The sequence below is a fragment of the Ekhidna lutea genome, from assembly GCF_900188325.1.
GTDB lineage: Bacteria > Bacteroidota > Bacteroidia > Cytophagales > Cyclobacteriaceae > Ekhidna > Ekhidna lutea.
The window spans coordinates 250,172-365,514 of the sequence record NZ_FZPD01000004.1; the positions used below are offsets into that span (position 1 = coordinate 250,172).

The window sequence follows — 115,343 nt, forward strand, 5'->3', positions numbered from 1 at the left end:
ATTTTTATTTTTTTCATAAAACTCAATTTTAAGTGTTTATTCAAACGCCCACATATCGTCAACCAAAGTAGCACCACCCTGTCTTGCAGTAGCAGCTGCCACATTTTCGGCGTTGGTCAAATTCTCTTGCTGAGGATATACCAATCGTCGTGGAAGAATACTCTCTGCAGCTCCAGGCTCAGGAGAAATAAAGCCAGGGAAACCTGTTCTTCTATAATCAGACCAGATTTCGACCATGCCTTGAACATACAAAGCCTTATACTTTTCAGAGATTACTCTGTCTTGTCTAGCGTTCGTAGTTGCAAGACCTGCAAGGCTTGCGTTTGTACCTAAATAGGTTGAAACAGCAGCTGAAGATGAATCAACTCCAACTTGATGCATATTTGACTTGATTGCCTCATTCAAAGCAACCTCAGCGCCAGCAATATCACCAGTCATAAGCAATGCTTCAGCTTCTATAAACTTCACTTCAGAGTATGAAATCAAAGGAAGTGGAGATTGGTTTCTTCCCCAGAAAAGGGTAGTACCTGCAAAAGCATTTAAAGCTCCACTATTATCAAAATACACTGCAGATCTAGGATCTCCGTTTAAGATCACATCAGCAAATGTTGGATCAAGTTGCAAAGTTGCAGCTCTATCTGTTTCAAAAAGCGCCACTGGATTTGCATCTGCTGTAGCGGTTCCAAAATCGAAATCTGGTTGCCCGTCATCAGCATCAGTTAATACTCCAGCGTTGATTTGAGCTAGTGCATCAGTGTAAGCTGAAGTACCATTTCTCTTAGACAGAATTACAAAATTTCTTGCCTTAAGAGATCTTGCGGTTGCAATCCAAGAATCAATGTCTCCACCGAAAATCAAGTCGTCAGCGCCTGGAATTACACCTGCTGCTGGCTCCTGAAGATTTGCGATAGCTTGATCAAGTAGTCCCTGAATAGCAGCAAAAACTTCTTGCTGTGTATCAAATACAGGATTCAGGTTATCACTCCCCTGGAATGCTTCAGAGTAAGGAATGTCACCCCATAGTTGAGTTGCAAAACTCAAGTTGTGAGCTAACAAGATTCTCCCAATACCTGCGTAATATGGAGATTCGTTTCCTTCTTCTGTTGCTTTCTCAATGATGTTAATATTATCTCTCATTGCTCCAACATATAGCTGGAACTCCCAAGTGTTATTAACATCCGCTTCATCCGAATTATAGTTCGTGATTGCATTTTGCTGTGCCTCAACACCTTCAAAATATTGCATCCAAATTCCAGCAATTCTACCGCCGGTTGCTGCTATATTATACGCAGACTGAATTTCAGCCTTAGGTAAGATAAGAGGCAATGTTACCTGCTCCCCACTTACAGATGTTGGGTTTAGGTTTGTGTCACCAAAATCACATGCTGTTAGTACAACAACTGCAACAATGGCGTATTTCATTTTAGCTAATATTTTCATAATTATTAGATTTTGATCCATTAAAATGTTGCGTTTAATGTAAATGCATAGCTTTTGGTATTCGGGTTGTTGAAATAATCAAGTCCGATTCCATTTGAAGCTCCTGTCAAGTTTGTCTCAGGATCAATGCCGTTATACTCTGTGAACAACAATAGGTTTCTACCTACTAGTGTTAAAGAAAGACTCTTGAATCCAATAGAAGAAACTAAACTACTAGGAAGGCTATACCCTAGAGATACTTCTCTTAGTCGTACCCAAGAAGTATTTTGGATATTTTCTTCTGGAAGTCCACCAAACGCATATCTGTTCCACTTGTTTTGACCTATACCGAATCTAGGGTTATAGAAGTCAACTGGAGTAGTATTTGCAGCATATGTTGGGTTACCATCACTATCAGTTCCAGTCTCAACAACACCATCAAACACGTATCCTTTTACCTCTCTCTGCTTAGCAGTTACTTCATGTACTCCGAAAGTTTTAAGGATACCAAATGTTCCATTCCACATGTCACCACCTTGACGAACATCCCAGAACATTCCTAAAGAAAGGCCTTTGTAAGAAAGTGTATTTCTGATTCCTGCTACCCAATCCGGGTTTGGATCTCCTAATACAAAATCTTCATCAACCTCTTCTGGCCATCCATTGCTATCAATTACAAGTGTACCATCAGAAGTTCTCTTGAATCCTGATCCATAAATAGCGCCATAAGGCTGACCTGCAACTGCTCTTGAAGTAGTAGAAACGAATCCAGCTAAAGAAACAGTTTCAACTCCTGGAGCTAATTTCTCAACTATGTTTTCGTATTGGGTAAAGTTAACGCTTACATCCCACGAGAAATCACCACTCTCAACAGGAGTTCCGTTTATTACTGCCTCAATTCCTGTATTTGAAATCTCAGCTACGTTTTGAACAGCACTGTTATAACCAGAAGAAGGAGCGATATCTACAGCGATAATTGCATCCTCTGTTAAGGTATTGTAATAGGTAACATCAAACCCAAGTCTTCCTGAAAACAATTCAATCTCAGCACCTACTTCAGTAGTTGTAGTAAGCTCTGGCTTCAAGTTTCCATTAGGCAACAAGTTGTTTCTATCAAATGCATTAGTTCCATCGAAAGGGAAATTTCCACCTGAACTAATGAAACCGTCACCTCCATATGTTGCACCAGAGAAGTATGGATCAGTTGCATAGATGAATGCATTGCCTCCATCGTTACCAACCTGACCCCAAGACGCTCTTACTTTACCATAAGAAAGTACAGCTCCGTTAGACAATCCAAGAGACTCTGTGAAATTCCATCCTAAGCTAGCTGCAGGATAGAATACTGAGTTATTATCCTTTGGAAGGATTGAAGACCAGTCATTTCTACCAGAAACATTCAAGAAAACCTGATCTCTCCAAGAGAAATTAAGCTGACCGAATACTCCGGCTAATTTACGCTGAGTAACACCTCTTGAACCAACTGGTGTTGTAGCGTTACTAATGTCATAAAACTTCGGTACACTTAGTGTGGTTCCTACAGTTTGCTGAGTATTAATCTGTGTGCTGAAATAGTTGTGTCCTAATACAGCTGATAAATTAACATCAGTAGCAAGGTTTCTGTTGATTTTGATCAAGAAATCAGAGTTTAGGTCTCTTGAGTTTCTTGCCAACTGAGTTACTGATCCATCACGCTGAGTCGCTGAGTTAATGTTGAATGCACTATTTATTTCTTCAGAATAAGTATCTAAACCTACCTTATAAGAAACAGATAACCAATCCAAGATTTTATAATCAAGTGCAGTGTAACCAATCAATCGGTTTACATTATCCTCAAAAGGGTTGTTGTTTACTACCCAAAATGGGTTGTCATAAACTCCACCTCTATATGATCTCTGCGTTCCATCAGGGAATTCATATACGCTTACATCATCAGCAGCATCCTGACCATCTGTATAGCCATTTGCGTTATCAAAAGTTGGAGAAGTTCTCAACAAGCCAAGCATGATACCTGAAGTGTTACTTCCCTGCTGAACTCTAAACCCACCAGAGTTAATGAAATTAGCTGACATGGATACACTTAAGTCCTCAGTCAAGTCAGCGCTAGTGGTTGCTTTAAGTGAAGTTCTTCCCCAAGTAGAATTCGGAATAATACCGCTTTGGTCAAGGTGACCAAGTGAGAAATAATACTTCACAGCATCAGAACCACCTGAAACACTCAACGTGTTATCATAAGTGAATCCATTTACGAAGAAATTATCATAGTTGTCATATGCTTTAGCGGGCACTCCGTTTCCAGTTCCAGCAGGAACTAAACGTCCATTTTTATCATAAGGATAATCAGAACCATCAAACTCAAGATCAGAAATTCTTGGTCCCCAAGAGTTTCCTTCACCAGTATCAGGGCCTCTATAGGTCAGAACCCCATTCTGCGCTCTACCTTGAGCGTAAGTTTTTTGAAGCTCTGGCAGCTTATTAACCTCATCCATTCTCACGGAAGAGTTTAATCTTACAACCATGCTTCCCTTTTTACCTTTTTTGGTATTGATAATTACAGCTCCGTTTGCAGCTCTAATACCGTAAAGTACGGTTGCAGCAGCTCCTTTAAGAACAGTGATATTTTCAATATCATTAGGGTTAAGGTCAATCGCTCTGTTAGATCTACTAACACCTGCAGTACCATTTCCAAATTCGCTATTGTCTACGGGAATACCATCAACAACAAAAAGAGGTGAGTTACTACCACTAATTGAGGTGTTTCCTCTGATACGAATATTGGATGAAGCTCCTGGAGAACCAGAAGAACTAACAACAGTAACACCGGCAACTTTTCCGTTAAGCGCGTTAACCAAATTTGTTTCCTGTGCGTTTTTGATGTCATCCTCACCAACATTTTGAATAGAATATCCTAAGGAAGCCTTGTTGGACTCGATACCAACCGCAGTTACTACAACTTCTTGTAGCTCTGTAGCACCTCCCATAGAAATGTCTATTGTAGATCGTGCACCTACTGCCACTTCCTGAGTTTCAAAACCCACGAAAGAATAAACCAAAACAGCACCATCATCCACAGACAGACGGTAATTACCATCTAAATCGGTTGTGGTACCAGTTGTTGTGCCTTTAATCACAACATTCACTCCTGGTAGAGTTTCACCTGCATCATCGGTGACTTTACCAGAAACCGTTCTTTGAGCCATTGCACTAAAGGCAATAACAGTTAAGAACGTAAAACTTAGTAGTAAAATCCTCTTCATACTAACTAGTTAATCGTTAAACATTAATTTATTGAAGCCCGAAAGATATTACTTTTTAAGATTATTTAACAAATCTCAAGAATTCCGAAATTCAACCTAAAACTCCTTTAGAATAAAACTCAGACCGTTTATCAGATATAATCAACATAAAATCTTTATAAACAGAATAAAAATCTTCTTCTTCAAGAATTCAATTAAATAAATTTTGATTCTTTAAAATTGAAAAATTGTAATAAAAAGCTAAACTTTTTACCGCCTCGTCCGTATGACACGGAATTCTATCCTGCGGTTGGACTGGCGGTTGGATTCAGAAGTATTAGGATATAAAGGTTGGGTATCTGCATAGCCCTTGAATTCTAGTCTATCAGACGCTATTCCCATGTATTTAAGCTTTTCGTAAACAGCCTTGGCTCTTAGTCTTGATAAATTCTCATTGTACGATGTTGATCCAATGTCATCTGTGTGACCTGAGATTTCTACTACTATAGAAGGGTTCTCCTCAAGGAGGTCAAATGCGTTTTGGATTTCGGATATCGATTTATCATCAAGCTCATAGGAGTCCAGTTCAAAGTAGATGTTTTTTAGAACGAGTGACTCTCCTATTTCAATCGGCTGAAGTGCTATGTTGATAGTATCCGGCTTTACTAAACTTGAAACTTCAGTTTCAAAGTGAAAATCAGAATAAATAAATCCTTTCTTCTTAACATATGCCGCCAGTTCCAAACCGACAGGTAAAACCATATAATATTCGCCCGTTATTGAATCAGACTTGCTTCCATATATAGTTTCGTTCGTTTCCAGATTTACAACCTGAACATTGGCTGATAAGGGTTGGTTTGATTTGACATTGGTAACAGTGCCAACAATATAAGAGGTGCTTACAGCTTTCACTTCTTCGCTTAATTGTATGCTTACAATCTTACTATCCAGTATCTCAAAGTTTTTCTGTTCTTCTTTAGCAAAAAATGCACTTTCTCCATCGCTGCTAATTACTATGGCCACCTCATCTTTGTGGGTATTAATTGGATAGCCTAGATTCTGAGGTGCGGACCAGTTAGAATCCAACCTATTCGAATAATAAAGATCATAGCCTCCCATGCCAGGATATCCATTCGCCGAGAAATAAAGTTGCTTTCCGTTTGGATGTATAAATGGTGTTGTTTCGTCTCTTCGGGTATTTATTTCAGGGCCGAGATTAACAGGCGTTTTCCACTTACCATTTTCATTTTTAGTTACCCAAAGGTCTCTTCCACCAAAACCTCCGGATCTGTTAGAAGAAAAATACAGCGTTCGTCCGTCCGCTGATAGAGATGGCTGAGACTCCCAATACATGGAATTGACCGGTTTGCCAAGATTTTTTGGCTTTGACCAATTGTCTCCAACCTTTTTAGTTATATACAAATCGCAACTTCCGAATGAATGTTGATCATCGCAAGATGTAAAGATCATTGTCCGTCCATCAGCGGAAACTGTACACGCTCCTTCATTCAATGGTGAATTGATTCGAGGGGAAACCGATTGCCCTGGAGTCCATCTACCATCTATTTTTTTACTCACCACGATATCCTCATCACCCTGAACATGGTCTCGCTTGGTATAAAACAAGCTGGCATTGTCTATGGTAATTGACGGCAAGTATTGTAGTCTAAATCGGTTGACTTCTTTCGGCAGATAAGTGACAGCTATGGAGTCAGTAGCAACGCTGATTTGATCTTTTGAAAACTTTATGCTTTTTAAAAGAAGTTGAATATCATCCGCATTTCCTCTTTCTGGCACTCTTGATAAGAAAGAGTCAATGAACGTTTGGGCCTTCTCATACTCACCACGGTCCTGAGCCATAAATGCCAGCTTCTCTAAAACTGAAGCTATTGGTTCTGGTGCGTACTTTACATGCGACTTGAATTTGGAGTAAACAGAATCCTCATTTCCTAAGGCATTATATAGGCTGCCCATTCGGATATATGCTTCAAAGAACTCACTATCCTCCTGAACAGATTCTTCTAAAAAAGAGATGGCTGAAGCAAAATCACGTTCCTTGTATTTCTTGTCAGCTTTTTCGTAAAGCTTACGAGCTTTTTTGCTATCAGTTGAAAGGGGAGATTGTGAGAGTAGTGAGATGGAGAGGGTTAGTAATAAAAAAGTACCTATTAATCGGATTATGGAATATCCATGTACTTGTGTGTCTGTAGCGATATTTTCCATTTTGGGTTTTGCTTCACAAAATCAACGATCAAAGGTGTCATTTCTTTTTCTTTTGACCACTCTGGTTGCAGAAACAATTGCGAATCTGAATGCATTTTATCTCCATGACCTTCCGCCCATTTGAAATCACTTTTATTGAATGCGACTACTTTAAGTTCATGTGACTTGCTGTAAAACTCTTCTAGCGGAGCTTTGAATTTCTTTGGTGAAAAACATATCCAGTCCCATCGGCCACTAAGCGGGTATGCTCCAGAGGTTTCGATATTCGTTTGAAGTCCGGCCTTTTCTAATGATTCTGTAAGTAAGGTGAGGTCATACATTAGTGGTTCTCCCCCAGTCACTACAACCAAGTGAGCACCTGATTCTTTTGCAGCACTTACTATCTGATCAATACTAAACCAATCAAACTGAGAGGCATCCCATGACTCTTTTACATCACACCACACACAACCTACATCGCATCCTCCAAGCCGGATGAAATAGGCTGGTGTTCCGGAGAAGAAGCCTTCTCCCTGAATGGTATAAAAAGACTCCATCACCGGAAGGTATTCCGGATCAGTGATTGAGCTCATATGCCTTTAACGTATTCAATAAGAGTGAGGCTATTGTCATAGGACCAACTCCTCCTGGAACAGGAGTGATATAGCTTGTAATTGGAGCAACCTCATCGTACACCACATCGCCTGAAAGTCTGAATCCTGATTTTTTAGATTCATCTTCTACTCGCGTAGTTCCCACATCTATTACCACGGCCCCTTCTTTGACCATGTCTTTTGTGATCAATCCTGGCTTTCCAACAGCTACTATTAAAATATCAGCTGCTTTTGTATGTGATTTCAAGTCAACTGTCGCTTTGTGGCAAACGGTAACCGTAGCTTTTCCTTCCTGAAGCATCATTAAACTAAGCGGAGCTCCTGCAATTCTGCTTGCTCCTACCATTACACAGTTCTTTCCTTCTGTTTCTATCTCATACCTTCTAATCAACTCCATGATACCATATGGCGTGGCTGGCAATAGAAGTTGATTTTCAGAGACTATACTTCCAAAATTTTGATTCGTGAAACCATCTACATCTTTCAATGGTGAAATTCTTTCGGTAATGCGTTCAACAGAAATATGATCTGGTAAAGGAATCTGCACTATAAACCCGTCCACATCCTGATCTTCATTTTGCTGCTCAATATGCTTGATGAGTTTTTCTTCAGAAATGGTGCTTGCAAAATGCATCAATGTATAGTCAAAGCCTACTGCTTTGCATGCATTGATCTTTCCATTTACATAGGTATGACTTGCTCCGTCATCGCCAACTAATATGATCGCCAAATGAGGGGCACGCTTGCCATCTGCTTTGATTTTTTCAACCTTAGCGGCGATTTCATTTTTTATGTCTTTGGAGACCTTTCTCCCATCGATAATTTTAGGTTGGATGTCAGAAGTTTGAAGTTTGGAGCTAGTCATATTTATCACTAATTAAGTTTTTTCCTGAAAGCAATAGTCATATTCATTAAATCAAAACGTCTTTTATAAAAAAGATCGAATGACTCCTCGTTAATATATTTTCTCCTCCTCGCTTTATGTAAACAAGTAACTACCTCTGCAATCGAACGAATTGAATATCCTAAAAATCGTTTGTATTCTGGATTGGATTGTAAGATTGAACCTTCAGATATATTCAATGCTATTGAATCTGATGCCCTTCTTATTTGGGAAGTAAGATTGTAAATCTCTTCTTTAGGAAATTGTGAACTTGACTCAAAAATATCCTCTGCTAAATCCATTGAGTCATTCCATATTCTCAATTTCTCAAATTTGAATTTAATATCTCGCTCTTCCATCTTCCGACTGTTAACTTCAATCCAACTTTAATACAGCCATAAATGCTTCCTGAGGTATCTCTACGTTACCAACCTGACGCATTCGTTTTTTACCTTTTTTCTGTTTTTCTAAAAGCTTCCTCTTTCGCGAGATATCTCCTCCGTAGCATTTTGCTAAAACGTTCTTTCGCATCGCTTTCACGGATTCCCTCGCGATAATCTTGGTTCCGATAGCTGCCTGAACAGCGATTTCAAACATCTGCCTTGGGATCAGTTCTTTTAGCTTTTCACAAAGTCTCTTACCCCACTCATAGGCTTTATCTCTATGGACAATCGCCGATAGAGCGTCTACTTTATCGCCATTCAACATGATATCCAGCTTCACCATGTCTGATCTTCGGTATCCGATCAATTCGTAATCCAGTGACGCATAACCTCTGGAAATGGTCTTTAGCTTATCGAAGAAGTCAAAAACGATTTCTGCCAAAGGAATTTCGAAGGTTAACTCTACTCGGTTTGATGTGAGATAAACTTGATTCTTAATTTCTCCTCGTTTGTCCATACATAGGGCAATTATCGGCCCGATAAACTCTGCCTTTGAAATGATCTGTGCTCGAATGAAAGGTTCTTCAATGTGACTGATCAGGTTTGATTCTGGTAGCTCAGAAGGCGCACTCACTTTCAAAATATTGCCATCATTTTCAATTGCATGAAATCGCACGGATGGAACTGTTGTAATTACAGTCATGTCGAACTCACGCTCCAACCTTTCCTGTACTATCTCCATATGTAGCATTCCAAGGAATCCACATCTAAAACCGAATCCTAAAGCCGCTGAGGTTTCAGGCTCCCAGATCAGAGAAGCATCGTTCAATTGCAGCTTTTCCATGGAAGCTCTTAGCTCCTCAAATTCGCTTGTCTCTACAGGATAAATTCCTGCAAAAACCATCGGCTTTACGTCCTCAAACCCTTTTACTTGTCTTTGTGTAGGTCGATCTACATGGGTAATCGTATCCCCTACTTTTACTTCCTTAGCAACTTTAATTCCTGATATAAGGTAGCCCACATTACCTGCTGAGATTGACTTTTTGGGTTCGTGCTCAAGCCTAAGCACACCAATTTCATCAGCTTCGTACGTTTTCCCGGTATTGACAAACTTTACTTTATCTCCTTTATTCAATGAGCCGTTGAAAACGCGAAAGAAAACCTCAATTCCTCTGTATGGATTAAATACAGAATCAAAAATCATGGCCTGAAGTGGCTCGTCAGGATCTCCTTCCGGACTTGGCACCCGACTTACTATTGCCTCTAAGATATCTGTCACTCCTATTCCTTCTTTAGCACTAGCATGAATGATGGATTCTTTTTCACAACCAATCAAATCAATGATTTGATCTGAAACTTCATCCGGCATAGCACCAGGAAGATCAATTTTGTTTAGAACAGGAATTATCTCCAGGTCATGCTCCAAGGCCAGGTAAAGATTGGAAATGGTCTGCGCTTCAATTCCCTGTGCTGCATCAACCACAAGTAAGGCGCCCTCACAAGCAGCGATAGATCGTGAAACCTCATACGAAAAATCTACGTGTCCCGGGGTATCGATAAGGTTAAGGGTATACTTCTCTCCATTCAACTCATAATCCATTTGGATCGCATGACTTTTGATGGTGATGCCACGCTCACGCTCCAGATCCATATTATCAAGCAACTGAGCTTGCATATCCCGATCTGAAACCGTGTGAGTAAACTCCAATAACCGATCAGCCAGGGTACTTTTACCATGGTCAATATGGGCAATGATGCAGAAGTTTCGAGTGTTCTTCATATAGTTGTTCTAGCCAGCAGATTGTGACGTTTGAGCCTCAACCCTTTGAAAATTAGGCGCAAAGGTAACATGACCCTACCCCGCTTCAAAGGGTGAAATACAATTTGATCGAAAAATGATTACTCCTTGTTTTTAGTGTCAACAAGAATGGTGACAGGACCATCATTAACCAAAGAAATCTGCATATCCGCCCCGAATTCACCTGTTTTAATCTCACTATCTAAATGAGTCTGCATTTCCGCAACAAATGCCTCATAAAGAGGAATTGCTATCTCAGGCTTGGCAGCCTTAATGTATGATGGTCGATTTCCCTTTTTAGTGCTGGCGTGCAGCGTGAATTGACTAACAACCAAAGCTTCTCCATTGACTTCCAGAATGCTTTTATTCATAACACCTGTGTCATCTGGGAAAATTCTCATATTGCTGATTTTTCTGCACAGCCACTCAATATCTTCCTGCCCGTCAGTTTCTTCTATTCCCAACAGAATCATTACCCCAGTATCGATGCTGGATTTTACTTTGCTATCAATAGAAACGGAAGCTGATATTACACGTTGAATAACTGCTCTCATGAATATGCAATGTCAATCATTTGACTTGGCTTATATCTGGCAAATCCCTCTTCATTTTTATTTGCAACCTGAATCATGGATTTAGCAACTTCTACATCTCTTATAGCCCCCACCCTCTTTTTAGATGCAATGACAAAAAAAGAGGCAATTGCACTGATCACTTTCGCCACCTCTTCTAGGAATCGATATTCCTTTCGGTCTCCCAATAAAAGTGAAGGTTGAAATATTTTAAGTGACTTTAGATTTAATTCCTGAAGCTTATCCTCGAGTGTTCCTTTGGCCATGTTATAGAAAAGAGGAGAAGAACTATTCGCGCCTACGGCTGTTACAATCAATAATTGATTAAAGTCTTTCTGCTCTTGAGCGATACGTGCAAACGCTAACGGATAATCAACATCTATTTTGAGAAAGGCTTCTTTTGATCCGGCTTTTTTTCTTGTTGTTCCAAGCGCGCAATAAAAGTCATGTGCATTCATTTTGTTTTGATGCTTTTTTAAGTCATCAAAATCTTCGACAATGATTTCAATAAGCTTTGGATCTTTTATCTCATGTGAATGGCGAACAATGGCAACTACAGAGTCATAGCTTTCCTCTTTTAAGAGTAAGCGTACAAGCTGTTTCCCCACCAATCCCGTCGCACCAATAACCAATGCCTTCTTATTTGTCATACTCTCAATTTCAGATTGAATAGTACAATAATATTAGTCCGCTTGTTCCCACTGTTCCTTTTCCCATAGATGAAACTTTTTAATATCTCGATTAATTTTTCGTGCAATCAAAAAAACAACCGATGCATCGTCAGTAAATCCAAGAGCAGGGATAAAGTCCGGGATCAGGTCTGTTGGTATGATAAAATATAGTAAGGCGAAAACGATAAGTAATATCGTAGATACAGGAAAAGACTTGTATTCTCCGGAGATATGGGACTGAACCATTCGAATGAGTATTTCCAATTTGGATTTAAGCTCCTGAAGCTCATTTGAATTTGTCGCAAGCTTTTTTAGCTTTTCCCCGGCATTTGATAAAGTAGATTTTATTTGCTCCTTATCGCCGGCAGTCTCTTTTGCCTTCTCCCATATTTTCTTTGTCTTTTCCACTTCTAAAAAACGTCTTGAATTTCTTCTTTTATATACTTGATGGCTTGTTTTGGCGTATCCATTTCTTCTCCGGCCGTATTCTCCAAAATCGCCCGTGAAAGATCGAACCCTGTAGCCTTTTCGTCCAATGCATTTGCAGATGAATTAACTACTGAAATTGTTTGCTCAACTGCGGTGGTAACATAGGTCCAGGCACTATCAGACATATACACTTGCTGTGAAAGGTTATGATTAAACTCATTCCTAATCTCATGGATTAGAATATGCTGAAATTCTTCTGCCGAATAATCTGAGCTACTCAGTCTGGAAATCAGATTCGCTGGTGTAATTCGCTCAAGCAACAATACAATTCTTTCATAAGCCTGCAGCCTTATCGGCACTACGATCTCCTGATTCTTTTGGCGGACGCTAAAAGCTATCTCGTCTAGTTGCTTTTGCAAGAAAGATCGAACAAGCAAGTAGGCCAGATACAGTACCAAGCCGGCGGGAATTGTAATTTTCAGAAGGTCGTAAACCATTTCCATTGATTGGATTGTTAAGTGTTTTGATAAACGTCAAAAATAATACTTTTACACGGAGGCAATAAGTAAATAGCAAAGTGATGAAACCACCTGTGGAAATAACGGACAGAGCGCTGGAAGAGGTTAAGAATATTTTAAAAAATAAAGGAATTCCTGAAGGATATGGGTTGCGCATAGCTACCAAAGGCATGGGGTGCGGCGTGGGATTTAAGTTGGGTTTTGACAAAAAGAAAGAAACCGACGATGAATACTTCATCGATGGTGTGCAGGTGCTAGTACGAAAAAGTGAAATGATGTTTTTGGTAGGCAAGAAAATTGAGTTTTACGATGAGGCAGATGCTAGGGGTTTTGTGTTTGTGTAAGCAAATTCAATCTTATTAAAATTTAAAAGTTCTTAAATGCAGAAACTAACATTCACTACCCTTCTATTTCTAGTTGCTTTCATTACAAACGGCCAAAAAGATAACTTTGAAGAAGGGTATTACATTTCATCACAAGGAACTAAGGTTAACTGTCTAATTAAGAATGAAGATTGGCTTAAGAACCCCACTGAAATAACCGTTCTAGCAGAAGGAATAGACAAAATATTGACAATAGATCAAATAGAGGAGTTTGGCATCCATGACTATTCTAAATATGTGAAGTTCACTACAAAAATTGATCAATCCCCAACTAAAACTTCGAAGCTTTCAAATTCAAGGAATCCCGACTGGGAGACAAAAACTGTGCTTCTAAAAACCTTACTTGAAGCAGATCTTACTCTTTACGAATATTTTAATAACAATTCGTACAAGTACTTTATCGAAAGTAGCAACGAATTGGAGCCTCTTGTTTTTAAGAAATATCAAAAGAAAGCCGGCATTGTTTTAATCAATAATTATTACCAGCAGCAAATAAAGCAATATGCAGATTGTGACGAATTTGATGACCGAAAGCTTGCCAGCATAGATTATAACTCCAGAGATTTGATCAGAGTTATTACTGTTATTAATCAATGCAAGGAAAGTGCTATCCTTAATTATCATGAAATGAAGTCTGGAACTCAGAAATTATTTAATCTAAGTATTACCTCTGGTCTTAGCTTTAGCTCCTTAAGTTTGAGTCCTGCAAGCGGTGATGATATTGAGTATGATAATGAAAACAATATCAGAATAGGCGTTGAGTTGGAGTATATTCTGCCGTATGCAAACGGTAAATGGTCCATAATAGCAGACCCTCACTATCAATATTATTCATCCAGTGCTGAAACAAAATCGACTGCAACCGGAGGTGTTGATAAAAAAACAATTGACTACAGATCAATTGTATTACCTATTGGTTTGAGAAGGAATTTTTCTTTTCATGACAACTTCATGTTTGCCAACTTACTTTACAGTTTTGACTTTGACTTTAAGTCAAAAGTTGGGATTGATGACATTGAAGTTGAAGGTAGACCTGCATTAGGTATTGGAATTGGAATTAAAAAGAAAAAGTTGAGCTTCGAAACACGATATAACTTAAATAGGGAGATAACCGGGAATCATGTGTTTTACAGTTCTGACTATAGAAAAATGTCCCTTATATTTTCCTACCTAATACTATGAGATCAGCCCTCTAACTCCACGGTCGCCTTTTGGCAAAGCCCTTTAATGGGCGGATTGTATTTACTGATGCGAACCTCAACGTGATTGATTTGGGGGAAATTTTCTTTTAGTGCTTTGATCATCTTTCCGGCCAGGTGCTCCAAAAGATTAGCATCAATGCTCATCACGTTCTGGACGATTTCATAGACCTTTTCATAGTTAACCGTGCCTTCCAGTTTGTCATCTGAGGCAGCTTCGGAAAAGTCTACATCAAGCGTTACATCCACACTGTATTTATTGCCAATGACACGCTCTTCTTCATAGTAGCCATGGCGAGCGTAGAACTCCATTCCCTCCAACGAAACCTTCCCCATACGATTAGTCTGTGTCTAGTTCGTCAAAAAAGGAAACGGTCTTAGAAACACGAGGACCCTTTTTCTCTTCTTTTGGCTCATCCTCTTCTTTCTTCTCAGATTTTGGCTCTGACTTGGGCTCTTCTTTCTTCTGTGGTTCAGGCTCAGGTTTACGTATTACGGGCTCCTCCTTTTTAGATACAGGTTCTTTTTCCTCTTCTTGTTTTTCTTGAGGTTGTTTACTGATAATTCGCTCTTTCAGCTCCTCTGTTTTGGGTGGCTCTGCATTTGGCTTTTCATCCGATTCCGGCACTTCTGACTCAGGGATTTCTGCCTTTGGCACTTCGACAGGAGGTGTTTCCAGCTTTTTCGTCTCGGCCTGAACCTCCGTCCGCTCTGCTTTTATGCGCTCTTCACTATCCCGAGCAAGCTTTTTCACCCGCTTAACGTAATCATCAAATTTAAACTCCTTACTCTCTCCGGTATTTCGTTCCACCTTTTCAATTAGGGTAACCGATAAGTTCTTGAGCTCCTGAAGTGCGTTTTGACGATGATTCTCAATATCTCTATGATTCTGCTCAATGCTCTTGACTGCATCCTGCAATTCCTCAATGATTTGACGAGCTTCCATTTCTGCCTGCTCGATCATCGCACGGGCTTTGTTTTTTGACTCACTGAGCAGACCTTCTGCATTCATTTTGGTCTCCTTCATATGAAGTTCGGCAGCTTTATTGGCCTGCTCGATCACATTGGCACCCGTATCTTCTGCGGTCTTAAGGGTTTTATAGAGGGAACTCTCCACCTCACGAAGTTTAGAGACTTCTTTTTCGGCTTGCTTGAGCTTTATGGATAGCTCTTTGTTTTCCTCCAGCATTCGTTCCCATTCGTTGGATAATGACTGGAGAAATGCATTGACTTCATCTTTATCGTACCCTCTTAGCTTTTTCTCAAAGTCTTTCTGACGAATTTCCAGCGGTGTTATCTTCATTCTGCAAATTTAATTTCCCAAACGGAGATCGAACGATCATCGCTACAAGTTACTAACAAGTCTCGATAATTCATCCATAGCAGCTTATTAACGCTATTTCCATGTCCGGCATGTCTGTGTTTGTCCAACACTTTTAGCAATTTAAAATTATGCGCATCCCAGAGCTTAATCGATTTATCAATGCTACCAGTTACAAAATACCTACCATCCGGTCTGAAAATGATGTCATTGACCGTGTATAGATGTGCGGCAATCGACTCACGAAGTACATAATCAACCTGCGTATCCCAAACTTTTACATGTGCATCCCGACCTACTGAAATCAAATACTTTCCGGTCGGATGATATTTGGATGAAAAAACCGAGTTAGTATGGCCTTTTAATGAATGATCTACTTCCATACTATGGACATCCACAATTCGTGTAAGGTTATCACTAGCAGCAATGGCGACTTTATCATTAAACTGATCGAACGAACGAATGCGATCATTCGCATATTTTATCCGACGCACAATTTCGAGATCCTTATTCAAAACAATAACTTCTCCATTCGAAAGCCCCGTCCAGATCTGGTCATCGACTATTTTCAAATCAAACACCTGATATTCACCCAAATGTATTGAACCAACCTCTTTTTTAGCTTTCAAGTCGATTTTGTGAATCCCGTCATTATTTTGACCTACATATAAATATCCTGAATCGCTATCGTAAGTCAGAGCATATACCGAGCCAGATACTTTGACAATAACTTCCCCCTCATCCGGTGATTTAAGATCCCAAAGAACTACCATTCCATCTCCGCCCGCTGAAATAAACCGATGATCATCCAACTCCTCCAAGGTATAGATGCTGTCATTGTGTCCTAGAAAAGTATGCAGTTTTTTTGCGCTGATTGTACCCATTTGGGGCACAAAAGTATTACAATTGCTTATGCCTTTGTTACTAAACAAGCAGATTGATGATCGGTCTGCCTATGCGGTTTGGAACATTCAAGAGACTTTTCTTGAGCTTCCTTACCTTTCCCCAGAGCCATTTCCTGCTGAATTAGCTCCTGTAAGACAAGCAGAATGGATTGTAGGGCGAATATTGGTGAAATCCCTCTGTGAAAAATTTGAGATTCCTTATGAAGGAATAGCCAAACAAGAAAAAGGTAAACCTTATCTGATTGGTAATGGTGCTCATATTTCTATCTCTCACTCCTTTCCTATTGCTGCTGCGATGATCCATCTAGATAAACCATGCGGGATAGATATGGAGCGGCCCAGAGATAAGCATGAATACGTGAAGATGAAATACCTTCATGAATCAGAAATGCAATACAAAGACGATCTGAAAAAGCTTTGCACCATCTGGTGTGCGAAGGAAGTCATCTACAAAATATTTGGCCGTAAGTTTCTCAGCCTGAAAGACGAAATCAAAGTCACTTTTGAGTCAGAAGAGATCATTAAAGGAGAAATACTAAAAAAAGGACATGAAGACACCCACGAAATCCACTACGAGTGGGTCAAAGAGTATTTACTTGCTTTTGGGATTTAGAAGGTAAACAATATACGAAAGGAAGTCTTAGAAGATGGTTTTTGATCCTAGCGTCAAAAGTACCCTTATGCTTATGAAACATTTCCATAGCTTTTTATAACCTTCATTTTTGGCTTGAACCAAAAACGAATCGCAACGGCGAACCGTCAAAAAGTTCAAGAAAGTTTGAAAGCTATCCACTCACATGCCCACGCCGGCCCGCCAAACTTTCATTCCCTCCCGCCAAAACGCAATGGTATCGCTTAATTTCTCTTCTGATGTTAGTAAATAAAATTTACTTTTTAGTTGTTCATGGTCATAGAAAGAAAGTTTAATCATTCATCTTTCAACGTTTTGACTGGATTTATCCTTGCTGCTTGATAAGATTTAAAACTCACCGTCAAAGCTCCAATTATAAATGTGATAAGGCCAGCTACAACGAATAAGAAAGGACTTATAGTTGTCCTGAATTCGAATCCATCTAACCATTGCTGAGCATAGTAATAGCCAAAAGGAATGGCCAGAATAAATGCGAAAATCATTAGAATGGAATAGTCCTTTGATAACAAAAGTACCAGGTGTCTTACGCTTGCCCCATGTACTTTACGTACCCCAATTTCTTTTGACCGTTGCTCTGCTGTGAATGCTGAAAGTCCAAACAATCCGAGGCAGGAAAGAAAGATTGAGATACAAACAAAGATTTTCACAAGGTTACTAATAAGAAACTCTGTGCTATAATTTTCCGCATATGCTTCATCTACATAATTATAATCAAGTTCGTAACCTGAACTCAGACTTGTCAAAATCTCCTCTATTTTAACTAAAACTTCTGATGGATTATCACTTACTCTAACCAATGCTACACCCGACTGAGCTGGGTTAAAACAGCTAATTATCAATGGAGAAATGCTTTCATGTAAATCCTGCATGTGGTAATTCTTTATCACACCAATAACTCGTCCTTCAATACCCCAAAAAGAAAGCTTCTTGTTTATGGGATCATCAAACCCCATGACCTCAGCAGCCACTTCGTTTATTAAAAAACTGGTGGAATCACCAAGGTCACTTGAAAAATCCCGACCCTGTAATATTTGTATTTCAGTGGTTTCAATAAAGGATTTATCAGTTAGCATGATGTTGATTTCATAATCTGCATTTGGATCTTTCCCCTCCCAGCTTGCTGAACTTGTTGACCAATTTGTTTCCAGTGGATTTCCGGCTGCAACAGATACATTTTTTACATATGGGATCTTTCCAATTTCATCTTTAAGTGTTTCCCATCGTTCACCCAACTCATAATTTAAGCTCACAGAAATCAGATTGGTTTTATTCAGCCCCAGGTCTTTGTCCAGCACGTAATTAAGCTGCTTATACACCACACTGATACTAATTATGAGAAAGGTGGAAATCGCAAACTGGAAAACGACCAGTCCTTTTCGCATCATTGCTGCTCCGGAAGATTGCCTTACCACTCCTTTTAGTGAATTGACAATCTTGAATCGAGGAAGAAGAAGTGCAGGATAGCTGCCGGACAGGAGGCCTACTATCAATATGATTCCCAAAATGTAAATCCATGTTGAAAGTGAGCTAAAATCCATAAACAAGTTTTTGTCTACCATCTGATTAAAGTATGGGAGAATCAGTTGGATAAGGACAAGAGAAATCCCCATCGCGAAAGTTGCCGTTAAAACAGATTCAAATAAAAACTGATTGCCAATGGACGACTTATGAGCACCCATTACTTTCCTTAAACCCACCTCCTTAGAGCGCCTACTTGATCGGGCTGTTGCCAGGTTAGTAAAGTTGATACAAGCTATGATTAAAATGAGAAGGGCTATAGCTGTGAGTATTTTCACATATTCGATCCGGCCACCATCTATTACACCATTTTTAAAGTTTGAGTACAGATAATAATCCTGAAACTTATGAAGTATTAACTCCTCATCGCCTGCATTATCCTGACCTGCAGCGTATTCTTTAATGCTGTTTTTAATTCGTTCACCGACTATTGGTGCATTTTGCTGATCACGTAGTGTGAAGTAAACCCGAAAGCTTCCATTACCCCAATCATCTACCCAGGTATTTTCTTTGTAGTAAACCTCTGCAGGAAGCAGCCAGTCAAACTGAAGCGAGGAATTATCCCCAACGTTTTCAAAAACACCTGTAACAGTTGCTTTCTGTTCGTCATCGAGGGTCAGTGTTTGCCCAAGCGCTGTATCTTTCCATCCAGACCCAAAGAACTTCTCAGCAACTGATCTAGAAATCATAATGGAGCTGAGGTCAGCTAATGAGGTCTGTCTATCTCCCTCGAGCAGTTCAAAAGAAAACATGGACAAGAAACTCGGAGTGACATAAAATCCAACTTCGTCAGTGCGGTCATCTTCAAGTTCAAGCCTCGTTTCTATTGGCCAACTTACCTGCGCAACCTGATCAACTTCTGGGTATTCCTCTCGCATTAGATCAGCGGCTGGCTTAGGGACAGTGAATGTAGTCCGAACTTCCCTTCCGGATTGTTTCATGTTTCTAAAAAGCTGATAGATTCTATCACCTTCCACATGAAATTTATCAATCGATACTTCATCATTCACCCAGAGGAAAATGGTGGTTGATGTAGTGATTCCAACAATTAACCCAAGTAGGTTCAACGTGGTGAATCCCTTGTACCTCAAGGCATTTCTGAAAATAATTTTTAGATAATTTTTAATCATAGCAGTATGTATTAGTCCGTTTTTGAGTTCGATATTTTTGATGATTCCCGGGCGAAATAGTAGAAGGACATCTAGCAGATATTTTAGCTTGGCCTTTGGTTGACTTTCAGTGAATCTTTCTGCGTATAACTCTGAAAGGTCACCTTCTACATCTTCAATGAGGTTTGGATTGCAAAACCATCTCAGAAATCGAGTAGGCAATTTGGGTGGTGATATTTCAGAAGAACTACTCATGCAAATTTGAAATCAAATGCTACCGAAGGAATTGAATCCCACAGCTGCTTTCTTGTTTCCATTACTTGTTCCAAAACTCTTTTACCAAGTGGTGTTACTTTGAAATAGCGTTTACGCTTTCCTCCTCTCACAGCTGTCGCTTCTCCAAATTCAGAATCGAGATATCCTTTTTTCTCCAGTCTGTTCAAAGCTGTTCGCATTGCGCCTACACTTACCTTTCTTTCCAGCCTATTCTCTATTTCCTCTTTTATTGATATACCGTAAGCATCTTTATACAGAACAGCTACAGTAAGCATTACGACCTCCTCAAATTCTCCTATTGAATATTTTCCCATAGAATTTTTATTTAAATCCTAAAAGTAGTCAAAATATTTAAATCCTAAACGTAGCTTTAATAAAATGGTTTTATAACCAGCAAATTTTCAATTGATTATTTGTGTAGCCGTGCCTGGGCCTTATCGCTTTTTAATTCTCTGAGTGCATCCGTTGCAATCCATCGTGCAGCTTTGGAACCTTGCGCTTTGATACGCTCAGCCACTTGAATGGCCTCCTTATTGAGTGACGAATTTCGTTTTCCAATTTGTCTCAGTGCCCAATTGACCGCTTTTTTAACAAAATTTCTCTCATCCCACGCTTCACGTTCGATGATTGGGAAAAACAGTCTAATCTTTTCATCAGGCTGCTTAGCTCCTTTGAGTGAAAGTCCAACCATTGTGGCAAATGCCATCCGTTTTTCATACTCGGGTTCTCGGGTACTCCATTCATCAACTTTCCTGTATGCAAAATCAGTTTGTGGTATAATTTTCATTCCAATCCCATCAACTAAATCCCAGGAATAGCATTCGCGAGTCCATTTTTCAGCAATTTCTTCAGTGAAAAGTTTAGGTTCAGCAAGCAGAATTGCCAAATGCTTGCATTCATGCATGGGTTGATTCCAAAGTTCATTAGCTAGTTCTTGATTACGACCTATTTCCTTGGCATATGGTTTCAGGACAGCATTTTTAATTCCTAAAGCTTGTCCTCCTTTGATTCCAAAGTATTCCATTTTGGAGATATACTCCGGATCGGCTAATGATTGAAGGTCACTTAAAATCTCTTCTATTGTTTTCACAGTGAAAAATACTGGTCGTCCAGCTTCTGGAGAATCATCTTGATTTCATCGGCTTTATGATAGTCGCCCAGCTTTTCAAAAGAAACAATCAGGTTACGTAGTGCTCTTAGGATAATGTCAATATGCGAGCATGGGTCGTAGAAAATATCCTGTTTTTCAAGCTGAAGACTTTCCAGGTAATTATCGATATCATCTCGGGTAAAAATGAGTCCTCGATTGAAAACATTGATATAAAATGATTCTTCACCTATCTGGTAAGTCAGGATAAATAGATTTGGCAGGTTCACTCCGTGAATGGGTAATTCCATTTTTTGAGCCAGCAATAAGTACACAGCGCACAGTGAAATTGGATTTCCCTTTTTTGATTCCAACACCGCATTGATCATGGAATTTGCCGGTGAATGAAAATTCTTCGTATTTGCTCTAAACTTGAATTTATTGAAGAAGACTTCATTGAAGACTTTGATTCGATCGTATGGAGTCATTTCATCCTCCATATGTCGCCAGAGTTCATGATAAAGCTGCTCTATCTGTCCACTTAGCTCTTCTATTTCAAGGTCAGGATAGAGGTAGGTTGCGACGATCCAAAGACCTTCCAACAGATCTTCCCCTCCACCTTCTTTCCATTCAATAAATCGCTCCTTTAGTAATTCAAATTGAAGTTCGTGAACCAGATCCTCAATTTTGCTTTGAATGATGGGATTGAATGTACTTTCCCATTCTTGCTCCAGTAAGGGAATGATACTAGTACCAATTGACATTATTTTGTCCTCTACATGAGACACAACCTCATGATCTTCATCATCTAGAAGGACGACAAGCGCTTTTATTTCTGATTCTTTGAGCACTTACTAAAGTTATTAAGTTTGAATGACTCCTACATTCATTCGCTCTTCTATTGGCGCATGATTGGCCATTTCTATTCCTCTGGAAATGACATTTCTGGTTTCTTTTGGATCAATTATTCCATCTACCCACAATCTGGATGCAGCATAGTATGGGCTTAATTTTTCCCTGTAGGAATCTTCAATTTTCTTTAGTTGTGCTTTCTTCTCTTCTTCAGTCAATTCTTTTCCTTTTGCTTTTGCTGAAGCTATTTCGATCTGAAGAAGGGTCTTTGCTGCAGAACCACCGCTCATGACAGCTATTTCGGCTGTTGGCCAGGCATAGATCAACCTCGGATCATAGGCTTTACCGCACATCGCATAGTTTCCTGCTCCGTATGAGCTTCCCATCACAATACTAAACTTTGGCACTACCGAATTTGAAACGGCATTCACCATCTTAGCCCCATCTTTAATGATGCCCCCATGCTCCGATCTTGAGCCTACCATAAAACCATTTACATCGTGAAGGAAAACCAATGGTATTTTTCGCTGATTGCAGTTCATAATAAATCTAGCAGCCTTATCTGCAGAGTCCGAGTAGATCACTCCACCCATCTGCATTTCTCCTTTTTTGGTTTTCACAACTTTTCGCTGGTTTGCTACTATGCCAACGCTCCATCCGTCTACTCTTCCGTAACCACACACAATTGATTTACCATAAAGCTCTTTGTATTGATCAAATTCCGATTCATCAACCAGGCATTTGATTACCTCGACCATGTCGTATTGAACACCTCGATTATCCGGAAATTCGCCATAGATATCCTCCAACTTTTTCTTTGGAAGCTTAGGTTCTGATCGATTGAATCCAGCAGTTTCTGGTTCACCTACTTTATCAAAAATCTTTTTGATTGCGTCTAGCGCAGCTTTGTCATCCTTGAATTTATTGTCAGTTACTCCAGAAATCTCACAGTGAGTAGTCGCTCCACCGAGTGTTTCATTGTCTATGTCCTCTCCTACTGCTGATTTCACTAGATAGCTTCCAGCAAGAAAAACAGAGCCTGTCCCGTCAACAATCAAAGCTTCATCTGCCATGATAGGCAGGTATGCACCTCCAGCTACACAGCTGCCCATGATCGCGGCAATCTGAATGATCCCTTTAGAGGACATGACCGCATTATTTCGAAATTGCCGACCAAAATGTTCCTTGTCCGGAAAGATCTCATCCTGCATTGGGAGGAAGACCCCTGCACTATCAACCAGGTAAATGATCGGAAGATTATTTTCAATGGATATTTCCTGAGCCCTGAGATTCTTCTTTGCTGTCATCGGAAACCAAGCGCCAGCTTTCACAGTGGCATCATTTGCAACAATCATACACTGTCGGCCAGATACTTTTCCAATGCCTGTCACTACTCCTGCAGAAGGACAGCCACCAACCTCCTTGTACATGCCATCAGCAGCAAAAGCTCCAACTTCCAGAAAATCACCTGGATCATCCAAAAGGTATTCAATTCGCTCTCTTGCAGTGAGCTTGCCTTTCTTATGATGAGATGCTATTTTCTTTTCGCCTCCTCCAAGGTGTACTTTTTTTAAACGCTCGTTTAGTTTGTAAACCAACTGCTTGTTGGCATCTTCATTTTTGTTGAATTGAATGTCCATGAATTTTCGCTACTTACCCTCCTGAGAAATTCCCTTAAGTTTTTTATTCTTACGACCAAGCGGGCCCATAAAATCTTTGGGATAATTATTGAAATGGATGACCAATTCGTCCAGGTCAACCAATAGTTTATTTAGATTATTATAAACAGAATCATTGTTTAACATTTTGCCAAGGGTTCCTTCATCTGACTGAACAGCAAGCAATAATTTATTTACATGATCCAGTGATTCGTTTACTTTGCTTAGCGTTTCAGAAAGTGGAACCTGATTAAGTGAATCCACTAACAGTTTTGAGCTTGCAAGCAAACCATCCATCTGTTCAGATCGTTGCTTAAAACTCACTAGCAAATCATCCACATTCGTCAATGTATTTTCAACATCGAGTTGATTTACTTTGTATGTGATTGCACCAATTGAATACTTAAGTGTATCTACCGCTCCTGCAATATCAGTACTATTTAGCTGATCCAATAGGTCATTAAGCTTGGTTATTGTTGTATTGAGGTTATCTGCGACCGGTTCAAACTGAGAAAGCATGCCTCCATCCATTTCTGAAGCAAGTGTATCACCCGGCTCAGCTTTTTCCTGAGATTTTCCGACATCAAGCACAACTGCTTTCCCTCCAAAAAGTCCATCATTAGCCAGCGTGGCTGATGCATCTTTCCCGATGACCAGACCTTCATCAATATCAATGGAAACAACAATAAATCCTTTATCCTGAACGAGTTTAAATCCACTGACTCGCCCCACTGGCAAGCCGTTAAAATAGACCGGATTTGAAACATTCAATCCTGAAACATTTGTGTAGGTGGCATAATATCTATTAGAAGGAGCGAATAGATCGGAACCTCTTAAAAAATTAAAGCCATAATAAAGTAAAGCTCCCGCAATAATTGTGATTAACCCAATCTTGAATTCTTTTGACACAGTTTTTATTTTTTAGTTCTGAGCATCGAATGCTTCCTTGTATTCCTTGATGGCTCGATAAATTCCAGAAGCAATATATGACTGCACATCCGGATTGTTTAATTCCTTTTCTTCCAACGGGTTGGAAAGGTAGCCAATTTCCACCAACACACTTGGCATTGCAGTACTCCACATGACGTAAAGACTAGACTGCTTTACGCCATAGCTTCTTCTTCCAGCTCGATTCTTTAATTGATCATCAATTAAACTAGCTAACAAAAGGCTGTTATCCTGATACGCCGACTGTGTGAGATTAAATAAAATATAAGATTCTTCAGACTGTGGATCAAAGTCATAATTTTTTTCATAATCCTCCTCAAGTAAGATTACTGAATTCTCTCGTTTCGCAACATCTAGAGCTCTTTCGGTATTTTGCGCACCCATTACGTATACTTCAGAGCCCTTAATGGATTGCTTTCTAGAGAGCGGTGTGGATTTTGGTAAGGAGTTTGCATGGATCGAAACAAACAAATCTGCATCATGGTTATTCGCTATTTCCGATCGTTTTTTCAGGTCAATAAAGGTATCATCAGTCCGAGTAAAAATCACCTCAATTCCCGATACATGTTTTTTAACATATTCCCCAACCTTAAGTGCGACTTGCAGAGCTACGTCTTTTTCCTTCGTGTAAGACCCCATCGTTCCGGGATCCTTTCCTCCATGTCCTGGATCAATCACAATTTTTGTGACAGCAAAACTTCTTTTTCCTATCGGATGAAATGAAGCTAAAACTAAAAATATGGTTAATCCGATGGGTAGTACTAGATTTCTCACGCCCTTTATTGTCTAAAATGAAATACTTTTACGCAAAAGTTAGAAAAACAGGCAAAAACAGCAGTTTTCAAATGCTACTCTCTTCAAAAAACTTGCCATTTATGCCAGCAAATAAACATCTCAAAGATAATTTGGTCATTGTTCATTTTCAAAAAAGCTTGTTGGATTGAGGTGGTTCATTTTACTTTTCTGTTCATTATTTTTTCTTGAGGCTTTTGCCCAGGAGGTTGATTCATTGGAATATGAATCAAATGAGGTCATTATTGCTCCAGATACTGCCAGGATTAATGGGGAAATAAAAACTGATTCAACCGCTGGAAATTCAAGAGTTTCTAGAAGAAGTGATATTGAAACTACTATAAACTATCATGCAAAAGATTCGCTCTTTTTCGACGTGAATAGTAGGGAGCTATTCCTCTATGGTGAAACACACATTGATTATGGTAACATTGCGCTTGATGCGGAGCGAACTGATGTAAACTGGGATAAAAGAACACTTCAGGCGAGATACATTACGGACTCTACGGGTAAAAAGATTGGAAAACCGGTCTTCACTGAAGGACCCGACACCTACGTAACGGATGATATACTCTACAATTTCAAATCGGAAAGGGCTTTAATTAAGGGTGTAGTAACCGAACAACAAGGTGGCTTTATGCATGGAGAGGATGTCAAGAAAAATGCAGAAGATGAACTATTCATCAGAGGTGCAGAATACACTACGTGTAACCTGGAAGACCCTCATTTTTCAATTAAATCTAGCAAGCTAAAGGTCATTCCAAATAATAAAGTTGTGTCCGGACCATTTAATATGCGTTTTAGAGACGTTCCAACTCCCCTCTTTTTTCCGTTTGGAATGTTTCCCCAACCAAAAGAAAAATCATCCGGGATAATAGTACCCTCATATGGGGAGGAACGAAGAAGGGGATTCTTTCTGAGAGGTGGTGGCTATTACTTTGCTATCAGTGACTACATAGATTTAAGACTAACAGGAGATATCTATTCTAAAGGGGGCAATGGTATAAATGCGGTTTCAAATTATTATAAACGATATTCATTTAGAGGAACGTTTAATCTCTCGCATAACAAATCTGTATCTGACGATCTGGAAAATCCTCTTGAAACGAATGATTACTGGGTAAGATGGAATCATACACCGGAATCAAGAGGTAATTCGTCCATTTCAGCGTCCGTTTCTGCGGGTACCTCATCGTACAATGACAATAACAATCTTGTCAATCAGGATTTTACCAGAAGTATAAACTCGCAGTTTACTTCTAACATCAGTTATAGAAAGACCTTTGCTGGTACTCCATTCAATATGTCCTCTAATTTGCGACATAGCCAAAATATCCAGACAGGAATTGTTAATCTCACCCTTCCTGACCTCACCGTAAATATGAATCGGATTTATCCATTCAAACAGGTAGTTAAATCAAGCAATTCACCTCTTGCTAAACTAAACTTCAGTCATAATTTTGTAGCGAAAAATGAACTTTCGAATGATAAAGTTCGAGATCCCTTTCAATTCGATGTTGCTAACAAAGACACTAAGTCGGACTCAGTGATTGCTTTCAATCAGGGCAACCTTGGTGAAATCTTCCGGCGTTCACAGATGGGTGGTAAGCATACGATTCCTATTTCAACATCCATGAGTGTATTGAAATATTTCACCATTAACCCAACCTTTAACTACACAGACTTTTGGTATACAAAAGAACTTCAATATGAATATTTGCCAGATGAGAATGCTGTACGTGTAGATACAGTGGACGGTTTTAGCAGAGCCGGTAGTTGGTCTACGGGAGCTTCACTTAATACACGGATTTATGGAACTGCTTTTTTCTCAAAAGGTAAAATTCAGGCCATTCGTCATGTTATGACGCCAAGTGTTTCTTTTAACTATAGCCCGGACTTTTCAGACTCAAAGTATGGTGTGTACAGCGATGTGCAGGTTGACTCGGATAGCACTTTTCAGAGAGTCAGCAAGTACCAGGGATTTGCTTATGGTTCTCCAAGCGGGGGCGAGAGTAAAACAATAGGATTTTCATTGTCCAATAACATTGAAATGAAGGTTGCAAGTAAAAAGGATACGGTTAATGGATTTAAAAAAGTAAAGCTCTTCGACAACTTAGGTCTAAGCAGTGGCTATAACATTGCCGCAGATTCTTTTAAGCTTAGTAATATCAACTTTAATGCGAGAACCAGCTTCTTTGATGGTAAAATCTCCGTTAATGTAACTGGATCACTGGATCCTTATGAATACTTGTTGATATCAGAAACCACCAATTCACAAGGAAACAGAATAGTTAATCAAAGACGCCTCAATCGATTTACCTGGAATAATGGCAATGGGGTCGGCAGGTTATCAAATCTAAACACCTCACTGAGTTTCAATTTATCGCCACGAGGGTCTCGTAAGAATAATACAAACAATGATCAAAATTCATTAAATGGACTAGGTAGCGATCAAGGAACAATTCCTCCGGATGACCAGGTTGGGTTTGACGGGTATTCTGATCATGAAAGACAGCAAGTTGAGCATATTCAGAATAATCCCGAAATGTATGTTGATTTCGCTGTGCCATGGACACTGAGAATGCAATACTCGATCAACAGAACACAGCGCGGATTTCAAGACGCAAGCATTAGACAAAGTTTCCAGTTTAGTGGGACCCTGGGGCTTACTGACAAAACCCAGCTTACATTTAACTCTGGCTATGATTTTGAAGCTAAAGATTTTACAACTACAAGACTAGGAATTTCGCGTGATCTTCACTGCTGGACAATGAACTTTGACTGGGTTCCTTTTGGTCGTTTCCAATCATATTTTCTTTCAATCAGGGTCAAATCCGCTGTGCTTCAGGATCTTAAGCTTGAGAAGCGCAGAAGCTTTTTCGACTTCTTCAATTAGTCGAAAAATCTGGAATTCAATGCGATTTGTATTTAAATTCATTGCTAATTATCAAAATAACCCCTAATTGACATGATTCAGCACATTGATTTTGCCCCTAAAGTGACCAAAAAAGGTGGTCTGTTTAAATCCGCCCAAATCGAAAGCTTCCATTCACTAATGGACGCAATGAACGAGTGGATTTCTTCTAACCCGATAGAGCTCGTTAATGTTGAAACCGTTTTATTACCTAATATCTATGATTCAGATGAGGAAGGAAGTGAAGACACTATGCTCGGAACAGGTCGCGAAAGCAGCTCTCATTGGTATCAGTTAATCCGAGTTTGGTATAAGGAATAATTATGTAAGACCCCCCTTTAAAATCAAAGGTTGTAATCTATCTAAACAACCCCCTAAGCCCCTGAATCCCCTATAATTCAGGGGCTTCTTTTTTACAATTAATCAGACTTTTTCAGAGCTAACCTTACCGGTTTAATCAATTAATAACAAACAATTCATGCTTATGAAAAAGTTTTTCTTTTCATTGATGGTGTGCCTCTTTGCGCTGACGCAAGTCCATGCTCAGAGGACGGTATCCGGAAAGGTCACCGACGATACAGGTGAAACCTTACCCGGGGTGAATGTGGTGATAAAAGGAACCACTACAGGAACAACTACAGATCTAGATGGTAACTACCGATTGCAGGTAAATGATGGAGACATCCTCATCTATTCATTTGTAGGGTTTGAAGCTCAGGAAATCAACGCTGGTACTCGATCCGTCATTGATGTGACGATGGGAGGAGCAACAGAGCTCCAGGAAGTTGTGGTCGTTGGTTATGGAGAGTCTACCACAAAAAAACTGACTGGATCAATCGATAAGGTTGATGCCAAAAAGTTTGAGCAGGTTCCACTTCCAAGTTTTGACAACATTCTTCAAGGAAATGTCGCTGGCCTTAATGTACAGGGAACAAGCGGTATGCCAGGTGGTGCAACAAATGTACGACTTAGAGGAATTGGATCAATCAACGCTGGAAGTGCGCCGCTTTATGTATTGGATGGCGTTCCAATCAACGTGGGAGATTTGTCCCGGGATCAACAAACAGCTAATGCTTTGGCTTCATTAAATCCGAATGACATTGAGAATGTGACGGTGCTGAAGGATGCTTCCGCTGCTGCTATTTATGGTTCAAGAGCTGCAAATGGTGTAATCATTATAACCACGAAAAAAGGTAAGCCTGGTCAGACCAAGTTTACACTTCGTGTTCAGCAAGGTGTTTCCGAAAGAAGGGACGATCCATTTGATGTAATGAACTCAGCACAGTTTACAGAGTATATGAGAGAAGCAGTTGTTAATGCTGGAGGTAATCCGGATGATGCCGGATCTGCATCAACGTATTATCCAATTGCTCCTGACACTGTTGATACACCTTGGCTTGATCTTGCCTTTCAGGACGGTTCACTCAAGAGTTATGAGCTATCGGCAAGCGGTGGCGATGATAAGACACGATTCTTCATTTCCGGTTCATTTTTAGATCAGGAAGGAATCGCTGTTCAAACACAGCTTGAAAGATTCACATCCAGGTTCAATATTGATCACTCAGCAACTGAGAAATTAACCTTCGGAGTGAACCTGACAATTGCTAATGCAAAGCAAAATGGACGATATGGAGCAGGAACATCATTTGGTGACCCTATTTATGGTGGTATGTATCTTTCCCCTCTGTACCGAATTTATGCAACACAAGAACAAATTGATAATGGTGAAGATAGAGGTACAGGCTTCAACTTTAACACCCCAGGATTTTCAAACCATAATCATGTTGCCACGCAGGCATTAAGCTCCAATGTTGCAAATACATTCAGAACGACTGGTAAAGTTTACCTGAATTATGACCTTTTAGAAGGGCTTACTTTCAATCAAAGTGTGGGTCTGGATATGGTAAGAATTAATGAAGACAGCTGGACTTCTCAGAATCACCCGGATGGTGTTAATGATGGAGGCTTTGTTACAGCGGTTTCAACGTTCAACAGGGATTATGTAATCACAAGTACGCTGAATTATAACACGTCATTCAATGATGTGCACAATATAACCGTACTAGCAGGTAACGAATTTCAGAGTGCCAATAGAGAGTCTATTGATGTAACAGCTAACAATTTCCCATCGGATAAATTAAGAACCATTAACTCGGGAGCAGAAAACTTTGGGTATGGGGCCTTCGGTACTGAGTGGTCAATATGGGGAATATTCTCCAGGGTTAATTACAACTTCGACGAAAGGTATTTTGTTGATGTTAGTGTCCGAAGAGATGGATCTTCAAGATTTGGGGCCAATAACCGATTTGCTACATTCTATTCAGTAGGTGCTGGTTGGAATATCGTAGATGAGTCTTTCTTCAATGTAAGCTTTGTAGATCAATTGAAACTACGAGGTAGTTGGGGTACTTCTGGAAATCAGTCAATCGACAACTTTGCCTCAAGAGGATTGTACCAATTTGGGTCATATGATGGACAATCTGTGAGTTTTCCTTCACAATTGGACAACCCTGATCTTACATGGGAACAAAGCCAGCAGGTAGATATTGGAATAGACTATAGCCTATTTCAGGGTCGCCTGAATGGATCCATTGATTACTATAATAAGGAAACAACTGACATGTTGTTGGAAGTGCCTATTTCAAGAACGACCGGATTTGAAGAATTAGACCAAAATCTTGGAACAATGGTAAACAAAGGATGGGAATTCACATTGAGTTCCGTAAACCTTCAAATGGGTGATTTCTCATGGGCAACCGATTTCAATATATCTGTAAATGACAATGAAATTACAAGCTTGCCAGAAGGGGCCGATATCCCTGATGGTAACAATATTCAGCGTGTGGGTGAGTCAGTAAATTCCTGGTATATGCCTGTTTATGCTGGAGTAAACCCAGCTAATGGTGCCCCACTTTGGTATGATGAAGATGGAAATGTTGTAACAGCATACGGTCAGGCTGATCGCCAAATTGTTGGAAACCCTGTTGCCAATGTCCTTTCTGGCTTGACTAACACGTTCCAGTACAAGGGGCTTTCTTTATCTGCCTTCCTATTCTTAAGTCATGGAAATGACGTGTATAGAAGTGTTTCGAGATTTATCAATAGTGATGGATCAAGATTTGGAAGGAATCAGAGTACTGAGCAGCTCAGAAGATGGCAACAGCCAGGTGACATCACCGATGTGCCGATAATTAAGCAAGGCAATACAGATGGTGGAAACAATGCTTCAACTCGACAAATCCATGATGGCTCATTCTTGAGATTGAGAAATGTAACAGTTGCATATAACCTACCCGCTAATATGGCTTCTAAGATGAAGCTGACTAGTGTGAGAATTTATGCTCAGGGACAAAATGTAAAAACATGGACTAAGTATCCAGGACTTGACCCGGAAGTAGGTATTGATGGAGTAGACTTTGGATTATATCCTCAGCCACGCTCATACACCGTGGGAATTGATATTGGATTTTAATAAAACTCAAAAAGTATGAAATCATATAATAAATTATATAAAATCGGCTTAGCCCTGGTTGTAATACTAGGTGTTAGCTGTTCAGATCAACTTGAAGTTGAACCTCAACAGTCAGTTTCAACAGATGCTGCTTTTGAGACCCTCAATGATTTTGAAAATGCAGTGATTGGTTTGTACTCAGGCCTCCAGGATGGGGCTTATTATGGTAGAAACTTTCCTTCATTAATGGACGCTTCATCGGATAACGGAAATATTCCTGATGGAGCTGGTGCAAGGTTAACCGTCTATTATACATTGGAACTAAATCCAACGAATACTACGGTCAGTAACTGGACACAGGCCTACAATGTTATCGGCCGTGCTAATCAAATCATTAATCGGATCGATGATATTGAAGGTGATCAGGCACAAAAGGATCAGCTTAAAGCTGAGGCATTGTTTGTACGAGCACTTTGCCATTTCGATATCATGAGAATTTATGCTCATGATTACAATTTCACTTCAGATCAATCTCATTTGGGCGTTCCTTATGTAACTACCAATGAAATTGGAACTCCTGCAAGAGACGTCACAAGCACAGTATTTACTAACATCATGGATGACTTAAATACTGCGGAGACACTCATGAGCAACGCTACTTCTGCCGGAGCAAACAGATCCAGCACAATGGCTGTAGTGGGTCTAAGAGCTCGAGTAAATCTCTATATGGGTGATTACACAAATGCACTTGCTGATGCCAATGAAGTGATTAATACAGGAGGTTATACACTGGGAAGTTATACTGCTGGAACAACAATAGATGGTGATGGAAACACCAATAACGTGATTGATGAGTGGGCTACCGGGACACCTCGATCAGAGGATATCCTGGTCATTTTTGCAAATAACACAAATGATACAAATTATCCCGGACTGGAAGGTCTTGCGTCTATTTACAATAGAGTAGATGGGTACGGAGACCTTGGCCCTAGTGATGATATTGTTGCTCAGTATGATCCTGCTGATATTAGAAACCTGTGGTATCGAAATATCGGTGGTGTGAACTTTGTGAATAAGTATCCTGGAAACGACGGAAACACAAGGTTCTTTAATTACCCGGTACTTCGTTTGTCGGAGATGATTCTTATTCAGGCTGAATGTCTTGCCAGAGATGGTCAAAACACTGCTGCTCAGAATGCAATCAACCTGATTACTGCAAGAGCAAACGCTCCAGCAATTACAAGTACTGGAAATGCATTAATTAATGACATACTCGCAGAAAGAAGAAGGGAGCTTGCATTTGAGGGTCATAGGTATGGAGATATTAAACGTCTTCAGATGGATATTGACAGAGGCTCTGGATGCACACTTACAAATGGTAACTGTGTAATACCATATGGTGATAAGCTATTTGCCTGGCCAATTCCTCAAGAAGAAACGGATGCTAATCCAAACATGCAGCAAGATGCACTTTGGACTGCATTCCTTGGGGGTTAATTCTTAATACTTAAAGTGAATAAAGATGAAAATGTTAAATAAACTATATACACTACTGTTTGCTGCCATACTAATGGTAGGAGTCAGTTGTTCGGAAACAGAAACTCAGGCCATTATAACTGAGCAGTTTATCGCTTTTGACACAGAATCAGCAGTAATACTTGAAAACAGTCCCGATTCGGCAGTTATTCAGGTTTTAATGGCTGCTGCATTGCAATCAAGTGATATTACTGTTGATTATAACCTGGAAATAACAGCGGGAGATGCTGATGACTTTACGTTATCAAACACCTCCGGATCGCTAACTATTCCGGCTGGTCAGGCAAGTGCTTCACTTGAAATACATCCGATTGACAATGTCTTTTCTGATGGAGATAAAGTTCTTGTATTTACAATCACAAATGTAAGTGGCGGTGATTTCACAATTGGATTGCCAGGCCCTGACGGAAATAATGCTTCTGTAACTGTGACCATTGGAGATGATGACTGCCCTATTGACCTGGATGCATATGTGGGTGAATGGGTATACATCGATGCAATCGGAAAACCGGGCAGTTGCTGCGAGGGTAGCTCTCTGAACGGTTTTGGATTCACAAACTCAGGAGGCAATGCTACTTTAACGGCAGACCCATCTGATCCGTCCGGAACCACAGCGATCTTCTCAGGAGGTCCGTTTGGCAGTGACTATACGATTAAGTTCCTGACATGCCCACAAGAAGTAATCGCGCTAGGAACAACTGATTCCTTCGTTGGGGTTGGATCATGGAACATGCCTCAAGGGCAAACAAACGGAGTTTATACCGAAACTACTATCTCTGTCGTTGGCGGACTTGGTGGTAATGGTGATTTCGAAATGATGTTCGAAAAAGCTGATTAAACTTTGATTTTTAATTAATAAAAGGGCATTGGTGAATCAATGCCCTTTTTTATGATTTTAACATATGAAAAAAATTATATGCTTTGGTGTTATCGTTTTGTCTTTTGTTTTCACACCAAAAACTTATTCACAAGGAGTCATTAGCTTAACTGGAGCTGGCAGGCAGCATGATGTTGAGTCATGGCTCGAACGAAATAAACTAAGATCATTTAATGAAAATAACGAGTCAGTAGGTGAAAGGTATCTGTTTGAAGAATGGAAACCTGGATCGGTTGAAACTACAGATGGAATAAAACTCTCAGAAGTAGAATTAAAGTATGACCTATTGCTGGATATTCTCATAGGTAAACTACCAGGAGGAGCTGTATCTCTCAAAAAAAATAATATTCTACACTTCAGCATAACTGAGGGTGGACAAACCTTAAACTTTAAAACATTATCTGTCGATGATGAAAAAGTATTTGCGCAATCCATCCATGAAGGAAAAAGACTAAACCTATTCAAAAGGCATTCTGTGAAGCTGATTAAGAAAGATGACGGCAATCAAGCTTATGGTAGTGGTATTGCTTACGATAAATATGTGAGTAGAGAAGAGTTTATTGTGAAAAAAGGTAATGAAGCTGCGATATCCATAAAGCCATCCAAAAGATCAGTAACTAAACTACTAAATGATCGGGAGGAACAGATTAGAGAATTCATGAAGAAAAACAGTCTCAATGTGAAGAATGAAAATGAGTTAAAGAAAGTATTTGAGTATTATGAAAGCATTACTAATTAAGATCACCATTGGTTTTATCGCACTTTTATCAAGCGTTAAAGCCCACTCTCAAGAAAATCACAAAACGTGCGGAACAATACTGACCGAGGAATCACAACAGTTGATAGCTGACCATCTGATCTCACCTCATAGAGTTAGAATCTCAAGCGATCCAATGAGGTTGGCAATAAAAGCTCATATCATTAGAAAAAGTGATGGCACAGGTGGATTATCAGAAAGCCAGCTGACATCAGCACTGGAAAAAGTCAATAACTTTTATGGCAATGCCGGGCTCGAATTCTTTCTGTTCGGAGACATTGACTATGTTGATAATGATGAATTCTATGATTTCAATTCCGACTCAGAACAGGCACTTGCTAATGAAAGGGATGTTCCTAATACAATCAATATCTACTTTGCTAATACGGTAACGTCCGGCTCTGATCCATTGTGCGGTTATGCATACTTTCCGGGTAATCCAGACCGAATACTTATGGACAATAGCTGTACGGTAAATGGAACTACCCTTTCTCACGAGATTGGTCATTATTTAACATTATATCATACCCATGGAAAAACTAATAATGGAACCACAGATGAGCTGGTAGATGGCAGCAATTGCGAAACAGCGGGTGATGACGTGTGTGACACACCTGCAGACCCCAACTTAACTGGAAAAGTAAACAGCAACTGTCAATACACCGGTAACCTGAGAGATACCAACGGAGATTTATATCAGCCAAACACTGAAAATGTGATGTCATATGCTCCGCAAGACTGTCGTAGGATCTTTTCCACCGGCCAATACAGCCGGGCGTTTTCCGGTTATATGAGCTTTCGCAGCTATCTAAATCAGAAAAACTATGCAGCTGATTTTGGTATAAGTCAAAGCATCGCTTGTGCAGGCGAGGAAGTCGAGTTAACCAACATGTCACTGGGAAATTATGAAAGCATTGAATGGCGATTGCCGGAAGCTTCTGTTGCATCAACAACAGATGAAAATCCAAGGATTACTTATAGCAGCCCTGGAACATATGATGTAGAATTGACTATTAATGGCGATGATGGTGGAACCGATATAAAACTGCTTGAAAATGCCGTTAAAATCATACCGCAACCTTCATCACCTGATGCTTCTTTGGAGATGGGTTTCGAAATGGAAGAAATTGATGAGGCAAGCCTTCATTCACCTGGAGATACTTTTAGTTTCAGTATTGAAAATGCAGGATCAGAAAGTGAACAATCATTCTCTATGCAATTTCATGGCTATGAAAATAGAAATGCTGTCGATTATTACCTACTAAGTCCGCTCGAAAACCCAGGCGAGATGGACTATGTAATTAGTTTTGATTACGCCTTTACATATTTCTCAGATGGAACATCAGAGCGAATTGATGAAATAAACATCCTATCAAAAGGGTGTGGTCCTCAGAAGCAGGTCTGGTCGGCAAATGGCAAAACGGATGCTACGGCTAATGCTAAAAGTCAATCTTTTGTTCCTAAACCAGCAGAATGGAATCATGTGGAAACATACGTTCCATTCGATCCTGAGAGCAATTTTGTGCAATTATTCATTGAAGCTAAAAACAGCAACGGAAATAATTTTTATATAGACAATCTTCAGATTAGCTACACTTCTCAAATTGTAATTAGAAGTATTGCCGTAACAGCTGAGCAATGTGCCGGCGATCAAAATGGTGTAATTGAAGTAGACGCAAGCTTTAACGGTAATGAAATTTCTTATTCATTAGATGGAGAAAACTATCAATCAAGTGGGTTATTTGAAGGTCTGTCTGCTGGTGATTATGAAGTATTTGTGAAAAGTGGTAATGATATTATTAGCGAAAGTGTTTCGGTCAATGTAATCAGTCAGAAACCCGCCAAACCATCAATCATTTTTTCAAACAATGAACTCAGACTGCTTGCATCTGCTTTCGAGATTGAGTGGTATCATAATGAGGTACTCATTGACGATTCAGGTGCAACAAAAATTCCTTTTGCGGGAAACGGAGATTACTATGTGATAGTAAGAAACAAATCCGGTTGTGAAAACATTTCTGATGTCTTTACGGTCTTAGGTTCTGAAATGCCAGTGAGTAGTGTTTCCGTTTACCCAAATCCTGCCTCTGAGAAAATAATCATTGAAACCGTTCAAGGTTTAGAAATTTCAATTTATGACCTGACAGGAAGGATTTTTGTTGAGGCAAGCATAATAAAGGGCATAACAGAGTTGTCATTAAACGACATGAATGAGGGGGTGTATCTGGTCAGGATAATATCTGAGGATGGTATAGAGACCAAAAAGATTGTGATTGATCATTAATTGCAAAGAACTAATCTGATAATAAATTTTAACCGTTCGATCCGGTCTATTCCAAAAAAACAGACACTTGCAATAGCTTCAGCCAAAACCACAGTGCGGGGCACTCTATGCCCCCTTTTATACTCAAGCTTGGGAGTGAACTCCCAAACTTGAGGGTGAGCAATAATCTAGTGCAAATCGGGTCACCTTATAGGGTCATTTACCAATTAGCCAGAAATTCTGAATTTGATTGATCACTGCGAGATAAAAAACTTTTTAGGGCTTGTGTCTAAAAAGTATTTGAAATCCTTAATAAGGTGTGATTGATCATAATACCCACATTGGTAAGTCAGCTCTGTCAGGCTTTGCTCTTCATTTTCATTGTATGAATTAATGAAGCAATTGATTTTTTCAATTCTGCAAAACTCTTTCGGGGTAAGTCCTATTTCCTTATTAAAATGTTGTTCCAGCTTAGACTTGCTCACATTAAGAGATGAGTAAATTTCTTTTACTGAAATAGTCCCGCTGGTGTGACGTATTTGATCTATTGAGTCCAGAATAGTCATATTATAGTTGAACACTTCCATTCCCATGGCACACATTTCCTGAATCAGGTCACTGGCCTGGTAGACATCATTATGATCAAATGCATTTTTCAATGCTTTTACCATCATTTCAGAGCGTCCCATAGCAAATACTCCATTGCACAGCTCCTTTAGCTTTAATGCAATACTTCTGGCGTATATAGGGTTAATCTTCAGGATTAAGCTTTTAACACCCTCATTGAGGAGAATCTCCGCTCCCCTCCGCCGAGGCATTAAAAAATAGATATTCCCGTAAGTCATCTTAAGTGACCTTACACTCCCTATTGATTTTAATGTTAAATCGCCATCTAAAGGGATAATAATCTCAGCCTTATTGTCCGGCACCATCACAAATTTTTGTGGTTTACCTGCCGTTTTGAGTTTAATCATTGCATCTACAATGAGTAACTCTTCTTTTAGTCCTTTTTCTTGAGTATACATTATTGGTGAATTGTTTCATCCAAAACGTATTACTAAGGCCTGCTACTTATTGATTTTCAGGTACATATGTAAACAATCGTGATTCTTTATATAAAAAATCACGCTTTTTTACACTCCGAAAACTATGAGGTAGGGTATTTGCTATTTGGCTTGTTTTAGCGCTCTGTATTGTGTTGGAGACATTCCTGTATCTCCTTTGAAAGCATTGTAGAAAGAAACTTTATTGGAAAAACCAGATTCATCAGCAATCGCTTCAATTGTATAATGATCGAACTTTCCACCTGTTAATAGCTCCTTAGAGTGTTCAATCCTGAACGAATTGATGAATTTATTGAAATTGCCACTGCTGAACTTGTTGATCGCTCGAGATACATAGCGCTCGTTGCAGGAGAGCTCTTTTGCAAGATCTGAGATTTTCAGGCTTTTGTTGAGAAAATATTGCTCGGCCTCTATTAGTTCGATGGTCTTATTATAAATAGCCTTCAATTCTTCTTCATCAAGTCCGTTTTGCTCATCAGATTGTTGCTTAGGTCTATATCTGGTATACCATATCAAGGCAACCCCCAATAAGGTCAGGCCTATTGCGATCATTGTCCAATTCACTTTGAGTCTTTGTTACTTAACAAGTGATAAAGCTAACTACCCCAATTGGTGAGAAAAATCTTCTTTTTTACAGTTAGACTGTTTCAGCCATTTTTACAATTATCCAATACGGTGCTACTCTATTCTTGTATTCCTCTTCATACTTAACAGAGGGGTTTCGGGTTACTATTCGGCCCCTCTTTTTTTTAAAAGGTCATTTCGCCTGATGGATCACAATTAGGTTTCACCCATTTTTACAATTCTACAATTCGGTTAGAAGATATAATTGCGAACCTCTTATATTAACTAGTTATTTGGTTAGCTAGGGAGGGGACGGATCATTTTCGCCCCCTCTTTTTTCTCCCATCAAATTTTCTGATAGAATTATTCTAAGATTTCAGCTTGAAAATTCGGAGTTATTACAAAAGTTAAGAACTTGAAATACTTTTTTTACGTTAAAAAATGTAGATTTGGTAGAACAATCAGCTAAAGTGTCAACCATGAAAAAGAAAAGAGACAACTGGCTCAATTTCAAGAATATCATACATTATGCATTTGATGACATGTGGACGAGCATGTGGCGCTTTCTTTTGAAAAGACAGAATAGATTCCATCAGCATCACGCGCATCATGAGAATGATTAATTACATCAAATAAGAATTTATCAAGAAGTCGACCAACAGTCGACTTTTTTTATTTTAAATAAATTCGACCCCACGCAACCATTGGCAGTCTTGCTGCATCTACCCCATGAAGGTCAAAACCATGCTGCGAATAAATAAGTCACTAACCGAAGAAGAACTACTGGAGGGCTGCCGAAAGGGCAAAGCTTCAGCGCAGCGAGGATTATATGACCGACTAGCTCCCAAAATGTTGGGAGTTTGCCTCAGATACATAAAGGACCGTGAAGAAGCAGAACATATAATGATCGGAGGCATTGTTAAAGTTTTTGAAAAATTAGATCAATTTAAAAGTGAGGGAAGCTTCGAGGGTTGGGTCAGAAGAATAATCGTAAACGATTGCCTGATGTACATCAGAAAAAATCGGAATATGTCGCTGGAAACAGACATAGACAATGTTTCAGATAGTCCTAACCTCAGTGTAATGGAAGATTCACTGGATAAAGCAGACCTATTAAAACTGATCAGTGAACTACCTGTAGGATACAGGACAGTTTTTAACCTCTACGCAATAGAGGGTTACAGCCATGCTGAAATAGCTAAGCAGTTAGACATCAATGAGAATACCTCTAAGTCTCAGCTTAGCAGAGCTAGAAAATGGCTTCAGGCTCGGCTAATTGAAATGGAAAAAGAAATTGAAAATACATATACCAATGGATCATCAAAACATTGATAGGTTATTTAGAGAAAAGCTAGGTCAGATGGAAGCAAATCCATCTCCAAATGCCTGGTCCAAGGTCGAAAAACAGATTCGTCCCAAAAAGACACCTGTGGTGTATTGGGTTGCGGCATCCGTTGCAATCATCCTTACCTCCTGGATAGTTTGGCCTACAAATGAAGCATCTTCATTTACACCTTTAGCTTCTGATGTGAACCACCCAATTAAACAGGACCTTCCGGAAATGGTGCTCCCAGAAATAGATAAGAAAGACGATGTGAAAACTCAACAAAAACGAGCTACCAGCAGACCACAAACACAGTTTGCTGTAATAGAGCCAAATAAGACTCAGGTTGAGATAGATAAGGTACCATTAGAGGAAGTTGAACCAAAAACGATGGTTGCAGAGGTTGAAATAGAAGAGCTTCCTACAATAGAGAAAATCGAGGAATCTGCAACTAAACCAGCGTTCAGGGCAGTGAAAATCACGTACATAGCGTCAAATCAGAATCAAAATACGACCTCTCAAAAGGCAGATTCTACAGGAGCCTTAAAGAAATTCATTGCTTTTGCAGAAAAAATTGACCCGGGAGATATGTTGGCCGACATCAAAACGGCAAAGGATAATCTGCTCAACGGCGGATTTAAGGATAAAAAGGACAGAAACTCATTATAAAGTAAAAGGACATGACTAGTAAACATAAAATACACACCAAATTGAAATTGTTTTTCACGCTTTTCCTGGCAACCCTAATGTTGCCAGCCATGACAGCTGAAGCAGGTGATCCTAAACAGGATACGGTGATCATTGAGCTGAATAACAACAGCAAAATAGTAATCGTAACCAAATCAAGGGCAGATCTTGCCGGATTAGAAAACTATGATATCAATCAAATGATCAAAGATTTAAACGCTCAGCTTTCTGATAGTGTAGAATACATGGAAATAAGTGATGGAAAAGCATACGTGAATGATGATGACGAGGTAGAGATTAAGGACTGGAAAATCAATGACGATGAAGTTCGTATAAAACTTGGAGGTGTAGAAGTAGATGTAGATCCTGACGATGTTGATGATTGGGATGAGGACGACTGGGAAGATCGAAAAAAAGTAACATATGAAGCTGATCGTGTAGACAGAACGTCTCATCACTTTAACATAGATATAGGGTTGAATAACTGGCTTGATGATGGAGAGTTTCCGGATGCAAATAATTCTCCTTATTCAGTAAAACCATTTGGCTCCTGGTATGTAGGCCTTAACAGTATCAACAGAACCTGGGTAGGCGGCCCAATGTTTCTGGAATGGGGTCTGGGGATAAACTGGTACAACTGGAAGCTTGAAGATGCGGACTATATCATTGAAGAAGGCTCGGAGAGAATCGAATTTAACCAAGTTCCTAATACAATTAGTGGACAGAAAAGCAAGCTAACCGCATCTTATATTAATGCTTCAGTGGTTCCGATGTTTGACTTTTCCCGAGGTAGAAGAAAAATAACCAGTATAGAGTCCGGTGGGGTTAAAATAAAAAAATACTCAAGAAAAGGATTTCGATTTGGAGTGGGCGGCTATGCCGGATATAGAATTGGAAGCCACACCAAGTACGTTTTCAAAGATGGTGGAAACAAAGAAAAGGATAAGGAAAGAGATAATTTTTACCTTGAAAACTTCCGTTATGGGCTTAGAGCACAGGTGGGCTGGAAAGGTGTGGAGCTCTTTGCAACATACGACTTGAACGAAGTGTTCTCTCCAAACCGAGGACCGCTGGATGTCGACGGCAATAATACAAAGCTGCAGGCAGTTAGTTTCGGCATCACACTTTGATGAACCATTTAGAACAAGCTAAAAAGCGCTACCCTGGTGGCGCTTTTTTTTATTTGTTCTGATGAAGAACTTTCCTATCCTCCTTTGATAAACGCATATCTCTCACAATTTTATCCTCAGAAGGCCTTAAAAAAGAATACTGCACCAATACCGCAAAATAGATAATCACGTAGATAAATGAAGGAACAATCCACATAGCCAGAGCAGATAGGATTCCTGCAATTGCTAAAATGAAATATTTATATAGATTTTTCTTCTTAAACTCTTTTAACTTCTCATTGAGTGTCATTTCTTCACTCAATTGATATCGTACGTTTGGTCCTTTGTACGCATACCATATTGCAAAAGCTGTCAATGAAAGGATGATTGGCATAAAAACATACCCAAGAAGTGTCGAATGCTGGCTCATCTTACCTCCCGAATCCCACTCAAGAAAAAGCAAAGCAAATGGAACTAGCGTCAGTGCAATGATACCATGATAGATTTGGTATAGCTGATGATGATAATCCTTCCATCTAAGGTTTTTTTCCTCCATTCTGCAAAGGAATAAAATAATGGAATCATAACCATTTAGAAATTTTCAACGTATATTACTATGATATCATTTTAATATCATTTCCTAAAATCATAAATATATCGCTATGAAATCTCAAGAAAAAACCCGTATACCACCGTCCGGTTATTTGGCCTTATTTATCAATGGGCTTATCCTGGGCGGGTTTATTACGCTCATAAGCCTTAGTAAAAATCCAATTTGGCTTTTACTTCTTCTTCCATGGATACTAATGATTCCAGGCTTTTTCTATGTAAATCCTAACGGATCCAGAGTACTGGTTCTTTTTGGAAAGTACATTGGAACAGTCCGAGAAAATGGGTTTTACTGGGTAAATCCTTTTTACGCGAAAAAAAGGATAAGTCTAAGGGCCAGAAACTTTGATAGTGAGCGAATAAAGGTGAATGATAGTATTGGTAACCCAATAATGATTTCAGTTATACTTGTTTGGAGGGTGAAGGATACCTTCGCTGCAGCATTTGAAGTAGACGATTATGAAAATTTTGTTCGGGTACAAACAGATGCAGCGGTAAGAAAGCTCGCCGGCACTTATCCTTACGATAATTTTGACGATGAACAGGCAGATGTCACATTGAGATCAGGGATTAAAGCCGTAAATGAAGATCTTGAAAAAGAACTTGATGAAAGATTGGCCATTGCAGGAATTGAAATTTTAGAGGCTCGTATCGGATACTTAGCCTACGCACAAGAAATAGCAAGTGCGATGCTTAGGAGACAGCAAGCCACTGCCATTGTTGCTGCCAGACACAAGATTGTAGAAGGAGCGGTAAGCATGGTAGAAATGGCGTTGGATCAACTGAAAGAGAAAGAAGTAATTGATCTGGATGAAGAAAGACGAGCAGCTATGGTCAGCAATCTAATGGTTGTGCTTTGTGCAGATAAAGACGTTGCACCGGTTGTTAATTCAGGGACGTTAAATCACTAGAAGCCATGATTAATTATAAATTTCTAAAACAAAAGGCTTTCGAAAAACTAGAGCGTTTCGAAAAGCGACTACATGAAACGGCCAATCAAGGCTGGAAAATCAAAAGTTTCACGTCTGATCATGGATCCATAATTGTGATGCTTGAAAGAGAAAGGTAGGCAGAGATGAAAGGAAAAATTATATTCAAGGAGGAGCAAACTTTCGTAGGTACCTGGATGTGGTACCTGGTTATAGGGATTGCCTTACTTTTATTTATAGGAACCATCCTCGGGATTATTTTCAGACCAGATAATGAGGGAGTTATTGGGCTTATTTTAGCGACAGCAGCAACGGGTGGTGTTCTGATTCTACTTTATACCTCCAAGCTATATGTTTCTATTGACAAGAATTCCATTTACTTCCGGTATCCCCCTTTTGTAAATAAAGAGAAGAAACTGACAAAAGATGATGTAATTGACATCTACATAAGAAAATACAAACCTATCTGGGAGTATGGTGGATGGGGCTATCGATTTAGATTCCGATCAGGAAGAGCAATGAGTGTGGCTGGTAATGTAGGTTTGCAACTAACCACCAAGGACAATAAGCGGATACTGATAGGCACACAAAAACCAGAACTAATGAAGCAAGCTGTGAGGCGATTGAAAGAAAATTGGGAGATAGATGGCTAAGAAAAAACCTTTTGCATTAAGACTCAACGAGAACACCATGAAGGCCTTGGAAAAATGGGCTTCAGATGAATTTCGCTCAACGAATGGACAAATAGAGTGGATCATACATAAAGCACTAAAAGAAAATGGAAGGCTGAAAAATTGATAGTACTACCAAATGAAACGAAAAATCAATATCATCCAACTTTTAGCTATAGCACTATTGGCAACCTCAATAACCTTATTTGATTTTCAAAACCCATCCTGGGATGGAAATGAGAAAAATTATATTGGCCTTAGTCTGGGCATTGCTCTTCTCATGTGGAATAAGCTCAAAAAGTAAGTCTTCAATGTTACTGACCTACAAAAAACATAGCATTAACCATTAGCAGTTTTCCATTCTGCCAAAAGGATCTAAATAATGGATTATCAACGATGTGAACAATTTGTCCACGCCCTTTATTTTCTACTCCAAAAACAAGTGTTCCGGCCATGTCTTCTTTCGCATACTGTCCTGCAAACCCACTCATTAAGTCTTCTTTATCTGTCAAAATACCGACATTATTTCCATCCAGATAAGCAACCTTTCTCGATCCGGTTTTTAGTGTATAGTAAGTATCACCATAACCAAAGGCCAGTGGATGCGTATCGTCCATTTTTACCTTATAAATAGCCCCCGGAGCAAACCCTTTGATGAATTCACGTTCTTGTTCTTCATATGGCACAAGGCGCGCTGCTGCTTTTCGCTCTTTATCCTTCTTTTCCCCTTCGGTCTTAGCTTGATCATCCACATAGGCAGAAAGTGATGAGTAATCGGAATCCTTAAGTTTATTCAGGGCTCCCTCAACAGCAATAAGTTTTCCGCCCGCCGAAACCCATTCCATTATTTTTTTCATTTCACCTTCGCCAAAGCTCCCATACCAGCCACTTTGCATGATCAAGACGTCATAATCGGAAAGGTCTACCCTAGAGAAATAATTTGTTCCTAAAACAGTGACAGGATACTGTAGCTCTTGCTCCATGAAGTGCCAGGTTGCCCCAAAAGCCAGTGAAGACGTTCCTTCATACCCTAGAAGTGCGATTTTTGGCTTTTCTAAATAGCGAATATCAGATGAACCAATATCAGGACCCGCATCCATAAATCCGGTTTGAATTACTGCCAGATCTCTATGATAGTTATTTGCCAGCTCCACTATTTTAGATTCAAAACTTTTCAATTTTTTGTTGTCCCGCTTCGCAATGATCAAACTGCCTCTATCAAAGGTCTCGCCCTTATAATTCATCGGTTTTTGAGTGAATCGCACCTTTACATCCGCTTTTAACAAAGCTGCCAGAAAACGCGCATCATCCATACTATTCCATTTGGCGATAAAGGCATAAGCCTTCTCGGGTGCTTGCATCAAAGATGAAACTTGATTTGAGCTATTCGAAATACTCACACTTTGCGAAGAAGCATAAGCTTGTATCCCATAGGCGTAGGGCACTCCCCATGCGGTAATATCGTAAGTCACCGAGTCAACAAGCTTTGTTTTAGGCTCAAAAAGAATATGAGCCAGAGTAGCTTTCGGCTGATTGGTGGTAACCACTAAATCTTCTGTTGCTATGGAAAAATCGGCTGTTCTTCCGCTCGAATAGTCATACCCTTTCAATCGTCCGTTGGCAGTTCCATAAATTATTCCCTGATCATCCAACCATGCCTTCAACGCATTGAACTTATCATCATTACCGTCATACTTAAGTACAAACGTTTTGTATTTCAGGTTAGAATTGTCACCGAAGAAGTTTTCAAAATTATCCAATAGCCTTTCAGCATTATTAACAGCAACTTCGATAGTGGAAAGGCCCGTAGTGTGGTGATGAGCAATACGATCTTTCAATGAAAGGGTATCTCCTTCTTGTTTAATTATTCCCAAGCCAGCCATTCCATGTCCGGCTTGCTCATAGGTCATCCCAATAGCACCATTATAAGTCGGATAGGTATCGCCATAGCTTGGATAGAGTAAATCAAAAAACTGTTTTGTAAAGTAGAACCAGTTGTTTGCATCGAAGTATTTGGCATGGTTTCTACCTATTTCTGCTTGAAAATCCCGCTGAAATTTTGTGATCAGTTCATGGAATGGCTGAGCTGCCGGAGCAAAATAATAGGGAGAATTAATACCCTGTTCGTGAAAATCTACATGTATTTGAGGCAGCCACTGATTGTAAACTTTAATTCTGCTTTTTGACTCTATCTGTGTCTGCCAGGCCCAATCTCTGTTCAAGTCAAAGAGGTAGTGATTTGGTCGCCCTCCCGGCCATATTTCATTATGCTCCAGGGCATTTGGGTCTGGGTTATACGATTGGCTTCCATATTGCCAGAAAAAATTCACATATCTGTCTCTTCCATCCGGGTTGATACATGGGTCAATAACTATGATCGCCTTTTCTAACCACTCCTTTTTATCAGAATCATTAATTAGCTCATAAATAGTGGCCATTGACGCTTCAGTTGAGGAGCTCTCATTTCCATGTACGTTGTAACTCAACCAAACGATGGGAATATTTGTGGTAGGTGACCCACTTTCTATTCCTGCCCGCCTAAGGTTATCCAGTCTTATGGTTTCAAGATTCTCCAAATTTTCTTTTGACGAAACGAAGGCAAGCAAAAGCGGACGATTTTCGTACGTTTTTCCATACCGTTGAAGAGTTACCTTTTCTGATCTATCGGACAGATGTTGGTAGTAGTCGACTACTTGATGATGTCTGCTGAACTTTTCTCCCAATTCATAGCCTAAAAATTCATTTGGGCTCTGTATTTGAGCCAATACGATCAAAGGAAATAGGCAAAAGGTGCTAAAGAGTATCTTCATTTGTTTCCAATTAATGTCACCAAATTAAAACCATATCTACACCCAGCAAACCAAAAAGTGTTGGGCGGTCATTTCATAGCATTTATCAAAAGATTATATTTGAAATACCAGCTAACTTTAAATATGACTAAAATCAACCACCTATTTACATTAGTCGCTCTAACAACCTGGATTTCAGGTTTTGCTCAGGAAACCACTGTTGATAGCTTAAGGGCTGCAATCGAAACCGCAGAATCTGATACGGCTAAAATCAGCCTTTATATAGATCTTGCGTATGAATCAACCGATTCCGCTCAACTTGCAGCAGCACAAATGGCTTATGAATTGGGGAAAAATGTTTACGACCCTAATTATATAGGTAGATCCAAGGCAGTGCTTGGACTTTTATATTCCAATATTGATTTAGACTCAGGAATGGCATTGATGAATGATGGAATTAATGTTTATATAAATAATGGTTTAACGGAAAAGGCATCAAACGGCCGCTGGATTCAAGGGTTGGTATATGAATCCTATAACGCTTTTGACTCTGCTGTTGCAATGCATTCAAGGGCACTAGAAATAGCAAAAACGAACGAACACTTTGAGGAGATAGCTAATGCTTCATCCTCCCTGTCAGGAATTTCCAATATTCGCGGTGAAAATGTAGATGCGCTTCAATACGCGCTGGAAGCACTTAATGCCTATAAACAAGCAGGTATGCAAAAAGAAATGGGCCAAACCCATAATCTCATTGGAATCATTTATGATCAGAAGGGTCTTTACTCAAAAGCGTTAGATCACTACTTACAAGCTCGTGATATTGCTATCCAAACAAAAGACATTGATGGTGAAATCCTCATCAACAATAACATGGGTGTCATTTATGATAATATGGGTGATGCTGAAAAGTCGATGCAATACTATAGCGATGCACTTGAGAAAGCTCGAATTAATAATATGCCTGACAATGAAGCTACGCTATTAAATAATCTTTCATACATCCACCTTAAGAGCGGAGACACGACTAAAGCAATTGAGTTTCTAAGACGTTCACTGGATATTGATCTATCTGAAATCTATCCATGTTTCGAAAGTTATCCGCTAGAAGGAATGGGTTCTGCATATATAGGCTTGGGTAAACTGGACTCGGCAGAATACTTTTTGAATCGAGCACTAAAAACTGCAAAAGCATGTGAAGATGTAGTTGTTCAGGCCGCTGTTTATCGCAATTTAGGAGTGCTATATTCAAGAAAGAAAAAAATGAAAGAGGGAATTGACGCCCTTAAACAGTCATTAATAATAAGTGAGAAGTCCAACCTTAAAACTGATACAAAAGAAACATTACAAGAAATATATAAGCACTACAAGAGACAAGCCGACAATGAGAAGGCAATGATGTACCTGGAGAAGTATCAACAATTGACAGATTCCATTTATGAAGCTAAAAATATTGAAAAAGCTACCCAATTAGCCGCCGAATATGAATTCAGAAAGCAAGTAGCCGAAATGGATCAGGAAAGACTGGAAGCTGAGAAAAAGTACACCGAAGAACTGGAAGCTAAGTCGCGGGAAAATCGATTAATCCTCCTGGCACTTGTTCTATTCTTTCTTCTCGCAGTTACACTCGGTCGTTCTTACTTTTTTATTCAAAAGCAAAACAAAAAGCTGAAATGGCTCAACGATGAAAAGAATAAGCTTATGGGTATAGTCGCTCATGACCTGCGAAATCCACTCAACATGATCATAGGATTAATGCCTCTCTTTGAAGACGCCATAAAAACTAACAAGGATAAGAATTTGAAAAAATATGTCGAGCTTCTTGGTGCCTCCTCTGAACGTATGAGAACCATGATTGATCGTGTATTGGATATAAGCGCGATTGAAAACATGAAAGTCAACTTGAAACTAGAAAAAACCGATCTATCAAAACTGACTTTCGAATCCATTCATAATTTTGACACCATAGCCAGTCAAAAAGAAATAAAGATTCTAGACAATATCGATAAGTCCATCGAACGCTTTTCTAATGTTGACCCTAATTACCTAATTCAGGTTATTGATAATCTGCTTTCAAATGCAATTAAGTTTTCGGATCGTGGTAAGCAAATCGAAGTTGCCCTAATCACTAATGAAACCTATCATAAGATAACAGTAAAAGACGAAGGGCCCGGCATCAGCGAAGAAGAACAAAAGAGTTTGTTTCAGGCGTATACCACACTAAGCTCCAAGCCAACTGCACAGGAGAGATCCACAGGTCTGGGCTTATCCATTGCTTATAAGTTTATAGATGCTATGGGCGGGAAAATTGAATGTAATAGCAAGCCAGGTGAGGGTACTACATTCGATATAATATTCGAAAAAGCTTAACCAATTTCCACCCTTACTCTGTCAGAAAGTGGTTTGCCGATGCACGTAAGCACATATCCTTCATCAAGTTCTTCTTGAGAAAGGCCCTCTGCTTCATCAATACTCACTTTACCCTCCACACATTTTCCTCTACATGCTGTACATAACCCACTTTGGCAGGAATAAGGCATATCCAGATCATTATCCAGTGCAGTTTCTAATATTGCGGCATTCTTTTTTACTGTAATCGAGTACTCTTCTCCATCAAGTAAAATAGTTACTTCACTTTCAGCTCCGACGCTTTGATCTATAATATCTGTTGGTGAGGTTTTTCCTGCCTCAAAGCTCTCCATTCTTATTTTCGTCTGATCTACATTGGCCTTTCTTAGTCCGTCAGCCACTACATCCATCATCGGCTGAGGACCACAGATGTAGCATTCAGTGTCTTTATTAACCCCTATTTCACTGCAAATCTGGCCAATCATTTCAGGTGTTGGCCTTCCGTTGTAGTCTGCCTCACCTTCTTCCAAAATATGAATAGCATTAAATCGATCTTTATACTTCTCCTGCAGGGTATTGATTAAATCTTTAAAGATGATAAACTCAGACCTACGGTTTCCATAAACCAAAGTGGTTTTGCTATTTGGCTCTTTAAGAAGGATAGTCCGAATTATGGACATTAGTGGAGTAATACCACTTCCTCCTCCAAAAAACACCGCATGGCGCTGATTTGACTCGCTGTAGTCAGTGGTGAACATACCCATCGGCTCCATGATCTCTATTTGATCTCCTTTGCTGGCATTGTCATTCAAGTCATTGGACATGGCCCCACCCTCTACTCTTTTCACTGTAACTGCCGGATTTTCATCCTCAAAAGGTGTGGTACACAATGAATAGGCTCTTCTTATTTTTTTTCCATTGACCTGCTTAATGAGGGTTATAAACTGACCTGGCTCATATTCAAAAGATGCAGGTTTTTCAAAAACAAGATTTACGGCATCCTGAGCCACGTTTACCACTTCCTTAATAGTCAGTGTCTGATAACGTTCGTCCTTTTTGTTCTTTTTCTTTTTGAATAATGAAAATGCCATATTATCAATTTTAAGGGCGCAAAGATATGTAGGGGATGCAGGTCAGACAAGAAAACTTACTTCATCCTTACACTTCGGCAAGTAAACATGATGAGGTACTTTTGTGTTCGTTTTCACAAGCACAAAATCGAATGAATTTTAATCCACTGGAAGGGATATCACCAATTGATGGCAGGTACAGATCAAAAGTCGCACAACTCGCAGACTATTTCTCAGAAAAAGCACTTATTCAATACCGAATAAAGGTTGAAGTCCTTTACTTCATTGCCCTTCATGAAAGTGGCATACCACAGCTTTCCAAATACGACACAAAAAGTAATAGTGAGCTAAAGAAGATTTTCGAAACCTTTTCTTTAACTGATGCTGAGGCAATTAAGGAAATAGAAAAAACTACGAACCATGATGTCAAAGCAGTTGAATACTTTATAAAAGAGAAATTTGATTCGCTTGGACTTACGGATTTCAAAGAGTTCATCCACTTCGGCCTCACTTCTCAAGACATTAACAACACCTCTATTCCCTTATCACTCAAGGATGCAATGGAGCAATGCGTATTACCAAAGCTGGAAGCTTTGATTTTGGAGCTTGAAAGTAAAGCCAAACTATGGGCAACAATACCTATGCTTGCCAAAACACATGGTCAGCCAGCCTCCCCTACTCGATTAGGAAAAGAGATTGCAGTGTTTGCTGTAAGACTGAAAGAACAAGTTGATTTATTGAAGCACATTCCATATGCAGCGAAATTCGGAGGAGCGACTGGAAATTTCAATGCACACACGGTTGCCTACCCTGATCACGATTGGCATTCATTCGGCGATAAATTTGTGAGCCAAAAGCTAGGGCTGAAAAGAAGTCATCCTACCACTCAGATAGAACACTATGATCATCTCGCTGCAATTTTTGATGGATTGAAACGAATCAATACCATTTTAATTGATTTCAGTCGCGATGTTTGGCAATATATTTCCATGAACTATTTCACACAGACCATTGCCAAAAATGAAGTAGGCTCCTCCGCCATGCCTCATAAAGTAAATCCAATTGACTTTGAGAATGCGGAAGGAAATCTTGGAATGGCCAACGCTATTTTTGAACACCTCAGTGCAAAGTTGCCTATCTCCAGGCTTCAGCGGGATCTAACTGACTCCACTGTACTTAGAAATATTGGAGTTCCAATCGCTCATACTTTTATTGCCATTCTTTCCTTGGAAAAAGGGCTATCAAAAATCAAAGCAAATGAAGCTGCGATTAGAGCAGATTTAGAAGATAACTGGGCAGTAGTTGCAGAAGCCATTCAGACCATACTTAGGCGTGAGGGGTATCCTAAACCTTATGAAGCATTGAAAGCTTTGACCAGAACAAATGAAGCTATTACAGAAGCCTCTATCCAAGTGTTTATTGAGGGATTGGATATATCTGATGAAATCAAATCAGAATTAAAGGTTATAACACCTTTCAATTATGTGGGTAAGTAGTTAAGCTACCCCAGCTAGCAAGTACAATACAGCCATTCTAACAGCCACGCCGTTCTCCACTTGCTGAAGAATGATGGAGTGTTCAGAGTCTGCCACATCACTGGTGATTTCTACTCCTCTATTAATTGGGCCCGGATGCATAATTGTAATCTCTTTGTTTAGTGAATCCAGTAATTGCTTATTAACTCCAAAGTATTGAGCATACTCTCTTAAGGATGGGAAATACCTCATTTGCTGACGTTCGAGTTGGATTCTAAGGATATTCGCAATATCGCACCATTCCAGTGCCTTTCGAATGTTTGTTTCCACTTTGACGCCAAGCTCACCGATGTGCTTTGGAAGCAATGTTGCGGGACCGCAGACCATTACTTCTGCACCTAGTGTTTGTAGCGCAAAAATATTTGAAAGCGCAACACGGGAATGCAAAATATCACCAACGATTACTACTTTCTTGCCTTCTACCTGACCACATCTTTCTTGTATAGAGAAGGTATCTAACAAAGCCTGGGTAGGATGTTCATGCGTACCGTCACCAGCATTGATGATGTTTGCATCTATATGTTTGGACAAGAAGTGTGGCGCTCCGGGACTTGAATGTCGCATTACAACCATATCTACTTTCATTGCCAATATGTTATTGACTGTATCAAGCAAGGTCTCTCCTTTTTTAACTGAACTGCCTGATGCAGAAAAATTAACAACGTCGGCACTTAGTCTTTTTTCAGCTAGTTCAAAGGAAAGTTTGGTCCGTGTAGAGTTTTCAAAAAATATATTTGCCACCGTAACATCACGCAGTGATGGCACTTTCTTAATGGGCCTGTTTATTACTTCTTTAAAGTTGGTTGCTGTTTGAAAAATGAGTTCAATATCCTCTCTGTCGAGGTTTTTTATTCCAAGTAGGTGTTTGGTTTTTAGTTGGCTCATTCTTTTTTAGTGATTAACCAAATATGATCTTCTTTTTGTTTTTCATCTAACTCCACAAGTACCTTTTGAGACTGAATGGTATTTACCTTTCGTCCCACGTATGTAGCCTCCACAGGAATGTGTCTGCTATACAACCGATCGATTAGAACTAATAACTCGACCTTCGCAGGTCTGCCAAAAGTATTCATTGCATCTAATGCAGCTCTGACGGTCCTTCCGGTAAAAAGCACATCGTCAACCAGGATCACATTCTTGTTCTCTATGAGGAAAGGAATTTTAGTTTGACTTGGGGTGATTGGCTCATCCCTTCTTCTGAAGTCGTCCCTGTGAAAAGTAGTATCTAGATAGCCCAGGTGAATATCTGTACCAACAAGATTCTCTAATTCGGCTTTTACTCGCTGAGCAAGGTAGATTCCACGAGGCTGCATTCCAATGATTACAGATTGTGAAAAATCTTCGTGAACCTCAATGAGTTGCTGGCACAATCGGCTGATCGTGACCTTAAGTAGTGGACTATCGAAAAGCAGGCGCTTTTGCATGGGCAATTGTTCCCACAAAAGTAATGAGATCAGATTTAATTTGGCTGTCTATCCAGATCGTATTGAATTTTATTTATATAAAAAACTTTACGATGAGTCTTTCCACCTACCCCACTGTCATTTTTAATTGATTGTTCGCCATATGCAAACAAGGTTTTATCATACCATTTTTTAAGCCCTTCTACATTTGGGTCTCTTGATTTTACTTCATCCGTTTCAAAGGCCAGCTTCACAGGGCTAAATGTTCTCCCCTCTACGATTTCGTTTCGCTCCACAACTTTTGAGCGGATTTCATTCTCTTCCAGATACATAAGTATTACCCGATCTCCCGAAGCACTAACAACTACATTTTCTTCAAGAGAATAGGTTTGAATATCTTCAATCTTGAAAGTCTGGTCCCATAGAATATTACAGTTCGGATCAAATGCCAGGACGACCGCATGCGTATACTTGTATCCTAGGAAATACGGATTAGTGCGACCAAAACTGTTTGTAAATGCGTTATATGGACTGAAACTGCTATTTCCAGATGAATAATTGTAACGGGGGTAGTATGCTTCTCCAATCATTATATATTCTCCGTCACGCTCCAAAATCTCATGAACCAAAAGCCTGTAGTTGAATTTTTTTATTTTCCCTTTGGCCCGCTTTCTCTCTATTCTGTTCTTTATTCTTTGCTCTCTTTTAGGCTTCATATGGCCGAAGAAGTTATTTAAGTCGGCAAAAGGATAATATTTATTGAACTGCTGCTGGCCGTTTATAAACTTACTGAGATAAAATCCTTGACTGTATTGCAATGATTTTCTTGAGTGTGTGCCAGCAAGATATTGTAACCCACCGGCAAAAGTAGTACTGGCAGCATCTAACAAGCTTTTCCTATCCCCGGGATTGATAAGATTGTCTTGTATGATGTCACCTTTTGAGGTGAAAGTCTTTACCCGCACTGTGTATTTTTTATTTCTCATCTTTTCCTGCAAGATCACAGTAAAAAGCTTTGATTGCTCGTCCACCACCAAATCCAGAATTTCATTCTTGTTGTCATAAAATCCCGGTACTACACGTGGAATACGGTCATTTATATTATAGGTAATCACTACCGGACGAAAATTTGCATAGCCTGCAATCAGCAGCGTCTCACCAACGGATTCAAAGTGCGTAATTTCTATAGGAAATACGGTGGTGATCTCATAAGTAATAAATTCCGGAGAGTCTGCGCTCAATTGGTAAACAATCAGATCTTCGCTTCTAAACCTATTCTTATTGAAGAGTAGATAAAATTTATCTTCGAAGTACTCATACCCTATAATTGCACCATCTGTGGGTATTACCAAATCCTGAGACCATTTTACTGAAAGGGCCGTATCGATCATATGTAGCTTCCATATGAACCCATTACCTCTGGCATTATCAAGTGTTTCCTCTGCTACCAAAATTCCATTCTCGTCTCCCGGCACCACATAAAACTCTGACCCGTCTCGTTCTTTTTCAAATTCAATCCGATTCGGCTGAAGTATAACTGCACTAGTGTCCCGATCTTTTCTGCGCTGAGAAAAGACAAAAAGTGGTAGAATAAGTAAAACGATTAAGATTTTTTTCATGACGCTTATAAAACAATTACGATAATACACACCCTATCGTTCGCTCAACTCCAAAATGATATCAAATTCCTCTTTCTTTACTGCCTGAACAGATAGTCGGGAATATTTAACCAATTGCATTTCGCTCAATCTATCATCTGCTTTTACCTCTGCAAGAGTAATAGGTCTTTTTAGCTTCTTCACTGGCACAACGTCCATTACATACCATCGATGATCGTCTGTGGTGGGATCCTGGTAGTATTCTTTTACAACCTCAGCTATACCTACAACTGCTTTTTCATTAACACTGTGATAAAAAAGGCACAAATCACCAACTTTCATTTGCTTAATATGATTGCGCGCTTTGAAGTTTCTCACACCATCCCAATGATCCCGTCCGAGTCTGACAAGATCGTCCCATGAATAGGTGTTTGGTTCACTTTTAATCAGCCAATAGTTCATCAGTATTATTTTAAATTAAAACTAAATAAAGTGTCTGTAGCATTTGTCAGGGACATAAGAATTGCAACAAAATAAATAATTCACTAAAAGAAAATATGAGATCAGGCAAACATGAAGTGGATTCAATTAAATTTCTGTGATTATTCTAGCTGACTCCATATGAAATCACTTTACCTTATCCGACATGCTAAATCTTCCTGGTCATTTGATTTGGATGACCATGATCGTCCCCTGGGAAAGCGCGGAAGAAAAGATGTTCATAAAATGGGACAACACTTGCTTCAAAATCAACCTGTACCAGATATTTTAATTTCAAGCACCGCCAGCAGAGCGCTTTATACCGCCTTGCACATATGTGATCACTGGGGGCTTGATGAAGGTCGAATAAAACTAGATCAGGGACTGTATCATGCAGGAGCTTCCGAAATACTTCAAATTGTACAAAAGGCACCTGAATGTGAGCGACTAGCAATATTTGGACACAATCCTGGGTTCACAAATGTTGCTAACGCAATGGCCAATCTCGATTTTGACAATGTACCCACTTGCGGTGTTGTGGGTATCAATTTCAATATCAGGTATTGGAAAGATGTAAAGTTTGGGGAAGGAATGCTCAACTTCTTTTACTTCCCCAAAGGCATTTAGAGGATATACCTGCTTAAATCTTTATCCTTCACAAGCCCAGCTAGCTTTTCCTGAACCATGTTCTTATCGATTACAATCTTAGCGTTTGGGCCAATGGTATCTGGAATATCAAAGAGAATTTCGTTCAATAGCTTACTCATTACAGTATGCAATCTTCTGGCGCCAATGTTTTCGACATCCTCATTAATCTGAAATGCCATTTCGGCTATCTCTTCCAAAGCCTCATCTTGAAACGTTAAACTAACCTCTTCTGAGGCCACCAATGCTTCATACTGCTTCGTTAGCGCATTTTTGGGTTCAGTCAAAATGCGTAGAAAATCAGCTTTGGTAAGATTATCTAACTCTACACGAATTGGAAAACGCCCTTGAAGCTCTGGAATTAGATCGGATGGCTTGCTAAAGTGAAAAGCACCGGCAGCTACAAACAGAATGTGGTCGGTATTGATAATCCCATACTTAGTGTTAACCGCACTTCCCTCAACGATAGGTAATAGGTCTCGCTGAACCCCTTCCCTACTAACATCTGGTCCTTTTCCTCCATCTCCTCCTTTTGCAATTTTATCTACCTCATCAATAAAGATGATACCAGTATTCTCAGCCTTGAAAATCGCTTCTTCCTTCACTTCATCCATATCGATCATCTTAGAAGCTTCTTCCTCAAGAAGGATTTTTCTAGCCTCTGAAATAGTTACCTTCCGCTTCTTTTTCTTCTTTGGCATCATATTCCCAATCATCTCCTGGATGTTGATCATAGAGGCTTCATCCATTCCCCCACCAATCATTCCGACATTTCCAGAGGGAGTCGCAGTAACATCAATCTCTATTTTTCGATCATCCAGTTCACCATTTCTTATTTTTTCTCTGAAACGAGCGCGTGTTTGCTCATTAAGCTCTACCTCATTCTCAGGTTCATCGCTTCCAATTTTGGTTGCATATGCATTAGGACTTCCTTTTAACGGTGGAATGAGTGCATCAAGAATGATCCCTTCAACTACCTCTGCCGCCTTTTCTTTCACTTCTTCCTTTTTGGCTATTTTCACCATGTTCACCGACTGCTCTACCAAATCCCGAACCATGCTTTCAACATCCCTTCCTACATAGCCAACTTCAGTAAACTTTGAAGCCTCCACTTTGGTAAAGGGCGCATCAGCAATTTTTGCTAGTCTTCTTGCTATCTCCGTTTTACCAACGCCTGTAGAACCTATCAAAAGAATATTATTTGGAACGATCTCTCCCTGAATATCCTCCTTCACTTTCATTCTTCTCCACCTGTTTCGCAAAGCAATGGCTACATTTCTTTTGGCGTCTTTCTGGCCAATAATGTACTTATCAAGCTCTGCAACTATCTGTTTTGGTGTTAAATCGTTTTTTATATTGTTCATAAAATCTTCTTAAAGTCGTTTAAATCTGTTCGAATACTGATAAAACTACTACCTCCAGAGACATGATAATTAGCTCTTGAAAATCGCATCTCCATTCGCTTTATTTTTATCATAAATCCATATGAAAGTCCGGCACCTCCGCCAATTTCATCCAGCTTCAATTCCTGTTTTCGTTTATGATTATAACCAATTAGAAATTGGAAGTTCTCACTTAACAACAATTCTGCCCCGAGGCTAATCCTTCTCATGACTTGATCAAGTCCGTTGCTTGACCTTCCTGTTGTATTATTTTCTTCCTCAAAATTTCGCTGTGTCAGATTCATAGAGGTTAGTGTAAATCTCAATGGCATGTATTGAGGCTTAAACGATGTACCCACCTTCACATCAAATGGTATTGTTTGTTCAATTGTTCCTGTATATTCCGAAACTACTATACCCATATTTTCAAAAACCATACCTAAGGTCCAATGCTGATTGACTCTAAAAACACCTCCAATATCCATCAGCAAGGCAGTTGATGAATAAGTGTCAATGGCAGCATGTGAGAATTTTAAATTAGCTCCCAGCGAAAATGGACCCAACCTATGTGCTTTGCCAACCTGAAAAGTATAATCCTGTGCCTGAAATGTGCCGATACTATTGCCGGAATCATCAGTCATTTCAAATTCTCCATAATTGATATAGTTTACTCCCGCCACAAGCATGCCTGCTTTACTCGCATTAAACGAGTATGCTGCTGAATAGACGAATACATCAGCGAAATATGGATTCAAATGGAGAAAAAGATTTTTATCATTTACTGAATCAAGTGTGGCAGGATTCTCAAAAAACTGAGAAATATCACCGTCAGCCAAAGAAATCGATGTTCCGCCCAAAGCTGCTGCTCTTGGATTGGAGGTGAGATTTATTGACTGAAATCCCCATTTTCCACCGATTTGTGACCACCCCAAAAAGGGTATTAAAAACAGTATTGCTATTAATGACTTCAATCTTTCTTTTCTTCCGGAAGAATAAACTCGATCGGGTTGCTTGCTTTTTGCTTGGTTAACGCTATCTCAAGCACTTCAGGTACATATTCTACAAAGTGAATATTTAGACCTTTCAAATATTTCTCGTTAATCTCTTCAAGGTCTTTCTGATTACGCTTGCACATGATGATCTCTTTAATCCCTGCTCTCCGTGCAGCAAGTATCTTTTCTTTGATTCCACCAACAGGGAGCACTTTTCCTCTCAGGGTAATTTCACCTGTCATCGCTAGCTGTTTCTTCACTTTTCTTTGTGTGAAAACAGACGCAAGAGATGTAAGCATCGTAATCCCTGCTGAAGGCCCATCTTTTGGAATCGCTCCCGCGGGTACGTGAACATGAAGGTCGTAATGATCAAAGACACGATGATCTATACCGATGGATTCAGAGTGAGATCTTAAATAAGAAAGAGCCGCAACGGCTGATTCTTTCATTACATCTCCCAGCTGACCCGAAAGTGTCAACTTGCCTTTACCGCGGCTAAGAGAAGATTCGATAAATAAAATATCTCCACCGGAAGGCGTCCAGGCTAGGCCAGTAACTACTCCAGGGACAGAATTATCTTCATAATTGTCCTTATCGAAAATTTCAGGTCCCAAAATTTCACGAACTCTATTATCATTTATCTTAGAATCGTATTCTTCTTCCATCGCCACAGATTTGGCAACTGAACGAATCACTGATGCAACCTTACGTTCTAAGCTCCTTACACCGGATTCTCGCGTATAGTCATTTACCAATTTTGTGATCGCTGATTTGTCAAAAGAAATGTCAGATGCTTTTAATCCGTGCTCTTTACGCTGCTTCGGGATCAGATGCTTTTTAGCAATCTCTACCTTTTCCTCCAAGGTGTAGCCACTAATGTCAATAATTTCCATCCGGTCACGCAAAGCAGGCTGTATGCTATCCAGCGAATTTGCAGTAGCGATGAATAATACCTTTGATAAGTCATAGTCAACTTCCAGGTAATTATCCTTAAAAGTAGAATTCTGTTCCGGGTCCAAAACTTCTAGAAGTGCTGACGATGGATCTCCTCTAAAATCAGAGCTTACCTTGTCAATTTCGTCTAGTATAAACACCGGGTTGGATGACTTAGCTCTATTCAAATTTTGGATAATCTTACCAGGCATAGCTCCGATATACGTTTTTCTATGACCTCTTACCTCAGCTTCGTCATGCACACCTCCCAATGACATCCGCACGTATTTTCTATTCAACGAATCAGCTATCGATTTTCCCAAAGAAGTCTTGCCTACCCCGGGAGGACCATACAGGCAAAGAATAGGTCCTTTCAAATCTTTTTTTAGCTTTCTGACTGCTAAATATTCAATGATACGATCTTTCACTTTCTCCAAGCCAAAGTGATCTCGATCAAGCACCTTTCGTGCATTTTTTAGGTCAAAATTATCCTCTGTTACTTCGTTCCACGGGAGGTCAACCAGGAGTTCCACATAGCTCATAGCTACAGGGAATTCAGCTGCTGCGGGATTCATCCTGGAGATTTTATCTAGCTCCTTTTCAAAGTGATCTTTCACCTCTGCGGGCCAATCTTTCTTTTCTCCTCTTTTTCGCAGCGCTTCTACTTCCTGATCTGGCCCATCCTGACCCAATTCATCTTGTAGAATTCTGATCTGCTGACGCAAAAAATAGTCTCTTTGCTGCTGGTCAATATCCGTATGCACTTTTTCCTGGATCTCATGCTTTAGCTCCAGCATTTGCAAGTCTTTTAGCATGAACTGCAAAAGCTTCTCTGATCGCTGTTTGGGATCATCTATTTCAAGCAACATCTGCTTGTCGTTGACCTCCGCATTCACATTCGAAGAAAGGAAATGTGTTAGGAAATTAAAGTTGTCGATGTTATCAACGGCAACTCTGGCTTCTTTCGGAATCTCCGGGCTCAAGCCCATGATTTTTGTAGCCGTATCCTTAAGCGATTGAATGATCGCTTTTTGTTCCTTTTTTGAAAGTGCATTTGGAAGATCCGGAACCGTGTGATACTTCACAATATGATGCGGGTCTTCCTGAACCTGCTCAGATATCTTAAATCTTTTCTGCCCCTGAATAATAATGGTGGTATTCCCATCAGGCAAGACAATCATTTTTAAAATTTTTGCAATTGTGCCCACCTCAAACAAGTCAGTAAACTGAGGATCCTCTGTTTTCACATTTTTTTGTGCAAGAACCCCAATAATCCTGTCTCCTCTATAGGCTTTCTTTACAAGCCGTATGGACTTGGTCCTACCTACTGTTATAGGTAAAACAACTCCAGGGAAAAGTACTGTATTGCGTATTGGCAGAATAGGAAGATTTTCAGGAAGATCAGCTTCAGACATCTGACTATCCTCCGGAGAAATGATTTGTATCAGTTCCTCAGAATCCTCATCTGCAAATTCAGGTATAAATATTGATTTCAAATTAGCGTCGTTCATAAAATGCCAATGTGTCATATAATTGTACACATCCCCTTGTGGAAAGGGAAAGGTACATAATTGTCAATCCCTGTGCCAAAGTGGGTATGCGTTCTAAATAGTGCTAACTTTAATTTATTTTTAATTTTTACTGACGAATCGACAGCATGCGCCGTATTTTCAATCGCCATATTGGACTTTTTTTAGTTCTCGTCACTTTTAGCGTTGCTGCTCAAAAGGGACGTAAGGAGGTACAAATAATTACGGATTCAATCCCAAAGGATGTCGTTTTTAATGCATACGAGTTTAAGGGGATTAATAAATACCCTGAATATTTCAACAAGCAGAAGCTCGAACGCATCTATAAACTGGATCAGGAAGAAAATTGGGAAGAGCTATATGATGCATTAAAAGACTATGTGAGCCGATTTGGTATTCGTAATTTCTACAAAGACACTAGGCTAATATGGCAACTAGCAAAAATGACTGAACTTTTCGGTGATCCGGAAGAAGCAATGACTTTATACCGAATGGTGCTTAGACATCATTATCAGGGAATCAACATCAAGGAAATTGAGCTTTACTACGATTCACTAAACAGACAAGCTGCCGAGCAGTTTGTGCCAATTGATTATTACTATGAACTCGTAGAACATCGCAAACTCATTGATACACTGCAGCCACCGCGAGGTGTATTATTAAATATGGGGATGCTCGTAAATAGTTCCAGTGCAGATTATGGACCCTCGCTCAATATTCACAATGATATTTTAGTTTTCACCTCGAAACGTAAGAAGGTAGATGAAACCATCCGGTTTAGAGAAGATGAGGATTTATTTTTTAGTCGTAAAGACGCTTATGGTACCTGGTCAAAAGCCAAACCAATTCCAAAGCTCAATTCACATTACAATGAAGGCTCTCCATGTCTAAGTGGAGATGGGAAAACATTGGTTTTTTCACGGTGTGATTCTCCGGATTCTTATGGAGATTGTGACTTGTTCATGGCCACCTTGCAGGAAGACAGCACCTGGACTCGACCTGAGAACCTGGGAGTAAGCGTCAATAGCCTGGCCTGGGACTCCCACCCTGCCCTTTCGCATAAGGGAGATACCCTATTCTTTTCATCGGATAGATTAGGTGGATTCGGTTTGGCAGATATTTACTACACTACGCGTGATGAAAGAGGAAGGTGGTCTGCAGCAATGAATATGGGACCGGTAATCAATACCAGACAAAATGATGTGAGTCCATTTTATCATCCGGTCTATGAAGTATTGTATTTCAGCTCAAATGGTCAGCTTTACAATTTTGGAGAATTTGATATCTACAAGGCATATCATGTGGATGGCTACTGGACAGAACCGCAAAACATTGGTCCCTTAGTTAATGGACGAGGTAGTGAATTTTATTTTACCATAGATTCTGAATCAGAATTACTCTTTTATGCGCGATCATCAACAAGGGATTTAAATAAACAAGACATCTATTCATTTCCATTGCCAATGGAGGCTCAGCCGGAAGCTACCACAACTGTGACGGGAACATTAACTGATTCATTAACTGGTGTCCCTTTTGAAGGGATCGTATCAATTATAGACCTGGATAAAGGAAACGAAGTAGCTCCCAAATTCCTCAAGGCGGACGGCTCCTTTGAATTTGAATTGATCAACCAAAGAAACTACTTACTAATCTTGCAGGGAGATGATTTTTTCAGAATTGAAGAGGTCTTCTACTTGGATGGGCCAATGGAACTCAACACAGTGACCGAGCCTCTTGTATCCAAAATGAAATTTGAATCTATTGAATTTGATGTAGGGAAAGCAGAGTTAAAAACAGAGATGTATGCTGATCTTAATAAGGTGGTCAACTTTCTATATGATAACATAGATTTCAAGCTCAAGATTTCCGGTCATACCGATTCAGTTGGGGATCCCGAGAAAAATCTTCAGCTCTCAAAAGAGCGAGCTCAAAACATTAGGGATTACATCGTGATTTTTGCCGGCATCATTGAAGAGCGGGTAAAGGCTGAAGGGTATGGTGACACTCAGCCCATTGTTGAAAATGAAGTGACAGAAGCAGACAGGAAACTCAACCGAAGAGTTGAATTTGAAATTTATAGAGAAGCTCCTCCGACAGAAGAATCAGAGGAGTCTTCAAATGATTTTTAGAATAAGCTTATTGTGTCATTAATGATGACAAAAGCCATCAATGAAAGCAGTATAACCATTCCAACCTTTTGTGCATTTTCAAGGAATCGATCGGATGGTTTTCTACCCGTTACTATTTCCCAGGTAAGAAAAACCACGTGACCTCCATCAAGCGCTGGTATAGGTAAGAAATTCATAAATGCCAGCACCATTGAGAGTAGGCCAACAATTCTCCAGAAATTATTCCAATCCCAGGTGCCTCCAAAAAAGGTTGCAATTTTAATCGGACCTGAAAGTGATTTTCTTACATCAACATCACCTGCAAACATCTTTTTGAAGCCTTTGATATTGAGCCATACTACTGCAAACGCATTATATGTTCCTTCACTTAAAGCCTCTCCAAATGAAAAGTCTCTGATTACATAATCGAGCTCGTCCTTTGGTTGAAATCCAATCGTCCCATCAGAGTCGACATCTGCATTTTTCTCTACTATTTTACCTTCACGCTCTATTTTTAGAGTAACCTGCTCTGTTTTAAAAGAATCTAAAGCTTTAGATAACTGATCAAAATAAATAGTCTCTACACCATTTACACTCAGTATTCTGTCACCGGCCTCAAGGCCTGCTTTATCTGCATTTGAGCCTGCAATGACTTTCCCTACAGAGTACTTCCATCTAGGAGTGATTACGTTGATCCGATTATTTTTGTCGGCAAACTTGTCAATGAAGTCATTCGGCATTTCCACGCGAACCTCATTACCGTCTCGTAAAACTGTGTAATAATTGTCCGATCCTAGCAATAAATCCGGACTTAGCAGGTCCGAAAATCTTTCATAGCTCTGGCCATTTATTGCTAATACTTTATCTCCGGTCTTAAACCCAAGTTGTTCTCCAAGATCATATGCCACAATACCATGCTCGTTGAGTTTTTCCTGAGGTAAATACGCCTCGCCATTAGCCAGAGCCAGTCCAATGAAGATGATAATTCCTGTGACTACATTTACGATGATACCGCCCATCATAACAATTAATCTCTGCCATGCTGGTTTCGCTCGAAACTCATACGGTTCAGGCTCAGCACTCATGGATTTAGTATCCAATGACTCATCAATCATCCCGGTAATTTTCACGAACCCACCTAGTGGGATGGCTCCAATGGAGTATTCGGTTTCACCGATCTGCTTACCCCAAATTTTTGGAGGAAATCCAATTGAAAATTTTTCTACGCGCATCCCAAAAGCCTTGGCAGCAACCATATGCCCCCACTCGTGCACCCCTACTAAAATTGACAACCCTAACAGGAGCTGCCCAACCATTATTAATGTTTCCATCTATCTAATCAATTCGAGCGCTTTTGCCCGTGTTTCTTTGTCTGTTTGTATAAAATCTTCTAATTCAGGATTGCGAATATAGCTTACCTTTTTCAGGCAGTTTTCAATAACATCCGAAATCTCGAGGAAGCCCACCTTATCTTCCAGGAATCCTTGAACAGCGATTTCGTTTGCTGCGTTCAAAATACATGGCTGATTTCCTCCCTCCTTTGCAACTTCAAAAGCAAGACCAAGGTTACGAAAAGTATCTATATCTGGCTTCTCAAAGGTTAATTGCGGGTAATCCAGAAAATTAAATCGAGGAAAATCTGCTTTTAATCTCTCAGGATAAGTAAGTGCAAACTGAATCGGTACCCGCATATCAGGCAGCCCCATTTGCGCCTTCATAGAGGCATCTTCAAACTGCACAATGGAGTGTATGATTGATTGAGGATGAACGACCACCTCAATCTGATCCAAAGAAACACCAAACAGCCATTTTGCCTCAATCACTTCAAGCCCTTTATTCATCATGGTAGCAGAATCAATGGTAATTTTTGCTCCCATGTCCCAATTCGGGTGCTTTAAAGCTTGCTCTTTAGTTACCTCTTGCAAAAGACTTCTATCCTTGCCTCTAAATGGTCCACCTGATGCTGTAAGAATCAGTTTTTCTATGGGGTTTTGAAACTCACCAACCAGGCACTGAAAAATGGCCGAATGCTCTGAGTCAACAGGAAGGATGTTTACGCTCCTTTCTTGTGCAAGCTTGGTAATTAATTCACCAGCAACAACCAACGTTTCTTTATTCGCAAGTGCGATTGTTTTGCCGGCATTAATGGCTCTGATTGTTGGTAGCAAACCGGAATACCCTACAAGTGCTGTCAAAACTAAATCTATTGTCTCCATCTCCACTACTGATGCGAGCGCATTTTCTCCCGCATAAACTTTAATGTCTTGAGGATCCAATACATCAAAAACTTGCTGATAAAGGGCTTCATTGCCGATCACTACGCAATTGGGTTTAAATTCCAATGCCTGTGTTATTAACAGTTCGGCGCTATTTTGTGCTGTCAAAACCTCTACCTCAAAATTTTCCGGATGACGTTTAATTACATCAAGAGCCTGTGTGCCAATTGAGCCTGTAGAGCCTAAAATGGCAATGTTACGTTTCTTCATTTATTCGCTGCTGCCTACCTTTTTCTTTAAAACAGTCGACAAAGGTAAGAGTTTGCAATTTTTAACAATCCAATGGAATATTTTTTGAGAAATGTAAGTTTATTTTTCAACCGGTAAATTTTCAATTATGAATACAATAAAAACAGTAGGACTCAGCTTGATTGCAGGAATTGGTGGTGCGCTGCTTGTTAATTATTTCTCACAAACCGAGGATATTGATCAGTACCCACAAGCTCAAGTAATTGAAAATGAACCTAACAATCAGGTAAGTCAGGTAGCTTACTCTACGATCATTCCAAACGAAAACTTCATTGAGGCCTCTGAAAAGAGTACCGGAAGTGTGGTCTTCATTCAAACATTAAGTGAAGTTGAATACCGTACAGGTGGCTGGATGGATTGGTTTTTTGAGCCCAGGTCGTCGCAGCGAGTAGGTAGTGGGTCCGGTGTAGTGTTCTCAAAAGATGGACACATTGTTACAAATAATCATGTGATAATGGATGCTGATGAGATAACTGTGATTGCAGGAAAAAGAAGTTATGAGGCTGAATTGATTGGAAGAGATCCAAGTACAGATCTTGCTGTAATAAAAATAAACTCATCAGACCTTCCGGCTATAGAGAAAGGTGATTCTGAGCAGGTCAAGGTTGGTGAATGGGTGTTAGCTGTTGGTAATCCATTCAATCTCACGTCCACTGTGACTGCCGGTATAGTAAGTGCCAAAGGAAGAAATATCAATATTCTAAGAGACAAGTTTCCAATCGAAAGCTTTATACAAACGGATGCTGCAATTAACCCCGGTAATAGTGGTGGAGCATTGGTGAATGCTAATGGCAAATTGATTGGTATCAATACAGCTATACTTTCAAGAACAGGATCTTATGCAGGCTATGGGTTTGCCATACCGGTTAATATTGTAAAGAAGGTATTTAATGACCTGGTAAAATACGGAGAGGTTCAAAAAGCGTTTACGGGTGCTGAGTTTATTGATATAGACAGTGAACTGGCAAGTAGAATAGGCATCCAAGATCTGGATGGAGTAATTATTACGGAGGTGAAGGATGGGAGCGCAGCGGAAAAGGCAGGGTTGAAGAAAAGAGATGTGATTCGTAAGATCAATGGTAAACAGATTAATAGCAAAGCCAATTTAGAGGAACTGATTGCTAAGAGCTATCCGGGGGATAAGCTAAATATCATTGTCGAACGAGACAATGAAATGCTCAATCGTGAAATGATTCTGACCAATAGAGAAGGTACCACCAAGATCATTACAAGGGATATTTATTACGCTGAAGATCTGGATGCCAGTTTTGAAAGTGTATCAAAAGTAGAAAGAGACCTGCTTGGTATTAATAGTGGTGTGAAGGTTGTTGACTTTAAAACGAATGGGTTTTTCTCTAATCTGGGCATTCCTAAAGGTTTTATAATCACACAGATAAACAATCGCTCTATTGATAAACCGGAAGAGCTAGCAAAAATTCTTGAGAATATCAGGGGAAGATTCGATGTGATTGGGATTGATGAAAGAGGAAGAAAAGTGTACTACCCATTCAGGCGCTAGGCAGTACGCATCTTCAACTTCTTTTTCAATTCATCTACAGAATAGCGGAACTTAGAATCCGTATCCATCATGTCATTAACAGACTGGAGCGCATGGATTACTGTGCTGTGATCTCTACCACCAAAATGGTAACCGATAGATTTTAACGAGTGGTTAGTGTAATCTTTAGAGAAATACATAGCCACTTGTCGCGCAATAACGATTTCTTTCTTTCTTGTCTTTGCCTTCAGGTCATCCTGCCCAACATGGAAGTACTCTGAAACGGTCTTTTGGATATAATCTATCCCCACTTCAGAGTCAATTTCTTTAACAATGTTCTTCAACACCCTTTTCGCAAGTTCCAGATCTATATCAACCTGCATGAGTGAAGCATGGGCAATTAAAGAAACTACAACTCCTTCGAGCTCACGAATATTCGTATCGACAGTGTAAGCAATGTACTCAATTACCTCCTCAGGAATATGGATCCCGTCTTCCTGAATTTTTCGTTGGATGATTGCCATCCTTGTCTCGAAAGCTGGCTGTTGTAAATCAGCCGTCAACCCCCACTTAAATCGAGAAACTAATCGCTCCTGTAGTCCCTTTAAATCTTTTGGAGCACAGTCACTTGTCATTACAATCTGTTTGCCGGATTGATGAAGGTGGTTAAAAATATGAAAGAAAATCTCTTGTGTTTTTTCCTTATCCCGCAAAAACTGAACATCATCCAGTATTAAGATATCTACACCTCGATAATAGCTTATGAAGCTTTGAACATTATTGTTTTTGAGGGAATCAATAAATTGATTGGTAAACTTCTCGGAAGCCACATAAATAATCTTTTTGGAGGTATCTTCTTTTCGAATAAAGTTACCAATTGATTGAACTAGATGTGTCTTTCCCAATCCAACGCCACCATAAATCATTAATGGATTGAAAGAAGTAACTCCCGGTTTCTTTGCAACAGCATAACCGGCCGATCTCCCTAATCTATTACAATCTCCTTCTATAAAGCTATCAAAGGTGTAAGTGGGATTGAGATTATTTTCGCTCTTTAGATCATCGATAAATGCAGTATTCAATCCCTTACCATTACTTCCGTTCCTATCAGCTAGGTTGTTGATTTTCAGGGAAGTGGGAGATTTTTTAGTAGATTTTTCATTTTCCACAACAACAGAATATTCCAATCTTGACCCATCACCCATTTCCTTGGCAATTGCCTCTTTTAACACATGGACGTAGTGCTCTTCAAGCCATTCATAGAAAAACTGACTCGGCACTTGAATTGTAAGGACATTACCCTCTGTCTTTAAGGGATTTATGGGCTCAAACCACGTGGAGAAACTTTGTTGAGGAATACGCTCTTTTATGAATTCAAGGCAGTTTTTCCATATTAATTCGTGCATTTTCGATTAGAGTTAATAAGTGGTTTATATTGGCTTAGGTGACCCTTCAATTTCTCGAAAGGGCATCAAATATGACTTAAATATTTTTCATAAAAAAATGGTTTTTGCCCTTGACTTTTTCAAATGGTTTCATATGTTATATGAACCGCATTTTCATTTGAAAAATCTTTGAAAAATACAATTTTTCTTAACGTACTTTTTCTGGTCTAATTTCGTGATTAATTCCATTAACATCTACCAGATTTGAAAGATTTAGACTTAAATATTTTTCCCTCAGTAAGTAAGGAAAACTGGCGTCTATTAGCCGAAAAACAACTTAAAGGCGCTAATCCTGACAAAGAGTTGCAGTGGATAAACGAAGCAGGTTTGACTGTTGAAGGGTACTACGACTCCTCCGATTTGAATAACTTATCATATCTGAAGGACTACTTTACCTCTATACCCTCTCACAGATGGAAGCTTTATGAAAGAATAGAAGTCAGCAATGAAAAAGAAGCGAATTCACAAGCCTTGAAAGCGCTCATGGGTGGATGTGATGGGATTATTTTCAATGTTCAAAAATCCATTGACGAAAATATTCTACTCAGAGAAATCAATTCAGAAATTTGCGATATCTCATTTATGGGGTCGATTAGCATTTCTCAATCCAAAATTGCTATGACTAGTCAAAATTGTGCAGAAGAAAGTGAGGTAAATCATTCACCCATTAATCAAATAGCTGAATTAATAGAGAAAGCAAAGGATCGAAAATTTGTATTCCGAAGTGCTTTCTCCGATTTCTTTCTTGAAATAGCTACTGTTAGAGCATTAAAATATTTACTCGACTTGAATAGACTATCGAGCATTCACATTCACACGGAAGTTCCTATTCACAAATCAAAAGAGCACCATTGGTTCCTTAACACTACAGCAGGACTTGCCAGTATATTAGGAGGAAGTCATTCAATAAATCTGCAAACCGCAATTGGGGATTCACGAATTAGCCGTAACACCGGAAATCTGATAAGAGAAGAAAGTGGGCTAGACATGTACGAAGATCAGTGTGGCGGATCATACTATGTGGAGGTTTTAACAGATAAAATTATCAAAGAAGTAAACGAAAGGCTGAAGTAATGAGTGAGAGTAAGTATATACAAGAAGGATTTTCAGCTGGTGCTCCTCCATATTTAAGGGGGCCTTACGCCACCATGTATACCTCCAGACCATGGACCATCAGACAGTATGCAGGCTTCAGTACAGCTGAAGAATCCAATGCTTTCTATAGAAGAAACCTTGCCGCAGGCCAAAAGGGACTTTCGGTGGCATTTGATCTTGCAACACATCGGGGATATGACAGTGATAACCCCAGGGTAAAAGGGGATGTAGGAATGGCAGGTGTTGCCATTGATTCAATTGAGGATATGAAAATCCTTTTTGATCAAATACCATTGGATAAAATGTCAGTCTCCATGACAATGAATGGAGCAGTCATTCCAATCATGGCTTTTTTTATTGTTGCAGCAGAAGAACAGGGAGTTTCTCCTGATCAACTTACGGGAACCATTCAAAACGATATTCTAAAGGAGTTCATGGTTCGCAATACGTATATCTACCCGCCTGCCCCATCCATGAGAATCATTGCAGATATTTTCAGATTCACATCTCAGAAAATGCCAAAGTTCAACTCCATTAGCATCAGCGGCTATCATATGCACGAAGCAGGTGCAACTGCAGAGCTCGAGATGGCATTTACCCTGGCCGATGGACTTGAATATGTGAGGACGGGAATTAAAGCAGGCATTGATATAGATTCATTTGCTCCCCGGCTATCATTCTTCTGGGGTATTGGCATGAAGTTTTTCACTGAGATCGCCAAAATGAGAGCAGCTCGCGTTTTATGGGCCCGTATCATTAAAGAGTTTGATCCGAAAAATGAAAAGTCCATGGCACTTAGGACCCATAGTCAAACTTCTGGCTATAGCTTAACCGCCCAGGATCCATATAACAACGTAGCAAGGACAACCATAGAAGCACTTTCAGCAGCACTTGGTCACACACAATCCCTGCATACCAATGCACTGGATGAAGCCATAGCATTGCCAACAGATTTCTCAGCTAAAATCGCTAGAAATACGCAGATCTATCTTCAGGAAGAGACCAATATCACCAAAGTAGTTGACCCAATGGGTGGCTCACGTCATGTTGAAAAACTAACTAATGATCTTATTCTAAACGCATGGAAGATCATTCAGGAAGTAGAAGAAATGGGCGGTATGTCTAAAGCAATTGAGGCCGGATATCCTAAAATGAAAATTGAGGAAGCGGCTGCTCAAAAGCAAGCCAGAATTGATTCTGGTGAAGAAGCTATCATTGGTGTAAATAAATTTGTAACGGACGAAAAGACAGACATAGAGCTCCTTGTTGTTGACAATAATCAAGTAAGAAAAAAGCAGATCGATCGAATCAACCGTATAAAATCAGAACGAAACGAAGAACAAGTTCAAAACTGTCTTGAAAATCTTGAGAAAGGAGCGAATGGTGACGAAAATCTACTTGAATTAGCAATTGAAGCAGCCAGGGAACGTGCCACACTTGGGGAGATTTCTCTTGCTATGGAAAAAGTTTTTGGTAGATTTCAAGCTACAAATAGAACTATTTCAGGCGTGTACTCTTCAGCAATCAAAAACGATAAGAACTTCAAAAAAGCACTCGAACTATCTGACAAATTCGAAGAATTTGACGGCAGGCGTCCTCGTATTATGATTGCCAAGATGGGACAAGATGGACACGATAGAGGTGCAAAAGTAATCGCCACATCATTCGCAGACCTTGGGTTTGATGTAGATATAGGACCGCTATTTCAAACACCAGAAGAAGTAGCAAAACAGGCCATTGAAAATGATGTACATATTGTAGGTGCATCTTCCTTAGCAGGTGGACACACCACCTTAATACCCGAATTAATAACAGAGCTAAGGGATCAGGGAAGGCCTGATATCTTGGTTGTTGCAGGTGGTATTATTCCTGAAAGCGATCATAAAGAACTCCTTTCGAAGGGTGTAACAGCTATTTTCGGTCCGGGAACCATTATTTCTAAAGCAGCCATTGAAATTCTTAACAAGCTCATGAGAGGATAGTTGCCGCATTTTCGATAACTTTAGTCGTTAGAAAATCCAATTAAAAAATGAAATACTTCCAATCCGTCCTGGTAGTAGTGCTGATGCTATGCGTCACCATTACAAATGCACAATATCAAAAATACATTGACAAAGCAGAGGAGAAATATGAATCAGGAGACTACTCAAAAGCCAGAAAGCAAATAGAAAAACTCAAGAAAAAGGCGACTAAAAGCCTTGGCTATAATAACCCTTACAATGCCATTGGCTTAGTTAAGGAAGCTAAAATCAACGTCGGATTAGGTGAACTGGTAAGTGTAATGCAACCTTTGGAAGAAGCGGTTGCTATGAGTGAAAGTGTAAATGGCACAGAAAGTGCCGAACACGCATTCATTTTAATGGAAGCCGCGCAGGTTTTAATATCCTATGGAAATTATCGAATGGCCGGAGAATTTATAGATACTGCAGAGCAGGGATTTGAGTCATCCGGTTCCATGATCGAGGACATAAAAGCAAACTTAGATGTACAGCGCGCTCAGGTACTTTCCGGTAAAGGATTTTACCGCCAGGCTATCAAATTAGTTGATAATCAAACAGACTACTATTTGAAAAGAGCCCTATCTGAAGAGGGGAGTAAAAACCAGCAAGAAGAACGAAAAGAAGAATTTGCTGAGATGATGATTGTAAAGGCTAATTCACTTAGACACATGGGTGATTATCAGTCGGCAGATTCCGCATTTATCACAAACCTTCAATGGGTAGACGACAACCTTAAGAAGAGTCATTTGCTATGGTCAAAAAACGCCTTTTTAAATGCCAAGCTCCTGGAGGAGAATGGACTAGCGATTGACGCCCAGGCTAAACTTTATGAAGATGCTTACATATGGGCGGTACGGAAATATGAGCTGTCACATAATACTGTAATGACAATGCAGGCCAATTTGATGAGAGCTTATTATCAAAACGGGCAAAACGCTAGGCTCAAAATCACCAAAGCTGATTTTAAAAAATCACTAAAAGAATTTGATCGAAGCAGTATTTTCAACCTGGCGGAAGATAAAATGGATCTCACGTTTGATTTAGCCGATCAGGACATTAAAAGGATTGAGGATCAGGTAAATAAAATGCTTGCCAGCCCTACCATTCCTGAATTTCATAGCGAGCGAGTTGAACTACTAGAGCTAGGCAAAAAAGTAGCATTATTTGCAGGAAGACATAAGAATACCGAGGCTTACGATAAAGAAATTTTAAGGATCAAAGAATTCCTTCTTGGCACGGAAGCGCCAGAATATCATTTGACTAAGGTTAAACTAGCTAATTATTATGTTGACTTCACCGATAAGTTTACAGAGGCCAAGGCGATTTATGACGAAAGTTTCCATGGTATTGTTGAACCAGAGGTCACAAAAGGCCATGTGGATTATTTAGAAATCCTAAACCACCTTGCCAAATTCTATGAGGAAACTGACAACTACGAAAAAGCCTCTGAAATACTAGATGATGCATTATTAGCTGCCAGGGTTAAATATGATAACCAAGATATTGAGTATGGGAAAGAGCTGGAAAAAATCGCTGGGCTGCAGATCAATATTGGAGAGTACGAAAAAGCAACTAAGAATCTAGAAGATGCTATTCGTATCATGGAAGATAAGAAAACAGCTGATGCTAAAAGCTATCTCGCATCAGCCTTCATCACAAAAGCTAAACTACTTTCCATAAAAGGTGAGTATGATGAAGCAGAAGAACACATCTACGACTCTGAAGATTTAAGAGCGCAAGGTTCGCTTACAACTGACGTAGCTGGTCTGAGCTATCGAGATGATCTTGGTGGTCTTTACACAAATATTGGAAGGTATTCTGATGCGACAGAATTGTTAACAGAATCCTTAAAGGATAAAACAGATCAATTCGGTGTAACTAGTCGTCACTTAAATCAAACACTTGTTTTAAACGCTCGACTGAATTTAATCAAGGGAGACTATACAGAGGCAGAGCATCAAGCCAGAAAAGCAAATACGATTGCGATCACTATTTTCGGAGATAACTCCTCTAAAATAGTCCCATCAATGCTTCAGCTTGCGGATGTATACACAACGATTGGTGACTATGATAAGGCCGAATCGCTTCTTAAAAATGCCATTAGAATACAAAAAGAAAAATTTGGCCCTGAGCATGTGGACGTTGGAAAATCTACTTCTAAGCTAGCCTTGGTCTATTTCTACCAGGATAAACCACTAACTCAGATTCAAACATTATTTCAAGAAGCAGAAGGCATTATTGGTAAAAAACTTGGGTCTAATAACCCAACCTATGCTGATATTCTGAAAAATATGGCAATTGCCAACATAGCCTCTGGCAATTACTCTTTAGCATTTACTTATCTAAATCAGGCAGAGAACATATGGAAAAAGAAAATCGGTAAACGAAATAATATCAATGCTGCAACAGCCCTGGTTTTGAAAGGCGATATCTATTACAAGCAAAGAAACTATTCTGAAGCCGAGGACTACTATGAAGATGCTCAAAAACAATATCAACGAGTATTTAGTGAAACTCATCCAGAGTATGTTAAGGTTCAATCTAAGCTGAGTAAAACCTATTTCATGCAATCCAGATATAAAGACTCCCAGGATGAAATGGAAGAGGTCCTTGCCAACTATAAAAACTTTATTAAAGAGTACTTTCCAGCACTTAGTGAAAGAGAAAAAGCCAAGTTCTGGAACACGATTAAAGGAGATTATGAGTTTTACAATACCCTAATTGTAAGTAGAAACCGAAACACCAGGTACATAGGAGAGCTTTACAATAACGCCTTGCTTACAAAGGCCCTTTTACTAAACTCTTCCATTAAGGTTCGTCAGCGAATAATGAATAGCAATGACGAAGAGCTTATTAACATGTACACCAAGTGGGTGGAGGATAAAGAACTCCTAACCGCCGCTTTATCTATGAGTACGCAAGACCTTGCTGAGAATGGAATAGATCCTAACGCTCTTGCAAATGATGTCGAACTTCTGGAGAAAAACATAAGCTTAAAATCTGAGCTATTCTCACAAAGTGCTGACAGTAGACAAATACTATGGGAAGATGTGAAAAATTCTCTCGGAGAGAATGAAGTGGCCATAGAGATGGTCCGCTTTAGAGTATTTGATCATGTTTTCACAGATTCTGTGATGTATGCTTTGCTCTATGTAAAAGGTGACAAAAGATCTGAACCAAAAATGATTCTGCTAGCCAATGGCGATGAGTTGGAGAATAGGTATTTAAAAACTTATAGAAACAGTATCAAGTTCAAGATTGAGGATAAATACTCCTACGAAAAATTCTGGAAACCAATACAGGATGAAGTTGGGGCTGTATCCACCATCTATTTATCTCCTGATGGAGTATATAATCAAATTAACCTTGAAGCCATTCCTACCCCTGATGGCAGATATGTACTTGACAACTCAAACATCCTTTTGATTAGTAACACGAAGGATTTATTCCTGAATAAAATCAAGACAAAAGTGGTTGCCGATGAACAAAAGGCCTTAATGTTTGGTAATCCTGACTTTTACCTCAAAACACAGCCTGGACAACCACTGGCCAGTTCTGGACTTACAAGATCCACTGCTGAAGTGGTAACTCCGCTACCTGGCACAAAGCTGGAAATTGAAGAACTGGATGAGCTCCTTGACCGTAAGGGATGGAGTACAGAAAAGTACACTGAGATGCAAGCAAGCGAAACATCCATAAAGGAGATATCCAACCCGCGTGTGTTTCATGTTGCTACACACGGATTCTTTAAAGAAGCACCAAAAGCAAGCAACCTTGACCAGGAATACAATGAAACTGCCGCATATGACAACCCGCTATTGAAGACGGGTCTATTATTATCGGGAGCCGGTGATATACTGAATCAAACGCAATTCAATTATAATGTTGATAATGGTATTCTTACAGCCTATGAGGCCATGAACCTAAACCTGGATAAGACAGATTTAGTGGTGCTTTCAGCATGCGAAACAGGGCTAGGTGAAGTACAGGCCGGGGAAGGAGTGTTTGGTTTACAAAGAGCCTTCCTGGTTGCTGGCGCACGGACGATTGTGATGTCACTCTTTAAAGTAAGTGATGAAGCCACTCAGCAGCTTATGGTGAAATTTTATCGTAAGTGGATTGAGACGGGCAATAAACGACAGGCATTTATTGACGCGAAGAAAGAGATCAGAAACGAGTATCGTGACCCAATATACTGGGGACCTTTTGTAATGATTGGATTGGATTAGGATAACCTAGAAATAGATTTTGAAGGACATCCAACTGGGTGTCCTTTTTTTCTTAAAGAGTGTTAAATACCATATCCTCAATACACAAGCTTCGTTTCAGAGGAAAAACTTCTTATGATCCATAGCTCCTCATTCTGGCAAAATCACTTCGAGGAAAATCTCAAGATTAAACGTATTGATTGGGAAATTCAGCCCTCTCTTACTTACAAAGAAAAAAAGAAAATTCTCTACTCTCTAAAAGCATGGCAGCTTGGTGAGACAAGTGACGGTGCTCATTTACTTGCCGCATGTCGACGATACTCCAAACAAGTAAATGAACCAGCATATCCTGACATTGTAAAACTCTTTATTAAAGAAGAGCAAAAGCATGGTAAGAATTTGGGTAAATACATCGATCTCATCGGGGAAACAAGGGCAAAGAAAGATTGGGGTGATACGCTTTTTCGCAAGATCAGATACTTTAACACCAGCATGGAATTGTGGACAATCACAGTGATTATTGTGGAATGTGCAGCGCAAGTTTTTTATCAGGCTCTACATGACGCCACTAACTGCACTCTATTAAAATCTATCTGCAGTGATATTCTGATCGATGAAGCACACCATATCAAATTTCAAAACGAAAGGATATATAAAATCCTTGAAAGGAAAAGTTTTTACAACAAAGCATTTAGCATTGGCGGGTATGGGATACTCTTTTTTGGAATAATTCATGCCATTTGGTTCGGGCATAGTAAAGCTCTTAAAGCTGGTGGCATCACTAAGAAGGAGTTTATGAGAAAAATGTATTACAAATTCTTTAACACGTTAAAATTTAGTCACTCTCAATCCACTAGAGCCAATTCATTTCAGCCAGTACTTTTAAAATAAAAAAACCCTGACCCATCATATGACGGATCAGGGTTTCGAAAATTAGTTTCTATATATTGAGGAGCCTCTTACTTCTCCTCGTAAACTTTAATACCATTTCTTTCAATGATATCCTTTTTCAGGATTTGGAAATCTTCTACTTCAGGATTCATTTTGATTGCTTCTTCGATAGCTGTCAAAGCATCTACAATCAATCCATTCTCTTCATAGTAAGAAGCATAAATTACTTTGTTAAGCGGGCTATCTTCATCAACCTCAGCTTTTAAGCTATTTAACCCTTCGGTGTATTGATCTGGATTTTCAGGTCTTTTGATTGCGATATCTCCTGAAGAGACATCCTCATTTTCTTTTGTCTTCACATTAATGATCCAAAGACCTTCCTCATTCTGCATTTGCTCTTGCGTGAAATCAAGCTCAATAGAATTTCCATTCACTTCTGACTTCATGATTTCTTCATCAAAAATGTTTTTCACAGTTACAATGAAAGTATTTTCTTCCATGCCTTCCGGAGTATCCCAGTTAAGGATCGCATTGTCTCCAAGTACACTTGCATCCTCTGCAGGAATAAGTACCTGAATTTGCTCATCTCCAGCAAGTGCTCTTGAAACAGCTCCAGTGGCATTCAATCGAGCACGGTAGTTTGGCTGCTCCTTTTCATTCATCTTGTTTGCCAAGAACTTAGCATATCTACTTGATACACTTGCAGACTTGGTATTTACCATCTTAGCAAGATCCTCTACTTTCTTAGTACCAGGTGTTCTTACTTCCAATGTTTTACCGGACTTGTGCATTAACCCAATGTAGGCACCTTGAGAGGCGATTAACTCATCCCCTTCGCTCAAAGTAGCTCCGGTCTTCAGTGCCACAGCGGATGTAGCACCATCTTTTTTAACTTGGTTCTGACCTTTGTTGGCCAAAACTCTAAACGTATATCCTTGCGCGTCTGCAAAACCAAACGCAAATACAAGCATAGTAGTGATAGCGATAGAAACAAACTTTCTCATAATAGTTCCAATAATAATTTGGCGTTTATAAAATTTATAATCTCGATACTTTAAATAATTCTTTTCTTCCTTCTTTGGAGAGTGAGTTTTTCACTACTCCGTAAAATACTTCCAATCCGTCACCCGACAGGGCAACAGCAAACAATAAATAGGTTAGATCCAATTTCATACTGAAGATATCCATGAAGTAAATCATGAGATAAATAATCCCCACAAACTCTATCAACTGAATAACTTTCGTAATACCATCATACCATTTTGGTAGTTTTTTGTATATCCAGGAGAAAGCCATAATGTTTAAGAACAATATCAAAACAGCTACGGCTATTTTTTGCCAATCTTTCAAATAGAATATGTAATTCTCATTCAAAATCATGGAAACGATATTCGCGTGAATAACTCCTCCATACATATCTGGAAATGCTCTACCTATATAAACATCGTTCAATGGCGTGAAAAACTTATCTTCAAAGTTTTCCCGATCACCTAAAACTTCTCCAAGGAAACAGAATATAACTACTTTACCCTCAATTATTTCCGGTATGTAATTACTTCCAAAAACATCCCCTACATCCAGTGCGTAGTACTTATTTCCAAATTTAGTTGCTCCAAAATCTATTACGTTTCCTCTGTAGTTTATTACCTCTTCTTCATTCCCTCTGTCAATAAAAGCCTGAGCTTTTTCTGGAGCAAGATAGGAAGCTAACTTAACTGCAAATGCCGTGTGAGTTGTTGAATCTGTTGTTGTGAGAGTCGGATTAAACGACCTGCACATTTTCAAATCTTCCTGTACCTGTGCATCTGTAATAAGGTTTGCAAAAGCAGGCTCAGCATTAAATGTGAACCATGGCCATGAGGTATGAACCGAATCCAATTTCTCTGTATCAGGATTGTAAAGTACTTTGGTAACCATTATTAGGTTTTCAACTCTACTCAACGCATCCATCAACATCATGTCACCGAGTGTATCTTCTTTAGGAAAATCAAAGAAAGAATCTACTCCAATCACAGCAGGATTATGCTGACTGATCGAATCAATCATCATTGCTATACCTGCTCTGGATTCCAATCCGATGTTTACTAAAACTACATTTTCGTCTGCTATTGGATCGTCCAATAATTGGGAAAAGTAGATGTCTGTGAACTCCATGTCCTCAAAAGCATCTCCAATTGGATCAAATATGTCAAAGACCTTAAATGCCGATACTGATCCTATGAACAGCATCAACGATATAATAAAAATTGTTCCCAGGATTACATCCCGCCAGAATCTTCTAAACATTGTCTATTCGTTGGTGAGTTAGTTAGTTTACGATTATATATGCAATTAAAACATTAATCATCAACACTCATAATCACCCTATTAGAAGAGTTCAATTTTTTCTTCAAATTACGCAATAAAAACCCACATAATCGTCCTATGGATTCAACTTTTCGGCGAACACCTGATATTCATCTACAAGACTTAATAGATGGCCTATTGAGCGGGAATCGTGCTTTTCTTAGCAAGGCGATTACACTCGTGGAAAGTAAAAAGGCGGAGCACAAAAAATTAAGTGCCGAGTTAGTAAATGCAGTAATCCAACATGAAAAAGAAAGTTTTCGCATTGGAATCACTGGAGTGCCAGGGGTCGGAAAGAGTACTTTCATTGAAGCTTTCGGGAAAATGCTGACAAGCAAAGGCAAAAAGGTGGCTGTTTTGTCCATTGATCCAAGTAGCAATAGAACAAAAGGAAGTATTCTGGGTGATAAGACCCGAATGGATGAGCTTTCCAGAGATCCCAATGCATATATAAGGCCTTCAGCGTCCGGAGCTACACTGGGGGGTGTAGCATCAAATACACGTGAATCCATCCTGCTATGTGAGGCTGCCGGATACGATGTGGTTATAATCGAGACGGTGGGCGTAGGTCAAAGCGAGACGGTCGTAAAAGACATGGTGGACTATTTCCTGCTATTGATGCTGGCTGGTGGAGGTGATGAATTACAAGGAATCAAGCGTGGAATTATGGAGATGGCTGATCATATCCTTATCAATAAGGCGGATAAGGATAATCTGAAGGCCGCAAAAAAAGCCAGAGAAGATTACAAAAATGCAGTTCATTTATTCCCACCCAATGATGCTGAATGGACTGTGCCTGTCGGATTGTGCTCAGCTATAGAAAAGACCGGAATAGATGACGCTTGGAATGAAATTGATAATTACGCTCAGCACACCCAAATGAATGGCTGGTTTAATGAAAATAGAAGACGGCAAGCCATAAAATGGTTTCATGAACGGGTTCGCGCAAGACTGGAAGAAGATTTCTATTCAAAGCCGAATATCAAAGAAGAGATAAAAAAAAGGGAGGAGCTGATCTCCTCCCAAAAAATATCAGTACGAAAAGCAGTCGATGAACTATTTAGTTAAATGAATATCTTAAACCTGCTGAGTAATTTCTACCAACACTATTGAATCCGGCTATTGCCTCATAATCAGCATCAAAAATATTTCTTACGCTTCCTGAAAGGGTGAAATCATTCCATTTATACGAAATCTTGAAATCGAATAAATCGAAGGCTTCTCCATTTACATTCACGGTTTCAAATGAACTGTTATCAAAATATCTCAATGGACGCTCACCGGTGTGAAGGTAATCCATTGAAGCGACGAGACCATTTGAAAGTACATATGCCAAGCTTGCTCCATATTTATGGGTCGGAATTCTGTACATAACCTCCTCATTTAGCCTTCTAGTGTAGGTATAATTGGCTGCAAGGGTCAACTCTTTACTAATATTGAATGAAGAGGTCATCTCAATTCCGTCCGTTTCTATTTGTTCATTAGAGTTTTCATACTGATCTGTATAAATGATCAGACTTTCATCATTCCTGTAGAAGTAAACCAAATCAAAATTGACTTTGCTTAAGTAGGTTGCAACTCCAATCTCTGCTGTCTCGGATTCCTCTGGCTCCAAATCAGGATTGGAACCGAATGGTCCAAATAGCTGGAATAAACTTGGTGTAATATACCCGGTAGCATAGGATCCATACACTTTAACATCTAGCTTATCCTTGTCAATAAAATATGAAGGATTGATGTTATAAACGAAGTTAGAACCATAGTCGCTGTGCATATTTAATCGACCACCTATCTGAAGGTTAAAGTCACTATTGTCAAAAACAAAAGTCAGGTATGGATCAACCATTTTGAAGCTCTTATTGTCAAAGTCAGGTTGTTCATATTCTAAACGCTGATAGTTGGCCCCACCAATCAACTTAAATTGATCACTTAGATTTTGATTAATCAGTATATCAACCTGGTGATTTCTCCCATCATATTCTGTTAAAGATCCAAAAGACTCAAACATCCGATCCAGCTTACTAATGAATGCATTTCCTTTTACTGAACCACCACTCCACCTGTAAGATGGTCGGATACCTGCACGGATTTGTGAATATTCTGAAAAGTTTGTCTCTGAATCCGAAAATGCCCCAGCATCAAAGTCATTTTTAAATTCATCGTATGACCCAGTAAATCCTAAACTGAATTCATTGCTAAAAGAATAGTCTACCTTACCAAGCACATTATACCCTTCAAATGAATCATCATCAAAATCATTAGACCCTGACTCATCTTTTGCAGCAGAAAAACCATCGGATTTTTTGTATCCGCCATTGATTAGGTAAGCTATTTTTTCTTGAGAGCCTGATATACCAAGGTTGCCATTAAAAGTATTAAAGCTTCCATACTCAACATTAGCTTGCCCTCCAATCGCTTGGTTTTCAGGCTCCTTAAGCTGAATATTAATAACACCAGCTGCTGCACCAGTTCCATAGAGCGTACTTGCTCCTCCTTTTAAAACCTCAATGGATTCTACCTGATCAAGATTTAATAGCCTTAAATCATATGTCTGATCGATACCTGAAGGATCGTTAAATGGCACACCGTCAATCAAAACCAGCGTACGCTTGCTTGAAGCACCTCGGATGAAATAACCAATATTGGTTCCTGGAGTGCCATAATTACCATCCATTTGAACACCCGGCACTTGATTTAAGACATCTGCTATTGTGTTAGCACCCATTTGCTCAATGTCTTTTCGCGTAATTTTAAAAATAGATTTACCTGATTTTTCAACAGGTATTTCTGACTTGGTGCCTGTTATCACCACTTCATCCAATTGGACGGTTTTAAGGGAGTCCTGTGCCTCGACAGTCCATCCCATACATGCAAATGCAATAATTAATAATTGTAGTTTTCTCATAGTTGTTTTTGCTATGAGCCTCGTAGAAAGAATGGAGTTAACCCCTTCCTCTGCTTTCACCCGAAGCTTAGAATTAAAAAAGTAAAATGGCAGGTCTCCTGGCTTGTCTAATTTTGGCTTCCTTCCCATCCGCCAGCTGGCGAACAGTGGATAAAGATGTGGCCAAAACACAGTTAGACTTACAGTTGCGGGGACAGCTCTCGATTTTCAAGTTTCAGATCACGAGATTCCCATTTTAATTCTCCTCCATCTGTTGATGGAATTGAAACCATTGTCAATGCAAACTTAAGCAACAACAAGTTTCATACGCTACTTTTGAGGTATGAATAGATTCATTTTCGGAATAATCATATTGATTTGGGGTTGTTCAGCACCCAAAAACGAAAAATCTTCGGTTTTCTCGACCAATGACATAAAATATGCAAAAGGATTTCATATAGAGAAAAACGAGGAAGGCTCATTCCTAGTGATTGATGAACCTTGGCCTAAAGCTCCCAAACCCATTAAATATTCCTTAGAAAATGTGCCCAACAGGATTGTTTGTACATCCACCTCACATCTTCCTTTTTTTGAAATGCTTGGCGAAGAAGACCTGGTTGTTGGCTTCCCAAACATTAATTATATCAGCTCGAAAGCATTCATTGATAGAGCGAATGAAGGATTGATCACGGACTTGGGACCTGATGGAAGCATGAATATGGAACTACTCCTTGGAATCAACCCTGATGCGGTCATCGCTTTTGACATGGGGGGAGAGTCTCAGACACTGGATAAAATCAAAGAAGCTGGAATTCCAGTCTATTACAATTCTGATTTTCTTGAGCAATCTCCACTTGGAAGGGCAGAATGGATTAAGTTTTTTGGAGCCCTGTTAAACAAGCAACACGAAGCTGATTCCATTTTCTCTGCCATTGAAAATGAATACCTGAGACTGAAAGAATTAGCAAGTAAAACTGAAAATAAGCCCTCCATTTTAAGTGGAGTTGTATATGGAGATACCTGGTTCTTACCCGGGGGTAATAATTGGGCCGCTACTTTTTTCAATAACGCAGGAGGTGAATACTTATGGGATACAGACACTACAACAGGCTGGATGGAGTTGAGCTTTGAAGCTGTTTATGAAAAAGGACACAATGCAGACTATTGGATTGGTACTTCCACACTCAATAGCATGGATGAGATGAAAGGACAAGATGATCGATATGCTGAATTTGAAGCATTTAAAGATCAAAAGGTATATAACTACAGCAAGAAAATCGGGCCTAATGGAGGATATGATTTTTTTGAATCAGGCTATTCCAGACCTGATTTGGTGCTTTCGGATCTGATTAAAGTTTTGCATCCCGAACTTCTACCAAAGTATGAGACTGTTTATTTTCAACAGTTGAATTGAATAGCTGATGATCGAGAATCACCTGGATGAATCAAAGAAAAAATGGCGAATCGTTTTCGGATTGCTTGCTGTGTCCGTTATTCTGTCATTTATTCTAAGTATATCACTTGGGTCTGTTAACATCCCATTTCGCTTTATTTTCAGCTTTTTTATTGGTGAATCAGACAATCAGGTTTGGGCAAACATTATTCAGAATTTTAGAATACCAAAGGCCATAACGTCTCTATTAGCAGGTAGCGCACTCGCCATTAGCGGTTTGCAGATGCAAACACTTTTCAGAAACCCATTGGCAGGCCCTTTCATTTTAGGCATAAGCTCAGGTGCAGGGCTAGGTGTTGCTCTGGTGATCTTTTTGGGGGTATGGCTTGGTGGATTTCTTGAAATGACCGGAATGGGTAGAAGCTGGCTATTGGTAGGTGCTTCGGGGTTAGGGTCATTCGTAGTGCTGTCTGTTGTCCTTGTTGCTTCCTTTAGAATCAGGTCAGGTGTCTCGCTCCTTATTATAGGGCTGATGTTTGGTTCAGCTGTCAGTGCGCTGGTTAGCATCCTACAATACTTCAGCCAGGCAGAAAATATTCAGGCATATGTCATCTGGACGTTTGGCAGTCTGGGCAGTTTATCCTGGTCTGAATTGAACGTCATGCTACCTGTTATTTTAATTTCTCTAGCCACCTCATTTCTATTGTCCAAGCCATTAAATGCCTTGCTTCTGGGTGAGAATTACGCTGAATCACTCGGATTAAACCTCAAGAAGGCACGAATGCTAATTATTATCAACACCAGCTTATTGGCAGGAACCATCACTGCTTTTTGTGGACCCATTGCTTTTATTGGCTTAGCCGTACCACACATTGCAAGGATGCTATTTAACACAGGAAATCACCTTTTGCTAACTCCATTGGTCATCTTTCTAGGAGGCACGCTATTACTTGTGTTTGATATTATAGCTCAACTTCCGGGAATGGATGAAACACTCCCTATTAATGCCGTCACCTCACTCTTCGGAGCGCCTTTTGTTATCTGGCTAATTGTAAGAAAGTCCAACCTTAACTATCGATTCTGATGGAACTGCTCAAAGTCGAAAACTTAACCATTGGGTATGCGGCAGATAAGGTGTTGGCAGCAGGTATAAACCTGTCGCTAAATAAAAATGAATTGGTGGGTCTTGTTGGCCAAAATGGAGTTGGGAAATCCACGCTGATTCGTACGATTTGTGGCCTACAGCCATCCATGAAAGGTCATATCCAGCTTTCCGGTGAACCCATCCGAGACCTCACACCAAAATCTATTGCTAAGAAAATAAGCGTAGTACTGACAGGAAAACCTGACTCACTCAATTTATCCGTGTTGGAGCTGATCGCTCTTGGGCGGCACCCATACTCTGGTTGGCTTGGTAGTTTGAAAAAGGAAGACAAAGAAAAAATCGAGGATGCCATCACACAAATGGAAATCAATTACCTGGCACAAAAACGGCTGTTTGAGCTTAGTGATGGGCAATTACAAAAAGTAATGATCGCCAGAGCGTTAGCTCAGGACACAGATTTGATCATTTTGGACGAACCCACCTCCCACCTAGACCTGAGAAACAAAATCGAAGTATTAAATCTTCTTAAAAAAATATCAGAATCAGGAAAGGGTGTTCTTATATCTACTCACGAAATACAACTTTCAGCACAAGTATGTAATCAGTTTTGGTGCATGGATTTTGGGAAGGAGATATTGGTCGGAGAACCAAAGAAGCTTATTGTATCAGGTGAACTGCAGAATTATTTGCATGTCCCGAAGGAATCATTAGGATAAAAAAAGGGGATCCGGGAGGATCCCCATATATGGATGGGATAATCGTAACCTAACCTAACCGAATAGAAACGTGCCTTTGCACGTCAACCCATCCATTTCACCTAATCACCATTAATTGGTACGTATTTAACAGAAATAAGATTGAGAAGGTTTAATATTTTTTTTGTCTATTATAAGACAAAACATCATGTCTTGAAAAAAAGTATGCATATAACCATTCTGGACTTATTTTAACCTCTTCCTGATTTAATCCAGTATGTCAATGACTTGACAATCCTTGCCTGTTCTGTGTAACTTCAAAGCTATCAGAAAACCAAACGCGTATTATTGACCTGATAAACTCAATCAATGCAAAGAATTGTCATCATTGGAAATGGAATAGCAGGCATCACAGCAGCTCGTCATATCCGAAAACATTCGGATGACGAAATCACTGTCATCTCCGGAGAAACGGATCATTTCTTTTCCCGAACAGCCCTTATGTACATATACATGGGCCACATGAAATACGAGAACACAAAGCCTTATGAAGATTGGTTTTGGAAAAAAAATCGAATAAATCTAAAGCGCGCCTGGGTTGAATTCATTGATTTTGAGAAGAAACAACTGCATCTGCAGAATAGCGATCACATAGAATATGATAAGCTGCTCCTTGCAACAGGAAGTAAGTCCAACATGTTTGGATGGCCGGGGCAGGACTTAAAGGGCGTGCAGGGTCTTTATTCATACCAGGACCTTGAGTTAATGGAGGAAAACACTCAGGGAATAAATAATGCCGTGATTATTGGTGGTGGCCTTATCGGAGTAGAGATGGCCGAAATGCTTCATTCACGAGGTATCCCCGTAACTTTTCTAATTAGAGAAAAACACTTTTGGGATAATATGCTTCCGCAGGAAGAAGCAATATTGATAGATAAGCATCTCTCCAAACATGGGATTGATCTAAGACAGGAGACAGAACTTGAAGAAATACTTGATGATGGTAGTGGAAAGGTCAAGGGTATAAAAACGAAATCAGGTGAAACAATAGATTGTCAGTTCGTGGGACTGACCGTGGGCGTACATCCAAATATTGATCTGGTTAAAGAATCGAAAATTGAAACGGACAGGGGTATTTTGGTTGATGAGTATCTGCAAACAAATATTCCGGATGTATATGCAGCCGGTGATTGTGTTCAAATGAAAGAACCCATGCCCCATCGTAGAGCGATTGAGGCCGTATGGTATGCCGGACGAATGATGGGTGAGACTGTTGCGCTAACCCTGGCAGGAAAAAAGACAAAATACCAACCAGGAATATGGTTCAACTCTGCCAAATTCTTTGACATTGAATATCAAAACTACGGAATCGTTTTACCCCAATGTCCGGAAGATTCGAGTGCTTTTTATTGGGAAAGCCAAGATGCTGAAAAGTGTATCAAAATCATTTACAAAAAAGACTCTCTCGAGGTTCAGGGTGTAAACATATTCGGTATTCGAAACAGACATGAGGTTTGGGATAAATGGCTGAGGGAAAAGCGAACGCTTGATTACATCATTGCCAACCTGCCGGAAGCAAACTTTGATCCCGAATTTTTCAAACATTGGGAAGGTGAGATTCAGGAGAAATTCAATGAGGAGTTCCCGGATAAAAAGGTTGGAGTGAGGAGGAAAGGTTTATTGGAAAAGATTTTAGGGTGAGTTTAACCACAGAGAGAACTGAGATATGAACAGAGAAAACAGAGAGTTGAGCATAAACGAGATCACAGAGAAAGTAATTGGCTGTGCGATTGCTGTGCATACTGAACTTGGTCCTGGACTACTTGAATCTGCATATCAAGAGTGTTTATTCCATGAACTTCAATTAGAAGGACTCAATGTTGAAAAAGAGAAACCATTACCACTAGTCTACAAGGACGTTAAAATGGAGTGCGGCTATCGCGTAGACCTTTTAGTTGAGAATAAGGTGATTATTGTAGAATTGAAATCAGTTGAAGCTCTTACAAATGTTCATGTAGCACAGGTACTTACTTACCTCAAGCTCTCAAATAATAAAATTGGTCTTTTGATAAATTTCAATTCATTCCGAATTAAGGATGGATTGCGAAGACTAATCAATAAATACTATTCTCCTCCGATTTCTCAGCGTATTAACTCCGATTCCTCTGTGGTTAAGTAGCAGGTAAAAAAGAAGATTATGAAAGCAATCAGATTTACAGGACTTATTCTATTTCTCTTTTCATTGGGATTGTTCCTGAGTAGTTTTTTTATGTCGACACTTACGCTGACGGAGGAAACTTTTAACTCTATTGTTAAAAGTGAGCATCAGGAAACACTGAAGCCTGTACTTTCTGAAACGTTTGGGAACCAATATTCAACCAGCATTCCCTTTGTAAAGGAAATCAATCGTGCGGTGGAGGAAGTAAACGCGCAGGCAAAAACTAATCAGGAATGGGATAAAGTTATTTATGATGACTATGCAGGATCATTGGCAAGAGCTTCTGCTGAGGGGTTTGTTCCTGAAAACAAGCTTTTGTTTTTTATTCTCATCTATGTTGTTGGAGCGATTGGTTCTTTAATGTTCATACTACCTCAAGTGAAATTAAATGGGCCTCCGGGAATTAAGAACAACCATATCTTTCATCATGCGCTCAACAATAAGGGTTGGATGGGAATACTAACTGGCGCTTTGCTTATTGGCTTTTATATCCTTCTTTACTTCTTTCCTGCGTACATCACCAACTGGATCATTATTGTTGATCCATTACAAAAACTCATAAACCCATCCGCCACTTCAAGTCAATGGTTTCTGTATGGCTTCCTTTACACGTTCGCTGTGCTTGTGATGGGCGTTCGGATGCTCATTAAATACCGCCACAGCAAATACCAGATTTTTCGAACCATCTCCGTGATGTTTTTTCAGTTGGCATTTGCATTCCTGATCCCTGAAATTCTAGTGCGCTTAAATCAGCCCTACTTCGATTTCAAAAACATGTGGCCACTTGACTATGACTTCTTCGATGCATGGCATATTAATACGCTTACTTCGTCAGGTGGTGTAGGCATTTTTATGTTCGCCTGGGGTATCACACTTTTTGTAGTCGGCGTTCCCTTATTTGTCTATTTTTTCGGGAAGCGGTGGTATTGTAGTTGGGTCTGCGGATGTGGCGGACTAGCGGAGACAGCAGGTGACCCTTTTAGACAGCTATCAGATAAATCTTTAAAAGCATGGCAAATAGAAAGATACCTGGTTCATGGTGTCCTTGTATTTGCAGTAATTATGACCATCGGGGTACTCTACACATTTATTACCGGTAGCAATACAATCATGGGATTAGATACCTACACGTATTTGAGAAAGCCGTATGGGTTTGCCATTGGATCTATTTTCTCAGGAGTGGTAGGAACAGGTTTTTATCCCTTGATGGGCAATCGTGTCTGGTGCCGTTTTGGTTGTCCACTTGCCGCATACTTAGGGTTGGTGCAGCGGTTCAAATCAAAATTTAGAATTACCACCAATGGTGGTCAGTGCATTTCCTGTGGAAACTGCTCGACCTATTGCGAAATGGGGATAGATGTAAGATGGTATGCGCAAAGAGGCCAAAATATCATTCGCTCTTCATGTGTGGGCTGTGGAGTTTGCTCCTCCGTTTGTCCGCGAGGCGTCCTTAACCTCGAAAATAGAGACGAAGATGGGCGATTCAATCAACCAATTTTACTTGGTAACGATAGTTTTACCGTAAGTAAATAATTATGAAACGAGTAGCATCTTTAATTTTTATTCTCACAGGCTGCATCGGTCAGGATGTGTTGATGGATGAGGTGAGTCCTGTAATCAGAATCACCAACCCAATTTCCACCATGGAGGTCAACACCACCTACCAATTTGAATACATGTTTTTGGATAATGTGGGCCTGGAAACGCAACCCAATTCCATCATCTGGACCACCTCTGATATGTCGAGGCTTACCATTGATCAAAACGGACTGGCTGAGTCACTTGACAATGGTGAGATAACCATCACCGTCTTTGCTAACTCAGGAGAACTTGAAGCCGACACCTCACTCACGTTTGAGATTACTGGGGATCCAACCATGATGGCGGATGACGAACGGACTGGGAAAATAATGACTACCAGCAGTTATCAGCTTGAAGGGGACTTCAAACTTTTCAAAAGTGGAGATGACCTGATCGTGGATATCGCCTCAAACTATGTTGCTGATGATAATCTGCCCGGATTATATGTTTACCTGACAAACAATCCAAATTCACCGAGCGGAGGATATGAAATTGGTGCCGTACAGGTATTTTCTGGTGCGCACAAATACACCATTCCAGATGTGGGTCTTCTGGATTATGACTATTTATTCTACTACTGCAAACCGTTTAAAGTCAAAGTTGGCCATGGAGATATTGAATAATTACAAAAAGCTCTCACTTGCTATCCTTCTAACCATCCCATTTCTAGCAAGTGCCGGAGGGGGATGGACCAAACAAAAAGGAACTGCCTATTACAAAGTATCACAATGGTGGGTGGTGGCTGCAAAACATTACACTGGAACCGGTGGAATAGACCCAAATGTGACAACCGGCACATTCAACACTTCTTTCTATGGCGAGTATGGAATAACAGATCGACTGACGGGGATCGTTTATTTTCCATTTTTTTCCAGAACATTTAGAAACGAACAAGTATCCGGAACAAACGGAATGGTGACTTCTCCCGGAGAAGCAGTTAACTCGATTGGGGATACTGACATTGCGGTAAAATATGGACTTAGCAAGCCGGGAAGCAAGTTTGTTTTTGCGGGCACACTTCTGTTAGGGCTTCCGCTTGGTAAGAATGATGGCGGAAGTGATGGATCCCTTCAAACAGGAGATGGGGAATTCAACCAGATGGTAAGATTTGATTTAAGTCGTTCATTTTCCATTGGTAAGATCAATGCGTATGGAAATATCTACACCGCCTTTAATAATCGAACCAATAATTTCTCTGATGAATTCCGAGCTGGTGGGGAGGTAGGCGCATCGTTTCTCAAAAACAAATTATGGGGGATTGTTAGAGTAGATATGGTTGAGTCCTTGCAGAATGGCCTCAGCTCTGCCGAAGGTAGTAGTGGTGCTACCATTTTTGCTAACAACACAGAATTCATTTCGTATACATATGAGGCCGCCTATTACGCTACAGATAAGCTGGGATTCTCTGCATCATATGGAGGTGCATTTAGTGCTAAGCTTATTTTCGCCAGCCCCTCCTATTCCGTGGGAGTGTTTCTTGACCTGAAATAATTTGTCCAAATCCTTCTTATCTTCTCGTCTTAAATAAAAAACGATGGGACAAAAAGGGGATAAACACACGAATGAAGCGCAGTTATCAGCCGATCTTCTGGTAGAAAAATTATCAGTTATTGATGGCATTACTTCCAAAAAAATGTTCGGAGGACACGGGATTTTTCATGAAGGAAGAATGTTTGCAATCGTTGACTCAAAAGGTACATGTTCACTAAAAACCGACGCTTCTAATGAAGAAGATTTCAGAAATGAAGGAGCAGAAAAGCATGGCAAAATGCCCTATTACGCTATTCCAGAAAGAGTTTTCAATAGTAACGAATTGACTGAGTGGGCAAAGAAATCCATTGCAATTAAGTAGGGTTAATGATTGATTAATATCAGGTTCATGCATTTTATAGATGTGGAATTTACCTTCGTGTAAAATCTACACTCATGAAATATTTACTCACAATCACATTAGCCTCTCTTCTATATTGCTGCACTCAGCCGGAAAAACACGCTCCTCTTGTTGAAGATACTGCTCATCTCCGAGATTCCTCAATGGCGCCTTTCTATCATGGTGTTGCTTCCGGCGATCCATTGTATTCACAAGTAATTATTTGGACGAGAGTAACACCTGAAGATTCACTTCCGGAAGTAGATGTGGTCTGGGAAATAGCTGCTGATGATAGTTTTCAGGAAATCATAAAAACAGGGACAGTAACCACCGACCCGGGGCGAGACTATACGGTAAAAATTGATGTGGATGGATTATCTGAAGGTCAGAAGTATTTCTATCGATTTCATGCTTTAGGCAAATCATCCATGATTGGAAGAACCAAAACCGCTTCAATTAAACCTCAAAATTTAATGTTCGGGGTGGTCAGCTGCAGCAACTACGAGTGGGGATATTTCAATTCCTATGGCGCACTTGCACAGGAAAATCTGGATGCGGTCATTCATCTGGGAGATTACATTTATGAATACGCTCCGGGAGGTTATGGTGACACAACTCTTGGTAGATCTCCAATTCCAAACAAAGAAATAATAACGCTTCAGGATTATCGATCCAGATATTCACAATATCGGCTGGATAAAGATCTGATAGCTGCACACGCCAACCATCCTTTTATAAACATTTGGGATGATCACGAAATCGCCAACAATTCCTATAAAGATGGAGCGCAAAATCATCAACCGGATGAAGGAAGTTATGAAGAGCGAAAGAATATTGCACGTCAGGTATTCTATGAATGGATACCCATTCGGGAAAGCGATCAGCATTACCGGAAGCTTCAATTTGGTGACATGGCTGATCTTATCATGCTGGATGAGCGACTGGAACGCACATTTATTGCAGACAGTCTTGGAGATCCAACATTGATGGATTCTTCAAGAACCATGCTAGGTAAAGAGCAGCTTCTTTGGTTTACTACCCAGCTAAAGGTCTCACAAGCAAAATGGAAGGTGGTGGGAAATCAGGTAATCTACTCCTACCTTAACTGGGGTCACGAAGATTTTACTATCAATCTCGATTCATGGGATGGATATCCGATCGAACAGCAGCAGATTGCTGATGTGATCAAATCCAAGCCGGTAGAAAATGTGGTATTCATAACCGGTGACACGCATACAGCATGGGCATTTGAATCGACTAACAAACCCTTTGATGAATACAATCAGGAGACCGGTGAAGGTGCCTTTGCAGTAGAATTTGGTACCACATCCATCAACTCTGCCAATTCAAATGAAAGCTATTCTGATAGTGTAGTACTCGTTCATGAAAATCGGATTACTGATTCACCTGTGAACCCACACCTAAAGTGGACCAACATGAGAGACCATGGCTATATGATACTTACCTTGACAGAAGACAGAGCAATGGCCACTTGGAAGTTTATGAAAACAATAGAAGAACCTAGCCTTGAAATAAAGGAAGTGAAGAATATTTGGATGAACAGTGGGGAAGTGAAATTGCAATCAAACTAAATGGTTGACCCTAAAAGCAAAACAATATATATAAAGCACATCCCTGCAATTAGACCACAGCTAAGTCGAAAATCTGTATATCGTTTGTTTCCAATAACAACCAGTGAAAAAGTAAAAATGATGATTGAAAACACATTTCTAAAAACATAAATGGTGTTATGAATGAAATATTCCCTTGTCCCTGAAGTGGCTCTAATTTTTTGCGGTACATCAAGAACCGCCGAGTACTTGATGATTACATCCTTGACTCTTGCATTTTTATATTCATTATAAAATGACCTGTCTGTAGGAATTCTTCTTCCATATGGCAAGGTTACATAGGTTGCTTCTCTGCCCAACACAATATCTTTAACCACATATGGATACTCATAGGCCGAATAATAATAGTCATAAGTCAGAACCAAAGCAGTTAAAAAGAAAACCAGATTTAGCAATCTATAGTACCTGTAAAATTGCTGCTTCAGCTGTACCTGATACATCATAGCCTCTTGCTGCATCTTTATTTTATCCTTTACAAATGATGCCCTGCTCTTTTGCTCCTTATTGCTGTCATCAATTACTGTTTTGACCGGCACTCCTTGCAGGAAAAGGTCATACAAATTCCTGGTGGTCTGGTCTGACAGGATTTCATATGCTTCATTGATGCGTAAAATTTGTCCTGTAGCCCGAGGGTCTGGATTGATATCGGGGTGAAATCGCTTGACTAAGCTTCGATAAGCTGACTTGATTTTAGCCTGACTAGCTGTTTGCGGTACTCCTAAAATTTCATAATGATTCATCGCGCTAAATCTATAAACAGAAATATTAGCTTGTGTCATTAAAGAGTCATTTTTAGTATTGATATAAGCATACCTTTGCGGCCTCAATAAAAAAGTGTGCTTTTAGGTAAACCAGACGTTCGTGTAATAATCCCTGCATTTAATGAACAAAATGCGGTAGGTCTTGTGATCGATGAGATCCCAAAAGATTGGGTTACCGAAATCATCGTGGTAGACAATGGCTCTACGGACGACACCTTTGAACAAGCTCAATCAAGAGGCGCAACCACAATTAAAGAGCCAACCCGTGGCTATGGAAATGCCTGCCTCAAGGGCATGAAACACATTGCTGAATCCAAAACTCAGCCGGACATTCTAGTTTTTCTAGATGGAGATCATTCCGACTACCCAGAACAACTCATTGATCTTATCCAACCCATAATTGAAGGTGAAGCGGATCTTGTCATTGGGTCGCGAGCTTTGGGACAAAAAGAAAAAGGTAGCATGACGCCTCAGCAGGTTTTCGGCAACTGGCTGGCCACCACGCTTATTAAAATTTTTTATCGTAAGAAATACACTGATCTGGGGCCATTCAGAGCTATCCGATATGAAAGCCTCTTGACAATTGGCATGAAAGATCGGACTTATGGGTGGACGGTAGAGATGCAATTAAAGGCCGCTAAACTAAATTTGCGAACGAAAGATGTGGCAGTGAATTATCGACAAAGGATCGGCGTTTCGAAGGTTAGTGGCACGATAAAAGGGACATTGGGTGCAGGGTATAAAATCATCTATACAATTTTTAAATATCTATAAAAGGTGGAGTGGTTAGTCATCGTACTATATGGGGTCACATTGTTGATCATTTGCCTTTTTAGTTTAGGCCAGTTCAATCTTACCTGGCATTATTTACAGGCAAAAAAGCAGAAGGAGGAATTATCAGAAGAACTTTCTGAATATCCTATCGTCACCATTCAACTACCCGTTTTTAATGAGCGGTATGTGGTTGAGCGTCTGATAGATGCCGTGATGAAAATCCAATACCCGAAAGACAAACTGGAAATTCAGATTCTGGATGACTCAACGGATGAGACGGTCGGAATTATAGCTGAAAAAGTCAATGAATATTTGGCGGATGGCTGGGATATTAAGCAAATCAGACGTCCTGAACGAGTTGGGTTTAAGGCGGGTGCGCTTGCATACGGACTTGAGAAAGCCAAAGGTGAATTCATCGCCATCTTCGACGCAGATTTTGTCCCCAATCCACAATTTTTGATGCGCACACTTTCAAAGTTTCAAAACGAAAAAGTGGGCATGATACAAACCAAATGGAGCCACCTGAATACAGATTACGGTTCGCTGACAAAAATTCAGGCCTTCTGGTTGGATGCTCATTTCACCGTTGAACAAAAAGGTCGTGAACATGCCGGAAGCTTCATCAACTTTAATGGTACAGCTGGTGTATGGCGAAAAGCTTGTATTCAGGATGCCGGAGGATGGCAATACGATACAATCACTGAAGACCTGGACCTAAGCTACCGAGCTCAATTAAAAGGCTGGAAGTTTGTCTATCGGGAAGAAATTGAATCCCCTGCAGAACTTCCGGTTTTGATCCCGGCTGTGAAGTCCCAGCAATACCGATGGAATAAAGGTGCCGCCGAAACAGCACGGAAGACCTTGGGAAAGGTGCTCACATCTAACATTGGTTGGAATCATAAAATCAGAGCAGTATTTCATTTGCTAAACAGCTCCGTATTTCTTTTGTTGTTGATTGCAGCCGTGCTCAGCATCCCCATGCTTTACATCAAGGAATACAACCCGGACCTTGCTCTCGTTTTTGATCTGGGAAGTATTTTCATCATTGGATTTCTGGCAATGGGATTCTTCTACTGGGTGGCCGCCAAAGCCACACATCCGGAATATACCTTCCGTTATTTCATCAAAAACTTTCCGATTTTCCTGGCCTTCTCCATGGGCATGGCGCTTCATAACTCCATCGCGGTGGTTGAAGGGTACCTTGGTATCAAAACACCGTTTGTTCGAACACCAAAATTCAATGTGCAGTCGAAAGGAGACTCATGGAAAGGCAATCAATATCTCAGCAAGGTGCTAACTCCCGTCACCTTCATGGAAGGTCTGCTTTCCATCTATTTCATTTATGGAATCTTTTCAGGCTTCAAACTGGAAGATTACGGACTCATGCTTTTCCACGGCATGTTAGCCATTGGTTTTGCTTATGTTTTTATCTTGTCGGTGAAACCGATGAACAATGCCTAGGCAGCACAATACAGGTTATTATACTTTTTTAGTAGTATTCCTATTGGCCATTTTCTCGATTGGTAACTGGATAGAAAGGTATCATACCCTATCCCTTTTACTGGCCTATTCAAGCGCATTTTTAGGATACATATTTTTGCAATTGAAAAATGAGAATTCAAATCTCCTCCTGGGCACAGGGATACTGATTCGGGTTTTACTATTTCTTAGCCTGCCTTCTCTTTCCGATGATTTATACCGCTTCATTTGGGATGGAACCCTTCTGAATAATGACATCCATCCTTTCAGTCAACTACCGGGATACTACCTGGATCAAAACATTCCTGGATTAGATCAGGAGCTCTTTAATAAACTCAATTCTCAAAACTATTTTACGGTCTACCCTCCTCTCAATCAATTCATTTTTTGGCTGAGCGTCACTGTTGCAGATTCTGATTGGCTCGTTTCAGCCAATGTCATTCGTTTGTTCCTTTTTGCAGCAGATTTTGGGTCTTTCTATTTTCTAAAGAAACTGCTTATACACTATAAAAAACCTCAGAAGCTGGCTTTTTGGTATTGGCTGAACCCATTGGTAATACTAGAGTTTACAGGTAATCTTCACTTTGAAGGACTCGTGATTTTCTTTTTACTGGCAGGGATTTACTTCTATGAAAAAAATAAGAACTGGCACTCAGCAACAGGACTTGGACTAGCCATTGGCACTAAGCTGCTTCCGCTGATTTATTTACCATTTCTTTTTCTAAAAGGGCTCAAAGAAAAAAAATGGATCATTTCAATCATGGCTGGAATTATCGGGATGGCTACCCTCCTTCCGTTATTGGATGAAACATTCATTCAGGCAATGAGTCAAAGCCTGGACCTCTATTTCAGGTCTTTTGAATTTAATGCGAGCATTTACTTTATGGCAAGAGAGGTCGGCTATTGGATTTATGGGTATAATAATATCGCATTGATCGGACCAACTCTTTCAATCATTTGTTTTCTATCCATCCTTTCTATTTCAGCCATTGCTTACTTTAAGAAATGGAGCATTCCAAAATCCTTCCTGTTCGTATTGACAGTCTATTTGCTCTTCGCCACAACAGTACATCCTTGGTACATTTTACCACTTACTGCATTCGGATTGTTGTCTGGTTATTGGTATCCGATTGTTTGGTCATTCTTGATCTTTCTAACCTATGCCGGATACACCAAAGATGGTTTTGAACTACCAATGTACATCGTTGTTGTGGAGTATCTCGTAGTTATGATCGTGATCCTGTTGGAATTACGTTTTCACAGTAATGATTAAATTTATCATATGAATCCTGAAATGAAACTTGATCTCATCAGCAAGATTGCGCAAAGCAATGATTCGCTATTATTAGAGGAGATTCAGAAGCTACTCGAGTTAACTGACTCAGATAAAATTTATCAATTGTCCGATTCGCAATTGGAAAGCCTCAAAGCAGCGGAAAACGATATCAAATACGGGAATGTAATTGATCATGAAGAGGTAAAAGAAATGACTTCAGAATGGTTAAAAAAGTAGTCTGGACACAGACAGCTTATTCTCAAAAGATTGCAGTTTACGAGTACTGGAATAAAAAGAATGGATCTTCTTCGTTTAGTGAGAAACTTGAGAAAGCTATCAATGATGCGATAGATTTAATTAAAAAATTTCCACAGCTTGGCGTGAAAACACAGTTGAAAAATGTACGGATTAAAATAATCAAAAACTATTTGTTGATTTACCGTGTATCTGAAGACACCATGTTCATTTTGCTCTTCTGGGATTCCAGACAAAATCCTAAGGATCTTGATCGATTAATTAAGCTTTATCAATGAAAAAACTGATCCCACCCTTCATCCTGCTACTCATTTCCACTATTACATCATGTGGTCAAAAGACCTTCGATGAGAAGATGGAAAGTCTGTACAAAAAGACTGTTCCACTGATCAAGGCAGATTCATTAAAACCTAAACTTGCTGGAGTTGTTATTCTGGATACCCGGTCAGAAGAGGAATATCAGGTAAGCCATATAAACGGAGCTCGTTTTGTCGATTATGACAATTTTGAAGTGGGGCAGGTAAGTAACATTTCGAAGGATACAGAAGTGATTGTTTACTGCTCAGTAGGATATCGAAGTGAGCGTGTGGGTGAAAAATTGCAAAAGGCCGGATACACCAATGTGAAAAACTTGTACGGTGGTATTTTTGGTTGGAAAAATGAAGGATTTGAAGTGGTTGGGATGAACAATTTGCCCACCGACAGTGTACATGTATACAATCGATTGTGGGGAAGGTGGCTATTTAAAGGAACTAAAGTTTATTAAAAGAGAATATTTTTTTATGAGTGATAAGTTGTTGATGATTTTTGTGAAGAATCTGATTCCCGGAATGGTGAAAACACGTCTGGCTGAGGATATAGGAATTGATAAGGCGCTTGACGTTTACCAGGAGTTGGTGCATCATACCCACAAAATCACAAAGAAAATTGAAGTAGACAAAGCAGTTTACTACTCCGAATATGTAGAGATAGAAGATATCTGGGACAATGGAGATTTTAAACTCACCTCTCAAAAAGGATTTAAGCTCGGAGAGAAAATGTCCAATGCTTTCGACGAGGCATTTGATTCTTACAATAAGGTCATTATTATCGGTAGTGACTGCTATGACCTATCCTCGAAGCACATCAAATTAGCTTTTGAAATGCTGGAAGAAAATGATGTGGTAGTCGGGCCGGCAAAAGACGGTGGCTACTACCTTCTTGGTATGAAAGAATACCTGCCACAGCTTTTTGAGGATAAGAAGTACAGCACTGACTCTGTTTTAAATGAATTGCTTGAAGAGGTAGAGGAAATGGAACTTTCTGTTTACAAGCTCCCAACACTCAACGATATTGATACGCTGGCAGACCTAAAAGAAACGGGTATCGACTGGGAAAACCTGGGTGTCGACGCAGAAGTCGATGATGAAGGAGAGGCTTATTAAAGCCTTCCAACTATTCATACCTCAAAGATTCGATCGGATTTGAACCTGAAGCTTTCCAAACTTTTGCGCTGATGGAAATGAGTGCAATTAGCATAGAGGCCAGTCCGCCTACAACATATATCCACCAAGATATTTCCGTCTGATAAGCAAAGTCTTCCATCCACTTGTCGATTACATAATATGAAATAGGCGTAGACACTACAAATGCAATTACGATGAGAAAAATAAATTCTTTTGACAGGATAGTACTGATCTGCATGATGGAAGCTCCCAATACTTTACGAATTCCCAATTCTTTCGATTTTTGAACAATCGTGAAAGATATCAGCCCAAACAACCCCAGGCAGGATATCAAAATTGCAACTCCTGTAGCAGCAGAAGCCAATTTTGAAGCTCTTCTTTCTGTTTCATAAAAACGCTCAACTGTCTCATCCATAAAGTAAACCGTCAAAGGATTATCAGGATACACTTCTCTCCATTTATCGGTAAGATTATCAATTGTTTTTTCAATTTGATCACCCTTCACCTTTAATGCAATGCACCTTAATTCCTCCCTATATTGGTATAACATTGGCTCAATCGGATGATGAAGTGAACGGAAATGAAAATCCTCTACCACACCAACAGCTTTATGTTTCTTTTTGCTATATTCAAAAGTAGCCCCTACTGCCTCTCTGGGATCATTAAATCCCAGATCACGCATGAATGTTTCATTGATCAGTAATTCAGGTAAGCTATCATTGGGCAAGAGATTTCTTCCTGCTAACAACTTGATATCATAAAACCTTAAATAGGTAGTATCTCCTGTTTTTTGATGAGCGCTTGTTACTACTTCACCTTTCTCAGATTGATACTTTACTGTTGAGGTCGAATATCCGCTTTGAACCGGTGGGGTACTTTGCAATGCATAGTCCATTACCTCCGGCACCTCATCAAGATAATTTTTAATCAGTTCAGATTTATTGTATGACTCATAGTAGGGTGTGTAGAAATAAATGATCCCATCTTCCTTGAACCCTAAATCCTTGTCCAACATGAAGGATATCTGCCATGCGATTGCAAGTGTTCCTACAATCAGGAGCTGGGAAAATAGGAATTGAAATAAAATCAATGTTTTTCGAATTAAAGAGCCTCCGGGATTATTAGAACCTGCACCTGGTCTCAATGCTCGCACCGGCCTGAATGAAGAAATAACCCACGCTGGATAAATACCTGCGATCAACCCCACCAGAAAAGCCAATAGAGCCAGTACCATCCAAAAAAATGGATTTCCATAATCAAGCGCCACTCCTTCAGGCAAAAACTCCTCGAAATAGACGAATCCATAATGTGCAATGGGGATCGCTAACACAACAGCAAAAAGAGAGATTAAAATGCTTTCAGTAAGAAACCTTCCTACTAATTGACTTCTCGGGCTACCCAGCACTTTTCGCACCCCAACTTCCTTAGATTTTGATGTAGACTGAGCTGTTTCCAGATTCACAAAATTGAAAATAGCAATGAGAAGAATTGCCAGGGCTACCACACTCAATACGGTAAGTGTTGGCATATGGGCCGGATTCCTTCCATTATCAAAAATTCCTATTTCAGGATCGAAATGCATCTCTGAAAGTGGCTGCAGTTGATAGCTCTGAACCCAATCTGTATCCTCCGTTTGCTCGGCAACATGCTTCTCCAAGTCTTCTAGCTGGAGCATCACATCGACTTTGTTTGTGTTTTTATTTAACCTGACCCAGAGTTGAGATGAACTATTCGTATTTCCCCATTCACTACCTCCAAACCTATCTTTCAACCATGATTTGTCAATCGTAGCATGAGAAATAAAATCCGTGAATTCAAAGTCCGTATTGTAATCGGGCATTTTCACGATTCCTGATACTGTTAAATTCAAAGAGTCCCGATAGATCAATTCGCGACCGATCATATCCAACCAACTAATTTTACCAAAATATTTTTGCGCCTGCTTAGTTGTGAGTACAACTTTGAATGGTTCATCCAATGATTCCTCCGGAGACCCGGCCAGCCATTGATACTGATCAATTACCTTGAAATATGAAGGAGATGCTATTATAAAACCTCCCTGACCTTCAAATTCTTTTTTCTTTTCGGATGGTTCTATAACGTCAACTTGAGCCCAAAATGTATGGAAATAAGCCACCTCATCTAATCCAGAGAAGGTTTCTTCCACATAAGGGCCGATTGGGACTGCCACCCCTTTGTTAAGCGAGGTAAACGACCCGGTAAATGAGGAATAAATCCTGTAGACTTTGTCCTTTTCCGGGATCTGAGTATTGAAACTCAATTCAAAACTCACAATACTCAAAATAGCCAAAAACGATCCCACCCCTATGGCGAGCCCAAGCACATTAATTGCGGCGATCGATTTATTCTTAAGCAGGTTTCTCCATGCAATCATGAGGTTGTGTCTCAGAAAAGTAAGTGATGTGTTTGCTTTGTTGTCTTTCATTTTAGTCCTTTTTAGTGCGAATGATCTGAAACTTCGAATGACGATCCACCAATAAAATAATTTTGCAAACCGAGGGCCCTTCTCTCGTATGTGTTCATTGTAAACCTCATAGAGATCTCCTTCTAATTCTTCTAACCGATCATCAGAACAGTAAAATCTGAATAGCTTCAGTGGTAACTTCGGTGGCTGGTGATTACTCATCCTAAATTCTCAAATGCTATTTCAGGAATTTGATTCCGCATCCTGTTACGAAGCTCGTTAGCAGTTTCAAGCGCTACTCTTCCAGCCTGAGAAATAGTGAAAATACGTTTCCGCTTGCCTCCTCTTTCACTTGACATTTCGCCCATTCTAGAATTTAAAAGTCCTTTTTCCTCAAGCCGATAAACTGCAGCATGCACAGAACTGATGCTGACTTTTCGATCTGTTTGTTTGTTCAATTCTTGCTGTATAGCTACACTGTAGGCATTATCATACAAGATTCCCACAGTCAGCAGTACAAGCTCTTCAAACTCTCCGAGGTTCGTTCCTTTCATTCTTTGAAATATTAATTTCGTAAATGTAAGTATTATACAGAAAAAGAAAAGGAAGGTTACATTCCTTCCTTAGTTTCTTACGCCAATTTCTCCAAATCCCGAATCAGGATTCTTCTTCGATCAAATGTGATGAGATTTTTGTCGCGGAGCTCATTCATTACCGTAGTAACCGTCTGTCGCGAGGTGCCCGTTAAGCTGGCGATATCCTTGTGGGTCAGGTGATTTTTGATCATCATTTCAAAACCTACTTTCTGGCCTTTTTCCTGAGCCATTTCACGTAAAAAATCTACGATTCTGGTTCTCGCATCCTTGAAAACCAGTGATTCAATTTTGCGTTCCATTTTGCGCAAACGGAACCCAACGATTTTAAGAATCTTGAAGCTCAGCTCTTTATTATCCTTCATCAGGTTTTGAAGGTCATCGATGGTCATAGCACACACGCGTGTATCAGCATCCATCGCTTGTGCAAAATCCTGTCGTTTTTCTTCTCCGGCTAGTGCCAGTTCTCCAAATATTTCTCCTCGAGTGAGAATCGCTTTCACAATCTCCTTTCCGTCAGGCCCATACGTGCCGATTTTTACACGGCCATTTGAAACCATGTAAATATTCTCGGAAGACTGATCTTTGAAGTAGATGAACTCATCTTTTTTATAAACTCCGGGAGCATGTTCATTCTCCATGTCCGGAGTTTTCTTCGGACACAGCACTTCAAATAGGTCTGTATCTTCAAAATACCATAGATTTCTTTCGGCGCTCATGATGTTGATGTCGGGATTTATGCAAATTTGCGTCAACCACGGGTTAACAACAATTATAACTAAAAAGCTCCCTAATGGATTATTTATATCTGAAAGCTCTTCATATCATATTCGTAATTACGTGGTTCGCCGGATTGTTCTATATCGTAAGACTTTTCATCTATCACACAGAAGCAATCGAAAAACCTGAGCCGGATCGATCAATACTATCCACGCAACTGGCCCTAATGAGCAAAAAACTGTGGTACATCATTACCTGGCCATCTGCTGTTATCACTATTGCGTTGGGGACTTCATTACTTGTAAGTCAGCCATCCTGGCTAAAAATGCCCTTTATGCATGTGAAACTAGGCTTTGTTCTTCTTTTGATTCTTTATCATCTTGGCTGTCATGGGATCTTCAGGCAGCTACAAAAAGGCAAAGCACGTTACTCCTCTACTCAGCTTCGCATCTTCAATGAAGCCGCCACAATCATTCTTTTCGCCATTGTTTTTCTGATCGTTTTAAAGAATGAGCTCAGCTGGATTTGGGGCACGATGGGACTTATTAGCTTTGCAATTGTGTTAATGGTAGCGGTTAAGCTTTATAAAAATCTTAGAAAAAAATGATAAAAAAATTACTAGTCCCAATCATTTTGCTCCTCGCATGTGAACAGCAATCATCTTCAGAAGAATTACCCTACCTGGGCAATACCATCTATGAAGAGCATGACACCATCTACCATAAAATTCAGGATTTTCAATTGGTCGATCAAGACAGTAGTATCGTTACAAATGAGACCTTTGCCGATCAGGTGTATGTTGCGGATTTTTTCTTTACCTCCTGCCCTACCATATGCCCAATGATGAAAGCACAAATGCTTCGTGTGTATGAAAAATTTGAAGCCAATCCGGAGGTCGCTATCCTATCTCACACCATCGATCCCACATATGATACGGTTGCGCTTTTGAAGGATTATGCGGAACGACTGGGTGTGAGCTCTGATAAATGGAAATTTGTAACCGGAGGTCAGGATTATATTTATGACTTGGCAGAAAAAAGCTACATTTCGTTAGCCGATGAAGATTCAAATGCTCCGGGTGGTTTTGTGCATTCAGGTGCCTTCCTCCTGGTAGATAAAAATAGGCACGTTCGCGGTTTTTATGATGGTACAGTCCCCGAACAAGTAGATGTACTCATGAATGATATTAACAGGTTATTAAAAGAATATAAAGATGATAAATAGATACTTGATGGCACTAATGGTGGCGGCACTTTTTGCGTGTGGTGGTGGCAAAGAACAAAATGAAGAAGAAAATTCAGGGCTTAATTCCAGGGATGAAATACGCCTAAAGCAATATCAGGTACAAGGTGCAAAAATTTATGCTACCTACTGTGCCAACTGCCATCAACAGGATGGGAAAGGTCTTGCTTCTCTCTATCCCCCGCTTGCTGGTGCTGACTATTTACTTGAAAACTTACCCAGGGCTGCCTGTATTATTAAAAATGGGCAGAGTAAAGAAATTGAAGTAAATGGCGTGACTTATAACCAAATGATGCCCGGTAATCCGATTACAAATCTGGAAGTTGCAGAGGTACTTACCTACATAGCCAATGCATGGGGAAATGAAGCCGGACTAGTGGGCGTAAAAGACGTGGATAAGTGGATAGATGAATGTGAGGAGAATTAGTCCTCTAATACTTCTCTCCCTTTCGCCAAGGCACTATTCATATCCTCTTTGACCTGCTGAATAGATACTTTCTGATCTTCCATGTATTTTTTGATTTCTTCATCGGTACCTTCAAACTCCGGTTCAAAGGCTCGCATCCATTGCATCATGCTTTCATTAGCATCAGCAATTTCATTGGCCACAGTAGTAAGCATGGCCGCCCGATCAGTATCGGTTTCCATCAAAGAATCAGCCTGTAGCAGTAAGTCTTTGCGAGTTCTTCTTAGCTCGCCCATTTTTGGCATTACTTCATCATGGATGTCTATCACCTCATCTTTTAGGTTTTGAAGTTCTTCCTTCTTAGAAGGACTGCATGAGAAAAACAGTGTTAGCGTTGCTAATAAAATTAGGTTTTTCATAATTTAAATATTGGATAGTAACTCCGTTAGTAAAGGATCAATCGTTAGTCAATTTTTACTTCAGCGTCCTTCAGGATGTACATGAGCTGGTCATAGTCAGTATCATTCAATTCAAGCCTTCCGGTCACCGTGACAGGCTTAGCTGTGTACTTTATTTCCTCCTTTAAGTAGGCCTCTGCAACTGTTTCCGGACCACTACCTCCACAGAAAAAACATGCGGCAATAGGTAGCGAAGAAATGATGATATGCTTTGGTTCAAACATGCCTTCGAAGGGAATAATAAAGCCCTTGAGAGAGATGGTCTTTCCGTTCATTTTTTGAACATCATCACCAAATTTTGGTACATAAATCTCGCCATATTCATCCTGTGATTTTTCGTACTTCACATCAGCCATGGTCTCCCAGTTGTCACTGGAATTGGTGAATTGTGCTGAAGCATTCGATGAACAAACAAACAAACAAACAAATAAGCTTACTGTCATTTTAACCACAGAGAGCTCAGAATCTAAGCTTGAAAAAAGCATCTTATTTTTAATTAAATTGAATGTCAGTTTCTTCATAATTTTACTTTTCATTTTTGACACAGAGAATTTAGAGAGTTACCAGCTCAATTATTGTCTCTGTTTCCTCAGCATATTCTCCGAAATCTCAGCGGTTAAACTAAGCTTTTGAAAGCGTTTCCGAGATATCTGACTTATACGCAAGAAATGCCGGAATGATTGAGGCAAAAATACCTACCGTCAGACTTCCCAGCATCACATAATATTCATCAGTTACAAAAAACATTCCACTCGTCTGGATTTGTTCCATTGAGTTCGTCAAAATGCCGAATCCAGCGTGGGCCAAACCAAATCCACACAGGCTTCCGATGATGGTAAGTACAATTCCCTCTGTGAGAATCAGTAGAAAGATTTTCAGTTGACTTGCTCCCATCGAGCGCATGATCGCCAATTCGTATTTACGTTCTTTTAGTGAATTGATCAATGCAATAAAAACACTTGTGGCACTCAGAATGATGATTACAAGCCCCAGTACATTCACCACATCTACTCCTACTCCAATGATGTTAAATAGTCGTGCGGTTTCATATGGGGGTGATGCAGCTTGTAAGTTACTGGTTCCATTCACAATTCTTGGCAGCTGAACAGCCGCCATTGGGGATCGATACTTCAGCAGCAAGGAGGTAATATCTTCGTTGGCTAGTTGCTCATTGGTTACTTCAAGACCGAGTCGATCAAGCACAATCTTCTCATGATGGACACCACCTCCCTCGTGATCATGCGCTTCGTAACTACCATGAACCTCCCATACACTCTGCACCGAAACTAAAATAAGTTGATCCACTACTGACCCTGTTGGTTCCATTATTCCTACTACCTTAAATGGATGTTCTTCATGCCCACCTGCTCCTTCCGAAAGGCCGTGAGCACTTTTCAGTTCATCTCCAGGTTTAATTCCCAGTTTCATGGCAACAGTAGCTCCCACTGTAGCGGTCATTTCATACCCAAACCAATCACCTTCCGAAAGACCAGCTTCATACAAGTCTGCATACGCCTTTGTTGTTCCCACAATACGATATCCCTTGTAGCTATCTCCCAGCGAAAGTGGAATAGCTGAAGCCACCAGCCTGTTACGGGTGAGGTTATTTGCATCTTCAAGGGATATATTCCCGGTTGGAAAATCAATATGGAAGATACTTGCCAAAATGATTTGTAGCGGGCTGCCCTTCGCACCTACCACCAAATCAATACCTTGTGCATTCTTGTTGATTTCACTCTTCAAAAAAGTGCTGGTCAGCAAAATCGAAACGATAATCGCTACTCCAAACCCAAACAATAGGACACTAAGCAATGAGCTTAATGGTTTTGCAAAAACATTTTTGATGCTCAGTGAAAATAAATTCATAAGGTCAGCTGGTTTTTGAATTCACTTTTTACTCGATGATCGTGGGTAGCAACTATCAGTGTGGCACCTGTTTCCTCTGCCTGCGACTTGAGGAGATCAATCACTTTTTGGCAGTTTTCATCATCAAGGCTGGCTGTTGGCTCATCTGCTAGAAGCAAAGCAGGAGAATTAATAACCGCTCGAGCTATAGAGACTCTTTGTGCTTGTCCCTGGCTGATTTGATGAATTTTACGGCTTGCCAGATCGGCTATCCCCAGGCTATCCAATACTTCTTCAGCTCGTTTGCTATCTGTTTTTTTCTGTCCCAGGTATTGTGAGAGCATCAGGTTTTCTTTAACCGATAATGCTTTGACCAAGTGTGGCTTCTGGAAAATGATCCCGATATTTTCTCCTCGAAAGCGATCCAATTTTGACTTGGGTTTCTCAGCCAGATTTTCTCCAGCCACCACCAAAGTTCCCTCCTTTGGGGGCATTAGCCCCCCAATCAAATGGAGCAATGTCGTTTTACCGCACCCTGAGTTGCCAATGATGATAGCATGATTTCCTTTCTTTACATCCCAGTCAGGATAATCTATCGGTGGATTCCCATCATAAGAATGCTTCAGTCCTTTGATTTGCAGCATTTAAAGTCCGAGTTGTTTTTTTATTCTTTTTATTTGGTGCAAATGGTGAATCTGGTGATAGATGAATGAGTCAACCGCGCGTTCCAGGTTTTGACGCCCTCCCATCGGGTGCTTATATACCAGCTTATCCATCCATTGCTCCGGATACTCATCTACAAACTGCTGTATGGCTTTTCTAGTTTCAGCCCACTTGCTTTTCATCTCATTCAGGGGATATGCAGGTGGATTCGAAATGTAAGAAGGTGCCTTCCACTTTAGCGAGCTTTTCAGTGCCATATTGGTCAGGCGCATACGAAACGCATTTCCAATACCTGAATCTTGCATCTTATCTCCGGCCTGGACCTTCTTCTGCATGTATTTAAGTGAGGCTGTTTCTGCGTCATTTAAATGCGACATGACCTGAATAATACTCCAGCCATAAGACTGATCTGACAATTTTTCTTCAGAAATTCCTTCGATCGACCTAAACATTTTTTCTTGGTCAGCCTCCAGCCTTTTCAGCTTCTCATTTATCGTTTTTTTCACCAATGTTCTTTTTTTGCTAAAAAATATAAAAAAAGTTATCTTCGTTCCTGTAAATCAGCCTTTTATAAAGGTATAACCCACCAAAATATACCCTGAAAGACGGGTAGGTACTAAAAGAGGTACCAAATTATAAAGTATTTAATCAATCACAGGATGTATCCATAGGATTGATCAAAATGCTATATTGTACTCTCATACGCTTGTATTATAGTTCGTACTGTTAGTTTTTAAAATTAATATTGCGTTGAATCACCTTTAAATTACACGGAAGTGAGTATTCTCGACATCATCGCCTTGTTTATCTTCCTTTCAGGAGCGTTTATTTTCATAAACACTTTTTACCTGAAGCTCCCATCATCTATCGGATTGATGATAATGGCACTGGTACTTTCAATAATAGTGTACTGTGTAGGAGCATTTTTTCCAGAGCTGCATTTAGCAGAGCATGTGAAAGAGTACGAATTCGAGGAGGTTCTTTATCAAATCGTCTTGACTTTTATGCTCTTTTCCGGAGCATTAAACATTGATTTTCGAAAACTCAGTAGTCAACGAGGTTCAGTTCTTGTACTTGCTATTGTTGGTGTTCTCATATCAACATTAGTAATAGGTACAGGGGTTTATTTCATGCTTGATGCCATGAGTATCCACCTTAATTACCTCTATTGTCTGGTTTTTGGGGCGTTAATCTCTCCAACGGACCCGATTGCTGTAACTCGTACGATAAAGAGGTTTAACCTTTCTAAGGATCTTGAGATCAAGATTGCGGGTGAATCGTTATTTAATGATGGAGTCGCTGTGGTATTAGCACTTACACTCTTAGATATTGCCCATGCAGGTGAAGACCACACTTTATCGTTTTTTGAAACCACATACATTGTAATAGCAGATATAGGTGGTGGTATTTTCATTGGACTCCTATTGGGATATATTGGCTACAGACTTCTTAAATATGTAGATAATGATGCGGTTGAAGTTGAAGTATTAATCACTTTAGCCCTTGTTCTTGTGGGTTCTCAGATTGCTGACTTCATCCACGTTTCGGCGAAACAAGCGGCAGTAGTAATGGGGCTTGTTGTAGGAAATGAAGGGAAAAGCACCCATGTAGCTAGTGCAGCTGGTGACTATGTATTTAAATTCTGGAAATTGCTTGAAGAAACATTTAGCGCCATGCTTTTTGTACTTATAGGTTTAGAGATGCTTGTTTTAGACTTACGTCTTGATTATCTGGCAGCTGGATTCTTTGCCATCTGTATTGTACTGTTTGGACGGTGGACCAGCGTATTCATACCGATAAAAATGATGTCAGTCAAAAATCATTTTGCGCCAAACACCATCTCCGTCTTAACATGGGGTGCACTGCGTGGTGGTTTACCTATTGCACTTTCTCTATCATTGACTGATTTTAATGGAAAGGATGTAATCGTGACAATGACTTATATCGTGGTAGTTTGCTCTGTGCTATATCAAGGTCTCACCGTACCCACACTCATGCGATCTACTGGGAGTAGTTCAGATGCAAATTCATGATCACAGATCGGACGAACTTGCTAATTTTAAGGCATGATCAGACTTAGTTATGTGATTATTGCATTGATCTTTTTGTCCTCCTGTGGAGACAGTAAAGAAGAATCTAAACGGCCCACATCCCCCAGGATAAAAAAGTCCACAACAGTAGAAAGTCCACAACAAAACCAAACGTTTACACGAGGACTTCAAATTCCTGTCCAGATCAGTACTGACGAAGATTTTAATCTAGACTCTGTTCAGGTTACAGTCGGAGAAGAAGTGATTGTATATACAGATGCTTCTTTTGAAGTAGGCATCCCAACGAGGAAAGTCGGAGAATGGAGACTTTTAATCAAAACATTCGGTGGAGGAAAATCTGAGACACATTACCGGAAGGTGATGATTCTGCCAGAATCAGCCCCGGAGAACTTGACTTATAAAGTAGTGAACGCCTACCCGCATGATCCAGACGATTACACCCAGGGATTGGTCATAGATGGAGGATATTTGTATGAAAGCACCGGCCAAAGAGGCGAATCAGCTTTTAAGAAAAAGGAAATAACTACCGGAGAGGTATTGAAAGTGGTCAACTTACCGGCAGACTTGTTTGGAGAAGGGTTGGCAATTGTTAACGATGAATTTTATCAGCTGACATGGACTTCAGGACAAGGGTTTGTTTACAATAAAGACATGGAACAGGTAAGAACTTTCAATTACCAGGTCGAAGGTTGGGGACTGGCTGCCTTGGGTGAAGAGCTTATTCTCACTGACGAAACGGAGAAACTATATTTTGTAGACCCACAAAGCTTCACAATTAAAAGGGAATTAGAAGTCTATGATAATGAAGGCAAAGTAGATTCACTAAACGAGCTTGAAGTCATTGATGGACTCATATATGCTAACGTTTATCAGAAAGATTACATAGTAGCTGTTGATCCTGAAACAGGTGAAGTTGTCCAACGAATAGATTTTACCGGAATCTTATCAAGCGAAGAATCGAATGGTGTAGATGTGCTCAATGGAATCGCGCAGGATCCAGAGACCGGAAAAATCTATATTACCGGTAAGTGGTGGCCTAAACTATTTGAAGTGACTTTTCAACCTAAAACTTTACAATAATGACATTAGAAGAAATAACTGGTAAGATCCAGAAACTAGCCGATAAACACAGTGGCCAATTTCAAGGTAAAGCCAACTTCAAGTTTGATGAGGGTGTTGTACACCTGGATGATACCGTTTCACCAACCGTAGTAGTGAATGAGGAAAGAGACGCACCATTTGCCGTCAAAATGACCGCAGAAAATTTCAATAAAATATTGACCGGAGATTTAAATGTAATGATGGCATTCATGTCTGGTAAATTAAAAATTGAAGGAGATAAGGGGGCAGCAATGAAGCTCACTGCCTTATTCTAGCATTAATTCACATCCTCATTTTCCAGATCTAATTCCTCAAGATCTTCATCCGGAGTGTTAAAAGCTCCGGTTTTTTCTCGGTTTAGGTACTTTTCAAAAGCCATGTAAAAAGACGTGGACACAATTAGTCCAATTAGCGAACCAGCCATTATATCTATTAGAAAATGCTGTGACAGATACACCCTGGAAACAGCTGTCAGTGAAGCTCCAATCAGCAGCAACCAGGAATGCTGCCTGTTTTGAAACATGAAAGCTAAAAAGCTAGCCATAGCAAACACAGCCATGGAATGACCGGAAGGAAATGAATGGAAGCTTAGCACGTTAACTCCATCCACAAAATCTAATAGCTTTTGTCCTTCAAAATATATTCTTGGCCTTGGTGATGTATTGAAAAGAACCTGTTTAAATAAGAAAGAAATTGCTGCTATCGTAACTCCAATAATCGAAAGCATTATCCCAAATCTCCTCCTTACTACAATAAAGAAGATAGCCACAGCAGCATAAAAAAAGACGCTTCCTGTGTGTGTCCAGTACTTAAAAAAGAAGTTCCAAATGGGATTATGAAGATCATTTAGCCAAAGCACAAAATCTCCATGGCTCTGGTAAAAGAAAAATATCAAAGCGATCCCGAAGAGTATGAGATAAGGGATGAAAAATGTACTCGTATTTCTCAGTCTGTTAATCATAATTGATTAACGTAAGATATACAGTTTACCAAAGCCATGCTTAAAAGCCCGATCAGCGCTGGTCGCTCGATGTTGCATCTTCTCACCATTCGATTTGATGAAAACTTTATAGAAATAAACGCCGTTTGCCAGCTGATCCCCAAATTCATCTCGTCCATCCCATGCGTAATTCGTTATGTTGTTACCAATTCGCACTGTTCCAATCTCATCTTGTGTGATTTCCCTTACAACCCGCCCTGACACTGTCATAATTTGAATTTTCATTTCATCCGGAATCTGACTTCCTGTTAATGTAAATACAAACCGACAGTTGGTAGAGAACGGATTTGGATAGGGATAAAAATGGGTTATGGTAGATTCATTAATTACTTCAAAACTCACTTCGTAAGGCTCCTGTCCGGCTTGATTCCCAGCTTCATCCTGTGCTTGCACCTGAATTGAATGAACCCCATTTTCTAATGGCCCTGGCTGAAACTCCATTTGAAAATCTTGTTCCTCTGTTGCTGGCGTGTAGTTTAATCTTGGATCCGAGAAGTGGATGCGCTGAAATTGATTTTCATCCCCAGCCAGCTTCATTAATAGGTTAACACCTATTGTATCATTTTTTACAATAAATGGATTATCGTCTCGCATTTTTATAACTATGCTAGGATTAGGTGACACCACATCACCATCTATGATATGGTATCCATCAAAAGTTACATCCAGAATTGGGTTTGTTTCATCGGCTTTTACTTCAATATAGTTAGCTAGCGTTAGTCTATTATTTGCCGTATAGGCCTCATTTTCATTTGCCAACACCTCCACTATCAAACTATTCGATCCATCTAAATTGAATGAAGGAAAACTAGTGGTAAATCGAGACGTATCTCCGGCAAGTGCCGGTGCAATCTTAAAACTTGACTCAGTAACAGATCCGGAATTCTGATTGATTAAAGTAGCCATAACACTTAAGGAATCTGAAAAGTCTACGGTGGAAGGATTATAAAAATAAAAGTCTCTTTGAATTTCCTCTCCCTCCATTATTGTGGTTATAGTCTTTCCATCAGGCAATAATATTCCTTCAGGTGGATATTGATAGTTTACCTCCCAGAAATTGAGTTGGGGTGGAGTTTGATCCGTCTCATCATCAAAAGAAAATGAAAGTTCCAATTGAGGGTATAACACTGGGTCAGTACCTGCAATATCAATGCTTTCAGCTCGCGCACGGGTGTGTAAAGTCGTAAGGTTTCCGTCAGGATCAACACCATATACTTCAATGCTAATATTATCATTCGTCTCCTCTGAAATATTGTACGAAAACAACTCCCAATTTAAAGCCGGGCCTATTCGTCTGCTTCGTATTTCGCCGCTTATAAACTTGCCCACAACCTCATCTTGTAAATCAATACTTTGCTGAGTACGAGGGGTAGCTGACCCATTATCAACCACTATCGTTGCTGCCCCTGGTGAATCTCCTTTGCGACCTAAAAAAATAACCGGCTGTCCATCTTCAAGTGAGCCAATCGTTCCCCCACTCACTCCCAAAGATTCAAGGGTAGCAATTACTGGTGCATCCCAAGCCGAATAATTAATGTTTCCGATATTGAACATAACAATCATGTCTCCATCTCTCATATTGTCCACCAGGACTTGCAGTCTCCTTTCTGCACCAATCAAATCTTGCTCCCTAAACTGATAGATACGCTGTGGTATACGCCCACACACCTCACGATTAAAAACATCAACCTGGCTGGCTTCAATAGGTCGGTAAGGATCACCGCTTTCTTTATCAAAAGCTATCGCATTAAATGTGTTTGTTTCACAAACAGGATCCAGTGGATTAGAAGTAACAAAGAAATTTACACCCCCAATTATTGCTTCAAGATCTTCATAGGTGAAAGTGGAGTTATCTATCCCATAAGTGAAAATATCCACGGAGGTAGTATTTTCAATAAACTCCCATTGGTTAGTGGTTTGATTATACTGAATGCCTGAAATCTCTTCCCTCTCAACCTGCTCCGGATCATATTGACCCCAACCTTCCTGCAATCCATTCACAAATGTAAATGAGCTCTCAACCCACTCATTGGCCTCATCTGGTTCGGGATTGGCATATCTAGTACGCCAATAAACGGTGGATGAATCCGGGAGAGTGAAAGCAGAAAAATCAAATGACTGCCTTGCTACAACTTCTGCTGTAACAGTAAAAGTCCGATGGTTTGGCCCTAAGAAGTTTGATTGTGTATCAATTTCAAGATCGTAACTCCGTTCATCTTCCAACAGATTACTTGACTGCCAGATGAACTCTACATTGCTGTCTGATTGGGTTCCATTATCCGGTGGGTACAAATGAGCAGTATTACCACTGTATATAGTAAGCTCATGTGTAGCTGTATTATTAGATTCATTCAATTCCTCTGTGCCATTCTCTGGATCCAGAATGACGGTAAATAGATTTTGCCCACTGTTGTTTACGATAGGATCATTTTGAATATAAAATTCAAGTGTATCCTGTCGGAGAACCCTATCAAACCGCTTTACATAAAATTCCTGAGCTCCGTTTGGTAATGTACGGTTTACTTGAATGATTAAGGAATCAAGAACAGACCGTCCGAAATTTTTCACAATGACATCAATCTTAAATGAATCCTGAGTAGCAAGAATTTCATTTGCATTAATTGCACTCGAAATAATTGAGCTATTGTTTATCTCATAATCGGGATGATCTGCCCCAAACAATCGCAATGCCGGATCTCCCTGCAGCGTCATTTGCTGTACCTGAGTAAGGTTGATGTTGGACGTCCCATATTCATCTAAATAACGACGGGAAACTTCTCCAATCACACTCCCTATGGACTCTCCTATAAATACATCATCACCATAACCCAACCCATAAAATAAATCACTCCATCTTTTTAATGTTGAGGAAAGTGCAACATCCGCATGAGCCATGAATGCAATAGCCCCTAAATCCGGAGTTATCATCCAGTCCTCTCCAAACGTAAAACCCCCTCCGTAAATCTCCCCGGCCTTACATCCATTGACAAGAAACATCGGATACTTCCCTTTATTTGAGAAACCAAAAGATGGATCGCTGACACTACCGATTTCTATATCTGTTACAGCTCCGCTGGAGTGCCCGAAAAAAGTAATATATCCAACACCCTGGTTCACTCTATCGGCGACATCAATGAATTCTACTGCTTCACTGGATATTTTGCTGGTATTGAAAGCCCTACCCCCAATAAAATCCTGTTCAAGGATGCCAGTGAAACCTTGAACGATATTTATAAATGAATTTATCTCTGCCTCACTTACACCTCCACTTAGCTGTAAAAAATCCTTTCTAAAAAGATTATTAAAAGGCAAAGACTCCATTTCTATGACCTTATTGAGGTATGCTGTCACATCAGCCGGTTCAAAGGCATTAAGTCTTCCTATAGGTATACCCGGAACCTGAGGGTCAGAACCGATACCAAGTGTAAACATCAGGTCACTTCCCGGAAGTCCATATGTAGGCACATTCACTCCCTCCTGAGTACCTCGATAATAATTATTATTTAATGTGAAACCTTTCCCAATCAAAAACACATTGCTCACATCATTTTGATTGTTTGCATCAATGATGAAATTTCTAATTGCCAATGGAGAAGGGTCTCCATAACTATATAAGTTAAACAGGTCACTTATGTTCGCGATCTGAACATTATGATTACCTCCCGCTACCGAAGACCTGTAGTTTGCATAATCAGCAACCGGATCTCCTGACGTCCGAAGGTCTTGATGACTTACGATTAAGTAATCCTTATTACTAAGATCAAAATTTAGAAGAGTCACTTCCTCGATAGCTTCAATTGAAAGAGGTGTTGTTACTGCTAAAATCTTATCACCGGAAACTGCATTTGGTGCAACAACTTCAACGCGATCTGAAAAATTAGTCGTCGCGAGTCGTACTGAGTTAATCGGATCTGTAATATCAAATAGCCTTGTACCGTCGGCATTTGTGGTTGGAATTTGAAGCCACGCTTTTGTATCGGGTGCATTTAGTGTAAAGACTTTGTTTTCATTAGTACCAAGCTCGATGGTCTGTGGAAACTTGATTTGAACATAAGCCACAGAAATACGCTCAGCAGCCTCTGGAAATCCTTCAGCTGTAATACGAACAACGAACGCTCCTTCTGAACCTACATTGGCCTCATCGAATGAAACAGAATGAAACTCTTTACCCCAACCACTAAACTCCACATTTGATAAAACTCCCAAAGAGCCTGTATTTGGACCCACAGAAATTTCAACATTGTGATTGAGGCTATTACCCCCCACCAATACTGTCTCCAATACTGGATTGGTACCTGAGATTTCAAAGTCTTCAAGATTGAAATTGAAGTCTTTTGATACATTTTTGGATTGAAAATCACCAGTCCATCCTTCACCATTGTCATATTTGCTAAGGCTAAAGGCAGAACCAGCTCCAAACTTTGCTCCCGAGGCATAATTGGATGTGAATAGCTGAATCGTGTCCTCAATG

103 protein-coding genes, 1 pseudogene and 1 riboswitch (2 of these 105 running past the window's edge) are annotated in these 115,343 nt (G+C 39.9%); of the genes and pseudogenes, 52 read left to right on the forward strand and 52 right to left on the reverse strand.

Annotation, left to right across the window (positions count from 1 at the left end; translation table 11 throughout):
* The 12 genes from CHB71_RS12225 to CHB71_RS12280 form a co-directional block, all read right to left on the reverse strand.
* Positions 1 to 17, reverse strand: partial view of a hypothetical protein gene (locus tag CHB71_RS12225; RefSeq protein ID WP_089357210.1) — the 5' portion only. It extends 856 nt beyond the left edge of the window; the window shows 17 of its 873 coding nt (coding positions 1–17); its start codon is at positions 15 to 17; its stop codon lies off the left edge, out of view.
* Positions 18 to 36: 19 nt separating this feature from the next.
* A complete protein-coding gene (locus tag CHB71_RS12230) occupies positions 37 to 1,440 on the reverse strand; it encodes a SusD/RagB family nutrient-binding outer membrane lipoprotein (protein ID WP_179213402.1) in 1,404 nt (467 codons plus the stop codon).
* Positions 1,441 to 1,460: 20 nt separating this feature from the next.
* Positions 1,461 to 4,676 (reverse strand): SusC/RagA family TonB-linked outer membrane protein, encoded by a 3,216-nt coding sequence (locus CHB71_RS12235; protein WP_089357212.1) that lies wholly within the window; start codon positions 4,674 to 4,676, stop codon positions 1,461 to 1,463.
* Between the two features lie 249 nt (positions 4,677 to 4,925).
* Positions 4,926 to 6,878, reverse strand: a complete 1,953-nt coding sequence (locus CHB71_RS12240; RefSeq protein WP_089357213.1) for an OmpA family protein — start codon at positions 6,876 to 6,878, stop codon at positions 4,926 to 4,928.
* A complete protein-coding gene (locus tag CHB71_RS12245) occupies positions 6,833 to 7,450 on the reverse strand; it encodes a 7-carboxy-7-deazaguanine synthase QueE (RefSeq protein WP_089357214.1) in 618 nt (205 codons plus the stop codon). Before CHB71_RS12245 ends, CHB71_RS12240 begins: the two co-directional genes overlap by 46 nt.
* Positions 7,434 to 8,336 carry a bifunctional 5,10-methylenetetrahydrofolate dehydrogenase/5,10-methenyltetrahydrofolate cyclohydrolase gene (locus tag CHB71_RS12250; protein WP_089357215.1) on the reverse strand — a complete coding sequence of 301 codons (903 nt, stop codon included), beginning with the start codon at positions 8,334 to 8,336 and terminating at the stop codon, positions 7,434 to 7,436. The genes CHB71_RS12245 and CHB71_RS12250 overlap by 17 nt, the downstream gene beginning before the upstream one ends.
* Positions 8,337 to 8,344: 8 nt before the next feature.
* A complete protein-coding gene (locus CHB71_RS12255) occupies positions 8,345 to 8,713 on the reverse strand; it encodes a four helix bundle protein (RefSeq protein ID WP_245811263.1) in 369 nt (122 codons plus the stop codon).
* A gap of 16 nt (positions 8,714 to 8,729) precedes the next feature.
* A complete protein-coding gene (gene lepA, locus CHB71_RS12260; protein WP_089357216.1) occupies positions 8,730 to 10,517 on the reverse strand; it encodes a translation elongation factor 4 in 1,788 nt (595 codons plus the stop codon).
* 119 nt (positions 10,518 to 10,636) lie between these two features.
* Complete coding sequence (gene dtd / locus CHB71_RS12265; protein ID WP_089357217.1) at positions 10,637 to 11,089, reverse strand: D-aminoacyl-tRNA deacylase; 453 nt, start codon at positions 11,087 to 11,089, stop codon at positions 10,637 to 10,639.
* A complete protein-coding gene (locus CHB71_RS12270; RefSeq protein ID WP_089357218.1) occupies positions 11,086 to 11,757 on the reverse strand; it encodes an NAD(P)H-binding protein in 672 nt (223 codons plus the stop codon). Before CHB71_RS12270 ends, dtd begins: the two co-directional genes overlap by 4 nt.
* 33 nt (positions 11,758 to 11,790) lie before the next feature.
* Positions 11,791 to 12,186: a YkvA family protein gene (locus CHB71_RS12275; RefSeq protein ID WP_089357219.1), complete on the reverse strand. Its 396-nt coding sequence runs from the start codon at positions 12,184 to 12,186 to the stop codon at positions 11,791 to 11,793.
* Positions 12,187 to 12,188: 2 nt separating this feature from the next.
* A complete protein-coding gene (locus tag CHB71_RS12280) occupies positions 12,189 to 12,710 on the reverse strand; it encodes a DUF7935 family protein (RefSeq protein ID WP_089357220.1) in 522 nt (173 codons plus the stop codon).
* 77 nt (positions 12,711 to 12,787) lie between these two features.
* On the opposite strand from CHB71_RS12280, the gene CHB71_RS12285 reads away from it, so the two are divergent.
* On the forward strand, positions 12,788 to 13,069 hold the full coding sequence (locus CHB71_RS12285; protein WP_089357221.1) for a HesB/IscA family protein: 282 nt from the start codon (positions 12,788 to 12,790) through the stop codon (positions 13,067 to 13,069).
* A gap of 36 nt (positions 13,070 to 13,105) precedes the next feature.
* Entirely contained in the window at positions 13,106 to 14,290 is a 1,185-nt protein-coding gene (locus tag CHB71_RS12290) for a hypothetical protein (protein WP_089357222.1), read from the forward strand.
* Positions 14,291 to 14,292: 2 nt separating this feature from the next.
* On the opposite strand, the gene folB is transcribed toward CHB71_RS12290, so the two are convergent.
* Genes folB through CHB71_RS12305 form a run of 3 tightly spaced genes read right to left on the reverse strand, consistent with a single transcriptional unit; the run spans position 14,293 to position 16,512 of the window.
* Positions 14,293 to 14,643, reverse strand: coding sequence for a dihydroneopterin aldolase (folB, locus tag CHB71_RS12295; RefSeq protein WP_089357223.1), 351 nt, complete (start codon positions 14,641 to 14,643; stop codon positions 14,293 to 14,295).
* A 4-nt stretch (positions 14,644 to 14,647) separates the two neighbouring features.
* Positions 14,648 to 15,610 carry a DivIVA domain-containing protein gene (locus CHB71_RS12300; protein ID WP_089357224.1) on the reverse strand — a complete coding sequence of 321 codons (963 nt, stop codon included), beginning with the start codon at positions 15,608 to 15,610 and terminating at the stop codon, positions 14,648 to 14,650.
* Positions 15,607 to 16,512, reverse strand: a complete 906-nt coding sequence (locus CHB71_RS12305) for a WD40 repeat domain-containing protein (protein ID WP_089357225.1) — start codon at positions 16,510 to 16,512, stop codon at positions 15,607 to 15,609. The genes CHB71_RS12300 and CHB71_RS12305 overlap by 4 nt, the downstream gene beginning before the upstream one ends.
* A 28-nt stretch (positions 16,513 to 16,540) precedes the next feature.
* Between CHB71_RS12305 and CHB71_RS12310 the strand changes: the two genes are divergently transcribed.
* Positions 16,541 to 17,146, forward strand: coding sequence for a 4'-phosphopantetheinyl transferase family protein (locus tag CHB71_RS12310; protein ID WP_179213403.1), 606 nt, complete (start codon positions 16,541 to 16,543; stop codon positions 17,144 to 17,146).
* 314 nt (positions 17,147 to 17,460) lie between these two features.
* On the opposite strand, the gene CHB71_RS12315 is transcribed toward CHB71_RS12310, so the two are convergent.
* The 7 genes from CHB71_RS12315 to CHB71_RS12345 form a co-directional block, all read right to left on the reverse strand.
* Positions 17,461 to 20,067, reverse strand: coding sequence for an ABC transporter permease (locus CHB71_RS12315; protein ID WP_089357227.1), 2,607 nt, complete (start codon positions 20,065 to 20,067; stop codon positions 17,461 to 17,463).
* Complete coding sequence (locus CHB71_RS12320; RefSeq protein ID WP_089357228.1) at positions 20,064 to 20,402, reverse strand: PadR family transcriptional regulator; 339 nt, start codon at positions 20,400 to 20,402, stop codon at positions 20,064 to 20,066. The genes CHB71_RS12315 and CHB71_RS12320 overlap by 4 nt, the downstream gene beginning before the upstream one ends.
* A gap of 95 nt (positions 20,403 to 20,497) precedes the next feature.
* Positions 20,498 to 21,178, reverse strand: coding sequence for a DNA alkylation repair protein (locus tag CHB71_RS12325; RefSeq protein WP_089357229.1), 681 nt, complete (start codon positions 21,176 to 21,178; stop codon positions 20,498 to 20,500).
* Positions 21,175 to 22,026 carry a transglutaminase-like domain-containing protein gene (locus CHB71_RS12330; protein ID WP_245811264.1) on the reverse strand — a complete coding sequence of 284 codons (852 nt, stop codon included), beginning with the start codon at positions 22,024 to 22,026 and terminating at the stop codon, positions 21,175 to 21,177. Before CHB71_RS12330 ends, CHB71_RS12325 begins: the two co-directional genes overlap by 4 nt.
* Before the next feature lie 12 nt (positions 22,027 to 22,038).
* On the reverse strand, positions 22,039 to 23,667 hold the full coding sequence (locus CHB71_RS12335) for an acyl-CoA carboxylase subunit beta (protein WP_089357230.1): 1,629 nt from the start codon (positions 23,665 to 23,667) through the stop codon (positions 22,039 to 22,041).
* A 9-nt stretch (positions 23,668 to 23,676) separates the two neighbouring features.
* Positions 23,677 to 24,594, reverse strand: a complete 918-nt coding sequence (locus tag CHB71_RS12340; RefSeq protein WP_179213404.1) for an MlaD family protein — start codon at positions 24,592 to 24,594, stop codon at positions 23,677 to 23,679.
* A 12-nt stretch (positions 24,595 to 24,606) separates the two neighbouring features.
* Positions 24,607 to 25,407, reverse strand: coding sequence for an N-acetylmuramoyl-L-alanine amidase family protein (locus CHB71_RS12345; protein ID WP_245811266.1), 801 nt, complete (start codon positions 25,405 to 25,407; stop codon positions 24,607 to 24,609).
* A gap of 166 nt (positions 25,408 to 25,573) precedes the next feature.
* Here CHB71_RS12345 and CHB71_RS12350 point away from each other — a divergent pair, with 166 nt between their 5' ends.
* The 7 genes from CHB71_RS12350 (at position 25,574) to CHB71_RS12380 (ending at position 37,244) form a co-directional block, all read left to right on the forward strand.
* Positions 25,574 to 28,321, forward strand: coding sequence for a putative LPS assembly protein LptD (locus CHB71_RS12350; protein ID WP_089357233.1), 2,748 nt, complete (start codon positions 25,574 to 25,576; stop codon positions 28,319 to 28,321).
* A gap of 72 nt (positions 28,322 to 28,393) precedes the next feature.
* Positions 28,394 to 28,660 (forward strand): hypothetical protein, encoded by a 267-nt coding sequence (locus CHB71_RS12355; protein ID WP_089357234.1) that lies wholly within the window; start codon positions 28,394 to 28,396, stop codon positions 28,658 to 28,660.
* A gap of 163 nt (positions 28,661 to 28,823) precedes the next feature.
* Positions 28,824 to 31,811 carry a SusC/RagA family TonB-linked outer membrane protein gene (locus tag CHB71_RS12360; RefSeq protein WP_179213405.1) on the forward strand — a complete coding sequence of 996 codons (2,988 nt, stop codon included), beginning with the start codon at positions 28,824 to 28,826 and terminating at the stop codon, positions 31,809 to 31,811.
* A gap of 15 nt (positions 31,812 to 31,826) precedes the next feature.
* Positions 31,827 to 33,287, forward strand: coding sequence for a RagB/SusD family nutrient uptake outer membrane protein (locus CHB71_RS12365; protein ID WP_089357236.1), 1,461 nt, complete (start codon positions 31,827 to 31,829; stop codon positions 33,285 to 33,287).
* Between the two features lie 25 nt (positions 33,288 to 33,312).
* Positions 33,313 to 34,164, forward strand: coding sequence for a hypothetical protein (locus CHB71_RS12370; RefSeq protein ID WP_089357237.1), 852 nt, complete (start codon positions 33,313 to 33,315; stop codon positions 34,162 to 34,164).
* A gap of 64 nt (positions 34,165 to 34,228) precedes the next feature.
* On the forward strand, positions 34,229 to 34,942 hold the full coding sequence (locus tag CHB71_RS12375) for a hypothetical protein (RefSeq protein ID WP_089357238.1): 714 nt from the start codon (positions 34,229 to 34,231) through the stop codon (positions 34,940 to 34,942).
* On the forward strand, positions 34,923 to 37,244 hold the full coding sequence (locus CHB71_RS12380) for a T9SS type A sorting domain-containing protein (RefSeq protein WP_089357239.1): 2,322 nt from the start codon (positions 34,923 to 34,925) through the stop codon (positions 37,242 to 37,244). The genes CHB71_RS12375 and CHB71_RS12380 overlap by 20 nt, the downstream gene beginning before the upstream one ends.
* A 233-nt stretch (positions 37,245 to 37,477) precedes the next feature.
* Here CHB71_RS12380 and CHB71_RS12385 read toward each other — a convergent pair whose 3' ends face one another.
* Together CHB71_RS12385 and CHB71_RS12390 are read right to left on the reverse strand one after the other, a co-directional pair.
* Positions 37,478 to 38,248: an AraC family transcriptional regulator gene (locus tag CHB71_RS12385; protein ID WP_089357240.1), complete on the reverse strand. Its 771-nt coding sequence runs from the start codon at positions 38,246 to 38,248 to the stop codon at positions 37,478 to 37,480.
* A 141-nt stretch (positions 38,249 to 38,389) separates the two neighbouring features.
* Complete coding sequence (locus CHB71_RS12390; protein ID WP_089357241.1) at positions 38,390 to 38,839, reverse strand: helix-turn-helix domain-containing protein; 450 nt, start codon at positions 38,837 to 38,839, stop codon at positions 38,390 to 38,392.
* A 491-nt stretch (positions 38,840 to 39,330) separates the two neighbouring features.
* On the opposite strand from CHB71_RS12390, the gene CHB71_RS18825 reads away from it, so the two are divergent.
* The 4 genes from CHB71_RS18825 to CHB71_RS12405 all read left to right on the forward strand — a co-directional run bounded on the left by CHB71_RS18825 (position 39,331) and on the right by CHB71_RS12405 (position 41,992).
* Complete coding sequence (locus tag CHB71_RS18825) at positions 39,331 to 39,474, forward strand: hypothetical protein (RefSeq protein ID WP_179213406.1); 144 nt, start codon at positions 39,331 to 39,333, stop codon at positions 39,472 to 39,474.
* A gap of 121 nt (positions 39,475 to 39,595) precedes the next feature.
* Entirely contained in the window at positions 39,596 to 40,183 is a 588-nt protein-coding gene (locus CHB71_RS12395; protein WP_245811270.1) for an RNA polymerase sigma factor, read from the forward strand.
* The gene (locus CHB71_RS12400) at positions 40,164 to 40,844 is read left to right on the forward strand and encodes a hypothetical protein (RefSeq protein ID WP_089357243.1); all 681 of its coding nucleotides are present in this window, start codon (positions 40,164 to 40,166) and stop codon (positions 40,842 to 40,844) included. The genes CHB71_RS12395 and CHB71_RS12400 overlap by 20 nt, the downstream gene beginning before the upstream one ends.
* A gap of 89 nt (positions 40,845 to 40,933) precedes the next feature.
* The gene (locus tag CHB71_RS12405) at positions 40,934 to 41,992 is read left to right on the forward strand and encodes a hypothetical protein (protein ID WP_144017413.1); all 1,059 of its coding nucleotides are present in this window, start codon (positions 40,934 to 40,936) and stop codon (positions 41,990 to 41,992) included.
* Positions 41,993 to 42,041: 49 nt separating this feature from the next.
* Here the strand turns inward: CHB71_RS12405 and CHB71_RS12410 are convergent, their stop codons facing one another.
* The gene (locus CHB71_RS12410; RefSeq protein WP_089357245.1) at positions 42,042 to 42,527 is read right to left on the reverse strand and encodes a hypothetical protein; all 486 of its coding nucleotides are present in this window, start codon (positions 42,525 to 42,527) and stop codon (positions 42,042 to 42,044) included.
* A 106-nt stretch (positions 42,528 to 42,633) separates the two neighbouring features.
* Here CHB71_RS12410 and CHB71_RS12415 point away from each other — a divergent pair, with 106 nt between their 5' ends.
* Genes CHB71_RS12415 through CHB71_RS18835 form a run of 5 tightly spaced genes read left to right on the forward strand, consistent with a single transcriptional unit; the run spans position 42,634 to position 44,484 of the window.
* Entirely contained in the window at positions 42,634 to 43,491 is an 858-nt protein-coding gene (locus CHB71_RS12415; protein ID WP_089357246.1) for an SPFH domain-containing protein, read from the forward strand.
* A 5-nt stretch (positions 43,492 to 43,496) separates the two neighbouring features.
* The gene (locus tag CHB71_RS18830) at positions 43,497 to 43,649 is read left to right on the forward strand and encodes a hypothetical protein (protein WP_179213407.1); all 153 of its coding nucleotides are present in this window, start codon (positions 43,497 to 43,499) and stop codon (positions 43,647 to 43,649) included.
* A gap of 6 nt (positions 43,650 to 43,655) precedes the next feature.
* Positions 43,656 to 44,162 carry a hypothetical protein gene (locus CHB71_RS12420; protein WP_089357247.1) on the forward strand — a complete coding sequence of 169 codons (507 nt, stop codon included), beginning with the start codon at positions 43,656 to 43,658 and terminating at the stop codon, positions 44,160 to 44,162.
* Positions 44,155 to 44,307 carry an Arc family DNA binding domain-containing protein gene (locus CHB71_RS12425; protein ID WP_089357248.1) on the forward strand — a complete coding sequence of 51 codons (153 nt, stop codon included), beginning with the start codon at positions 44,155 to 44,157 and terminating at the stop codon, positions 44,305 to 44,307. The genes CHB71_RS12420 and CHB71_RS12425 overlap by 8 nt, the downstream gene beginning before the upstream one ends.
* A gap of 12 nt (positions 44,308 to 44,319) precedes the next feature.
* Positions 44,320 to 44,484: a hypothetical protein gene (locus CHB71_RS18835; protein ID WP_179213408.1), complete on the forward strand. Its 165-nt coding sequence runs from the start codon at positions 44,320 to 44,322 to the stop codon at positions 44,482 to 44,484.
* A 10-nt stretch (positions 44,485 to 44,494) separates the two neighbouring features.
* Here CHB71_RS18835 and CHB71_RS12430 read toward each other — a convergent pair whose 3' ends face one another.
* Complete coding sequence (locus tag CHB71_RS12430; protein ID WP_089357249.1) at positions 44,495 to 46,990, reverse strand: M14 family metallopeptidase; 2,496 nt, start codon at positions 46,988 to 46,990, stop codon at positions 44,495 to 44,497.
* A gap of 123 nt (positions 46,991 to 47,113) precedes the next feature.
* On the opposite strand from CHB71_RS12430, the gene CHB71_RS12435 reads away from it, so the two are divergent.
* Positions 47,114 to 49,339 (forward strand): tetratricopeptide repeat-containing sensor histidine kinase, encoded by a 2,226-nt coding sequence (locus tag CHB71_RS12435; protein WP_089357250.1) that lies wholly within the window; start codon positions 47,114 to 47,116, stop codon positions 49,337 to 49,339.
* Here CHB71_RS12435 and CHB71_RS12440 read toward each other — a convergent pair.
* Positions 49,336 to 50,409 (reverse strand): ferredoxin--NADP reductase, encoded by a 1,074-nt coding sequence (locus tag CHB71_RS12440; protein ID WP_089357251.1) that lies wholly within the window; start codon positions 50,407 to 50,409, stop codon positions 49,336 to 49,338. The genes CHB71_RS12435 and CHB71_RS12440 overlap by 4 nt on opposite strands.
* A 131-nt stretch (positions 50,410 to 50,540) precedes the next feature.
* Between CHB71_RS12440 and purB the strand changes: the two genes are divergently transcribed.
* Entirely contained in the window at positions 50,541 to 51,884 is a 1,344-nt protein-coding gene (gene purB, locus CHB71_RS12445) for an adenylosuccinate lyase (protein WP_089357554.1), read from the forward strand.
* Here purB and CHB71_RS12450 read toward each other — a convergent pair whose 3' ends face one another.
* Genes CHB71_RS12450 through CHB71_RS12465 form a run of 4 tightly spaced genes read right to left on the reverse strand, consistent with a single transcriptional unit; the run spans position 51,885 to position 55,386 of the window.
* Complete coding sequence (locus CHB71_RS12450) at positions 51,885 to 52,808, reverse strand: aspartate carbamoyltransferase catalytic subunit (protein WP_089357252.1); 924 nt, start codon at positions 52,806 to 52,808, stop codon at positions 51,885 to 51,887.
* Positions 52,805 to 53,347 (reverse strand): bifunctional pyr operon transcriptional regulator/uracil phosphoribosyltransferase PyrR, encoded by a 543-nt coding sequence (gene pyrR / locus CHB71_RS12455; RefSeq protein ID WP_089357253.1) that lies wholly within the window; start codon positions 53,345 to 53,347, stop codon positions 52,805 to 52,807. Before pyrR ends, CHB71_RS12450 begins: the two co-directional genes overlap by 4 nt.
* A 35-nt stretch (positions 53,348 to 53,382) precedes the next feature.
* Positions 53,383 to 54,945: a hypothetical protein gene (locus CHB71_RS12460; RefSeq protein ID WP_089357254.1), complete on the reverse strand. Its 1,563-nt coding sequence runs from the start codon at positions 54,943 to 54,945 to the stop codon at positions 53,383 to 53,385.
* Between the two features lie 33 nt (positions 54,946 to 54,978).
* Positions 54,979 to 55,386 carry an EVE domain-containing protein gene (locus CHB71_RS12465; protein WP_089357255.1) on the reverse strand — a complete coding sequence of 136 codons (408 nt, stop codon included), beginning with the start codon at positions 55,384 to 55,386 and terminating at the stop codon, positions 54,979 to 54,981.
* A 159-nt stretch (positions 55,387 to 55,545) separates the two neighbouring features.
* Here CHB71_RS12465 and CHB71_RS12470 point away from each other — a divergent pair, with 159 nt between their 5' ends.
* The gene (locus CHB71_RS12470; protein WP_089357256.1) at positions 55,546 to 56,031 is read left to right on the forward strand and encodes a SixA phosphatase family protein; all 486 of its coding nucleotides are present in this window, start codon (positions 55,546 to 55,548) and stop codon (positions 56,029 to 56,031) included.
* Here the strand turns inward: CHB71_RS12470 and hslU are convergent.
* The 3 genes from hslU to lon are packed head-to-tail and all read right to left on the reverse strand — an operon-like array spanning position 56,028 to position 60,867.
* Positions 56,028 to 57,413, reverse strand: a complete 1,386-nt coding sequence (gene hslU / locus CHB71_RS12475; RefSeq protein WP_089357257.1) for an ATP-dependent protease ATPase subunit HslU — start codon at positions 57,411 to 57,413, stop codon at positions 56,028 to 56,030. The genes CHB71_RS12470 and hslU overlap by 4 nt on opposite strands.
* Positions 57,410 to 58,402, reverse strand: a complete 993-nt coding sequence (gene porQ / locus CHB71_RS12480) for a type IX secretion system protein PorQ (RefSeq protein ID WP_144017414.1) — start codon at positions 58,400 to 58,402, stop codon at positions 57,410 to 57,412. Before porQ ends, hslU begins: the two co-directional genes overlap by 4 nt.
* Complete coding sequence (gene lon / locus CHB71_RS12485; protein WP_089357259.1) at positions 58,399 to 60,867, reverse strand: endopeptidase La; 2,469 nt, start codon at positions 60,865 to 60,867, stop codon at positions 58,399 to 58,401. Before lon ends, porQ begins: the two co-directional genes overlap by 4 nt.
* A gap of 146 nt (positions 60,868 to 61,013) precedes the next feature.
* Between lon and CHB71_RS12490 the strand changes: the two genes are divergently transcribed.
* Positions 61,014 to 63,014, forward strand: coding sequence for an OmpA family protein (locus CHB71_RS12490; RefSeq protein WP_089357260.1), 2,001 nt, complete (start codon positions 61,014 to 61,016; stop codon positions 63,012 to 63,014).
* Here the strand turns inward: CHB71_RS12490 and rseP are convergent.
* Together rseP and CHB71_RS12500 are read right to left on the reverse strand one after the other, a co-directional pair.
* Entirely contained in the window at positions 63,011 to 64,324 is a 1,314-nt protein-coding gene (rseP, locus tag CHB71_RS12495; protein WP_089357261.1) for an RIP metalloprotease RseP, read from the reverse strand. The two genes, CHB71_RS12490 and rseP, sit on opposite strands and share 4 nt — an antisense overlap.
* Positions 64,325 to 65,479 carry a 1-deoxy-D-xylulose-5-phosphate reductoisomerase gene (locus CHB71_RS12500; RefSeq protein WP_089357262.1) on the reverse strand — a complete coding sequence of 385 codons (1,155 nt, stop codon included), beginning with the start codon at positions 65,477 to 65,479 and terminating at the stop codon, positions 64,325 to 64,327.
* 127 nt (positions 65,480 to 65,606) lie between these two features.
* Between CHB71_RS12500 and CHB71_RS12505 the strand changes: the two genes are divergently transcribed.
* Positions 65,607 to 67,037: a trypsin-like peptidase domain-containing protein gene (locus CHB71_RS12505; RefSeq protein ID WP_089357263.1), complete on the forward strand. Its 1,431-nt coding sequence runs from the start codon at positions 65,607 to 65,609 to the stop codon at positions 67,035 to 67,037.
* On the opposite strand, the gene dnaA is transcribed toward CHB71_RS12505, so the two are convergent.
* Complete coding sequence (gene dnaA, locus CHB71_RS12510) at positions 67,034 to 68,422, reverse strand: chromosomal replication initiator protein DnaA (RefSeq protein ID WP_089357264.1); 1,389 nt, start codon at positions 68,420 to 68,422, stop codon at positions 67,034 to 67,036. The two genes, CHB71_RS12505 and dnaA, sit on opposite strands and share 4 nt — an antisense overlap.
* 243 nt (positions 68,423 to 68,665) lie before the next feature.
* Here dnaA and CHB71_RS12515 point away from each other — a divergent pair, with 243 nt between their 5' ends.
* The 4 genes from CHB71_RS12515 (at position 68,666) to CHB71_RS12530 (ending at position 76,655) form a co-directional block, all read left to right on the forward strand.
* Positions 68,666 to 69,535 carry a methylmalonyl-CoA mutase family protein gene (locus CHB71_RS12515; protein ID WP_089357265.1) on the forward strand — a complete coding sequence of 290 codons (870 nt, stop codon included), beginning with the start codon at positions 68,666 to 68,668 and terminating at the stop codon, positions 69,533 to 69,535.
* On the forward strand, positions 69,535 to 71,538 hold the full coding sequence (scpA, locus tag CHB71_RS12520; RefSeq protein WP_089357266.1) for a methylmalonyl-CoA mutase: 2,004 nt from the start codon (positions 69,535 to 69,537) through the stop codon (positions 71,536 to 71,538). The genes CHB71_RS12515 and scpA overlap by 1 nt, the downstream gene beginning before the upstream one ends.
* A 47-nt stretch (positions 71,539 to 71,585) precedes the next feature.
* Positions 71,586 to 75,785: a CHAT domain-containing protein gene (locus tag CHB71_RS12525; RefSeq protein ID WP_089357267.1), complete on the forward strand. Its 4,200-nt coding sequence runs from the start codon at positions 71,586 to 71,588 to the stop codon at positions 75,783 to 75,785.
* A gap of 114 nt (positions 75,786 to 75,899) precedes the next feature.
* Positions 75,900 to 76,655, forward strand: coding sequence for a ferritin-like domain-containing protein (locus tag CHB71_RS12530; protein ID WP_089357268.1), 756 nt, complete (start codon positions 75,900 to 75,902; stop codon positions 76,653 to 76,655).
* A 68-nt stretch (positions 76,656 to 76,723) separates the two neighbouring features.
* Here CHB71_RS12530 and CHB71_RS12535 read toward each other — a convergent pair whose 3' ends face one another.
* Together CHB71_RS12535 and CHB71_RS12540 are read right to left on the reverse strand one after the other, a co-directional pair.
* On the reverse strand, positions 76,724 to 77,659 hold the full coding sequence (locus CHB71_RS12535; protein ID WP_089357269.1) for a hypothetical protein: 936 nt from the start codon (positions 77,657 to 77,659) through the stop codon (positions 76,724 to 76,726).
* 34 nt (positions 77,660 to 77,693) lie between these two features.
* Positions 77,694 to 78,941, reverse strand: coding sequence for a CHASE2 domain-containing protein (locus CHB71_RS12540; protein ID WP_089357270.1), 1,248 nt, complete (start codon positions 78,939 to 78,941; stop codon positions 77,694 to 77,696).
* Positions 78,942 to 79,079: 138 nt separating this feature from the next.
* Here CHB71_RS12540 and meaB point away from each other — a divergent pair, with 138 nt between their 5' ends.
* The gene (gene meaB, locus CHB71_RS12545; RefSeq protein ID WP_089357271.1) at positions 79,080 to 80,069 is read left to right on the forward strand and encodes a methylmalonyl Co-A mutase-associated GTPase MeaB; all 990 of its coding nucleotides are present in this window, start codon (positions 79,080 to 79,082) and stop codon (positions 80,067 to 80,069) included.
* Here meaB and CHB71_RS12550 read toward each other — a convergent pair.
* Positions 80,062 to 81,906: a TonB-dependent receptor plug domain-containing protein gene (locus CHB71_RS12550; RefSeq protein ID WP_144017415.1), complete on the reverse strand. Its 1,845-nt coding sequence runs from the start codon at positions 81,904 to 81,906 to the stop codon at positions 80,062 to 80,064. The two genes, meaB and CHB71_RS12550, sit on opposite strands and share 8 nt — an antisense overlap.
* A gap of 71 nt (positions 81,907 to 81,977) precedes the next feature.
* Positions 81,978 to 82,194: riboswitch (cobalamin riboswitch) on the reverse strand.
* A 34-nt stretch (positions 82,195 to 82,228) separates the two neighbouring features.
* Here CHB71_RS12550 and CHB71_RS12555 point away from each other — a divergent pair.
* From CHB71_RS12555 to CHB71_RS12600, 10 genes are all read left to right on the forward strand, one after another.
* Positions 82,229 to 83,299: an ABC transporter substrate-binding protein gene (locus CHB71_RS12555; RefSeq protein WP_089357272.1), complete on the forward strand. Its 1,071-nt coding sequence runs from the start codon at positions 82,229 to 82,231 to the stop codon at positions 83,297 to 83,299.
* 7 nt (positions 83,300 to 83,306) lie between these two features.
* Positions 83,307 to 84,362: an iron ABC transporter permease gene (locus CHB71_RS12560; RefSeq protein WP_089357273.1), complete on the forward strand. Its 1,056-nt coding sequence runs from the start codon at positions 83,307 to 83,309 to the stop codon at positions 84,360 to 84,362.
* A complete protein-coding gene (locus tag CHB71_RS12565; protein ID WP_089357274.1) occupies positions 84,362 to 85,099 on the forward strand; it encodes an ABC transporter ATP-binding protein in 738 nt (245 codons plus the stop codon). Before CHB71_RS12560 ends, CHB71_RS12565 begins: the two co-directional genes overlap by 1 nt.
* A 348-nt stretch (positions 85,100 to 85,447) precedes the next feature.
* The gene (locus tag CHB71_RS12570) at positions 85,448 to 86,779 is read left to right on the forward strand and encodes an NAD(P)/FAD-dependent oxidoreductase (protein WP_089357275.1); all 1,332 of its coding nucleotides are present in this window, start codon (positions 85,448 to 85,450) and stop codon (positions 86,777 to 86,779) included.
* A 25-nt stretch (positions 86,780 to 86,804) separates the two neighbouring features.
* A complete protein-coding gene (locus CHB71_RS12575; protein WP_317043983.1) occupies positions 86,805 to 87,257 on the forward strand; it encodes a GxxExxY protein in 453 nt (150 codons plus the stop codon).
* 18 nt (positions 87,258 to 87,275) lie between these two features.
* Positions 87,276 to 88,829: a 4Fe-4S binding protein gene (locus CHB71_RS12580; protein ID WP_089357276.1), complete on the forward strand. Its 1,554-nt coding sequence runs from the start codon at positions 87,276 to 87,278 to the stop codon at positions 88,827 to 88,829.
* A gap of 2 nt (positions 88,830 to 88,831) precedes the next feature.
* The gene (locus tag CHB71_RS12585; protein WP_089357277.1) at positions 88,832 to 89,500 is read left to right on the forward strand and encodes an Ig-like domain-containing protein; all 669 of its coding nucleotides are present in this window, start codon (positions 88,832 to 88,834) and stop codon (positions 89,498 to 89,500) included.
* Positions 89,484 to 90,368, forward strand: coding sequence for a hypothetical protein (locus tag CHB71_RS12590; RefSeq protein ID WP_089357278.1), 885 nt, complete (start codon positions 89,484 to 89,486; stop codon positions 90,366 to 90,368). Before CHB71_RS12585 ends, CHB71_RS12590 begins: the two co-directional genes overlap by 17 nt.
* A 43-nt stretch (positions 90,369 to 90,411) precedes the next feature.
* Positions 90,412 to 90,729 carry a TfoX/Sxy family protein gene (locus CHB71_RS12595; RefSeq protein ID WP_089357279.1) on the forward strand — a complete coding sequence of 106 codons (318 nt, stop codon included), beginning with the start codon at positions 90,412 to 90,414 and terminating at the stop codon, positions 90,727 to 90,729.
* 74 nt (positions 90,730 to 90,803) lie between these two features.
* Positions 90,804 to 92,339, forward strand: a complete 1,536-nt coding sequence (locus CHB71_RS12600; protein WP_089357280.1) for an alkaline phosphatase D family protein — start codon at positions 90,804 to 90,806, stop codon at positions 92,337 to 92,339.
* Here CHB71_RS12600 and CHB71_RS12605 read toward each other — a convergent pair.
* On the reverse strand, positions 92,336 to 93,157 hold the full coding sequence (locus CHB71_RS12605) for a J domain-containing protein (protein WP_221406723.1): 822 nt from the start codon (positions 93,155 to 93,157) through the stop codon (positions 92,336 to 92,338). The genes CHB71_RS12600 and CHB71_RS12605 overlap by 4 nt on opposite strands.
* 57 nt (positions 93,158 to 93,214) lie before the next feature.
* Here CHB71_RS12605 and CHB71_RS12610 point away from each other — a divergent pair, with 57 nt between their 5' ends.
* Genes CHB71_RS12610 through CHB71_RS12640 form a run of 7 tightly spaced genes read left to right on the forward strand, consistent with a single transcriptional unit; the run spans position 93,215 to position 98,347 of the window.
* The gene (locus CHB71_RS12610; RefSeq protein WP_089357282.1) at positions 93,215 to 93,913 is read left to right on the forward strand and encodes a glycosyltransferase family 2 protein; all 699 of its coding nucleotides are present in this window, start codon (positions 93,215 to 93,217) and stop codon (positions 93,911 to 93,913) included.
* Positions 93,914 to 93,916: 3 nt separating this feature from the next.
* Positions 93,917 to 95,374, forward strand: a complete 1,458-nt coding sequence (locus CHB71_RS12615) for a cellulose synthase family protein (protein WP_089357283.1) — start codon at positions 93,917 to 93,919, stop codon at positions 95,372 to 95,374.
* Positions 95,367 to 96,665 (forward strand): DUF2029 domain-containing protein, encoded by a 1,299-nt coding sequence (locus CHB71_RS12620; protein ID WP_089357284.1) that lies wholly within the window; start codon positions 95,367 to 95,369, stop codon positions 96,663 to 96,665. The genes CHB71_RS12615 and CHB71_RS12620 overlap by 8 nt, the downstream gene beginning before the upstream one ends.
* Before the next feature lie 21 nt (positions 96,666 to 96,686).
* On the forward strand, positions 96,687 to 96,905 hold the full coding sequence (locus tag CHB71_RS12625) for a hypothetical protein (protein WP_144017416.1): 219 nt from the start codon (positions 96,687 to 96,689) through the stop codon (positions 96,903 to 96,905).
* A complete protein-coding gene (locus CHB71_RS12630; RefSeq protein ID WP_089357286.1) occupies positions 96,890 to 97,201 on the forward strand; it encodes a type II toxin-antitoxin system RelE/ParE family toxin in 312 nt (103 codons plus the stop codon). Before CHB71_RS12625 ends, CHB71_RS12630 begins: the two co-directional genes overlap by 16 nt.
* The gene (locus CHB71_RS12635; RefSeq protein WP_089357287.1) at positions 97,198 to 97,689 is read left to right on the forward strand and encodes a rhodanese-like domain-containing protein; all 492 of its coding nucleotides are present in this window, start codon (positions 97,198 to 97,200) and stop codon (positions 97,687 to 97,689) included. The genes CHB71_RS12630 and CHB71_RS12635 overlap by 4 nt, the downstream gene beginning before the upstream one ends.
* A gap of 16 nt (positions 97,690 to 97,705) precedes the next feature.
* A complete protein-coding gene (locus CHB71_RS12640) occupies positions 97,706 to 98,347 on the forward strand; it encodes a TIGR04282 family arsenosugar biosynthesis glycosyltransferase (RefSeq protein ID WP_089357557.1) in 642 nt (213 codons plus the stop codon).
* 10 nt (positions 98,348 to 98,357) lie between these two features.
* On the opposite strand, the gene CHB71_RS12645 is transcribed toward CHB71_RS12640, so the two are convergent.
* The 4 genes and pseudogenes from CHB71_RS12645 to CHB71_RS12655 form a co-directional block, all read right to left on the reverse strand.
* Entirely contained in the window at positions 98,358 to 100,814 is a 2,457-nt protein-coding gene (locus CHB71_RS12645; protein ID WP_179213410.1) for an ABC transporter permease, read from the reverse strand.
* Positions 100,815 to 100,829: 15 nt separating this feature from the next.
* Positions 100,830 to 101,015 (reverse strand): annotated as a pseudogene (locus CHB71_RS19225) (permease prefix domain 2-containing transporter); the annotation flags it as partial.
* Complete coding sequence (locus tag CHB71_RS12650; protein WP_089357289.1) at positions 101,012 to 101,347, reverse strand: PadR family transcriptional regulator; 336 nt, start codon at positions 101,345 to 101,347, stop codon at positions 101,012 to 101,014. The gene CHB71_RS12650 and the pseudogene CHB71_RS19225, both read right to left, overlap by 4 nt.
* 77 nt (positions 101,348 to 101,424) lie before the next feature.
* Positions 101,425 to 102,105 (reverse strand): Crp/Fnr family transcriptional regulator, encoded by a 681-nt coding sequence (locus tag CHB71_RS12655; RefSeq protein ID WP_089357290.1) that lies wholly within the window; start codon positions 102,103 to 102,105, stop codon positions 101,425 to 101,427.
* A gap of 74 nt (positions 102,106 to 102,179) precedes the next feature.
* Between CHB71_RS12655 and CHB71_RS12660 the strand changes: the two genes are divergently transcribed.
* The 3 genes from CHB71_RS12660 to CHB71_RS12670 are packed head-to-tail and all read left to right on the forward strand — an operon-like array spanning position 102,180 to position 103,775.
* Positions 102,180 to 102,713, forward strand: coding sequence for a CopD family protein (locus CHB71_RS12660; protein WP_089357291.1), 534 nt, complete (start codon positions 102,180 to 102,182; stop codon positions 102,711 to 102,713).
* Positions 102,710 to 103,330 (forward strand): SCO family protein, encoded by a 621-nt coding sequence (locus CHB71_RS12665; RefSeq protein ID WP_089357292.1) that lies wholly within the window; start codon positions 102,710 to 102,712, stop codon positions 103,328 to 103,330. The genes CHB71_RS12660 and CHB71_RS12665 overlap by 4 nt, the downstream gene beginning before the upstream one ends.
* Entirely contained in the window at positions 103,320 to 103,775 is a 456-nt protein-coding gene (locus tag CHB71_RS12670; RefSeq protein ID WP_089357293.1) for a c-type cytochrome, read from the forward strand. Before CHB71_RS12665 ends, CHB71_RS12670 begins: the two co-directional genes overlap by 11 nt.
* Here CHB71_RS12670 and CHB71_RS12675 read toward each other — a convergent pair.
* The 5 genes from CHB71_RS12675 to CHB71_RS12695 form a co-directional block, all read right to left on the reverse strand.
* Positions 103,772 to 104,173, reverse strand: a complete 402-nt coding sequence (locus CHB71_RS12675) for a hypothetical protein (protein WP_089357294.1) — start codon at positions 104,171 to 104,173, stop codon at positions 103,772 to 103,774. The genes CHB71_RS12670 and CHB71_RS12675 overlap by 4 nt on opposite strands.
* A 44-nt stretch (positions 104,174 to 104,217) precedes the next feature.
* Positions 104,218 to 104,733 carry a hypothetical protein gene (locus tag CHB71_RS12680; protein WP_245811272.1) on the reverse strand — a complete coding sequence of 172 codons (516 nt, stop codon included), beginning with the start codon at positions 104,731 to 104,733 and terminating at the stop codon, positions 104,218 to 104,220.
* Positions 104,734 to 104,833: 100 nt separating this feature from the next.
* Positions 104,834 to 106,078 (reverse strand): ABC transporter permease, encoded by a 1,245-nt coding sequence (locus CHB71_RS12685; protein WP_089357295.1) that lies wholly within the window; start codon positions 106,076 to 106,078, stop codon positions 104,834 to 104,836.
* The gene (locus tag CHB71_RS12690) at positions 106,075 to 106,701 is read right to left on the reverse strand and encodes an ABC transporter ATP-binding protein (RefSeq protein WP_089357296.1); all 627 of its coding nucleotides are present in this window, start codon (positions 106,699 to 106,701) and stop codon (positions 106,075 to 106,077) included. The genes CHB71_RS12685 and CHB71_RS12690 overlap by 4 nt, the downstream gene beginning before the upstream one ends.
* Complete coding sequence (locus tag CHB71_RS12695) at positions 106,702 to 107,226, reverse strand: DinB family protein (protein ID WP_179213411.1); 525 nt, start codon at positions 107,224 to 107,226, stop codon at positions 106,702 to 106,704.
* Positions 107,227 to 107,496: 270 nt separating this feature from the next.
* On the opposite strand from CHB71_RS12695, the gene CHB71_RS12700 reads away from it, so the two are divergent.
* The 3 genes from CHB71_RS12700 to CHB71_RS12710 are packed head-to-tail and all read left to right on the forward strand — an operon-like array spanning position 107,497 to position 110,147.
* Entirely contained in the window at positions 107,497 to 108,753 is a 1,257-nt protein-coding gene (locus CHB71_RS12700) for a cation:proton antiporter (RefSeq protein WP_089357298.1), read from the forward strand.
* Between the two features lie 33 nt (positions 108,754 to 108,786).
* Entirely contained in the window at positions 108,787 to 109,851 is a 1,065-nt protein-coding gene (locus CHB71_RS12705) for a glutaminyl-peptide cyclotransferase (protein WP_089357299.1), read from the forward strand.
* Entirely contained in the window at positions 109,851 to 110,147 is a 297-nt protein-coding gene (locus tag CHB71_RS12710; protein ID WP_089357300.1) for an SCP2 sterol-binding domain-containing protein, read from the forward strand. The genes CHB71_RS12705 and CHB71_RS12710 overlap by 1 nt, the downstream gene beginning before the upstream one ends.
* 2 nt (positions 110,148 to 110,149) lie before the next feature.
* Here the strand turns inward: CHB71_RS12710 and CHB71_RS12715 are convergent, their stop codons facing one another.
* Both CHB71_RS12715 and porU2 read right to left on the reverse strand, forming a co-directional pair.
* The gene (locus tag CHB71_RS12715) at positions 110,150 to 110,833 is read right to left on the reverse strand and encodes a phosphatase PAP2 family protein (RefSeq protein ID WP_089357301.1); all 684 of its coding nucleotides are present in this window, start codon (positions 110,831 to 110,833) and stop codon (positions 110,150 to 110,152) included.
* A 6-nt stretch (positions 110,834 to 110,839) separates the two neighbouring features.
* Positions 110,840 to 115,343: the 3' portion of a putative type IX secretion system sortase PorU2 gene (gene porU2, locus CHB71_RS12720; protein WP_089357302.1), read on the reverse strand. The gene runs 467 nt beyond the window's last position; 4,504 of the gene's 4,971 nt are visible here — the last part of the coding sequence; its start codon lies beyond the right edge, outside the window; the stop codon is at positions 110,840 to 110,842.

Bases quoted from the DNA above. Each gene is read 5' to 3' on its own strand.
- CHB71_RS12230 (WP_179213402.1), bottom strand. From the start codon at position 1,440: ATGAAAATATTAGCTAAAATGAAATACGCCATTGTTGCAGTTGTTGTA.
- CHB71_RS12235 (WP_089357212.1), bottom strand. From the start codon at position 4,676: ATGAAGAGGATTTTACTACTAAGTTTTACGTTCTTAACTGTTATTGCC.
- CHB71_RS12240 (WP_089357213.1), bottom strand. From the start codon at position 6,878: ATGGAAAATATCGCTACAGACACACAAGTACATGGATATTCCATAATC.
- CHB71_RS12245 (WP_089357214.1), bottom strand. From the start codon at position 7,450: ATGAGCTCAATCACTGATCCGGAATACCTTCCGGTGATGGAGTCTTTT.
- CHB71_RS12250 (WP_089357215.1), bottom strand. From the start codon at position 8,336: ATGACTAGCTCCAAACTTCAAACTTCTGACATCCAACCTAAAATTATC.
- CHB71_RS12255 (WP_245811263.1), bottom strand. From the start codon at position 8,713: ATGGAAGAGCGAGATATTAAATTCAAATTTGAGAAATTGAGAATATGG.
- lepA (WP_089357216.1), bottom strand. From the start codon at position 10,517: ATGAAGAACACTCGAAACTTCTGCATCATTGCCCATATTGACCATGGT.
- dtd (WP_089357217.1), bottom strand. From the start codon at position 11,089: ATGAGAGCAGTTATTCAACGTGTAATATCAGCTTCCGTTTCTATTGAT.
- CHB71_RS12270 (WP_089357218.1), bottom strand. From the start codon at position 11,757: ATGACAAATAAGAAGGCATTGGTTATTGGTGCGACGGGATTGGTGGGG.
- CHB71_RS12280 (WP_089357220.1), bottom strand. From the start codon at position 12,710: ATGGAAATGGTTTACGACCTTCTGAAAATTACAATTCCCGCCGGCTTG.
- CHB71_RS12285 (WP_089357221.1), top strand. From the start codon at position 12,788: ATGAAACCACCTGTGGAAATAACGGACAGAGCGCTGGAAGAGGTTAAG.
- CHB71_RS12290 (WP_089357222.1), top strand. From the start codon at position 13,106: ATGCAGAAACTAACATTCACTACCCTTCTATTTCTAGTTGCTTTCATT.
- folB (WP_089357223.1), bottom strand. From the start codon at position 14,643: ATGGGGAAGGTTTCGTTGGAGGGAATGGAGTTCTACGCTCGCCATGGC.
- CHB71_RS12300 (WP_089357224.1), bottom strand. From the start codon at position 15,610: ATGAAGATAACACCGCTGGAAATTCGTCAGAAAGACTTTGAGAAAAAG.
- CHB71_RS12305 (WP_089357225.1), bottom strand. From the start codon at position 16,512: ATGGGTACAATCAGCGCAAAAAAACTGCATACTTTTCTAGGACACAAT.
- CHB71_RS12310 (WP_179213403.1), top strand. From the start codon at position 16,541: ATGCCTTTGTTACTAAACAAGCAGATTGATGATCGGTCTGCCTATGCG.
- CHB71_RS12315 (WP_089357227.1), bottom strand. From the start codon at position 20,067: ATGAGTAGTTCTTCTGAAATATCACCACCCAAATTGCCTACTCGATTT.
- CHB71_RS12320 (WP_089357228.1), bottom strand. From the start codon at position 20,402: ATGGGAAAATATTCAATAGGAGAATTTGAGGAGGTCGTAATGCTTACT.
- CHB71_RS12335 (WP_089357230.1), bottom strand. From the start codon at position 23,667: ATGGACATTCAATTCAACAAAAATGAAGATGCCAACAAGCAGTTGGTT.
- CHB71_RS12355 (WP_089357234.1), top strand. From the start codon at position 28,394: ATGATTCAGCACATTGATTTTGCCCCTAAAGTGACCAAAAAAGGTGGT.
- CHB71_RS12360 (WP_179213405.1), top strand. From the start codon at position 28,824: ATGAAAAAGTTTTTCTTTTCATTGATGGTGTGCCTCTTTGCGCTGACG.
- CHB71_RS12365 (WP_089357236.1), top strand. From the start codon at position 31,827: ATGAAATCATATAATAAATTATATAAAATCGGCTTAGCCCTGGTTGTA.
- CHB71_RS12370 (WP_089357237.1), top strand. From the start codon at position 33,313: ATGAAAATGTTAAATAAACTATATACACTACTGTTTGCTGCCATACTA.
- CHB71_RS12375 (WP_089357238.1), top strand. From the start codon at position 34,229: ATGAAAAAAATTATATGCTTTGGTGTTATCGTTTTGTCTTTTGTTTTC.
- CHB71_RS12380 (WP_089357239.1), top strand. From the start codon at position 34,923: ATGAAAGCATTACTAATTAAGATCACCATTGGTTTTATCGCACTTTTA.
- CHB71_RS12385 (WP_089357240.1), bottom strand. From the start codon at position 38,248: ATGTATACTCAAGAAAAAGGACTAAAAGAAGAGTTACTCATTGTAGAT.
- CHB71_RS12390 (WP_089357241.1), bottom strand. From the start codon at position 38,839: ATGATCGCAATAGGCCTGACCTTATTGGGGGTTGCCTTGATATGGTAT.
- CHB71_RS18825 (WP_179213406.1), top strand. From the start codon at position 39,331: ATGAAAAAGAAAAGAGACAACTGGCTCAATTTCAAGAATATCATACAT.
- CHB71_RS12395 (WP_245811270.1), top strand. From the start codon at position 39,596: ATGCTGCGAATAAATAAGTCACTAACCGAAGAAGAACTACTGGAGGGC.
- CHB71_RS12400 (WP_089357243.1), top strand. From the start codon at position 40,164: ATGGATCATCAAAACATTGATAGGTTATTTAGAGAAAAGCTAGGTCAG.
- CHB71_RS12405 (WP_144017413.1), top strand. From the start codon at position 40,934: ATGACAGCTGAAGCAGGTGATCCTAAACAGGATACGGTGATCATTGAG.
- CHB71_RS12410 (WP_089357245.1), bottom strand. From the start codon at position 42,527: ATGGAGGAAAAAAACCTTAGATGGAAGGATTATCATCATCAGCTATAC.
- CHB71_RS12415 (WP_089357246.1), top strand. From the start codon at position 42,634: ATGAAATCTCAAGAAAAAACCCGTATACCACCGTCCGGTTATTTGGCC.
- CHB71_RS18830 (WP_179213407.1), top strand. From the start codon at position 43,497: ATGATTAATTATAAATTTCTAAAACAAAAGGCTTTCGAAAAACTAGAG.
- CHB71_RS12420 (WP_089357247.1), top strand. From the start codon at position 43,656: ATGAAAGGAAAAATTATATTCAAGGAGGAGCAAACTTTCGTAGGTACC.
- CHB71_RS12425 (WP_089357248.1), top strand. From the start codon at position 44,155: ATGGCTAAGAAAAAACCTTTTGCATTAAGACTCAACGAGAACACCATG.
- CHB71_RS18835 (WP_179213408.1), top strand. From the start codon at position 44,320: ATGAAACGAAAAATCAATATCATCCAACTTTTAGCTATAGCACTATTG.
- CHB71_RS12430 (WP_089357249.1), bottom strand. From the start codon at position 46,990: ATGAAGATACTCTTTAGCACCTTTTGCCTATTTCCTTTGATCGTATTG.
- CHB71_RS12435 (WP_089357250.1), top strand. From the start codon at position 47,114: ATGACTAAAATCAACCACCTATTTACATTAGTCGCTCTAACAACCTGG.
- CHB71_RS12440 (WP_089357251.1), bottom strand. From the start codon at position 50,409: ATGGCATTTTCATTATTCAAAAAGAAAAAGAACAAAAAGGACGAACGT.
- purB (WP_089357554.1), top strand. From the start codon at position 50,541: ATGAATTTTAATCCACTGGAAGGGATATCACCAATTGATGGCAGGTAC.
- CHB71_RS12450 (WP_089357252.1), bottom strand. From the start codon at position 52,808: ATGAGCCAACTAAAAACCAAACACCTACTTGGAATAAAAAACCTCGAC.
- pyrR (WP_089357253.1), bottom strand. From the start codon at position 53,347: ATGCAAAAGCGCCTGCTTTTCGATAGTCCACTACTTAAGGTCACGATC.
- CHB71_RS12460 (WP_089357254.1), bottom strand. From the start codon at position 54,945: ATGAAAAAAATCTTAATCGTTTTACTTATTCTACCACTTTTTGTCTTT.
- CHB71_RS12465 (WP_089357255.1), bottom strand. From the start codon at position 55,386: ATGAACTATTGGCTGATTAAAAGTGAACCAAACACCTATTCATGGGAC.
- CHB71_RS12470 (WP_089357256.1), top strand. From the start codon at position 55,546: ATGAAATCACTTTACCTTATCCGACATGCTAAATCTTCCTGGTCATTT.
- hslU (WP_089357257.1), bottom strand. From the start codon at position 57,413: ATGAACAATATAAAAAACGATTTAACACCAAAACAGATAGTTGCAGAG.
- lon (WP_089357259.1), bottom strand. From the start codon at position 60,867: ATGAACGACGCTAATTTGAAATCAATATTTATACCTGAATTTGCAGAT.
- CHB71_RS12490 (WP_089357260.1), top strand. From the start codon at position 61,014: ATGCGCCGTATTTTCAATCGCCATATTGGACTTTTTTTAGTTCTCGTC.
- rseP (WP_089357261.1), bottom strand. From the start codon at position 64,324: ATGGAAACATTAATAATGGTTGGGCAGCTCCTGTTAGGGTTGTCAATT.
- CHB71_RS12500 (WP_089357262.1), bottom strand. From the start codon at position 65,479: ATGAAGAAACGTAACATTGCCATTTTAGGCTCTACAGGCTCAATTGGC.
- CHB71_RS12505 (WP_089357263.1), top strand. From the start codon at position 65,607: ATGAATACAATAAAAACAGTAGGACTCAGCTTGATTGCAGGAATTGGT.
- dnaA (WP_089357264.1), bottom strand. From the start codon at position 68,422: ATGCACGAATTAATATGGAAAAACTGCCTTGAATTCATAAAAGAGCGT.
- scpA (WP_089357266.1), top strand. From the start codon at position 69,535: ATGAGTGAGAGTAAGTATATACAAGAAGGATTTTCAGCTGGTGCTCCT.
- CHB71_RS12525 (WP_089357267.1), top strand. From the start codon at position 71,586: ATGAAATACTTCCAATCCGTCCTGGTAGTAGTGCTGATGCTATGCGTC.
- CHB71_RS12530 (WP_089357268.1), top strand. From the start codon at position 75,900: ATGATCCATAGCTCCTCATTCTGGCAAAATCACTTCGAGGAAAATCTC.
- CHB71_RS12535 (WP_089357269.1), bottom strand. From the start codon at position 77,659: ATGAGAAAGTTTGTTTCTATCGCTATCACTACTATGCTTGTATTTGCG.
- CHB71_RS12540 (WP_089357270.1), bottom strand. From the start codon at position 78,941: ATGTTTAGAAGATTCTGGCGGGATGTAATCCTGGGAACAATTTTTATT.
- meaB (WP_089357271.1), top strand. From the start codon at position 79,080: ATGGATTCAACTTTTCGGCGAACACCTGATATTCATCTACAAGACTTA.
- CHB71_RS12550 (WP_144017415.1), bottom strand. From the start codon at position 81,906: ATGAGAAAACTACAATTATTAATTATTGCATTTGCATGTATGGGATGG.
- CHB71_RS12555 (WP_089357272.1), top strand. From the start codon at position 82,229: ATGAATAGATTCATTTTCGGAATAATCATATTGATTTGGGGTTGTTCA.
- CHB71_RS12560 (WP_089357273.1), top strand. From the start codon at position 83,307: ATGATCGAGAATCACCTGGATGAATCAAAGAAAAAATGGCGAATCGTT.
- CHB71_RS12565 (WP_089357274.1), top strand. From the start codon at position 84,362: ATGGAACTGCTCAAAGTCGAAAACTTAACCATTGGGTATGCGGCAGAT.
- CHB71_RS12570 (WP_089357275.1), top strand. From the start codon at position 85,448: ATGCAAAGAATTGTCATCATTGGAAATGGAATAGCAGGCATCACAGCA.
- CHB71_RS12575 (WP_317043983.1), top strand. From the start codon at position 86,805: ATGAACAGAGAAAACAGAGAGTTGAGCATAAACGAGATCACAGAGAAA.
- CHB71_RS12580 (WP_089357276.1), top strand. From the start codon at position 87,276: ATGAAAGCAATCAGATTTACAGGACTTATTCTATTTCTCTTTTCATTG.
- CHB71_RS12585 (WP_089357277.1), top strand. From the start codon at position 88,832: ATGAAACGAGTAGCATCTTTAATTTTTATTCTCACAGGCTGCATCGGT.
- CHB71_RS12590 (WP_089357278.1), top strand. From the start codon at position 89,484: ATGGAGATATTGAATAATTACAAAAAGCTCTCACTTGCTATCCTTCTA.
- CHB71_RS12595 (WP_089357279.1), top strand. From the start codon at position 90,412: ATGGGACAAAAAGGGGATAAACACACGAATGAAGCGCAGTTATCAGCC.
- CHB71_RS12600 (WP_089357280.1), top strand. From the start codon at position 90,804: ATGAAATATTTACTCACAATCACATTAGCCTCTCTTCTATATTGCTGC.
- CHB71_RS12605 (WP_221406723.1), bottom strand. From the start codon at position 93,157: ATGACACAAGCTAATATTTCTGTTTATAGATTTAGCGCGATGAATCAT.
- CHB71_RS12620 (WP_089357284.1), top strand. From the start codon at position 95,367: ATGCCTAGGCAGCACAATACAGGTTATTATACTTTTTTAGTAGTATTC.
- CHB71_RS12625 (WP_144017416.1), top strand. From the start codon at position 96,687: ATGAAACTTGATCTCATCAGCAAGATTGCGCAAAGCAATGATTCGCTA.
- CHB71_RS12630 (WP_089357286.1), top strand. From the start codon at position 96,890: ATGGTTAAAAAAGTAGTCTGGACACAGACAGCTTATTCTCAAAAGATT.
- CHB71_RS12635 (WP_089357287.1), top strand. From the start codon at position 97,198: ATGAAAAAACTGATCCCACCCTTCATCCTGCTACTCATTTCCACTATT.
- CHB71_RS12640 (WP_089357557.1), top strand. From the start codon at position 97,706: ATGAGTGATAAGTTGTTGATGATTTTTGTGAAGAATCTGATTCCCGGA.
- CHB71_RS12645 (WP_179213410.1), bottom strand. From the start codon at position 100,814: ATGAAAGACAACAAAGCAAACACATCACTTACTTTTCTGAGACACAAC.
- CHB71_RS12650 (WP_089357289.1), bottom strand. From the start codon at position 101,347: ATGAAAGGAACGAACCTCGGAGAGTTTGAAGAGCTTGTACTGCTGACT.
- CHB71_RS12655 (WP_089357290.1), bottom strand. From the start codon at position 102,105: ATGAGCGCCGAAAGAAATCTATGGTATTTTGAAGATACAGACCTATTT.
- CHB71_RS12660 (WP_089357291.1), top strand. From the start codon at position 102,180: ATGGATTATTTATATCTGAAAGCTCTTCATATCATATTCGTAATTACG.
- CHB71_RS12665 (WP_089357292.1), top strand. From the start codon at position 102,710: ATGATAAAAAAATTACTAGTCCCAATCATTTTGCTCCTCGCATGTGAA.
- CHB71_RS12670 (WP_089357293.1), top strand. From the start codon at position 103,320: ATGATAAATAGATACTTGATGGCACTAATGGTGGCGGCACTTTTTGCG.
- CHB71_RS12675 (WP_089357294.1), bottom strand. From the start codon at position 104,173: ATGAAAAACCTAATTTTATTAGCAACGCTAACACTGTTTTTCTCATGC.
- CHB71_RS12680 (WP_245811272.1), bottom strand. From the start codon at position 104,733: ATGAAGAAACTGACATTCAATTTAATTAAAAATAAGATGCTTTTTTCA.
- CHB71_RS12685 (WP_089357295.1), bottom strand. From the start codon at position 106,078: ATGAATTTATTTTCACTGAGCATCAAAAATGTTTTTGCAAAACCATTA.
- CHB71_RS12690 (WP_089357296.1), bottom strand. From the start codon at position 106,701: ATGCTGCAAATCAAAGGACTGAAGCATTCTTATGATGGGAATCCACCG.
- CHB71_RS12705 (WP_089357299.1), top strand. From the start codon at position 108,787: ATGATCAGACTTAGTTATGTGATTATTGCATTGATCTTTTTGTCCTCC.
- CHB71_RS12710 (WP_089357300.1), top strand. From the start codon at position 109,851: ATGACATTAGAAGAAATAACTGGTAAGATCCAGAAACTAGCCGATAAA.
- CHB71_RS12715 (WP_089357301.1), bottom strand. From the start codon at position 110,833: ATGATTAACAGACTGAGAAATACGAGTACATTTTTCATCCCTTATCTC.